This window comes from Gardnerella bretellae, assembly GCF_048545135.1.
GTDB lineage: Bacteria > Actinomycetota > Actinomycetes > Actinomycetales > Bifidobacteriaceae > Bifidobacterium > Bifidobacterium greenwoodii.
The window spans coordinates 1-115,343 of the sequence record NZ_JBKQXU010000003.1 but is presented as its reverse complement, the minus strand read 5'-3'; the positions used below and the strand labels follow the sequence as shown (position 1 = coordinate 115,343).

Here is a 115,343-nt window from a genome sequence, read left to right as displayed (position 1 = left end):
GCCCAGTAGTAGCATCTAGAACAAGCAGTACTTCATCTACAGGCATAGTTTTTTCTACTACTCTACGAATTTTCCCAAGCTCATCCATTAAATTCGCTTTATTTTGTAAACGTCCAGCAGTATCAATAATAAGAACATCAGTTTTATTTTCTTTAGCTTTTTGTGCTGCTGTAAAAGCTACGGACGCAGGATCAGCACCATCTTTATCTGCGCGAACAACTGGCACATTTACTTCAGATGCCCAGGTTTCAAGCTGATCTGCTGCTGCTGCTCTGAATGTATCTGCAGCAGCCATCATTACAGATTGCTTTTGAGCAACAAATAGTCTTGCTAGCTTGCCTGCAGTTGTTGTTTTTCCAGTTCCGTTTACGCCAACCATCATAATAACGCCTGGATGATGCGCATCAGGCTTATTTTCATTCAAACGACGATCAGTATTTTCACCAACCAATTCCAAAAGTTTTGCACGCAAAGCCTCACGCACATCTTCTGCACTAGAAGTTCCAGAAATACGAGCATCTTGGCGTAAAGAATCAACTAATTCCTCACTAGCTTTTGCGCCAACATCAGCCATCAATAAAGTATCTTCTACATCTTCCCAGTCTTCCTTAGACAGATGGTCTTTGCTTATGATATTGAAAAGTGTGAGACCGAATGGATTTGCGCTATTAGATAAACGTTTTCGAAGGCGCTGTAAACGAGAAGTTGTTGATTCTGGAATCTTAGATTCGTTCTTGCCTACTTCAACTGAATCATCAACACTTGCTGGAATTTCAGGGCCTCGACTATGGCTGCAAATTCGCAAGATTACTGCAACAGCCACTAGTAACACAGCAATAACTATGGTCGCCGCCACAAACCAGATCACCATATTCATATCTAAAACCATGTTCATGAGATTAAGCCTATGAAAATCAAGGGACACTAGCAATAGATTTCACTATTTTTTCTCATCTTCGTCACACTTTAAAAATCTAACTACCACAACACAATAGATTTCATTACACTGTTAAAATCAATATATTGCGCAAAAATAAGCAATCTAAATGTTCTAATAATTAATTAGTGCTGATTAGAAATAATTAGTAGTTTTAAGGAGATTTTATGGCAGATAAATCTATAGAAGTATATGGTGCTAATTGGTGCGGCGATTGCATAAGAGCAAAAGCTGCACTTAACAAGTACGGCGTAGATTTCATTTGGCACGATATAGAAACTGAAGAAGGCGCTGCCGAAAAAGCCGTAGAGATTAGTGGTCAAAAGCATATTCCGGTAGTTACTTTTGCTGACAATACTTTTATGGTTGAACCATCCGCTACACAAATTAAGTCAAAACTGGAAACATTAGGAATACTGCAATAATTTGTTCATAACACGCACAACAGTATATTTGTTTCACTTCGTCTCTTGAATGTAGTATACTTGGCGTTTGTTGCCCCTTTAGCTCAATTGGCAGAGCAGAGTCCTTTTAAGTCTTGGGTTGTGGGTTCGAGTCCCACAGGGGGCACTTTTTTATACCCAAATTTAGACTTATGCTTTAATGCGCTACTTAATAAAACAGTAATTATATTAAAAATCAACTTGCCCAAACGCTTGCGTCTTGATCATCTTCGTCAATATTAGCGCCAGAATTATTTGCTTGCGAGTAAGTAGATTCATCATCTACTACGCCAGAATCAGCATCCGCGTTAATTGCAGCAAGCACGCGTTTGTCCATTTTGTACTGAGGAAGCACATTTTTAATATAGCTTGTCACAGCATCTTGCATAGCAACGTCGTGACCAACTTTTTCTGCCATAAACCAACGATGATCCAAAACCTCATGGAAGAACTGCGCTGGTTCAATTTGCGAACGAAACTCAGGAGGAATCATACGAACTGTTGGCTCGAAAATTTCACGCATCCAATCAGTCGCGACGATTTCAAGCTCTTCACCTTGACGCCATGTAGAAGTGCGGTATGCATCCAAATCGTTTAACAACCTTCGAGCCTGATTTTCTTGCACGTCCAAGCCTGTCAAACGTAGCAACTTGCGCGAAGCATAACCAGCATCCACAACTCGAGGACGAACAAGCACTCTGCGACCATCCTCGGAAGTTTTCATTTCTAACTCGTCAACGTCAAATCCCAATTCATTAAGACGATTAACGCGGCGCTCAATTCGCCACATCTCATCAGGACTGAACTTATCGACGTCTGTAAGCGTGCTCCAAAGTGAATGATAGCGATCCACTAAACGATTGCCTATGCTAATTTCATCTACTTCCGTAGGCAAAAGCTGACCGGAACTCAAATCCATAAGCTCGCCAATAATATTGGTTCTAGCTAAATCAATATCGTATTCTCTCTGGCCTTCTGTTAAACTTCCGTGCAAATCACCAGTTTCTGCGTCAACCAGGAATGCGGAAAACGCATCAGCATCTCGCAAAAATAGTACGTTAGAAAGTGAAACATCACCCCAATAGAAGCCAGAAAGATGCAGACGCACCATCAGTACAGCCAAAGCATCAATAAGTCGTTCAGCAGTGTCTGGTCGCAATGTGCGGGCAAATAAAGCACGATATGGCAGAGAGAATTTCAAATGCTTAGTCACAAGTATTGCTTCAAGCATTTCGCCATTAGCGTCTCTGCGTCCTGCAACAACTGCTATAGGCGTTACAGTTGGCAACTCAAGCTTGCGCAATCTACGCAAAAGTTCGTATTCTCGTTCTGCAACTTGACGAGTGATTTCCTTCATGGCATAAACTTCATCGCCAACATGAACAAAACGCACAATATGTCGAGAAATACCACGAGGAAGGTTTACAAACAAATCAGCCGGCCATTGAGAAAGTGGCAGCTCCCACGGCAACGTAAACATCTTAGGATTTGAACTAGCTGCAGTAATCTTAAGCGCAGTAGGCTCCTGAGACAACGCACTCTCGTCCTGTGCAGATACAGAAGTTGCCTGCACAGCACGCGGATCCAATTGAGGAGCGTCATTCCATTCCATAGTTTCCATTTACCAATCAAGCTCGTGCCAACAATACAATCTGCAATAAATATTAATCGCAAATCAACCACTGGCTAATTATTGATAACAACTATACATAATAAAGCATGTTCAGTAATGTACAAACTTTCGCTTGCTTTTATTTTGTTTTAAATTCTGCTTTTGCTTTTATTTTTCTTACAGTTTTACCGATTTTTACCGATTTTGCTGGCAAAAACGGGGTTCGCTTTCATTGCGAACCCCGCCATACCCTTATACCGAAAGTTTGCTCATTTTGCTTTCGTAAAGCAAACCTACGCTTTTAGTTCAAACGCAGCTCAGTAGAAGGTGCAAACAGATGCATCTTAGATGGATCAATCTTAATCTTGACAGTATCGCCAACCTTCGGCAAAGCACGTGGATTCACGCGGATTGTCGTAAGCTTGTTCTGATCAGACATCATAGTAGATGCCTCTTCAGGAGAACCATCAGTTATGATATTGCCATAGATGTAACCATCAGAACCGAGATCTTCTACGTTCATAACCTTCAAGGAGAACGCATTTGGATCATCGAAAGTTGCCAAGCTTGCGTCTTCTGGACGGAAGCCAACAATAATCTGTCCGCAATCTTCTGCAGTGAGCTTATCAACAGCTTCGCTTGGAAGAACAATAGAATCCTCACCAATCTGAGCACGTCCATTAACCACTGGATGCTGGTTAATGTTCATAGATGGAGAACCAATGAAGCCTGCAACGAACACGTTTGCTGGGCGATCATAAAGCTCGGTTGGAGCACCAACCTGCTGCAAAACGCCAAGCTTGATAACGGCAATACGATCACCCATTGTCAAAGCCTCAGTCTGATCGTGGGTCACGTACAGAGTAGTAACACCAAGCTGACGCTGCAAAGCAGCAATCTGCGTACGAGTCTGCACGCGGAGCTTAGCATCGAGGTTCGAAAGAGGCTCATCCATAAGGAAGACTTTTGGTTCACGCACAATTGCGCGGCCCATAGCAACGCGCTGACGCTGACCACCAGACAAAGCCTTTGGCTTACGATCCAAATACTCTGTCAAATCCAAAACTTCAGCTGCTTTTTCAACACGCTTGCGGATTTCTTCCTTAGGAACACCAGCAATCTTCAAAGCAAAGCCCATGTTGTCTGCAACTGTCATATGTGGATACAACGCGTAGTTCTGGAAGACCATTGCAATATCGCGATCCTTTGGCTGCATTGTAGTAACATCTTGACCGCCAATGAGGATACGTCCTTTGTTAACCTCTTCAAGGCCTGCCAACATGCGCAAAGTAGTAGACTTACCGCAACCAGATGGACCAACAAGTACGAGGAACTCGCCATCTCTAATAGTCATGCACAAATCGTCAACCGAAGGCTTATCGTTGCCCGGGTATATACGAGTTACATGATCAAATACAACTTCTGCCATGATATGTCCTTTCATCGGCAGGTACGTGCCGAACGATCCGTAGTGAAGGGTGTGCACTCATGACCCCAATTCCTACATCGGCGGGTATCAATCGTCCACAGTTTACTTACCTGGTCCATTGAAGGTTTCTCTTCGTTGAGCCAAGCCTTAATATACCATGTTTATCTTAGAAAAACAGTAAAAAATCAGTATTTTCCAAAGCTTCGGCGTGTCGAGTGCGTAGAAAGTTATTACTAAATATCTAAACAATAGTTAGTTTTCGCAATAAAAAATACGAAATTATGTAATCGTTTGTTTATATTAAAAAGAAATGTTAAAAAAGAAAACGGACGTCAAGCATAAGCCTAGCGTCCGTTTTAGTTAAATATTTTATGTAACTACAAGTCAATAGGAGAATCAGTGCTTGAGACTTTAGGCATCTGACCTGCAACTCCAACTTGCTTCTTATCCAAGCCAATACAATGCAGCAGAGCCTCAAGAGTGTGCATATTCTTGCTACTAGCAGCATTAATATCTAGCAACTTTCCATTGATAGTTACAGTTGGTGTTGTCATCGAACCTTTGTTAGAGCCAGAAACGTTTAACAGCTCCATAAAATCAGGAGTATATTTGTTAATCAAATTCTGCCACTCTACGTATTGGAGATCAAAAGCCTTACTAGCAACAGAATCATTTACCCCAGCTTTTTTAGCTTGTTCAATCAACTTTTCATTGCTTACAGGCTTATAATCATCACCCTCTTCTGGCTGGAAGTCTTTTGCAAAGATGTTATTGATAAATTGCAACAAATGCTCTGGATTGCTGTCATTATTAGCAATGTAGGCAATAGCGCCAGATACACGAGTTGAATATTTATCAGTAGAAATCTTATCCAAGAATGACATTGGGTGTATTTCCAAATTAATTTGGCCTGCGCGAACCATTGCAGCCAACACTCTATCTGCTTCGCGATTAAAGTTTCCACATCCAGGGCATAAAGGATCAAAATAAGTTGCAATCGTTGGAGCTTTAGCAACAGGCTTGTTGTAGCCAAGCTTGCTTATAAGAATTCCGCCCTTAGAATTGACAACTTCCGGCTTATATTTAGCACCAAGTTTCTTTAGTTGATTTTTAGCTTTATTAGAACGCTCAATTTGTATTCTTTCAATATTGGCTTGAGGTGACTGGTAAAAAGCTTGGTAAGCTGTAATGCCAACTGCAGCTACCATAGCCATAACAATCAGCACTACAACAATTCCAATAATTGTTTGCTGACGACGCTCACGAGCTTCACGCAATGCACGCTCACGCTTCTCAATGTTTTTTTCCAGACGAGTAGAAGATGAATTCCCCTGCTGATTGTCCTGTATCTGAATTTTAGGCATTTCTATCCTTCAAACCCTTTATTTTGCAAACTAAGCCTTAGTCCTAGCGCATGTTTGTAAATAAAACAACAACTTCACTATAGTCTAATAGATGCCATCAACGGAAACGTAAAAATGAACCAAGACCTATGCGAAACATGTCAGTACCCTTAAAAATGGCAAGAATAATCCACGCAATAACGAAACCTATGGCATATCCAGCAGAAGTATACGAAAGAATAGTCGGCAAATAAGTTGGAAAAATAATACGAATTGACAAAATATTAAAAGCCATAAATTCTGCAGAGCTGCTAAACAGTAGTGGATACACACAAGCACCAATAACAGCACAAATCAAAATAATCACAATTCTTGGCAATGTATACGCAAGCCCACGAATAATATGCCACGGAAGAGCTGCAACTCTCATAAAAGTGTCCCCGCGAGGAGAAACGCCATTATTAAGCTCTTTTCTACGCAATCGCGCGGAAATATTGTATCCAGCTGTTGAGCTAGCCCACATAATAAATATATTTAATACAACCGCAGATAAGAAATTCAAACAACAGATAACTGCACAAATAGACACAAATAGCAATAAAATCCAAGATCCGCGAGTTAAATAACCATACTTGCTAGTTTCTAAATCTTCATAAGGCTTATCTGCGGCATCATCAGCTTCTTCGTCAGAAGATTCATCATGCTCCACATAATGCTCTTCGTCACAGTCTTCATAAGTTTTATTATTATTTATTTCGTTAGAAGATTGTTCCATAACTGTAGTCGAGCCACTTTGAATAGTTGACGCAACAGTTTCTTCTTCGCCAGCTGTTTCGCTAATTGTTTCACAAGTTGTTTCACGCCACATTTCGCGCATAGTTCCGCATGCAGCGTCTCGATCAAAAGGGCGGTTATCTGGCCACGCTAAAGGATTTATTGAATCTTCACTAATTGCTCGCTCAAGAACAGCAGGGGAGCAGCGTTTTTCGCGATTAGGATCAAGGGCTTTCCTAAAGGCTTCCATAGTTTTTGCAGGTAGACCACTTAAATTCGCATTGCCAGAAGCTGCACGCTCCAAAACAGCCATCAAAGGCTTTGTGCCAAAAACAGGTTTACCAGTTGCAGCAAATGCCAACACTGCCACAAGCGACCACCAGTCAGTAGACTCATCGGAATCTTTGCCCTCAATAATTTCTGGAGCAATAAATCCTGGAGTTCCCATGACTAACCCAGTACGCGTAACATGACTTTCACCTTCACCCATAGCAATACCAAAATCTACAAGCACAGGTCCATGAGCGGAAATCATAACATTCGTCGGCTTAATATCGCGATGTATAATCCCAGCTTCATGCACCGCTCTAACAGCTTCAATAAGCTTATGCGTTAATCTTTCCAAATCGTCAGCAACATATGGGCCATTCTCTGCAACGTCTTCTCGAAGATTTTTACCCTCGATCAACTCCGTAACTATAAATGCTACTGAAGCGTCAAGTTCCATATCTACTATTGAACACACTCCAGGATGATGAATCCTCTGCAACGCTAAAGCTTCACGCTTTAAACGTAAACGTTCTCGCTCCTGCTCAGCATATTCTTTTTCGCTTTGATTAGCATTTATGCAAGCTCGCAATATTTTCATAGCATATTGATTGCCGCCATCGTCTTTAACGCGCCAAACCGAGCCCATTGCACCGCCGCCAAGCCTAGAAATAAGCGTGTATCCGCCTACATTATTCCCTGGCTGCAAATCGAACATGCTCATATCTTCCATACTGCATTATGTTAATGCCTTATATTGCCAAATGCGCAAATATGAACAATAAAAAACACGCCGTTTCTACATTCAACATCGCCGTAATTTTGTAATGACGTGGCATATGGTACACTAATCAATGTTCTGCTTAGCATTGCTTAATAGTTTGCATGGCAAAACATTCGCCTCCTTAGCTCAGATGGCCAGAGCGGCCGCCTTGTAAGCGGCAGGTCGCCGGTTCGATCCCGGCAGGAGGCTCCATATTATTTGCGTGTTTTATTTATTTTTTGCTTTGTTTTAATTCGCTATATTTCTGCAAGGTTACTTATAAATATTAGTAGCCTCGATATTATCTTTCGTTTCATTTATAATAACGGCAATAGTTTAAGCAACTACCAAAAGGGACTGGCGTATTTTTCACAATAGTGCAAAAACATATCGTATGATATAAGAAACACCATTATTCCTTCGGTTGCATAATATTTATAACAAAACTTTTCGCGAGTAAGAACTCGGAAACCTTCCCCCAACTCAGGGTTTCCGGGGTGAGTGTGGAGCGTCCCCCAACCAGCTCCACCTCATAGGGGGCGGGAATATCCCCTTCTCTCCCGCCCCCATTTTATTTGTTATGCATTTTTAAACCCAATGCAGAATAGAAGGTATAATAAAAGCTAGTCTTACAGTGAATGGAGTGATTACATGGCACGTCGATGGACGCCTCGACGCCTGATTATAATGCGGCGCTCTCGTATTATTGCATGCGTCTTGTCTCTATCTATTGCTGCAATAAGCATTTTTGCATTTACATCTCAAAAAGCAGTAGCCTTAGTTGTAAATGGCAAAGCAACCATTGTTAACACTTATGCCACAACTTCTGCTCGCCTGCTACAAGAGCAGCATGTGCCTGTAAAAACACACGATCAGGTTATATCTTCTTCCGGCGATATTCTTTCAAATCACGCTACCGTTACTGTGCGAAGCGCGTATCAAACTTCTATTACTGTAGACGGCGTTACTATACCATTTTGGACAGTTGCAACCAGCGTTGATCAGCTTATTGGATTCTTTAAAGCAAACGCTAAAAACGCTAAACGAATTACCGTAAATTTGCAAAATATTTACGATAAACTCACCTGCGGGTTAGCAATTAATAAAAAAGGCCCAATAACTGTTATTTCGGATGGAAAATCTCGGATTGCTCCGGACGGAAGCTTACCTGCAAGCGCTATTCTTGACGCGCAAGGAATCGTATTAGGAAAAGAAGATCGAGTTAGCGTTGAAGATGACGAAGGCAATACTGTTTTGCGTATTTCCAGAGTCACGCATGGTAAAGAAACTAGAACAGTTTCATTGCCTTTTGCTACACAAACCGTAATCGACCCTAAGCTTCCAGCAAATTCTCGAGTCGTGCAACAAGATGGCGTTAATGGCGAGCGCGAAGACGTATATAACGTAACTTATGTTGATGGCAAAGCTGAAAGCTCTACTCTCGTTTCGCAAAATGTATTAAAGCCTGCTATTAATCAGGTTATTGCTGTTGGAAAAGCAGCTCCAATTCAGCCGAAGCCTGTTAACAAACCAAAGCCTGCTGCTAAGCCTGCGCCAAAGCAGGAGCCAAAATCTGAATCTCAAGCGTCTAAAACTAAGAATACAAATTCACAAAACCAGCAGCCTTCAAAACAAGGCCAGGAGCAATCACAAGCAAAACAGGGAAACGACGCACAAAAGTCTACGCAAGATGCTGCAGCGCAATCGCAGGAAAATCAGCAAACTCAATCACAAACGCAACCTGCTGCTCCGAAATCAAATCCTCCCGCTCCTGCTCCTGAGTCAAACCCAAATAGCCTTGTTCACGCTACACCAGAGCAGGCAAAGCTTTTTGCGCAAGGAGCTGCGGCACAAATGGGCTGGACTGGAAAACAGTGGGAAGATCTTGTTTGGCTGTGGAATAGGGAATCTGGATGGCGCTGGAATGCGGAAAATCCAAGCTCGCACGCTTATGGCATTCCTCAAGCTCTTCCTGGCAATAAAATGAGCAGCGCTGGAGCTAATTGGCATGAAGATGCTGCAGTGCAGATTAGCTGGGGAATTAGCTACATAAAAGGAAAATACAAAGATCCTAGCGGAGCTGTAAGGCACTCACACGAGGTTGGCTGGTACTAAATTAGACACTCATCCTATTTAAGTTAAAAACTATAGATTAAAACTTTATTATTTTAATCAGCACACATATTGGGCGGTACAGCATTGACAGAAATCAACACTGAAACTGAAGGCCAGCTTTTAGGAGCAGCAGATATTCGACGTATTGCTGCAGAAGAAGGCATTACTCCTACCAAAAAGTTTGGTCAAAATTTCGTTATTGATCCTGGTACAGTGCGAAAAATAGTAGCGGCAGCTGAAGTTAAATCTGGCGATACCGTTATGGAGGTAGGGCCTGGTCTTGGTTCTCTTACTCTTGCAATACTGCAAACTGGAGCTAATCTTACAGCTGTAGAAATAGACCCACCTCTTGCACGCCGCCTTCCTAACACTGTTGAAGAATTTATGCCAAACGCTTCTAAACGTTTTAACGTTATCTTAAAAGATGCTTTGGCTGTAACTGCAGACGACGTTCCGCAACTTTCAAAAGCAGATAAGTTTACACTTGTTGCAAATCTTCCATACAATGTTGCAACACCAATTGTGCTTACTTTACTTGAAAAATTTAGTAATTTACAGCATTTTTTGGTTATGGTTCAAAAAGAAGTAGCAGATCGACTATGCGCTCAGCCAGGAAATAAAGTGTATGGAACACCTAGCGTAAAACTTGCTTGGTACGGTCAATCTCAGCGCGCGGGTCTTATTGGGCGTAACGTTTTTTGGCCAGCGCCAAATGTTGATTCTGCACTAGTATCTTTCACTCGCTATTGCAAAAATAAGGGAGATAATAGCGAACGCGAAGGTGTGTTTACTTTAATTGACGCAGCTTTTCAGCAAAGACGAAAAACCTTACATGCGGCTCTTAAACATTTAGTTAGTGACGAAGCGTACGAAAAAGCTAATATAGATCCTACAAGACGCGGAGAAACGCTTACATGCGACGACTTTATTGCGTTGTATCGCGCTTGTAAAACTTTAGAGTTGCATCAAAAATAGCTTTTTATTCGAAATTTAAAATAACAATTTCACTAAAGAACAGTTTGCTAACAAACGCTTATACGCGTAAAAATCAAGTCATACATAGTCAGTAAAATGCGATTTATATTACGCTTTGCAGATTAAGAAAATTGCTGCAAACAAAATAAACTTACAGATCGGAAGTGAACATGACGCAAGAATACGACGAACGTATTGCTCGTAAGGCTTTCATGTATCAAAAGAAGCGATCTGTTATTACTACTGTTAGCATAGCTTTGGCAGTTACGTTTGTATTCGCGCTGTTAATACAATTTCATGTTTTTGGGATTAATTCAATAGTTGCACCAAAAGATAATCCTAATTTCGGCATAACAGCACCATGCGCAACCAAAGGCAAAGAAGGCTCTAAAACTCCTTATGTTGATAATCGTGCTGTGTCAATTCGAGTATTAAACGGTACGAAATTCCGCGGCTTGGCAAGAGCAGTAGGAGAAGCATTAAATGCTCGAGGTTTTAATCTTACAGAAGTAAATAATAACAAAACAAGTAATGTTAAAAGAACAACTATTTATTTCGGTAAGAACGCTATTAATGAAGCATACACAGTAAATTCTAATTTTGCTGATGCTGTTATGCGCATGGACGATCGCCAAGATAAGCTCGTAGATATTGTTCTTGGCTCGACTTTTAATAATCTTCGTCCAAAAGTTGATGTTCCAGCTGCAGGAGCCGCAATACGAGAAGTCCCTGGATGTGTTAAAGCAAAAGATATGAAGGAACTTCCTAAAGCAGATTCACATAAAGCTGTTAAATAATCTACTTTTTATACGTTTCTTCGTACCAGCGCTGTAATTCTGCAACAGCTATATCGTGAGCTACAGGCCCGTTATCAAGACGGTAATCAAGCATATGTTTATAAGCTTCACCAACTATTGGCCCTGGCTGTAAATCAAGCAGTTTCATGATTTCATTTCCGTCAACATCTGGACGAATAGCATTAAAATCTTCCTGCTTTTTCAATTCGCGCACGCGCTGTTCCATTTCGTCCATTGCGTGCTCAAACATCAAAGATTTGCGACGGTTCTGCGTAGTTGCATCAGCTCTAGTAAGTCGATTTAAACGCTCATACAAGTGCCCGGAATCCTTAACGTAACGTCGTACTGCAGAATCAGTCCAAGGTTCGTCAACATAACCGTGAAAACGCAGGTGCAGATTTACTAATTCGCTTACATCTTCAATAAGATGATGGTCAAAATGCAATTCCTTCAAACGCTTACGCGTCATTTTTGCACCAACTACATCATGATGGTGAAAACTGACTTTGCCACCATCTTCAAACTTTCTAGTACGAGGCTTGCCTATATCGTGCAACAAGGCTGCTAATCGCAAAGTTAAATCGGGGGATGGCACAGGGCCTTCATCATCGGTTTCTAGGGCAATAGCGCGCTCAAGAACCATCATTGTGTGCTCAAAAACGTCTTTATGACGATGATGCTCATCAATTTCAAGCTGTAAAGCTGGAATTTCTGGCAAGACTCGCTTCGCAATACCAGACTCAACAAGCGCTTCCAAACCTTTACGCGGACGGTCCGAAAGAAGAAGTTTAGTAATTTCGTCACGAATACGCTCAGCTGAAACAATATCAAGGCGCTCTACCATGTCTACAATTGCTTCAGCAGTATTAGTTTCGATAGTAAACCCAAGTTGCGCAACGAAACGAACCGCACGCATCATTCGCAAAGGATCATCATCAAAGGATTGACGAGGATCAACAGGTGTTCTCAACACGCCTTTAGCTAAATCACTAGCACCACCAAACGGATCTACAAATTCCAAATCTGGAACACGCAAAGCCATGGCATTAACTGTGAAATCTCTTCTAGAAAGATCGCCCTCAAGAGTATCCCCATATTGCACTTCAGGTTTACGAGAATCAGGATCGTACGCGTCTGAACGGTATGTAGTAATTTCAACTTTTACTTCCGTTCCATCCGGGCGCCGACGCACAGCACCCAAAGTGCCAAATTTGCGACCCATATCCCAAAAACCGTCATGTCCCCAACGTCTTAAAATGGGTTCAAATTCTTCTGGACGAGCAGAAGTGCAGAAATCAAGATCATGCGACACGCGATGCAATAACATATCGCGCACAGGTCCACCAACTAATGCAAGTTCATAATCGTGTTCAGCGAAAAGTCGCCCCAACTCTATAGCTTCAGGCCAAACTTTGAAGTTCTCAGTCACCCTTACCGACACCCTTTCAGCAAAAATTAATCTATATTCCAGCATACAGTTACCCCAATGCACAGCGGATTGAGTAAGGTGGAGTGTATGGTTACTCCTGCAGATTTACGACGTATGCTCGCCAAGCTTGCGGATAATCATGCCCAAAATCAGTCTGCGCCTTCAATAACGCCTCTTGATTTATCTAAAATTCATAGTAAAAAATCTTTAGAATCAAACGAAGAAAAATCTCAGATTTTCGTTGATATTCCAATCTTTTCAGAGCTTGAGCAAGAGTCTCAAGAAGTGGTTGAAGATGAGGATGTTCTTCAAAAAACTTCAATAATCCCTGGAGCATCTCCGGCTATTATGCCACAGCGTAGACTAGCAGATACGCCTGCTACTTTTGCCTCTTTAGACGCTCAAGATTTGCCAATTATTCGTGAATATTCCGCAGGTGGACTCGTATTTGACACACTCGGGCGTGTCGCAATTATTGCTCGACATTCCAGAAGCGGACACCTTGAATGGTGTCTACCAAAAGGCCATATTGAGAAGGGTGAAACACCTCAAGAAACTGCTGTTCGTGAAATTCATGAAGAAACTGGAATTATAGGCGAAGTGGTTGATTCAATTGCCACAATAGACTATTGGTTTACAGGAACAACTCATCGAGTTCATAAATTAGTTCATCATTTTGCGTTACGCTACGTAGGCGGCGATCTTTCTGTATTGGGAGATCCAGATCATGAAGCAGAGGATGCAATATGGGTAAATTTCAAAGAACTGAGCGCGATTTTAAGTTATCCAAATGAACGTAAAGTTGCATGGCTTTACGCAAAAAAAGCAAACAGGCGGTCTCACAGTGACGAATCTCACGCGTAAGAACCATATAGCGCACGAAGCGCACAATTTAACATGTCACAAAACATGTTTTTACATGCGTAATTTACTGCAATCCGCGCGAGCTTTGTGCTTAAAAGTTTTGCATTTTACTATTATTTTTATTACGTCTCTTGCCATTACTCTTGCAATAACTAATATGCAATGCGCAAAATATGTGGGATTGTTGAATACAGCAAACGCGGTTACGTCTAATACGACTTTAGAAGATGAGCCCGGTAAAAACACTAAGAAAAAAGAGAACGATTACGAAAATACTCACACAAATGGAATCGATCTTAATATTCTTCAATCTACGCCGGTTGTGACCGATAAAAGCGGCTACCATCTTACTGCAACAGTTAAGGCTACAACAGAAGCACTTCCGGAAGGCCTTTTGCAACTTTCTATTAATTCCAACTACACTTTTGTTTCACGAACAGATTTGCAAAATTGGGCTCAAGGAGAATCTCTTATACCAACTCCGCAAATACTTGGCTCAATAAAAATTGGCGAGATTGCAGAAGGAAAAACTTCAACATTCCACTTTGATATACCATCAGACTCTCAAGAACTTAAATCTATTTGGCATTGGGGTCCAAAACCTTTAAAAATCACGTATTTTTCTAAGGATTCTTCACGATATAAATCTATTCGTTCCTTCTTAACAAGATCGAACGCAGGCTTTAATGTGCCTGAATCTCCAGCAATAAAACTTACGGCAGTTATGCCAATTCTTGCAAATAAGCAACATGTTTTAAAAGATAATTTCACAAGCACAAATAGTAGAGTTGTATCGAATTTGCAAGCAAACAAGCAAGATACGCACTATGTGCTTGAGCAGGCAGATTTGGTTAGCAAGCATAACAAATTACAGACTATTGCCGATATAAATACGCTTCAAGCAGCTCGATTATTATTTGTTCCTAACGCTTTTATGCAAAAATCAGGTTTTGATATTAGCGCTTATGCAGATGATCACAATTGCAAAATGTATCGTTCTGCTGGCATTAATGAAAGCACATGGTCTGCTAAAAATTCAAGAATTCCACAAAATTCAAAAATTCCACAATCCTCACAAATAGCTGAAACTTCTAGCTCCTACGATCATCCTCATGAAACGAAGCAGATTGCGAAGGTTGACAACGGATCACAAAATACATACGCTTGGCAGACTCGAGGAAAATGGACACTTTCAGCGCTTGAGCTTGCAAAACGCAACGGTTATAACACTGTTATTTCCACAGATGAATTTGATTCTACAGCTTCACAATTTGCTATTAGCAACGGCATATACGATGTTGAAACTCCAGCAGGAAACGTACGCGTATTATCTGCTCAATCTGTGCTAACAATGCTGGCAAACGGCAAGGCAACAAACTCTACAGCTCTTAGCGAGCGCACTCAAGCCGGTCGAATAAATCGTTTAGTTGCACAAAGCGCGTTCTACCAAATGGAACAACCTTACGTAGACCGCAATATTCTTATTACTTTTTCTAACAAAACAGATGTAAAAAATATTGATGGCGTTATGAGCGCATTGGAACAATCGCCTTGGCTGCAACTAAGCGACTTAAATACAATGGCAAAAATTAAGCAGGAAAAGCTGCCTTCCTGGAAAAATAATAATCTTATGCACTCAATGCCTCACAGTAGCGCAATTAGTGTAGCTTCAGCCAAAGAAAGACGATTAGAATTAAAGAATCTTATTATCTACAGGCAAAAAGTTTCGCGTTTTGTTAAAAATATTCTTAATTACAAGCAGGATACGAAATTACGCAATACTGAAGGCGACGCTCAAGCTCTAGCTAAACAGGCTGCTAAAGCAAAAAATAAGATTAGCGCTAAAGATTGGGGATTGTATTTATTACGCTTATACGACGATATTGCGTTGCAAGAATTAACAAATAAAACAAGTAGTCTTCCGCTTAAAACAAAAAAATCCGCAAATCGTAAACAACAAGAAACAGCTTATAACGAAAATAACACAGCGAAATACTTTGTAAATAAGCTACTTTCTGGGATTCATATAATCCCTCCAAAAGATATTACTGCAGTTAGTGAAACGGCAAGCATACCGATTACTATCAGCAATACTTACGCTTATCCAGTAAAAGTGTATTTATCTGCAGATACGCACGTTATGGAAATTGTTACTCGCAGAAAGACTTTAGTAAAAGTTCCAGCAAATAGCGAAGTGCAAGTTACTTTACCTTTGCGAATTACGACTTCTCTTCACACTAAAGCTACTTTCGTTTTGGAAGATGATCAGCATCAAGCATTTTCCGCCACTGAACACACGCTTATTACGAGTACTCTGCAAATTAGTGATAAAAGCGGTACGATTATTATAATATTTGCTTTCATGCTTGGTCTTCTTGGACTTTGGAGGCAATTTAACCGTAAGAAGGATTCAGACGAATGAGCTCAGTAGGTAGAAATTCCGTTATTATGGCTAGCGGAACAGCCGCATCTAGAATTACAGGGCAAATACGTACTATTCTGTTAGCCGCAGCCCTTGGAACCACGGGACTTGCTGCAAACGCGTATCAAGCTGGATCTATGATTCCTCAGCTTATTTACACTCTTGTTTCGGGTGGAATTTTTAACGCCGTGCTTGTTCCGCAAATTGTGCGCACGCTCGAAAAGAAGAATGCAGAAGAGCGCTTAAATAAGCTTATTACTTTTGCTATTGGTTTACTTCTTACGGTTACAATTCTTATGGCTGCGGCGACGCCTGTACTCACAATGCTTTACGCGGGCGGAAGCCAGGAAATGCAAACGCTTACTTGTGCTTTTACGCTATGGTGCATGCCACAAATCTTCTTCTACGGCTTATACACCGTATTAGGGCAAGTTCTTGCCGCTAAGGGCCGTTTTGCAATGTATGCGTGGAGTTCTGTTGCTGCAAATATTATTAGTTGCCTAGGTTTTGGCATCTTCATTTTTATTTTTGGAAAAGCTAATAGAGAGCCTCTGAGTTTCTGGAATGGAAATACTCTTCTTCTTACAGCAGGTTTTTGGACTCTTGGCGTTGCCGCTCAAGCTTTAGTTCTATTCTGGCCGCTAATGAAAAGCGGAATACACTACCGACCAAGTTTTGGTATACGAGATATTGGCTTACGCTCAATGGGCCCTGTTGCAGCGTGGAGCATGGGCATTGTTGTTGTTACGCAAATAGTTGTTATGATTACTACGCATATAACAACAAGCGTCCCATTTGTTGCAGAACAGCGTTTAGGATTAGACCAGTTTGAGGTAGCTGGTAATGCCACCTACCAAAACGCTTACACAATGTTTTTGCTCCCTTATTCACTAGTTGCAGTATCTGTAGCAACAGCTATTTTCCCTAAAATTTCGCTGGCTATTGCAAATCATGATTTAAATGACGCACGCAAAGATTTAAGCGAAGCGCTTAGGCACGTAAGTTTAATAATGTGCTTCTTTACGGTTGTTTTTATTGTTATACCAACGCCTATTTCGTTAGCTTTGATTCCGTCTATAAGTTTGCAAGAAGCTAATCTTATGGCTGCTCCTCTTACAATGCTTGCATTTGGATTACCACTTACAAGTAGCTACTTGATTATTCAACGCACGTTCTTTGCGTTTGAAGATGGCAAAAGCCCGTTTATTTTTGCTTTTGCTCAGCTTTTTACTGAGATTATTGCGTTTGTATCTTGTGTTAATTTGCTGCCTCCTACATGCTGGGTAACAGCTTTAGGAGCCTGTGTTTCAATAAGTTACTTCCTAACTTTCCCATCTCTTGTTCGCATGCTGCGAAATCGTTTTAACAAGGATTTAGACGAAAAAAGACTTATAACCACGCATGTAAAAATTGTTGCGTCTGCACTAATTTCTATTTTTATAGGTCTTATTGCACGAGAACCTCTTTTACAAGTTTTTACTATTAATTCCCCACATTTGCACGGAGTGTTGAGGTGGCTTAACGCTTTACTTGTTTGTGCAATTACAACAATTATTATTGCGATTATTTATCTTGCGGTACTTCTTCTTTTGAAAACTAGCGAACTTATTGATTTATCTTCACCAATAATTAGCAAACTTTCTAAGAAAATTCCTGTGCTTATTCCTCTTGCAAAGATTTTTGAAGACACTGCTCGCAAACAATCTGAGAAAAAGCAAGCTAATCGTACTGCACGAGTAGTTCGATCCGGTAAGCTGCCAAATAAGAAAACAGACAAGCATAATTTGTAATATTTCTATTTACAATCAAACTTTATTATGTAATTCTTTAGTTGTTTTAGAAATTATTACAATATCGACAAAATTACTGTACATAAGTTGTCATTTCATAAGTACAATTAGATTGTAGTTAAAAAAATGTTGTCATTGTTTATTGCGCACGCGTAGGAAGATGAGTAGCAAATGGAACCTCGGCTCGGAGATATTATACTAAACCGATACGTTTTAGTATCGCTTTTGCGCAATGAGGCTGGACTACAAGTATGGCAGGCGAACGACCGCATACTTACTCAAGATTGCCAACTATTTATTGTGCGCGATTCTCGTTTTTTGCCAGAAGTTAATACGATTGCTTCTACTTTGGCGTTATCTCGCAGCACTAAATTCACTCAGGTTTTGCAGCTTCAACATCATGATTCGATTGCTCTTATTGTTACAGCTCTCGATCGCGGTATTACAATTAGCGATTATTTAGCTAAAAAAGAAACCCCATTAAGCTACGAAGCTATAAGAACAATTGTTGCCGAAACAGCTCAAGCATTAAGCAAGCTTCTTTCCAATAACATAACTCATCATGCTGTTTCAAGCGACACTGTACGTATTACTCCTAACGGCATTGAACTTGCAGATACTGCTGTAAGCCCGCTTTTAGAAGACATAACTAAATCGCAAAATAGCGAAGAAAATGCAGCAAGCGAAAGCATAGAACACGCTGCTACTCGTCAACTTGCTTCTTTACTTTATGCTCTTCTTACTAGAACTTCTTCGCGCATACAAGCGCATTTTGACGCTTCTATGCTTGCAAATGATACTCCTTCAGAATTTAGGATGATTTGCACACGAAGCTTAGATGCTAACGAGAATAATCATATAGTTCCTATGGCTTCTATTGCTGAGTTAATGGCGCTTTTAGGCTCATACACGCCTGTTTCTAAGCTTTCCAATAAAGATATTGAGTTTAGCAATAAAACAAGTGTTGCATCTATTAGTAATGCTCGTTTACTTAGTGCACAAGATGATGTAATTCTTCCTTTGCCAGAAGGTTTAACACAAAGTGAAGAACAGTTTGACGCTCAGTTTATGCAGCAAGCAAATGAGCAAAATGCTAATTCTCTTAATTTGCAAGACTCGTCCAACAATTCTGGATCTGCCGCAAATAGTGGAGCTGCGAAGATTAGTAGCAGTTTTAAAAATGCTGGCAGAACACTTGGCTCGCTTCTTAAGCGAAATAATGCTAATTCTGCCAACAAAAACATTGATGATGATTTTGACGAAGATACAAACACCAATACTGACATTGATTTTCACGATATTGCAGCTGCAGAAATGGCAAGTATTCTTGCTCCTACAGATTTAGATACTGATGACGCTATTTTCCCAACTTTATCTGCATCATATAAGCATTTTCCTGAATCTGCTACTTCTCGAAATGTTCTTGATCGTGCTAATAATTCTCGCAATCAAAGTCAAAGAGATGATTTAACCGAAACTGGTGTTGCTTCTAGCTTTGATTTTGAACATTTACTTGCAGAAAATGCTCAGCATACAGAGCTTATGTCAAGACCGCAAAGCTTAACTTCAGAGGCTGAATCTACTGGTCGCGTACCAGTAGTCGATACCCGAGGTAGGTTTATTGCGCCTGGCGAAGAATCTGCGCGAGCACTGCAGGATGAAATTAATAATAATCAGGCCGAAGATGCTCTTAAAACAAGCTCCCCTTCATTGCCGCCTAGCTTCCAGCCTCGCGAGAAATCTGCTGATTTACACAGTAAAAATAAGAATAATCCAAATGGTACAGATGCCATTGCTAATGCAAAAATATGGTTAGGCCTTTCAACAAAAGTTATTGCAATTGGCGCCGTATGCTTACTTCTTATTATTGGATTAGTTTTAGCAATACATGGTTTATTTGGAACGCATGAAAGCCAAGACAGTCTTAGCAATAATGGTTCATGGGATAGTACAACCGTTGAAAATGTGCCTTTTGGAAGCCAGGGAGTGCTGCCACAAGAAAAGCAGCAGGCAAAGAAGCACATAGGAAGAAAACAGGTAAAGGCTGTTCCAAAACCTAAAATTCCTACGAACACTGTTGCCTATAAGGCAGATCGCTATCAGTTCCTTAGCTTCCCTGCACAACAACCTGGATACGGCTACTACATTCACTTAACAGAGCCTCAAACTGTGTATCGTTTTGTTATTTCAATACGAACCTCAGGCGGACACGCTTTCTTGCTGGCAAATACAAAAGATGATCCTAGAGAAGGCACGCAGCTTGCAGAATTTACGTTTGACGAAAGCGGAACAACTGATGTGAAGCTTAAAAAGATTGTAAAATCGCAAGACTTTATGCTTTGGGTTCCAAAGGATACTATGCCTAAGAACAGTCTTTACATTAATTCTGTAAAGCTTTACTAATTTTGCAATAGTCAAATAAATATAAATAATTAACCAAATAAACCACTGTGAATAACAAGTAAGGATAAATAACGAATGGAAAATAAAATTCACAAAGTTATTATTATTGGATCCGGACCTGCTGGATATACTGCTGCAATATATTTGGGTCGCGCTGGATACAATCCACTTGTTATAGCTGGAGCTTTAACCCCTGGCGGCCAATTAGTTAATACTACAGAGGTAGAAAATTATCCAGGATTCCCAGAAGGAATTTTGGGACCAGATTTAATGGACGCAATGCAAAAGCAGGCAGAAAAATTTGGTGCTGAAGTTATTTTAAGCGACGTTACTTCTGTAGACTTTAACAGCCCTGTAAAGCGCGTTACAACCGAAGATGGTATAACTTATGAGGCGGAGGCTGTTATTGTTTCTACGGGCTCTACAGTGCGCAAATTGGGCGTGCCTGGTGAACAGGAATACTCTGGGCGAGGAGTTTCATATTGTGCAACCTGCGATGGATTCTTCTTCCGCGGCAAACCAATTACGGTAGTTGGCGGCGGGGATTCCGCGTTCGAAGAAGCACAATTCCTTTCTCGATTTGGATCTTCTGTGACTTTAATTCATAGACGCAACGAGTTTCGCGCTTCTAAAATTATGGTTGATCGCGCAAAAGAGAACGAAAAAATTAGTTTCATACTTAACAGTGTTGTAGAAGAAGTGCACGGCAACAGCAAGGAAGCAACATCGTTAACTCTTAGAAATGTTGTTACAGGAGAAACGCAAGAAATTGAGTCTTCAGGATTATTCGTTGCAATAGGGCATACTCCCGCAACAAAGTTCCTTAATGGCGCATTAAGACTAAATGAAGACGGAACCATTGCGGTTGACGGCGCTTCAACTAGAACCTCCGTAGACGGAGTTTTTGCTGCAGGAGATGTTGTAGACAGCGTGTACCGACAGGCTATTTCTGCAGCCGGCATGGGGTGCAGAGCAGCTCTTGACGCGCAGGCGTATCTTAATGAGAAAGAAGATTAACAATACGCTTCATTTCTTCCGGAGATGAGAACACTATTTCAATTCTTCCGTGGTTCTGCGTGCCTTTAATAGCAACTTTCGTAGCAAAACGCTCCTCAAGCTGCTGACGAATAGGCGAAGAAGACCAGTAGTTATTTCTCCTAGCGCGCGTACGGGTCACACCGTTAGCAGGATGCTCTGTTTTTAATGAAACAATTTCCTCAGTACTTCTAACAGACAATCCTTCAGAAATAATACGATTAGCAAGCTCCTCCATATCTTCCGGCTTTTCTAATCCAAGCAATGCGCGAGCATGACCTGCAGAAAGAACTCCAGAAGCAACATGCTTTTGAACACTAGCAGGCAAATTAAGAAGCCTTAAAGTATTGGCAATTTGCGGACGAGACTTTGAAACAGATTTAGAAAGTTGGATTTGTGTCAATCCAAAATCGTCAATCATTTGAGAATAAGCGGCAGCCTCTTCCAAAGGATTCAAAGCTACACGGTGAAGATTTTCAAGAAGCGCATCGCGCAACATATTTTCATCAGCCGTGGTTCTAACAATTGCTGGCACTGCGTCAAGTTGCGCAATTTGAGAAGCCCTCCAACGACGCTCGCCCATAATAAGTTCGTAATGTGCAATTTCTTTATTATTCTTATCAGCGTCTTTAATTGGTCTAACAACTATAGGTTGAAGCACGCCGACTTCTTTAATTGAAGATGCAAGCTCACGCAATTCATCTTCGTCAAAAATAGTTCTAGGCTGATGCGCATTAGGAACAATATCAAGAGGCTTCAAATAATCTAAATAACCGCCTTTAATTGGCTTTAATTGTTGATTTTCTGCGCCTTTTTCAAGATTATTAGACTCAGCATTTTTTTGCTTATCTAGCTTGAAATTAGGTGAAGTTGAGTCAGAGAAGAAGAAGTCAATTGGGCGAGTTACATCTCCAAGAGATGGCATTGCAGAACGTTTATGAGCATGCTTTCCAACATGCTTTTCACCTTGTTCACTACCCTGCAATGACGGTACAGTTTCACGTGAAACATTCTTTATTGTATTTCTATCTACATTCGCGTGCGGCGAAATAGAATTTTCCATGCTAGGAACTTTTGTTTCATGTGAAACACTTTTTTCGCTATTGCTGTCTTTTTTTACAGTTTCACGTGAAACATGTTCTGTGTTTTTGTTCTGCTTTTCTAAAGAATTCTTTTTTTGCAAATCATTTTCGGAAGATGTTTCATGTGAAACACTATCTTGCAATTTTATAGATGAATCAACAAGAGCATCTTCGCCAGGCAAAGCTGGGAACAATGCGCCTAAGCCTTTGCCTAAACGAGACTTACTTACACTCATTATTATCTCCTCTTGTTATTCCTATTTATTATTCTCTTGTTTTTCCGCAATAACAGATAATACAGTTTTAGATCGTTTAGCAATTTCTAATGCTGCTTCACGATACGATATTGCGCCAGCTCCATGAGGATCATAAGTTATTACGCTTTGATTAAAGCTAGGAGCCTCAGGTATTTTTACAGTGCGAGGGATAGTCGTTTCAAGCACAATATTCGGATAATGTTTTTTAACTTCTTGAAAAACTTCACGCCCTAATAGTGTGCGCTTATCAAACATTGTTACCAGCATAGTCGAAACAGTTAAAATAGGATTGTAATGCTGTTGCACCAATCCAATTGTTCTAATAAGCTGACCTAAACCTTCCAAAGCATAATATTCTGCTTGAATAGGAATAAGCATTTCCTGTGCTGCGCACATAGCGTTAATAACCAACAAACCTAGTGAAGGAGGGCAATCTATAAACACATAATCGTAAGGCTCTTCACGATTATTAAGATAATCAGAAAGAGCATTCTTTAATAGATTGTTGCGATTATCCATTTCGGCAAGCTCTAATTCAGCACCGCTTAAATCAATAGATGCGGGGACTACATCAAGACCTTCAATATCCGGACAAGATCTTTTTACTTCAGCAATAGTTTTACGACCTTCAATAACATCATAAACCGATAAATCTCCGGAAGAATGCGGAGCATTTAACGCAGTAGACGCATTGCCTTGCGGATCCATATCAATTAGTAGCACATGAGATCCGCCGACTGCCATAGCTGCAGCAAGATTAACAGCAGAACTTGTTTTACCAACACCGCCTTTTTGATTTGCAACTGCAATAAAACGAGTTTTTTCTGGCTTAGGATACTTTACTTTTTCGAGGGCACGAAAGCGCGATGTTAAATTTGCTAATTCAATACCTAAGGAAGATTTTGAATCTCCAAAAATGCGTTGAATCGTTTCTTCAGCTGATTCCACGACAATCACCCCCGCATAGTAATGAAAATGCCTAAAAAATACGATACGTTTATTAAGTTTCCTTGTTTCTATGGACATAAAAAACTAAAATCACGTAATGTTTCACATGAAACATCAACACCTTATTCCATAACTAGCTACGTATTTTTCTAATCATAAAACACTAACATCCGTGCCGATGCCCACACCACACCAAACTAACTCTCAACCACCAAAGTAACGCTCGCGCGGATAACGCGCTCGCTTACGAAACTCGCGTTGGAAGTCCACTGGACTTCCAACCTAAGCGAGTTTCCGCATTGAAATGCCTACGCGCGCTACGCATTGAGCGCTCCGGCAAGTCAATGCGCAGCTTAATTGTGTGACTTTAGCGTACGAATACCAGTGCGGTGAGATTTGAGATTTTTTGCATTGCTTGAATGCTTGCATGCTTCTGTAGCTTTGCATCAATGCTCTGCTGACGCTGCTAATGTAGCTTTGCACCAGTGCTTTGCTAACGTTGATTCCTGTTGATCAGCGAACACTAACATCCGCGCTGCTGCACACGCCACTCCAAGCACACAAACCACGAACCCACCCGAAGCTTAATTTCGTGACTTTAGTTGCACTTAGCAAACCACACACTTTTCGTAACAAACTTCACGAGTCTATGAGTTTTGTGTTAGTGACATGTGTGGTAGAGCCTCAAAAGAGTTTTCGGGCAGAGCAATAAAAGAGGACTGAGGAAGCAACGTCCTTTAAAGAACAAAGCAAACAGTAAAGCCTCTAACAGCTAAAGCGACGAAGGACGGGAACTTGCGATGCTGAAAACTTTCGAGGCTCATCAGACCGACTGTAGAAAACATTAATCAAAACTCATAGACGATACGCAAGAACATCACAAATAAAATTGCATCATACTAAACAAAAACTTGCTTAAACACAAATTTTAATTAAAAAAATTAGGCTTTATCGATTAATACCACTGTAGTCGGCTGCAAACCAGACGCAACTGATGCTTCAAGAATTCGAGGATTTGCGCCACCAGCTTTGCGAATCATTTTTGCAGCTTTTTCTACTTCTGCTTTAGCAGACTTACCTTTTAAGGCGACTAAACTTCCATGCGCTCTTAATAAAGGAATAGTCCATCCGGCCAATTTTGTCATAGGAGCTACAGCTCTGCACGTTACTACATCAAACGCAGGAATTTCATGTGATTTAATTTTTTCAATAACTTCGTCTGATCTGCCGTGAAATATAGTAACGTTTTTTAACCCCATAAGCGCAATACACTCGCGCAACCAATCCACGCGACGCTCCATTGGTTCAATTAATGTAACGTCATAGTCAGGTAAACAAGCAGCTAAAACTAAACCAGGAAATCCTCCGCCGCTGCCAACATCAGCAACTCTTTTTTGCTTACTTTTTTCCGCAACTTTGCGAACAAAAGGCACAACTGCTGCAGAATTTAATATGTGACGCTCCCATAAAATTCCCATGTCTCGAGGGCCAACAAGTCCTCGTAGCAAACCTTCTCTTTGCAGTTTCACGTGAAACATGGAACATTGAGGGAGTGCGCTACCAAGAACGTCATTTAGTAATGGAGAATTTTCTAATTCATCAATCACAGGCTGAGTGTTTTCTGCCATCTGAGTAGATTGATTATCGGCCATTTTCCCCACACTTATTCATATCTTGATATTTTCAAAATATCTAAATCTATTAAAATATAAAGTAACATAACTAAACATTTTTTGTTCAAAAATGTTACTTTATGCTGTTTTATAAACACTTTCTTCTAAATGTTTTTTCAAAACTTACATTTAAAAAGCAATAGAATGTTTTAAAATGCAACCTTTAAAATTATTCCTCTACATATTCGTCATCAGAAGAAAGTGCATCATTCATATCATCAACCACATCTTCATCAGACCTAGCAGGCAAATAAACGGTCACATAGCGATGTGGTTCTTCACCGTGGGAGCGAGAACGCAAACCCTCATCTCGAACAGTGTCATGAATAACCTTGCGTTCAAAGGAATTCATTGGCTTCAAATCTACAGATTCACCAGTTTCGCGAACTTCATCAACCGCATCCAAAGCAATATCGCGCAAATGCTGACGCTTACGCTTCAAAAAACCATCAACATCGACAATAAGATGGGAACGATCACCAGTTTTTTGCTGAACTGCAAGCCTGCTTAACTGCTGCAAAGCATCAACAACTTCGCCTTCACGACCGATTAAATGCTTAATATCAGTGTCATCATCTGCAACAATCTGAATCATTGGACGATTATTGCGGATGCCCATCTCAATATCGCCTTCATAATCAGCAATATCAAGCAAACCTTCTAAATAATCGGCAGCAATATCAGCTTCTTCGTTGAGCTGGTCAACCGTCTTCTTATCGTCTTGTACCATTACTTACTCCTTATCGTGACTTAAAAATTCACGTTGCAAAATTCTGAAGTCTAGTTTAGCGGATAATAAAGCCAAATAAATAATTTTTAAAGAGTTATTTTCTTACCTTTATTAAGCGCTTAACATATTTAATTACTACTTTTTTGATACTTTACGCTTGCGCTGTGGCTGCTTACGCTGGAATCCTTCATTTTCCCTGCGTTCAGCCTCTTCGCGAGCTTTCTGAAGATTTTCTTCTTCAATAGAAGGCAAACCTTCACGCTTTCTGCGCTCTGTTTCTTTTTTGTAATCTCGCTGCTCTTTTTCCTCAGCTGCAGGAGAGCCAGGAGTTGGGAAAGCATATACCTGCCAAATAGAGCGAAGCATATTCATAATGTTGTTAACCAACCAGTACACCAACATAGCAAACGGAAGCGCAAAAGCAGAAAAAACATAAATCAGCGGGAAGCCCCACATCATAAGCTTTTGCATGGTGTATTGACTACCTTGCTTAGACTCTGGAGGAAGGTTCTTACGAATATTGTTAAATTGCATATACCACATTGCTGCACACATAAGTACAACAAAGATTACGATTACGATTTTGCCCGTTAGTTCGACCGTCATAAATGTGTCTGCAACGCCTACTCCAAATACGTGAGTTTTTATAAACTGCTGAGCTGTTGCAGCATCAAAAGCACCAAGAGCGGCATGCTTTCCGCGAGCAATAAAAGGAATAACCGAAAGCGTGTACCAAATGCTCATGAACGCAGGACCTTGAATCATCATAGGCAAGCAACTTCCTGCAGGATTTGCATTGTTATCCTGATACAGCTTCATCATTTCTCGCTGCATTGCTTCCTTGCTTGCAGCGTCATTTTTACCCTTATACTTTTGCTGAATTTTCTTCATTTTAGGCGCAATAGCCTGCATATTACGCATACCTTTAATGCTTTTTATAAAGGCTGGGAATATACACGCGTGCACAACAAGCACAAGGAAAACTATTGAGAAAACCCAAGAAAATCCAATTTCGTTCATACCAATAAGAACTAGGAACTTATGGCACAAGGACATTACCTGAGTCATAAGCCATTCAATTGGGGTAAGAATCTTATAGAACCATCCTAATAATCCATTATCAAGTAAGAAGTGATCTTGATTAAACATTAGTTTTCCTTGTCTTCTTCAGCCAAGGGAGTTAGCCGTGGCTCTTCATGCGCTTTAGACCAGGCGCAACGGTAAAAGATTGAATATTTTCGTGGTACGTCGTCAATACTGCAGCTGGTCCATGGTCTGCAGCGAAGTAACCTTAATACTGCAAGAATACCACCTTTAAATGCACCATAACGAGAAACAGCTTCTATAGCATATCTAGAACATGTGGGGTAGTACCTGCAGCAAGCTGGTCTATTTGCAGAAATTTTCTTCTGATACCAGTGTATGGCGCAAATTATTCCGCGAGCAATATAGTTTTTCTTGCTACGCATCATAATAGTCACCATACCTTTATTAAAAATCAGTTATTTCTGTCAGTTATTTTTAACTGCTTCGTGAAAATCATGTTCATGCACAGTTTTTAATAATTCACTAATTTTAGCAAAAAGTTTTTCTATCTGCCTATGCAGCGAATCGAATGAGGATTCTGCTGCAGTCGGCTTTGCACGTAACACAACATCACAGCCATAAGGTAGTAATGATTCACAATCTTTAGCAATAACCCTAAGTCTGCGCTTCACTTTATTGCGAATTACAGCTTTACCTACCGATTTAGATACAGCAAGACCTAACCTCTTGGCATCCTCACTATTTTGAGAAGGCATTAAGGTATCAGAAAATGCCGCGGGAATACTACTTCCAAAACCCGTGGCAATACAATCTAAAACTGCACTTCTATCTTCGTTAGGTGTGTTCTTAAGGGCTGTATCGTCACGCATCACATAATGCGCGACGATATCTCGCGAACTCACTTTGCGTCGCTTCTTTAGAACCGCAACAAAATCGCGGTGGCTTTTCAGCCTTTCCATGTTTTACGACGCTACCTTAACTCAGGCAGACAGTGTCTTGCGACCCTTGGCACGACGACGATTGATTACGGCGCGGCCAGCACGCGTACGCATACGAACGCGGAAGCCGTGCTTCATGTGACGACGACGGTTATTTGGCTGGAATGTCCTCTTCATAAATATGCTCCTGTATTCAACCATGCAAAAGCATGGCCCCGTATGAGTCAAGCTCTACTAAAATACTCTTACCCCTCACCAATAGTCAAAACTCCATATTTTTTGAGCATTTTATTTAACTTGTTTAAATACACTAAAAAATATTTTGTTCACATTTTTATCACATTTTATTATTTATTAAAAACGTTGAAAAATAGCCAAAATCTCAACACTAACTTATCCACAAATTACACACATGTTATTCACAATTGAGCAATTTCAACACGCTAGACGGTGGATAACTTCGTAGGGTCAGAGTAAACATGATTTACTGACACTTTGAAAACACGTGCGCGCGAAGTTGGAAAAAGCTACGCACTAATCACAGGTTGGGGGTGAAATGGCTGATACATTAGGCGAACCTAAATCGGAAGCTGAATCAATTTGGTCTAATACGCTTACTGTCTTGCAGCATAATGCCCTTTTAACCGCTAGGGATAAGGGTTGGTTTGAAGGTGTAACGCCGGAAGCAATCTTTGGAACAACTATTGTTTTGTGTGTGTCAAATGCGGAAGCACAGCAGGCTTTGCAAAATGAGCTTAATTCACCACTTTTAACAGCTCTAAAAATTTGCACAGGCAAAGACATGTTCCCTGCTTTTAAAATTGTTCCTAACTCTAATGTTCAGAACAATTCTGTAGCAAATGGAGCATCTGAATCATCTCAGCAAAACAATCGTGCAGCTAATTTAAATAATAATATTTCAACTGCAGCTGTTCCTCCTGTTGTTACTGTTCCAAGCCAAGATTCTGAAAATTTGTTATCAAAATCTTCTAACCTTACTTCGCCTGAATTTGTTAATGAAATAGTTAATAATAAAAAAATTTCAGCAAATTCTACTTTGCAACCAGATTTTGATAATGCTACTGGATTATCAACTCTTAAACAAACACAAATTTCTTCGCCTTCAGCGCAACCTGCACAACAAACTGTTTCTGTGCAGAGAGATGCAATTACGCATTTAAATACTTGCGCAACGTTTGACACATTCGTTCCGGGAGATTCAAATCGTTTTGCAAGAACGGTAGCACTTGCTGTTGCCGAAGGATCCGGACGTGATTTTAATCCTTTATGTATTTATGGCGGATCTGGCCTTGGTAAAACTCATTTGCTTAATGCAATTGGCAATTACGCTTTAGTAAAAGACAATTCACTTAAAGTTCGTTATGTTACTAGCGAGGAATTTACTAACGAATTTATTGAAGCTCTTCAAACACCTAATCAAAGTCAAGGTCAAATAGCTGAGTTTAATAGGCGTTATCGCGAAGTTGATGTTCTTCTTATTGACGACATCCAATTCTTGGGTGGAAAAGAAGCAACTCTTGAACAATTCTTCCATACTTTTAATTCCTTATACCAGGCAAATAAGCGAATAGTTATTGCTTCTGATGTTGCTCCAAAAAATCTTAAAGGCTTTGAAGCTCGTTTAATTTCCAGATTTGAATCTGGTCTTACCGTAGACATTAAGCCGCCAGATTTGGAAACGCGTATTGCAATTTTAAGAATGATGGCTTCAATGAATCACTGCAATGTTCCAAGCGACGTGCTTGATTTAATTGCAGAAAGATTTACTGAAAATATTCGAGAACTTGAAGGTGCTTTAACTCGTGTTACAGCTGTAGCATCCTTAAGTAATCAGCCTGTTAGTAAAGCTTTGGCAGAACAAGCTTTACAAGACTTTTTTGCAACAGATATTGAAGTTCGTCCAACTGACATTATTAGTCAAGTTGCTCAATACTTCCATATGACATTTGACGAACTTGTTGGTCGTCAACGTACAAAAAATGTTGCTCTTGCGCGTCAAATTGCTATGTATCTTGCTCGAGAGATGACAAGTATGAGCTTGGTTGATATTGGCGAAGTTTTTGGCGGCCGAGATCATACAACTGTAATGCACGCTTATACTCGGGTAAGCGGGGAAATGCAGGAAAAGCAGGAAATTTACAATTACGTTATGGAATTAACGGTTAGATTAAAGCAAAATCCTGCAGATCATAGGAATTAAAAAATAACTTTTCCACTGTTTTATAAAGATTTGTTTATAATTTTTTCTAAAGTTATCCACATACTTAATAACAAATGTGGGTAAAACCTGAGTATAACTCGTGGAAAACGCCGTTTTTACATGTTCATAAGTCGTGTATAAGAGTCTTAAAAATGTTAATACATCAAAAAATAGCTTTTAGTGTGGATAACTCCGCAAGTTATACACATTACTGTTAGACACTTATTAACAATCTTTCAATGTTAATAACCTATAAATTGCGCGCCTAAACAAGAGTTTTCCACATATACACAGCTTTTATTATGACTACTATCTTATTTACTTATTTATTAATAGCATTTATAGATCTTCTCTGCTTTATAAATTTTAAAGACTACAGATATGTGCACTAATACTGTAGAATGATTGCAGACTTTAAACGAAAAGAGGAAGCATGAAAGTAGAAGTCAACTCTGCATCATTTGCTGATGCTGTAGCTTGGACTACACGCGTTATAGATTCTAGGCCTGCAAATCCTATTCTTGCAGGTTTAAAAATTGAAACAACAAATGGAACACTGCAACTTTCTGCCTTCAACTATCAAATTTCTAGCCTAAACCATATTGAAGCTGGCGTTGATGAAGAAGGTAGTGTACTTGTATTAGGCAAATTAATGGCTGATATTACAAAGTCACTTCCTGCAGAAAATACTTATTTAAGTTCAGAAAATAATTTACTTACTATTACTTCTGGAAAGTCAACATTTACTCTTCAACTTATGCCTTTAGGAGAATATCCTGATTTACCTGCTCTTCCTAATAAGCTGGGTCAAGTTGATGCCCCAACATTTATTCAAGCAGTTAACCAGGCTTCTGTTTCTATTTCTAGAGAAGAAAATAGGCCAGTTTTAACAGGTATTCGAATGCAGTTTGAAGATGACACTGTTACTATGACTTCAACTGATAGATTCCGTTTATCTCGTTCTACTTTTAAGTGGACTCCAGAAAATGAAAATACTAATTCTGTAACTCTTGTTCGTGGTACTTTATTACGAGATATTGCTCGCTCTTTTGATGATCATCAGAACGTTATTATTGATTTTGATGAAAAAGAGCCAACACTATTAGGTTTTGAAAATTCTGGTAGAAATAGTACTTCACAACTTATTGATGGCGAATTTCCTTCTGTAGATAGGCTTTTTGTTGATGACTATCCAATTCACGCTGTTATAAATAGGCAAGATTTAATTAATTCTATTAAACGCGTTTCTTTGGTAGCAGAAAAGAATGCTCCTATTAGAATGACTTTTGCAAATCAAGAATTAACTTTAAGTGCTGGTGCTGCTGACGAATCTCAAGCAAAAGAAGTTCTTGACATTGATATGGATGGTGAAGAAATTACGGTTGCTTTTAATCCTTTATATTTGATTGAAGGTTTAAGTGCAATTACTGAACCATTCGTTCACATGAAAATGGCAACTGCAGTAAAACCTGTTGAATTTAATGGTCAACAAGAATCAGACGGTGACGAATCTATGAATTACCGTTATTTGCTTGTTCCTATGCGTTTTAATAATTAGTTTTTAATATTAATTGTGATATTACATTTTGTTGCAGCATCTTTTTACTGTAGAATGTAATATCACAATTTTTTATGTTTTATTTTTAAAAGAAAGGGTAATAAAGAAATGTATATTTCGAGAATTGCCCTTGATACTTTTCGTTCTTGGAATCATATAATTTTTGATTGCAAACCAGGAATTAATATTATTTACGGCAACAATGGTCTTGGTAAAACAAATATTGTTGAATCTCTTGAATTTGTTGGTACTGGAATAAGTCATCGTACATCTTCAACATTGCCTCTTATAAGAAGAGGACATGAAAAATCCACTATAAGAATAAATACGTGTAAAAATGATGAAGAAACAACTTATGAAGTTAATATTTTTTTAAAAGGAACAAATAGAGCTCGTATTAATAACGGAAAATCACTTTATATGAGAGATATTCTAGGCTATTTACCAGTAGTTTCTTTTACACCTAGTGATCAATTACTTATTTCTGGAGATCCAACTGTTAGACGTACTTTTATAGATCAAGCAGGATTATTACTATTACCAAACTATTCTCAAATTTTGCAAAATTTTAGGCATATTTCTAAACAGCGTGCTGCATTATTAAAAAGTATTAGAGAATTGTCAAATAATAATCAACCAATTTCATTATCTGGTTTAGAAATTTGGACTGGTAAATTTATTGAATCTGGAATTATTCTTACAAAAGCTAGACAAGAAGTAGCAAATATTCTTAATAAATATTTTAATAAAATTATTAAATATCTTACTAATAGTGAAGAGTATGCTGAACTAAAATATAATCCTTCTTTTCAAGAAGTAGTTGAAGAAGAAACAGAAGAGGAAAATAACGTTTTTAATCTAATAAGTGAACATTTTCAACGCATTTATGAGGGTGAACTAGCTAGAGGATGCAATCTTATAGGACCTCATAGAGATGATATCGATTTTATGCTTGATAAAATGTTGGCAAAAGATTTTGCTTCTAATGGAGAATCTTGGACGCTTGCAATAGCCGCAAAAATGGCATTATGTAATGCTTTAGAAGAAAAAAATAATGAAAAACCTATTATTATTTTGGATGATGTTTTTGCTCAACTAGATGAAAATAGGCGTAAACAAATCTTGAATTTTGTAGAAAATCAAAATCAGGTTTTTATTACAACATCTTCTCTTAGTGACATACCAAAAAATAGTATTGTTCAAAAAGATAATTTAATAAATATTGAAGATTTATTAAGTCAACAAAATAGTGCTAATAATACTTATGAAGAACATAACAGTATTTTGAAAAGTATATTAGAACAAAGAACTGCTTAAATTCAGAGGATTATTTATGATTCCTGTTTATAAAATAATTAAGTTAGACACAAGAAAATTACCTGCTCTTATTTTTGAACCGATTAATATAAAAGCTGAAAGAGAAAATAATCGTTCTGTAAGAGCAGATAAAGCTTGGGAAAATTTTGGCAAACCAGGTAGAGATCCTAGAACTTTTTGCGGTATTTTACAATCTTTTGCTTCTAGTAATAATTGGAATAAGCAACTTAATATAGCAAAATTACGTAGTTCTTGGAATGAAGTAGTTGGTGAAAATATTGCAAATCATTGTGAAATAAGTCAAGTTATAAATGAAGTGCTTATTATTAGAGCACAATCTGCTGTATGGGCTACTCAACTTTCTTATTTGCTTCCTCAATTAAAAGAAAAAATTAATAATAATCTTTCGGATATTAAAATTAGAGAAATTAAAGTTATAGGTCCTACTACAACCGGATTAGGTTCTTGGAGAAGGTAATTTTTTAACTTATAAATATTATAATTTCAAAAAAATAGTAAAAAGGCCTCTCATTAACGAGAGGCAATATTATATGTATATAATGTCATGTAATATAGTTGAAGCGCTAGAATCCCCTTTTATGTGCTTTCTGGCATATGTTGGCTCTGTAAAAGCCTTGTAATATGAGGCAAATTGTGAAGGGACAAAAAGTGACAAACACGGAAGATAATTCGATGGATAATGCTGTCGAAGAGCATAAGCTTGACGATGCTCAACTTGATGATTCACTTGCTCCTGAACATTATGATGCAAGTGATCTTCGTGTTCTTGAAGGATTAGAGGCAGTTAGAATTAGGCCAGGTATGTACATTGGTTCTACTGGACCTCGTGGTTTGCATCATTTGGTTTATGAGATTGTTGATAATTCCGTTGATGAGGCGTTGGCAGGTTATGCTTCTCACATTGAAGTGACTATTTTGCCAGATAATGCTATTCGTGTTGTTGATGATGGTCGTGGTATTCCAGTCGATGAAGTACCAGGTGAAGGTGTTTCTGGTGTTGAAACAGTTATGACAAAGCTTCACGCTGGTGGTAAGTTTGGCGGCGGTGGCTACGCTGTTTCTGGTGGTCTTCACGGTGTTGGTATTTCTGTAGTAAATGCTCTTTCTACTCGTGTAGAAATTGAAGTTCGCCGTCAAGGATTCCATTGGACTCAAACTTATGTAGATCAGCATCCAACAGCACCATTGGCAAAGGGTAAGCCAATGGAAGATGGCGAATCTACTGGTACTTCTGTAACATTCTGGCCAGATGGAACAATTTTTGAAACCACTACTTATGATTTTGAAACTTTGCGATCTCGCTTCCAGCAGATGGCATTTCTTAATAAAGGTTTGAAAATTTCCTTAACTGATTTGCGTAAACCTGATGAGGCAGGTGATGAGGTTGCAGGAGATGGTGAATCTACTGATGAAAATAAGCATCAAAGCGTAAGTTATCAGTATGAACATGGTATTAAGGATTACGTTGATTATTTAGTTAAGTCTCGTAAAGCTGTTCCAGTAGAGCCAGATGTTATTGATTTTGAGGCTGAAGATCTTGAAATTGGTATTTCTGCAGAAATTGCTATGCAGTGGACTGTTGCTTATTCTGAAGCTGTTCACACTTTTGCAAACACGATTTCCACTACTGAAGGTGGTACTCACGAAGAAGGATTCCGCGCTGCTTTAACAACTTTAATTAATCGTTATGCGCGTGAAAAGAATATCTTAAAAGAAAAAGATACTAATCTTTCTGGTGACGACGTTCGAGAAGGTTTAACTGCGGTTGTTTCTGTAAAACTTACAACTCCACAGTTTGAAGGTCAGACTAAAACAAAGCTTGGAAACTCTGAAGCTAAAACTTTTGTGCAGCGAGTTATGACAGAAAAGCTTGGTGACTGGCTAGATGCTCATCCAAGTGAAGCTAAGAATATTATTCAAAAAGCTGTTGAAGCTTCTCGTGCACGTTTGGCTGCTAAAAAAGCTCGTGAAAATACTAGACGTAAATCTATTTTTGAAACAGCTGGTATGCCAGATAAGCTGAAGGATTGCCAATCCAGTAATCCTGAAGAGTGCGAATTATTCATAGTCGAGGGTGATTCTGCAGGTGGTTCTGCAATTCAGGGTAGAGATCCTATTACGCAAGCAATTTTGCCTTTGCGTGGTAAGATTTTGAATACTGAGCGTGCATCAATTGACAGAATGATGAAGTCTGAAACAATCGAATCATTAATTACTGCTGTTGGTGGTGGTTATGGTGAAGACTTCGATTTAAGCAAGGTTCGATATCACAAAGTTATTATTATGGCTGATGCTGATGTCGATGGTGCTCATATTGCAACTTTGAATTTGACTCTGTTCTTCCGCTACATGCGTCCTATGATTACAGCAGGATACGTTTATGTTGCTATGCCACCTTTGTACCGATTGAAGTGGAGCAAGGGAGCGCATGATTTTGTTTATACGGATGCTGAGCGAGACAGAGTTTTAGCAGAAGGTAAAGCTGCTGGTCGTCAACTTCCTAAAGGTGAAGGTATTCAGCGATACAAGGGCTTGGGTGAGATGAGTTATCAGGAATTGTGGGAAACCACTATGGATCCTGAGCATCGTATTTTGAAGCAGATTCATATTGAAGATGCTGCTCGAGCTGATGAAACCTTCTCAATGCTTATGGGTGATGAAGTAGAGCCACGTAGACTCTTCATTCAACGAAATGCTCATGATGCAAGGTTTATTGATGCTTAAAAGTTATTGATATATCTACAAAGATAGAAAAATAAAAACGTTAGTAACCTATAAGAATACAAAGGAATTGCAGTGGTAGACGAAATAAACGCCGCTAATAATAGCGAAGATCGAGATCAACTGCCAGATGGTTCAATGGAACCACAAAGCCCTCAGGAAGCCGATAATACTGATTATGGATTAATGAAGGGTGCTCGAGTTAAGCATATGGATTTGCAGCAGGAAATGCGCGAATCATATCTTGCTTATGCATTATCCGTTATTATTGAGCGAGCTTTACCAGATGTTCGAGATGGTTTAAAGCCTGTTCACCGTCGAGTTATTTATGCAATGTATGACGGTGGTTATAGGCCTGATCGCGGATATAACAAGTGCTCTCGTGTTGTTGGCGATGTTATGGGTAAGTATCACCCTCACGGTGATTCTGCTATCTATGACACTTTGGTGCGTATGGCTCAATCTTGGTCTATGCGCTACATGCTTGTTGATGGACAAGGTAACTTTGGTTCTCCTGGTGATGATCCTGCAGCAGCAATGCGTTATACGGAATGTCGTATGGCACCTTTGGCTATGGAAATGGTACGAGATATTGATAAAGATACCGTTGATTTCCTGCCAAATTATGATGGTAAAACTCAAGAGCCTACTGTTTTGCCAGCTCGTTTCCCGAATCTTTTAGTTAATGGTTCTGCTGGTATTGCTGTTGGTATGGCAACCAATATTCCACCTCATAACATGCGTGAAGTGGCTGATGGTGTGCACTGGGCATTGGAACATCCGGATGCAAGCAAAGAAGAGCTTCTTGAAGCTTTAATTCAGCGAATTAAAGGACCTGATTTCCCTACTGGCGCAACCATTTTAGGTCATAAGGGAATTGAGCAAGCGTACCGTACGGGTCGCGGCTTAATTACAATGCGCGCAGTAGTTAATACTGAGGAAATTAAGGGACGTATGTGCTTGGTTGTAACTGAGCTTCCATACCAAGTTAATCCTGATCGCTTAGCTGCTTCTATTAGGGAGGCTGTGCGCGACGGCAAGATTCAAGGCATTGCAGATATGCGCGATGAAACGTCTGGTCGTACAGGTCAGCGTTTGGTTCTTGTTCTTAAGCGTGATGCTGTTCCAAAAGTTGTTTTGAACAACTTGTATAAGCATTCACAATTGCAGCAGACTTTTGGCGCAAACATGCTTGCTCTGGTTGATGGTGTTCCTAGAACTTTGAGTTTGGATGCGTTTATTCGTCATTGGGTAAGTCACCAGCTTGAAGTTATTGATAGGCGTACACGTTACTTAAAGCGTGAAGCTGAAGAGCGTGATCATATTTTGCAAGGCTACTTAAAAGCTTTGGATATGATTGATGAAGTTGTTGCTTTAATTAGATCATCTAAAGATGTTGAAACAGCTCGTACTGGTTTGATGAATTTGCTTGATGTTGATGAAGTTCAAGCAGATGCAATTCTTGCAATGCAACTTCGTAGACTCGCAGCTTTGGAACGTCAGAAGATTCTTGACGAGCATGAAGATTTGATGCTTAAGATTGCTGATTACAACGATATTTTGGCAAGTCCAGAACGTCAGCGCAAGATTGTTGGTGACGAGCTTGATGAAATTGTTGCAAAATATGGTGATGATCGCAGAACTAAGATTCTTCCATTCTCTGGTGAAATGAATGTTGAAGATCTTATTGCTGAAGAAAACGTTGTTGTAACAGTAACTCGCGCAGGTTATATTAAGCGAACTAAAGCAGATGAGTATCGTGCTCAACACCGCGGTGGTAAAGGCATTAAGGGTGCAAAGCTTCGTGAAGATGATGTAGTAGATCATTTCTTCTTAACATCTACACACAACTGGTTGCTCTTCTTTACTAATTGTGGTCGAGTTTACCGTCTGAAAGCTTACGAACTTCCAGAAGGATCTCGCGATTCTAAAGGTCAGCATGTTGCTAATTTGCTTCAGTTTACTCCTGGAGAAACAATTCAAACAGTTTTGTCAATTCAAAACTACGAAGTGGCAAAGTACTTGGTTTTGGCAACTCGTTCTGGAAAAGTTAAGAAAACTGCTTTGCAAGAATATGATTCTCCTCGTCAAGGTGGTTTGATTGCTGTTCGACTAATGGCAAACGAAGAAACTGGTGAACCTGTTGATGAGCTGATTGGTGCAGCTTTGTGCAACCCAGAAGATGACATTATTCTTGTTTCTAAGCTTGGTATGAGTTTGAAGTTTAGAGCTGATGATGAGCAACTTCGACCAATGGGACGCCAAACTGCAGGTGTTCAGGGCATGAGATTCCGTGAAGGTGATGAACTTCTGGATATGGATGTTGTTGCCGCTGAAACAAGTAAAGATCTTCTTGTTGTTACTAACGAAGGTTTTGCTAAGAGGACTGCTATTGAAGAGTATCGTTTGCAAGGCAGAAACGGTTACGGCGTTAAGGCAGTACAGCTTGCAGAAGGACGCGGTTCTTTGGTTGGTGCCTTGATTGTTGAAGAAACTGACCAAGTAATGGCAATTATGAAGTCCGGTAAGGTAATTCGTTCCGACGTTAACGAAGTTAAGCGTACAGGACGAACTACGCAAGGTGTAACTCTTGCTAAGCCAGACAAGGGTGATGAAATTATTTCTATTGCTCGTAATGAAGAAACAGATGATGAGGAAAATCAAGTAGAAGAAGTTGAAACAACTTCATCGAACGAGGAAGCTTAAAATCTTATTTACGAAAAGTAGTAAATAATAAAATTTCTTTGCTAAAAACTTAATTATTAATAACTTATGAGAGTGCCAACTGAGCGGATATAGTCCGTTTTGATTGGTACTCTCATTAGTATAATTAGTCTAATTATAAGAAAAATAATAAGAGAAGGAAAACTTAAGATGAGCGAAGATTTTGAGCCATCGCAAAATCCAACGAATATTAATGAAGAATCTTCTTACACAATTAGAGAAGACAATAATTCTAATGAAGAGTTTGGTGATTCTTCTTTAGGAAGGGTTGTTAGAAAATCACAGTTTACGTTGGGTGGATCTAATAATAGTTCATCTTCTTCGCGTAGAACTATTGGTGGTATGGCATCATCAACATCTTCAGCAAGTCAATTACATTCTTCTAAAGCAGGTCATACTCCTAGAGCTCGTCGTATGAGCCTTTCTTTGGTTCGTGTTGATGCATGGTCAGTTGCAAAAGTTACATTTCTTCTAAGCGTTGCAGGCGGTATTATTCAAGTTATTGCTGCAGGTTTAGTTTGGTTGTTCTTGAACATGATTGGTGTTTTTGATCAGGTAACGCAGATTGTTTCATCAACAGGTTTGGATAGTAATGGTTTTAATCTTGCCGACGTATTTTCTCTTCCAACAGTATTGAGCGCAGTTACTATATTCTCTATTGTTGAAATTGTTATTATTACAATACTGTCCGCAATAATTGCTCTACTTTATAACGTAGTTGGCTCATTGGTCGGCGGAATACACGTTACTTTAGGTGACGACTGATAAGCGAAAACGTATAGGTAAAAGCCTATTAATAGGATTTTATTTTTAATAGAAATTCCCGCTAATTGTTTCTAACTAGCGGGAATTTTAATATTTTCTAAATACTTTTTTAATTAGCAAGAATATTATTTTCTAGCTAATTCATCGCGAATATCTTGCAAGAGTTGAATAGTTTTTTCTTCGCGCTCTTTACGTTTTTCTTCTTCAGTTTTTTCATGTTCTATTTGCAATAAATCTGCACCAATTTCACGCAATTTATTAATAGGTAAAACAATGCAGAAATAAACTGCTGTAGCAACAATAAGGAAATTTAATAATGCGCCAATTACTGCGCCAAAAGAAATTGTTGCACCGTTCATAGTAATAGTTAGAACGCCATTAAGTTCTGGCTTTCCGCAAATCATTGCAATAAGAGGATTAATAATATGATTTACTATTGTTGTTACTACTGCAGTTACTGCACTACCCATAACAACACCGACAGCCATATCAATAACGCTGCCGCGTAAAATAAACTTCTTAAAACCTTTAAGCATTAGTGTTTTCGCTTTCTGAAGAAAAATCTTCCACTAATTTTTTAGCAGAGTAATTTTTGTTATCTTTATTGTTTTTTCTATTATCTACATACAGGTTGTGTCTCTGACATGAGCGCAATACTGTAACAGAAAGAAGAGGATACATGATTGCTGCAGTTAATACGTCTGTAGGGAAGTGAGCTGCAACAATAAGTCGCGAAATAGCGACGATAACAACTAGTATTGCGCTAAAAAGCAATCCAACTTTAACAAGAGAAGGCTTAGTTACATAAATAATTAGCATTATCATTGCACAGACTGCGACTGCTGCAGAAGTGTGTCCACTAGGAAAACTTGGATCAGAAGGTAGTTTAATATTCAAACCAATGTATGGTCTTGGTCTGTGTACAGCAAATTTAACTGCAAAAATGTAAATCATAGGAAGCAGAGAAATAAGAAGCTGAGTAATTGTAAGTTTTAAGCTTTTACTAACAAACAATGAAATTATTGCAAGCAATAATAGTATTGCCAAGCAGCCTTTAGTGGAAAAAACAATCGCAATTATTTTTGAAAAGCTCAGTAGCGAAGAAGGAACACTATTGTGAAAATAAGCTACAATAGTTGCTTCATAATTTCTTTCTTTACTACTAATAAGTAGTGCTTTACCTAAGCAAGGTACAATAATCGCGAGTATTAAAGTAAAAATAGTAGCGAAATTGCGAGTAATTACCGACAATCTGCTGTGATTGTTATTATTTTTTTGCGTCATAATTGCTAAGAGTACACTTACCATGATGTAAATGCACGTTGAAAATAGTCAAGTAGCATTAAAAATAATAAAATATTAGAAAAAAGTGTGTGAAATTTGAGTACCGTACCCGGTGACGAGTACTATGGTGAACAGATAGAAAGGGTTTACCATGAGCGTTTTTGACCGATTTGAGAAGAGCGTGGAAGGTGCAGTGAACGGCGTCTTCGCAAAATTCGGCTCCAAAGATTTACAGCCAGTTGATTTTTCTAGTGCTTTGGAACGTGAAATTGATGCTGAAGCTATGCCTATTGGCCGAGATCATACTGTTGCTCCAAATGAATATCGTTTTAAGCTAAGTACTCCTGATTTTGATCATATTGAACAATGGGGCAGTGAAGCTTTAGCTAATGAGCTTGCTGACAATCTTACGCAATATGCTAAAAGTCAACATTATGCTTTTGTAGGACCAGTAGTTGTTATTTTTGAAGAAGACTTGGAATTAACTAAGGGTAATTTCCATTTGACTTCTGAATCAGTTCAAGGAAATGCTGTTCCTGTTACTACCGACGACCAGCAGCAGAATCATCCAATGCTTGAGATTAATGGCAATCAGTATTTGCTTACTAAAGATTGCACAATTTTAGGACGAGGTTCCGGTTGCGATATTGTAATTGATGATCCTGGTATTTCTCGACATCATCTTAGTATCGACGTCACTCCTGATGGTGTTATTGCTCGAGACCTTGGTTCAACAAACGGTACTTATGTAGAAGGTCATCAAGTGCCAGCTGCAACCTTGGTAGATGGAAACACTATTACTATTGGGCGTACGCGTATTCTCTACTGGGCATCGTCTCAAGAGTAGGAGAAAAAGTATTTTCCGAATGAGGAGACGATAACGCGTATGATATTCACTGAATTAACGTTTGCAATATTCAAGTATGGCTTTTTAGTCTTACTTTGGGTTTTTGTGTTATGCGCTATTCGTTCGCTTCGTAGGGATATTGAGGTTTTTAGTCCTAAAAAATCGCATTTTTGGAATAAAAAATCTCGACGCGCATCTCATGACGTAAATTCTTCTAAGCCTGTACAACGACAAGCATCACCTGTAATGGTTAACTCGTCTTCAAAAAATTCTGATGTTAATCCTACTTTGCTAGTTGTTATTGACGGGCCTTTGGCAGGATCATCTTTCCCATTAAATGCTGCTGGAGTAACTCTTGGTAGAGCTGCATCTAATACGGTAGTTTTGAATGATGAATTTGTTTCTTCACATCATGCTCGCGTGTATTTTAATCAAAAAGTTCACGCATGGGTGCTTGAAGATTTAGGTAGTACTAATGGGACTATGATTGGTCATTCTCGCGTTAGTGAACCAGTTATATTAGCTCCGCGCACTTCGGTTAGAATAGGCGCAACCATGTTTGAATTGAGGTGATAATATGACGCAAATCAATTCAAATAATGAGGAAGAATCCAATACAGAAACAACTGGTCAAATTGAAAAATTAGCAGACGATAATAATCAGAATGTTAATAAAGCAGCGTATGTAGAATCAGTTGAAAAAATATTATTTATGTACTCTACGGCTGTTAGTGATGTTGGCACAGTTAGAAGTAACAATCAGGATTCTGCGTTTGCTGGAGAACATTTAGCAGCTATTTGCGATGGTATGGGTGGTCATGCTGGAGGAGATACAGCGTCTACTATTGCCATTCGTTCGCTTGCGCATATTGAGCAAGATTCCAGGCCGTACGATGTAAAAGCTGTGTCTTCAATGATGGAAACGTCGATTATGGCAGCTCATGACGCGATTGTTGGAAAAGCTAAGCGCGAGCGACGTCTTGCTGGAATGGGAACAACTGTTACTGCAGTAACTCTTGTATGTGGATATTGGGTTTTGGCACATTTAGGTGATTCAAGAGCATACTTGCTTCGTGACAATCATCTTATGAGAATGACTACAGATCACAGCTACGTTCAGCATCTTATTGATACGGGTCATATTACTCCCGAAGAGGCTAGGAATCATCCTCAAAGAAATGTTGTTATGCGCGTATTGGGAGATTTTGATATAGATCCGCGCCCTGATATTGCTTTACGAAAAGCTCATCCTTCAGACAGATGGTTACTTTGTTCAGACGGATTGTGCGGAGTTTTAGAAGATTCCACTATTCAAGATGTTATGAGCACTATTTCTAATCAAGAAGAATGCGCTCAAAAACTTGTCGCTATGGCTCTTCGAGCAGGAAGCACGGATAATGTTACTGCTGTTGTTGCGGATGCAACTCTTGCTCTTGACGCTGATGCGTTTGATTTGCCTCATCAAACTCCATTGATTGGTGGAGCTGCAAGTCAAGATCTTGAATCTATTGCAGATATTGTTAATAAAGCAGTATCGTCGTCGCCGGCACTGAGAGAAGATAAAAATTCTCCAGCGCAACGTGCTGCAGCCTTAGTTCAAAACAATGCGGATGAATCAGATGCTGTTAATCCTTCCGTATTAATGACTAGAATTGTTCAGCCTTCGCACATTCGCGAAGAATCAGAAGATTTACACACTCCTGATACGAATGAAATTCCTATTGTAACTAAGAAAAACGGCAAAATATCTACTGATCCGCACGATCCGGATGTTGCGCGTGCGGTTAAATATGAGAAAGATGAAGCTCATAAAGCTTATTCGTTGCGTCGTAGATGGACTCGCATAGGTATTGTTCTAGGCATTTTGCTTGGATTGTTGATTATTGCTGGCGCTGGTTATGGAGTTTATTCGTGGACTCAAACGCAGTATTACATTAGCCAGAACAATGATCGCGTTGTTATTTATCAAGGTGTTCCAACAAATATTTTCGGAATTGCATTATCTCACGAAGTTGAATCAACCGATATTCCTGTAAAAAATCTTGATAAATCATGGCAGGATCAATTGCGTGAAGGTATTAGTTTTGGAAGTTTAGCTGAAGCTCGCGGTCATGCTTCTTTAATTCGTCGAGAAATGTTCCAGCGTGCGAAAGAAAAATTAAATGCTAAGCGTCAGAAAAAAATAGTTTCTTCAAATGATAGTAAAAGCAGCAAAGATGGTAAAAGCAGTAAAGACAGCGTAGATAGTAAGGAAAATAAGGATAATAAAGACAATAATGCGCAGCAAGGGGGTAAATCCTCATGAATTTGATTGCTACGCGTATTAGGCAGATAGCATTATTGCTTTTTGCGATTCTTGTTTCAGCAATTGCATTTTTGCAAATGTTCTTTCGTATAGACAGTTGCATATCAGCTAAGTATGTTGCAATGCTAACAATTGTTATGCTGCTATTCTTAGTATTTTGGGGTGTGCTTCTTGTTAAGCAGCCTTATGCTAGTCAAGCAATTTTGCCGTGTATTATGCTTCTTACAGCAATAGGAACAGTTCTTATTGCAAGAATTGATAGGCAAAATAATACTGATATTGCTATTAAACAGTTAGTGTGGGTGTGTGTAGCGCTTATATTATCTATTATTTTTGTTATTGTGCTGCAAGATTATCGCATATTAAGACGTTTTTCTTATGTAAATATGGTAATCGGCTTAGTTTTGCTTCTTTCTCCTATGATTCCAGGATTAGGCAAAGAAATTGGCGGCGCAAGAATTTGGATTGGTTTTGGAAATCACACTGTGCAACCTGGAGAATTTGCTAAGCTTTTCCTAGCTTTCTTCTTTGCAGCATACTTGTTTAATCATCGCGACAGGCTTGCTGTAGGAGGGAAGAAAGTTCTTGGAGTGCATTTGCCAAGATTGCAAGATATGGGTCCTATTGCATTAGTTTGGGCTGCATCAATGGGCGTATTAGTTGTGCAGCATGATCTTGGCACTTCTCTTATGTTCTTTGCTATGTTTGTGTCAATGCTTTATGTTGCCACAGGTCGCAAAGGTTGGCTGGTTGTTGGATTTATTGCATTCACATTAGGCTGCTTAGCTGCAGTAAAGTTATTCGCACATGTGCAGTATCGTGTGGATGCTTGGCTTCACCCGTTTGATAATGCTGTGTATAACAGGTTCCCTGGAGGTTCGGCTCAGATTGTATCTGGATTATTTGGTCTTGCAGCCGGAGGAACTACGGGAACAGGTTTAGGTCAGGGGCATCCTTCTTTAACGCCGTTAGCTAATTCTGATTTTATTTATGCTTCTATTGGTGAAGAACTTGGTCTTACTGGACTTCTTGCAGTATTAGTTTTGTATTTAATTATTATTACTTCCGGAATGATTACCGCAATGAAAATTAAAGATGGCTTCGGTAAATTATTAGCATCCGGTCTTGTTTTTACTATGGCATTCCAAGTATTTACTGTTGTTGGTGGTATTACTTTGGTTATACCTTTAACAGGTTTGACCTTGCCATATATGGCTGCTGGCGGATCTTCATTAGTAGCAAATTATTTGCTTGCCGCATTGCTTATTGTTATTTCTAACTCTGCGAATAAACCTGAATCAGCTCCAGTTTCCGACGCCTTCCAGTATGAGGCTTTGGCAGCATTGCGTGAGCGAGAATTACAGGAGAGAAGTCGTAGTAAATCTGAAAATAATGATCTTGGTGAAAGTAATTTAATTAATAGTCAGGAAGAAGCGAATAGTATGAATAGCCAAACCCTTGTTTCTTCGCAGGAACGAGGTGAGACAAATGAATAAAAGCTTAAAAGAATTATTCATTGCTGTACTAGTATTGTTCGTTGTACTTGGTATTTCGAGTACTATTATTACCTCTATTAATGCTAATGCTTTAAATGCTGATCCTAGAAATCGTAGAGCCTTATACCATGAGTTTGGATCTCCTAGAGGGGCAATTCTTACTTCGGATGGAATTGTTATTGCTAAATCAGATTCCTCTAAAGATGCATTCGTGTATCAGCGCAAATATTCTAACGGTCCTGTATATTCTCCAATTACTGGCTACTTTTCTATTAGCCAACGCGCAGATAGAGGTATTGAGGCTTCTAGGAATAGTTTATTAAGCGGCGAATCTGACGCATTATTCTGGCAGCGGTTCAAATCTTTGTTTACTGGAGCTACAAACCGCGGAGCTTCTATTGAAACATCAATTGACTCAAAACTGCAGACTCTCGCATATAATCTTCTAAAAGACAAAGACGGTGCTCTTGTTGCAATTGAACCAAAAACTGGCAGGATCCGCGCAATGGTTAGCACACCAAGTTATGATCCAAATATTCTTGCCATACACAATATTGGTGCTGTAAATAAGTCTTACGAACAAATAACATCAGATGTTTGGAATCCAATGTTAAATCGTACGATTTCTGAGCTTTACGCACCTGGTTCTACATTTAAAACTATTGTTGCTGCCACGGCACTAGAAACTGGAAAATATCAGCCAGATACGCTAATACCTGCCGGTGCGAAATACACTCTTCCTGGAACAAGTGTTGCTTTAACTAATGTTGTTTCTCAAGCAAACGGAACTGACGGAAAAATTTCATTTGAAGACGCGTTAGCTTATTCTTCAAATACTGCATTCGCTCAGTTGGGCAATTCTTTGGGTTCAGATGCGATTGTAAAACAGGCAAAAAAGTTCGGCTTCTTTGAATCTCTTTCTATAGATGGATCTGATTCTACAGGTTTCCCAATGAGATCCGTAAGCTCAACATTTTCTATTAAACCAACTCCAGACAGACTAGCTTTGGAATCCATTGGACAAGGTGACGCAAAAGTTACGCCTTTACAAAATGCTATGATTGCAGCAGCTATAGCAAATAACGGTACGCTTATGAAACCTACGCTTGTAGATTGTGTGCGTTCAAGTGACTTGTCTGTGTTGTCGCAAACGAAGCCAACAATTATGAATCAAGCCATGAGCAGCGATAGTGCTGCAAAACTATCCGCTATGATGCAATCTGTAGTAATAAAAGAAAATCCAAATCTCGCATTACCAAATATGCATGTTGCTGCAAAAACAGGTACTGCACAGATTGGAGTGAATAATCAGTCTGCAAATGGGTGGGTTATTGGATTTGCTCCGGCAGAAGATCCTAAAATAGCTATAGCGGTAATTGTTCACAATACTAATGTTTTGGGCAGTTACGCAGCAGGACCAATTATGCGACAAGTGATGAAGGAGGCGCTTACACAATGAAACTTGTTGAAGGACAGTTAGTTCATCATCGTTATCGACTGGATCGCCGCCTTGCGCAAGGCGGTATGGGAGAAGTCTGGAAAGGCTTTGATATTCAACTTGGGCGAATTGTTGCTATTAAAGCGCTGCGTACGGATACTGCGAATGTAGAAGCAAAGTTGCGTAGGCTTCGTGCGGAAGCTCATAATTCGGCAAATCTTGCGCACCCGAATATTGCAGCACTATTTGACTATTATGAGCATGATGGCATTGGATTCTTAATTATGGAATACGTGCCAAGTAAGTCGTTAGCAGATTTGTATCATAAAGAAAAAGCTATTGATCCAACCAGACTGTTGCCTATTCTTATTCAAACAGCACGAGGACTTTTTGTAGCTCACTCGCATGGTGTTATTCATCGTGATGTAAAACCTGCAAATATTATGGTTTCTGAAACAGGAAACGTAAAAATTACTGACTTTGGTGTTTCTTATTCAAGCGATCAGGAGCAAATTACTCAGGACGGTATGGTAGTTGGCACAGCACAATACATTTCTCCTGAACAAGCACAAGGCGAACAAGCAACAGCACAATCCGACATTTACTCACTAGGAGTTGTTGCTTACGAAGGATTATGCGGGCACAGGCCGTTTACTGGAGCTACTCCGGTAGATATTGCTGCAGCTCATGTTAATGATCCTGTTCCGCCATTGCCTGAAAATATTGATCTGCAATTAAGACAGTTTATTATGTCGATGCTTGCAAAAGATCCAAAAGATCGACCAAAAGATGCGCTTGTTGTGGCAAAAGTTTTATCTCGTATTGAACGTAGGCTGCTTGATCAAGAAACAGCTTTTAACAATACAACAGGATTTATTTCTACAGATTCCCGACAAACGCGATGTATTAAGAGTATGCCGCAGAATCAAGTCAATATTATTAACATTTTGAATACCAATAATCGCAAGGAGCAGCAATGAATACCACAATGCCCACCTCATTAGCGAATGGTCGATATGAATTAGGAGAACTTATTGGCCGCGGCGGCATGGCGGAAGTGCGTGTTGCGGTAGATAAGCGTCTAGGTCGTACTGTTGCTGTGAAAATCATGCGTTCTGATTTAGCGAACGATGAAATCTTCCTGTCTAGATTCCGCAGAGAAGCTCACGCAATTGCGCAAATGAACAACCCTAATATTGTTAATATTTATGATTCTGGTGAAGAATCTGTTACTACCGACAACGGATTGGAAGAGCGCCTTCCTTATCTAGTAATGGAGTATATTAAAGGAAAAACACTGCGCGATATTCTTAAGATGAATGGTGCCTTAAGCCAGCGTGACGCTGAACAAGTTATGCTTGGTGTGCTTAATGCTTTGGAATATTCGCACAGAATGGGAATTATTCACCGCGATATTAAGCCTGGAAATATTATGATTTCCGAGCAGGGCATGGTGAAGGTGATGGACTTCGGCATTGCTCGTGCTCTTGACGATTCTGCAACAACTATGACGCAGTCTCAAGGTGTTGTTGGAACTGCACAATATTTGTCTCCAGAGCAGGCTCGCGGAGAGCAAGTAGACATGCGCTCTGACTTGTATTCTGCAGGATGCGTACTTTATGAAATGCTTACTGGTCGCCCACCATTTATTGGTGATTCTGCTGTAGCTATCGCATACCAGCATGTTTCTGAAGTTGCAACTCCTTTAAGCACTCTTGTGCCTGGAATGCCTTCTATGTGGGATAAAATTTGCGCTAAAGCAATGGCAAAAGACCGTCAGAATCGTTATGCTACAGCTTCGGAATTTAAGAACGATATTCTAGCGTTCATGAATGGCGGAGTTCCTGTTGCAGCAGCTTTTAATCCGCTTACTGATTTAGCGAATATGAAAGCTCGCAAACAAGCTGAGCAAACAGCTGCAACAATGGCCATTAATGCTACTGATGGTGCTGCAACGCAATCATTTAACCCTATTACAGGTCAGGTTGAGTCATCAATTGCATTTGCTCCAAGCACTCGTGCAGCTCAACGCGCTCAATCGCAAGCTAAGCGTCGTAAGCGTGCTGTAATCGGCTCTATTATTGGTGCTGTTGTTGCGATTGTTGTGCTAGCAGGCGTTTTGTTTATGCTGGGTCATAATCGAATGTCTGGTAATGTTGTTGTTCCAACATTTATGGAAACAACCACTCAGGATGCGGCTAGAGAAAAACTTAGAGCATTAGGATTAGTCCCAGATATTCGTGAAGATGATCATTCTTCTCAGCCTGAAGGCACGTTTACAAAACAGTCTCCGCGCGGTGGCGAGCATGTTGCGTCTGGCACTAAAGTTACGGTTTGGTTCTCTGTAGGACCTCAATCAACACGCGTTCCAGACGTGAGCGGTAAATCGCAGGAAGCAGCTCGTAAGATACTCGAACATGCTGGTTTTAAGATTGCTAATGTTCGAGTAGAAGATAGTGCTGATGTGAAGAAAGATCATGTGACTCGCACTGATCCAGATGCTGATTCTTTCGCAGACAAAGGCACTTTGATTACGCTTTATATTGCTTCTGGTTTAACTAAGATTCCTGATGGTCTTGTTGGCCAGAGCAAGGATATTGTGATTAGTCAGCTGCAAAATCTTGGTTTTACTGCGGATGTTGTAAAGGAAGATTCAGATAGTGTACCTGAAGATTCTGTAACCCGATTAAACCCTAATTCCGGATCTTCTGTTAAGCCTCATAGCTCGATTACAGTCTATGTATCACAAGGCTCGCCGAAGGTAGAAGTGCCGCATATTGATCTTGGTACTATTACGTTTAAGCAGGCTAAGAAAATACTTGAAGCAAAGGGCTTAAGAGTAGTTTCTGACTCTATTTCTAATAAAGATGATGACGTAGTGATCAGCATGTCTGAAGATGCTGGAACTAAGGTAGATAAAGGTTCTGCAATCACTTTGATTACGAGACCAGGACTTGGTTCTGCTTCAGATAGTGATAATCAAAGTAAGTGATATTAGATACTAGAAATATTATGAGAATCGAATAAAAATAAGGGCGATAACTTTTAAGTATCGCCCTTATTTGTACAGTTTTATTTTTATTAGACTTTATTCGAGTATGTCCTAAATTTAATTGGATCTTTCAATTAGATTTATTTCATACAGTTGTTGTGTAATTAGACATCTGCTGCAGGAATGGAATCGTTGCAGCTGCCCAAGGAAATACCCATTGGAATAGAGCTAATATGATGAACAAATGAATTAGGATTGCAAGAATCCAACGAATTGCTGTAATGCCTGGTTGTATTAAAAGGATTCCGCCAAAAATGCTTGCATCCGGCTTTTTCCTTTTTCCTACGCGAATTTCGCGAAGTGCAGGCCACTGCCAAGCAATAGCACCAGCCGCAAAAATAACAATATAAAGCACTGCAATAACAAGCATTACTGGAACAAGTGAAGAAAGATGAGAAACAAGAGACTGCTGCTCATTGTTAATAAACTTTACTTTTCCTTGCTCATCAATTGTGGAAAGCTCTTTTGGAATACCATCGCTAATGTTTGCCCAATAAGCTAACTTAGCGTAGCTAATCCAGCGATGTGTTGCAGTAGTATACTTAGGCTCGCATGTAGTTAGAGTAAGCATACGTTTTGTTGGCTTTTCGTTAGGATGATCAGGGTTTGGAGCGATTACTTCACCGTGATCTGGTGTAACAATCTTATAAGAAGTGTACTTATATACGAACCAGTAATCTTTAGTCCTAACAACAATAGCATCGCCAGGTTTAAGCAAGTCAACATCACCCAAAGGCTGTCCGTAACCATTGCGGTGTCCAGCTACTGCGAAATTGCCGATTTCTCCAGGCATTTGAGTTTCTGAATAGTGTCCTAAGCCACGTTTGCTCAAAATATCTGGTGTTGTTCCTTCGATAATATTACGCTCCCACTGGTTTCCGAAGCGAGGAACATACAGGCGAGCTATTAAAACGTCCCCTTTTGGCTTGCTAACTTTTGGTGGCTCGCCATTTTGAGGTAAAGCAATCTTTGTTTTGTCACCTGTTTTAGGATTCTTCCAAGATATTTCTTTACGTGCTTCTACCTGATTGTGCTCTGCTTGAGCTCCAGTCCACCACATTTGCCATGCAATATATAGCGCACACATAATTGCAAAAGCGATTAAAACTTCGCCAATAACTCCAGCAATTTGCCAGCAGAAGTTAGAGCCTTTGCTCTTCGTATCATTTTCCTGCGTGTAAGCAGACTGCATAATACGTTACTCCTTTATGATGTGAAGGTCTTGCGACACAAATCATTCATTTATTTAGTTCTTTAAGCACGGATGCGTACCTTAATGGTTGTAACAAAGCAGACGCTTCTGGGAATTTCAAATTCTCCTTCTTTTCTACTTTCCATCCTAATCCAAATGAACTTACGTATTCCTTGTAGGTGCGTATGGCTGGTGAATTATTAAGAGCATCAACCATATCGTCTACTGGGCCAATAGCAGATATTTTATACGGTGGCGAGTACTGATGACCTTGAAGCATAAGCACGTTTCCAATGCAAATTACTGCAGAATTAAACAAAACGCGCTGATCTTGTATGGTCATAGCTTCTGCGCCGCCTTGCCAAAGCGCATTTACAACGGATTCAATATCTTGCTGGTGAATAACATAATCGTTAATATTTACAGAAGTTCCAGAACCGTTTACTGCTCCTTTCCACAGCGAAGAGTCGTTGAGAGTTACTACGATTCCAGGTCCTTCAAGCTTAGGAAGAACAGTGCTACTACCGGTATCTGAAGAATCTTTATTCTCATTACTGCTTACGAGAGTTTTGTTGAGCAAACTAATTCTGGAATCTAAATCTTTAATATCTTCTCGCAAAGATTTTGTGCGCTGCGAGTTTCTTTCAACCATTTGACTTGTGTTGGAAGTAACGAAAGCTGTGCGGTTGACTCGTAGATTAGTAACAAATAAATATCCTGTAAGAAAGATGGCAACGGCAACAGCAACACTACTTAACAACGAGCGTTGAGCTCTATGTTTTCCTGTTCTTTTTACCATAATTTGCTCTCATTCTTCTTACGTTCGAGTGTAACCACTATTATAGCGTGTAGCCGATTGATTGGAGAGTTACAGTTATGGCTGATGAGAAATTGCACACGACTGCAGCTGACGACGCTGCAAAGAAGAGCGATACGTCAAATGAGAATACTTATGGCGTTCCTATGGATGAAGTCGAAGCAGTGTTGAATGCTACTGCAGATAAAGCATCGCTTTCTCCACAAATTCAGAAGATGATGCAGCGTCAAGCAGAAAATAGGCGTCGCGTTGAAGAAAGTATTAAAGGTACGAAGGCTAATGCAGCATGGTTCGTGCCACTGTTCTGCACGTTGATGGTTATTGGCTTAGTGTGGGCTGTTGTGTATTACTTGAATCCTATGCTACCAATCCCAGGAATTGGAGCATGGAATCTACTTATTGCCTTCGGATTTGTTGTAGTTGGTTTCTTAATGACCATGTGGTGGCGTTAATACAATTACGACTATTTTGAAAACGATTCTATTAAAGTAGCTGCGCGTTTTGTGTGGCTACTTTAATTATTTTTATTCTGCAATTGCGCGAATAATTACGTGATTTTTATTGCTGTCAGTTGTTGCAATAAGCCTAATATTTCCACCGTCTTGAATTTTAAGGCGCTTTTTCAAAGTTTCTGCAGACATTGGAAAGTTTCTAGTAACAATATTCGCATGTGTAATATCTGCAAGCGCTTTCTTTATTTCCTTCTTGTTAAGGCTGCAAATATTCTCAATTTTCCATATTTTCCCCGGGAAATTAGCATAATGTTTTTCTGCAACACCAATATGACTATTTGGTTCTATTTGCTTAATGCCATACTTTTCTTCTAAAAACTTTAAACATCCCGCTTTCATAATTGCAGCATTTGGCTCATAAACGTACCGAGCCCATTCTCGCCATTTTTGTACGTATAAAGTTTTGTTTTCCTTACTTTTACCATCTAATCCAGAAAGTATTGAAACCTGATTTTTTGAAGTATCGTAAGCGGCTTCTATAACAGTTAACTGATTGTCGTTTACGCAATATATTGGCAGTTTCGTGTGCTGAGATTTGCTTAGTACTATTAGTAGCTCTTTACATTCATTATGATGAGCAACAATGTGCACTTGCGCAACATTACCGCCAAAATCGTTTACAGTTTTATGCCAGTCAAGCATTGGAGAAAGTTTAATAATAACAATTTGTGCTTTTTTAAGAAGTTGGTCTTTAATAGATAGCACGTTTGGTGTGCAGTCTTCAATAGCGTAAGTTCTAGAACCTTGATTATTGCGACGTGCAGGGTCAATGTATATCATTGTTGCGCTAGAAATCTGATTAAGTGCCTCAAGACTATTATTGTTGTAACACGTAACTTTAGAAAGACCGAGCGCTCGCATATTGTGTTGTGAAATAGCGGAAAGATCACTTTGCTGCTCAATGCATATTGCAGAATCAAAAACCTCAGCCATTATTGCGCAATCAACACCAAATCCACCTGTAAGATCAACAAGAGTGTTCGAAGTGTTTTCTTCATTCAGCTCACTAAGTAATTTTTGTGCAATATTAGCCTTATATTGTGCTGTGGCTTGCGAAGAGCATTGTTCCATAGATATATGTGCCGGATATATAATCTCCTCGCAGGATGCCCATTTTGGCAGTTTTTGTTGTGCTATTTGTTTGCCTGCGATTTGATTTACTGCAAAAGTAACATCAATTCCCGCGTTACGTGGTGCTTTAAGAGCTGCATTAGTTGGATTTGATTTCGCATTTTCTTTAATAAACGCAAGTGTTTGAGGTGTTGTGCAAGGAATTTCACAAGGTGCATGTAACTCAGAAAGCATAATCTTATTCTTACGTAACATATGGATGTGTTTGCACGCTAAACGGAAAGTTTTAAGCGAATAAGCGCTTGTTCTTCAGATTAATAATAATTAAAAAATAAGCCAAATATGGACAGACCGTTTATTCTGCGTAGAGATCCTAAGTTGTATAAGAAAACCGAAGAACCTATTAAGCCTGCTAAAACTATAGATTCTTTCCTAAATCCATTTATTCCATCATATAAAACTAAGCCTGTGAAGTTTGCGCCTGCGCCTGATGACGATAACGCATACTACTTGGTTGAACAGCCTTTTAATTGGAATAAACTGCCAGAAAAACAGTAGAGTAGATTGTTTTTCTAATTACGTTTCTGCGCTTTTCGAAAGTTAATTAACATAGAGTAGTAATTGTGGATAACTTTTATACACTTTTGCACAAGCGCAAAAATGGCGAGTTATTAGCATTTGTGAATAATTATGTGGATAACTTGAGTAGTTGTTAGCATCTTATGCCCAACTTATACCCAAGTTATCCACAGTTCTGTACACAATGGTGGAAAACTACATGCGTGTAATTTAACTAAGCTAATCCTTGTAAGCAGAATACTGCGCACGCAACAAGAATAATAAAAATAGAAATAAAATACGTTAAGAAACGCGTATTAAACGAAGCTTTTCTAAGCAGAGGATTTTGTACTCCTAGCAATGCTGCAAGCGCTGTTCCAATAATTAAACCTCCAACATGAGCCTGCCAAGCTATATTTGGAATAATAATTGGCATAGCGAGAGTAATCGCAATCCAAATAATTGTTCCTCGCATGTTTTCACCAAGTCGCCACTGAGCTACTAAAAGTGCGCCAATAAGACCCATAATTGCGCCTGAAGCACCATAAGAGGCGGACTGCCAATTATTAATTATTCTGCACCAAATAATATCTGCAATGCATCCTCCAAGACCCGATATTAAATAAAGTCCAAAGAATTTCCATCTGCCAAAATAACGCTCAAGTTCTGCGCCGAGTGACCAAAGGCACAGCATGTTGAAGAAAATATGAGTGATGTTTGGCGCATGAACAAACATTGATGTGAACCAAGTCCATGGGGTATTTAACGCAGTAACTGGCACGAAGGCAGTATATTCTATAAAAGTAATGTAGGTTTCTTTAGTTACGAAGTATAAAAATATTTCTATTAGCCAAGTAACAATGCAAGCGTATATGAGAATTGCAGTAACAGTATTGCTGCGAAAACGTATTCTATTCCATAAATTTTTTATATCCAAATTATGCATATCTTTATGATATAGGCTTTACTTCACAAATTTAATCAATAAGATTGTGTAAAAAGATGCAACTCTGAAGAAAAGCAACTATGATAGTGAGTAAGCGACAAAACGCTATATAAATCGTTGACTTGGACGAGCAGGTCAGCTTAACCCGAAAGGAGCCATCATGGAGAACAGATCCTCTGGCGGTTGGAAGTTCTTTGCACTGCTCTTCGGAGCACTGCTCGCAGGAATTGCTGCATTGTATGTTTATAAGCAGCACAATCCTGATTATGACCCTTGGGAGGAGCCGTGGGAGAACAGCTCTTCACCAATTGATCTGGGGCTAGAAAAAGAAGAGACAGAAGGTAAAGACGCTCCTGCTGTTGAAGAATAAAACAGCAGTGTTGTGTTAAAATACTTCAAATAAAGGCGACTGTGTGTATGTGCAGCCGCCTTTATTGTTTGTTTACTTGTTTATTTACTTACTTGTGATTAATTTCGATTTAATTACTAGAAACAAAAAGCGGAAGCTGATTAACAGCCTCCGCCTTTTTCTTATTAAGCGATTAAGACGCTATTTTTATGCTCACTCGGCAACTGGAAGAGCACCAGTGTGCCAAATGCGATCGAGGTAATCTTCGATAGAGCGGTCAGAAGAGAAGTAACCAGAGTTGGCTACGTTCAAAACTGCCATGCGAGCCCACTTCATTGGGTCGCGGTAAGTTTCCTCAATCTGAGCCTGAATATCCATGTAAGAGCTGAAGTCAGCCATTGCCATGAAGTAATCGTGGGTAAGCCAATCGTTGACGAGTGGCTCGTACACGCTCTTGTCGCCATTGGAGAATGTGCCGTCAGCAACCATATCCACAGCGGTCTTCAAGCGAGGATCAGACTCGTAGTACTTACGGGATCCGCCGTGATCGTAGCCTTCAGCGTAGAGCTTATCAACTTCGTCAACGGTCATGCCGAAGAGGAAGAAGTTCTCAGCGCCAACGCGCTCGCGAATCTCAACGTTTGCACCATCGAGAGTACCAACAGTCAAAGCACCATTCAAAGCGAACTTCATGTTACCGGTACCGGAAGCTTCCTTACCAGCCTGAGAAATCTGCTCATCCAAATCGGTAGCAGGAATCAAGTTCATAGCCAACTCGATGTTGTAGTTTGGTGGGAAGAACACAGCGAGCTTGCCCTTGCATGCTGGATCGTTGTTCACCACGCGAGCAACATTGTTAATGAGCTGAATGGTGAGCTTTGCCATAGCATAGCCTGGAGCAGACTTAGCGCCGAAGAACACGGTGCGTGGAAGCATCTTGTCAACGTCGATTGTGCCGTTCTTAATTCCAGCGTATGTGGAGATAACCTGGAGGATCTTCATGGACTGGCGCTTGTACTCGTGCAAACGCTTAACAATGGTGTTAAACATAGTGTCTGGGTTGATTTCGAAGCCATACTTCTGCTTTGCGAAATCAACGAAGGCAAGCTTGTTCTGCTTCTTAACTTCAGCAAACTTCTTAACGAATGCCTTGTCGTCAGCCAATGGCTTTAAGCCTTCGAGAAGCTCCAAATCACCCTGCCATGCGTCGGTGCCCAAGCCCTCAGTAATAAGAGCAGACATACGTGGGTTGCTCAAGCGCACGAAGCGACGAGGAGTTACACCGTTAGTAACGTTCTTGAACTTATCTGGGTAAACGCTGGAGAAGTCCTTCAAAGTGACATCCTTCAACAACTCAGAGTGAAGCTCAGCAACGCCGTTAACGTAAGAGCCGCCGTAGGTAGCCAAGTAAGCCATGCGGACTACAGCACCTTCGCCATTTTCGTCAGCGTCGGTAGCGATGCGCATACGCTCAACCTGATCCTCAGCAACGCCCTTACCGCGAAGCTCGTTGCGGAACTGCTCGCTAATGCCCTTAATAATCTCAAGGTGGCGTGGCAAAAGTTCGCCAATAAGCTTGGCTGGCCAAACTTCCAAAGCTTCTGGAAGCAAGGTGTGGCAAGTGTAGTTGAAGGTCTTGGTGGTGATACCCCAAGCGGTGTTCCAATCGTAGCCGTACTCGTCCATAAGAACGCGCATAAGCTCTGGAATACCAATAACTGGGTGAGTATCGTTCAACTGGAAGTTGATCTTGCTTGGGAAGGTTGTGAGATCCGGCTTATCCTGACCTGGGTAGAACACGCGGATAGCGTCATGAATAGAAGCAGCTACGAAGAAGTACTGCTGCTCAAGACGCAAAGCCTTACCTTCTGGAGTGGAATCTTCTGGATAAAGAATCTTAGAAATGTTTTCTGCTGCAACCTGTGGCTTTACAGCATCCAAGTACTCAGACTTGTTGAAGGTGAGCAAATCAAACTCGTCGTAAGACTTAGCAGTCCACAAACGAAGAGTGTTTACGCGACCAGAATTGTAACCTGGAACCATGTAGTCAACTGGTACTGCACGAACAGACCAAGCTGGCTTCCACACGCGCTTGCCGTTTTCTTCAACAACTTCGCCGCCAAAGTTGACGCGCTGATCACGACCGTAATCAATGTGGCCCCATGGCTCTTCGTTGCTAAGCCAGTAATCAGGTGTTTCTATCTGCTTACCTTCTTCATCAAAGCGCTGCTTGAAGATGCCGTAACGATACTGGATGCCGTAGCCGAATGCTGGAACGCCAATAGAGGCGAGCGAATCAATGAAGCAGGCTGCGAGACGACCCAAACCGCCGTTACCCAAACCTGGTTCATACTCAGCGTCGATAACAGCCTTTGGATCGAAGCCAAGCTTCGTAACAGCTTTTTCGAACTGGTCGGTAAGACCAGCGTTCAACAAAGCATTCTCAAGCTGCTTACCCATCAAGAACTCTGCGCTCAAATAGCCAACAGCCTTGGTGTTTCCGTTAATCATGTCATGCTGTGTCTGCATCCAAGAGTCCATCAAGTGGCGACGAACTGCGGTAGCAGCGGCAACATACACATCTGCCGTGGTGGCCTGCTCTGGCGTTACACCCTGGGTGTACTTGAGGTGCTCTTGAAGTTCTTTGGCAAATGCCGTCGCAGTAGTTTTGGCTTTCGGCGCGACGTGTTTAGTCATATTTGACTCCTTGTGCCGTTTGTTATATTTCCTAAAAAGTGTGCAGCCTTAAACTTTATGCTTAGGCAGTTAAACCAATACCACGTTGTAGATAACTACAAAAGGTACGTTAATGCACACGATGTTCCTAATAGTACCACAACCTAACACCTTTAAATATTGATATATAACTTCTTAATACAAATGTATTTATGAAAGTATGTTGTTTAGAAGATAATAAAAATATGGTAGTAATACTTGAGCGAGATATAAAAAGAGGACAATGTGCTTGGAAAGCATGGTGTATGTCTGCTAATAAAGCGCTTAATAATGGCGAAGAGGCTATGCAAATAAGTAGCGATATTTTAGATATTTCTCCAACTGACGAAGCTTTAGCAGTTAGATATTCTTTATATCTTCTTGAAAACAAAGTTCCTGGTTGTGCAGTAGAAGTAAGAGTGGCGCCTTTTGGTGCGGTAAAAATTTTGGAAGGACCAGCTTCTGACCCGCATAATCTTACTCCGCCGGATGTTATTGAGCTCGATCCGCAAGTTTGGTTAAGAATTTCGTGCGGTATTACAAGTTGGCAGCAAGAAAAACAGTGCGGAAACATAAGCGCAATCGGCGAGCGTGATGATTTAAGCGATATTTTGCCACTTGATATAAATTTATGACATCTATTTATAATGCTTATTTACAAATATCCTGGGCCTTCATTTTTTAGACCCAGGATATTTAGCTAAAAATAATTACTAGCAACCTAATTATTAGTAATTTTAAGATTTATTTATCGTTCTTATGCATGAAACTCGGCACTGGCATAGGAATGTGATGATGCACAGGAGTATGCGCGCCAGAATTTGTAGAAGAATTTTCATTATTTACAGCCTTAGCTGCAGCTTCTGCCGCCCACTTTGCATATTCGTCTAAATCATCATCGTTGGAAGACTCATTAGAATCATCTTCTTGAACAGTTGCTTCCTGATCTGGAAGATACGAGTTTTCCTCGTAAGTTTCGCTCGACGCAAATGGATCGAAGGATCCTTGTCCGGGTTCGCTGGAGTTAAGCTCCTTAGCAAGCTCGTCATAATCCGTATCGGTCGTCAGGTATTTGAGCTTACGGGCAATTTTCTGTTGCTTTGCCTTCTGTCGTCCGCGGCCCATCTGACCCCCTCTTAAAAAATTACCGTAACAATCAGTTCATCACACAAGAGCGTACCACTTAACCGCAACCGAGTATATTGTCTGTGTAAACTTTTACCATGAAAGCCATATTTTAAGCGTAAAAATGCGTGTATGTAAGGAGCTAAAAATGCAGGAAGAAGCACAGGTAACAGCCGCAGGAAATGAGATGAGTGCAAGCTTTCTTGCAGCGCGTAAACGTTCGGATGCAACGCTTGAAAAACTAGAAAGTAATCCTTCTTCATTTACCATGCTTACAGGAGACCGTCCAACAGGACGCCTGCACTTAGGCCACTATTTTGGTTCTATTCGTGAGCGTGTCGCAATGCAGAAGCGTGGTGTAAAAACCAATATTATTATTGCTGATTATCAGGTAATTACTGACCGTGACACAACCGAGCATATTGAAGATAATGTTTTGAATTTAGTGCTTGATTATATGGCTGCAGGAATTGATCCTGAAAAAACAATGATATTTACGCACTCTGCTGTGCCTGCAGCAAATCAGCTTATGTTACCATTCTTGTCTTTAGTTACGGAAGCAGAATTGCACAGGAATCCTACTGTAAAGTCAGAAATGGAATCATCTGGACACGCTTTAACCGGATTGCTGCTTACTTACCCAGTGCATCAAGCTTGCGATATTTTGTTCTGCAAAGCTAATGTTGTGCCGATTGGTAAAGATAATTTGCCTCATATTGAAATTACGCGCACAATTGCTCGACGATTTAACGAAAGATACGCAAAAAAGAATCCAGTGTTCCCAGAGCCGGCAGCAATTTTGTCTGACGCTCCAGAAATTCCAGGATTGGATGGTCGTAAGATGAGCAAATCTTATGGTAATTCAATCATGCTTGGAGCTACTGCCGAAGAAACAGCCAAACTAATTAAGAAGAGCCCGACTGATTCGGAAAGAATGATTACTTTTGATCCAGTTGCTCGCCCACAAGTTTCAGCGCTTCTTACTACTGCAGGTTTAGTAACAGGTAGGGATCCTAAAGATATTGCTGAAGAAATTGGCAACTCTGGAGCAGGTGCGTTGAAAGCTTACGTAATTGAAAACGTAAATAACTTCCTGGCTCCTCACCGTGAGCGTCGTGCAGAATTAGCAAAAGACATGGATGCTGTTCGAGACATTTTGCACGATGGCAATAAGCGTGCGAATGCTATTGCAGAAGAAACACTTTCCCAAGTGCGAGACGCTATGGGAATGAAGTACTAATTAAATTTCAATAAGTAAAGTAATAAAAAATAAAGCCGCTCGCAAGAAAACTTGTAAGCGGCTTTTTTTATTGAAAATTAATAGACTGAAATTTAGAACATCACACGTCGTAACGCCAGCTTTTATCGGTAATAACGCGAGCTACAGCAAGACCAATAGGCAAGCAAATAATTACCATAAAAGCGCGGAAAGTCCAATCTAACGCTGGAAGCGTGTGGAACTGTCCAAGATAAAACATTGCGCGATACATATAAAGTCCCGGAACCATAATCACAATAGATGGAACGGTAAGACCTATTCGCGGATACCCCAAATATTGAGGTGCAAATCCGTGGCGAACAATAGCTCTCCAAGCAGAAGCAAGTAAGCCTGCAAGTAAAGCGCCGCTAAACGCTGCAATTTCAGCAGCGATACCAAAATCCGTCATAGTTAAGCGCAGAGTATCTGTAATAGCTCCAATAACTCCTGCAACTATGCACATGCGCTGTGGAGAATTAAAAAGCACGGAGAAGCCCCACACGCCAGCAAAAGCTGTAATAAGCCGCAGAACTGCATTAAGCCAAGGGTTTAATCCGAGCGGAGGGAAACCTTGAGGATTAAGCTGAACAATGCTTGCAACAGTCCAGCCTGCAAGAGTTCCCATTAAAATAATTGCAAGCGTATAGCACAGACGTTGAATTCCGGAAGGGAAATCTATTTTTGCAATATCCAATCCGCCTGTAATAAGCGGGAAGCCTGGAATAACAAACAATACAGAGCCTATGTATGCTGTTGTGTGATTTAGTGCGCTTGGGTCGAAGTAGCCAATAAGTCGCAATGAACCGATGCATGCTAGAGCGCCAATTGCAACAGCAACGAACGTGACCACAAATTGGTTAAGATGATGCATAAACATGCGGCGACGAATATAGTGGCCAATTCCAGCTCCAATAAAAGCGCCAATCATGTCGTAGATTCCGCCGCCAAGCAAAAATGCGAAGGATGCGCAAGCAACAGCAGAAGCAAGACCAGCAAACCACGGTTTATAAAGCGGCTTGCGATTTTTAATCAAATCAAGACGATCGTGTACTTCGCGAACTGTAAGAGGATGATTATTTTCATCTTCCTTATTGCTATTTTCTGTAATTTTTTGAACATGCGAAAAATGTTCAGCGTAAGCATTTTCTGGCTGTAAAGCGAAAATTCCTCGCGGCTTTTCTTTTTTGATTGCCTCTTGTAAAGCTTGTTTTTCCGCTATTTTTGCAGCATTTTCTTCCGACTGTTTAGCTGTTTGTACAATATCGCGCTCAACGTCGCTTTCTTGAAGAGTGTCAACTAATTCTTTAGAAACCGTAGCTTTTGAGTGGTAGAGGGAATCGTTTCCAAGTTTAACGTTAAACCAGTCGGCAAAATGCTCAAGAAGCCAAATTCGTTCAGTATTTACGCCAGTAGTTGGAAGGTCAACAACCTCTGTAATGCGCTCATGCTTATCTGTGCAAGTTGCTTCAATATCCGTGAGATTTACGTCTGCTCGAACGTGAACTCCCATCGGTTCGCCGATTCTGTGCATAAGCTCGCGAACACGGTAGCTTCCGGTTCCGGCTCCTAAACCTAGAGCACCAACGCGAATAATAATGCTTGATTTTGCAGCTATGCACGCTTCGGTAACAGGCTTATCCCAATCGCGCTCAACGTCGTCCATGTCGAGCGGAATAGCATGAGTATGAAAACGTCCAGAAGGTTTTCCTACTACGTGTCCTGTTGGAAGAATTTCCGGCTTGTTATCGCGACTGTTGTTGTAATTATTGTTGCAACTATCGCAATTATCGCTGCTTGTATTATTGCAAGTATTATTGTCTTCATTACTATCTACTGTGCTCACAATTTTTCAGTATACGCACCCCTGTTGCCTAGTAAATTTTTGCTAACAAAATACTATTTATGCTACGTCCGGTGGTAGTTTCAAAATTAACTTGGTATTTCGCTGTAAACAAGGCTGTGGGCTTGCAACTTTTGACCTAAATAACCGCGGAGGAGCCGCGGAAGTCAGATGACCAAGCAACCTTATTTGCTAGCGCAAGGAGGTCTGATGACAGAAGAAAATCAGCAGGTTACTCCAGCGGACGCAACTATTGTTACGTCTGGCTTAGGACGAAAAGGCCCAGAGGAGCGTGACCTTCCAGCATCGCTTAAGCAAGACATGGATTTGTGCTTGCATATTCTTCGCGATGTTCTTGGTGAATTTGATGAAAAATTATTGGCAGTATTTGACGATGTGCGTTTGAATGCTGTTGAAGCTAGTGCCGCGCATTTTGCGCAAATGGTAGATGCAAAAGTAACAGCAGACGATGGCTTGAGTAAGGCTGTTAGCAAGATCAACGGAATGAATTTGCATGATACTCAGCTTCTGGCACGCGCTTTCGCAACGTATTTCCATCTCGCTAATTTGTGCGAAGAGAATTATCGCGTTTCTGTACTTCATCAGCGTGAATGTGAAGTTGAGGATTCGTTGCCGGTTGATCCAGTTAACGAATTAACTTGCGCGTATCACAAATTATTAACGGAAATGAGTCCAGCTCAAGCTAAGGAATTGCTTGCAAAACTTGAGTTCCATCCTGTGTTTACTGCACACCCAACTGAAGCTCGTCGTAAGGCTGTGGCTGGAAAGATTCGCAGAATTTCGCAATTATTAAGCGAACATCATCGTTTAGGCGGATCTGACAAGCGAGAAAATTATCGTCGTCTCTATAACGAAATTGATGCGCTTCTTCGCACTTCTCCGATTGCTTTGAAGAAGCCAACTCCGGTTGAAGAAGCTGACACTATTCTTGACATTTTCGACGCTACATTATTTGACACTATTCCAGTTGTGTATCGTCGTTTTGACGATTGGCTGCTTGGCAATAAGGCAGGTCTTGTGCCGCCTCGCTGCCCTGCTTTCTTCCACCCAGGAAGCTGGATTGGTTCGGATCGAGACGGCAACCCGAATGTGACTGCTAAAGTAAGCCGTCAGGTTGCTCGAAAGTTTAGCGATCATGTGCTTGCGGCTTTGGAAAATCGCACGCGCGAAGTTGGCAAATGCTTAACTATGGAAACTCGCACAACTCCTCCAAGCGTGGAGCTGCTCGAGTTGTGGAATCGTCAGCGCGAAATGAGCGAACAGCTTACAGAAAACGCTTCAGATGTTTCTAATAATGAGCCGCATCGTGCTGTAATGCTTGTAATGGCTGACCGTTTGCATCGCACTATTAGCCGCGATACTGACTTAATGTATCATTCTTGCGAAGATTTTATTGAAGATTTGCAAATTGTGCAGCGTTCTTTGGCAGAAGGTGGAGATCCTCGAGCAGCTTATGGTCCTTTGCAGGATTTGATTTGGCAGGCTCAAACCTTTGGATTCCACATGGTTGAGATGGAATTCCGCCAGCATTCTCTCGTGCATTCTCGCGCTTTGGAAGATATTCGCGAACACGGATTGCACGGAGAGCGCGGACCGCTTCAGCCAATGACTCGAGAAGTGCTCGACACCTTCCGCGCTTTGGGAGCAATCCAAAAGCGCAACGGCATGCGTGCTGCTCGACGCTACATTATTTCCTTCGCAAAATCTGCTCAGCATGTGCGTGACGTATTTGAGCTAAATCGTCTTTCTTTTGCTCACCCACAGGATGCGCCAACAATCGACGTTATTCCACTGTTTGAGCAGTTGGAAGATTTGCAGAACTCAGTAAACGTGCTTGAGGAGATTATTAAAATTCCTGAAGTGCAGGCTCGTCTTAAGGCTACTGGCCGCAAGATGGAAGTTATGCTCGGCTACTCGGATTCTTCCAAGGACGCTGGCCCTACTTCCGCAACGCTTGCTTTGCACTCTGCTCAGGAGCGTATTGCTCAGTGGGCTAAGAAGCATGATATTGATTTGACACTATTCCATGGCCGCGGTGGCGCTGTTGGTCGAGGTGGCGGTCCTGCAAACCGTGCAGTGCTTGCTCAGCCTGTTGGGTCCGTCAACTGCCGATTTAAGCTTACTGAACAAGGTGAGGTTATTTTTGCGCGTTACGGAAATCCAGTTTTGGCTATTCGCCACGTCGAATCCGTTGCTTCCGCAACTTTGCTGCAATCTTCGCCAAGTGTTGAAAAAACTAACACTGATATGACGAAGAAGTATGCGGATATGGCTGCAAAGCTTGATGTTGCAGCTCATGAGCGCTTCCTCGATTTGCTGCAAACGGATGACTTTACTCCATGGTTCTCTACAGTTACGCCTTTGAGTGAAATCGGTTTGCTTCCAATCGGCTCTCGCCCAGCTAAGCGCGGTTTGGGTGCGAAGTCTTTGGACGATTTGAGAACAATTCCGTGGGTGTTCTCTTGGGCTCAGGCTCGCATTAACTTGGCTGCATGGTACGGTTTGGGTACGGCTTGCGAAAAGTTTGGTGATTTGGAAACTTTGCGTCGCGCTTACGAAGAGTGGCCGTTGTTTAGTACTTTTATTGACAATATTGAGATGTCTTTGGCTAAAACGGATGAGCGTATTGCTCGCATGTACTTAAGTCTTGGAGATCGTGAGGATTTGAGCGATAAAGTACTTTCGGAAATGCAGCTTACTCGCAAGTGGGTTTTGCAAATAGTTGACGACAAGTGGCCTCTGCAGCATCGTCACGTGCTCGGCCAGGCTATTCGCGTGCGCTCTCCTTACGTGGACGCGCTTTCTGTAATCCAATCCCTTGCATTGCACAAGCTTCGCAACAAGGTAGATAAGGAAGAGTTGAGCGAAAGCCAGCAGGCAGAGTTCATATACCTTATTCTTTGCACTGTTTCCGGTGTTGCTGCAGGCTTGCAGAATACTGGATGATATTTAATAAATTACTAAATCAAGAAGGCTCTCGTATTTGCGAATTGCAATACGGGAGCTTTTTTGATAATAGGCTTATATTCTTAAACAAAATTCTTATTTACTACGAAAGATACAATATATTCGGTAGGTAAAAGATTTTTAAACTTTAAGCAACTAAAAATATTGCCAATGCCAGTGTAGGAGGTAATAATGCAAGAAGAAGCAAACGAAGATTTTGCTAATGAAGATTCAGTTTTAGCTACATCGGTATTAAGTGCAATGCTTGCGGGGAATCGCAAATTTGCAGAAGGCAATTCAGCGCATGCAGGCGTAAATTCACAAGCGCGCATGAAACTTATTGACGGTCAGCATCCTGGAGCTGTTGTGCTTTCGTGCGCAGATTCTAGAGTTGCTCCAGAATTTATATTCGACGCCGGCTTGGGCGATATTTTTTCTGTTCGCACAGCTGGAGAAGTGTTGGATGATGCCGTAATAGCTTCGCTAGAATACGCTGTGAGTGATTTGGGAGTAAAAGTGTTGGTTGTGCTTGGGCATGAGCATTGCGGCGCAGTACAGGCTGTTTTGCCGAACGTGCAAAAGCTGGTTTCTGAATACGACGAAGATAAAACAAGCGAAATAATTGAGTCGAGCGAGTCAATATTGCTGCGTTCTTTAGGGCCTGCTGCGCTCGCAGGTGTTGAGGAAAATTTAGATACAGATGATATTGAACGTATTCACGTGTCTAATATTTTGGCTGAAATTTGCGAAAAATCACAAATAATTCGCGAAGCTGTTTTCAAAGACGCTTTGATGCTTGTTGGTGCAAGGTATCGAATGAGTGACGGCTTGGTGGAAGTGTTGTCATGCTAAAACTGGAAAAAGCAGTAAGAGCGGGAAAAGCAGTAAAACCGGCAAAACAAGCAAATTCTGCAAACTATCTTTTTTTGATTGCAGGAGTGCCTTTCGCTGCTCTTATTATTGCTATGGCACCGGCTTTACAAGCGCGTTACCCATGGCTTCTTATTGACACCACTGTTCGAGGTGTTGCTGGCCTACTTTTGCAAGCGATTCCTTTCACTCTTATTGGCGTTCTTGTTTCCGCCGCTGTGGAAACTTGGGTAACGGCTGATTTTATTGAAAAACATGCTCCAAAATCTACTGCAAACGGTTTTTTAGCTGCCATAATTGCTGGAGTATGCGTGCCTGTGTGCGACTGTGTGGTTGTGCCAACATTTTCTAGGCTCGTTGCAAGAAAATTGCCGCTTCCTTGCGCAATAACTTTCCTTTGTGCTGTTCCTGTTGTAAATCCTGTGTCTGTTTTAGCGACTTGGTACGCTTTTTCTGATGCTCCGGCTGTAGCCGTTATGCGCGTTGCTTTAGGAGTTGGTATTGCGTTATTAGTTGGATTAAGTTTTGCAATATTCCCAACAAAATCATCTGTTTTACGTAACGAAAATTTATTAAAAAATAATCTTAAACCAAAATGTTCTTGTGAACTAAATTGTGGCTGCGATCATAAAGAAAATCAAAATTCTTCAGAACAATTAAAGACGCAAAATTGCACAAAATTAAGTATTTGTTTGCAAGTAAAGCTGTATATAAAGCATATTCACGAAGATTTTTTGAAACTTTTACCAATTATTGTGTGCGGAACTATTGTTGCTTCTGTTATACGAGCTTGGTTAGGGGCGGATCCTGCTTCCAGAATACAAGCTAACAATATTTTGATTGCAATACCCGCAATGATGGCTATTGCCTATTTTAGCTCGTTGTGCTCAAGTTCGGATGCTGTAATTGCTAGAAGTTTAGCAGCTTCTTTACCAATGTCTTCCGTCTTAGTATTTTTGCTATTTGGCCCAATGCTTGATTTAAAAAATACTCTTATGCTTGTTTCTGATTGCAGAGGCAAATTCGTATTGCGTTTAACGCTAACAATTGCAGGCTTTTGCCTTCTAGCTTCACTGTTTTCTAACTGGGCTTGGGGGTTCATGCTATGAAAAATACAAGTTCTGTTAGTGAAGAAAATAAAAAGCGTAATCGTATTACTTTTGCAAAAATATTAGAATCTTTCGTGCTTTTATGTTTAGCAGCAGTTATTGCCACAGTAACTTTAAGTGGACAGTACACGCTTTTTACCACTCCTCGAGCGTTCGCATATTTGATAATTGCAGCCGTTCTGCTTTTAGTTTTAGCATTTTGTGCTGCATTGGGATGGTTTGATGTTTCTGCACGAGATTCTTGGAAAATACTAGTTTCTTTAGCGCTTCCTGCACTGCTAATTATTATTCCTCTGCAATCGTCGCAAAGATTTAGCTCTGGCTGTTTTGATCGTTACGCAGGAGGCAGAGCTATTGCTATTAGAAGACACAATTCGATACTTTCTGGGTTGAGCGAAAAATCTCGTGAAATAAAAGTAAAAAACGATGATTTCGGTTTATGGTATGACGAAATCGACCATAATATTTCAAAATATGAAGGATATACGGTTACGATTACAGGGTTTGTAAGTCGTGATACTACTTTAGGAGCAAATCAGTTTCGTTTATCTCGTCAACTCATGTCTTGCTGCATTCTAGATATGTCTCCTTTTGGTTTAGTTGCAAACTATAAAAATGCCAACAAACTTCACGAACATGAGTGGGTTATGCTTCGCGCCCGCGTTTCTAGGGGGAGCATAGGAGTTAAAGGATACCAACGTTCCGGGGTTGTACTAAAAGTTATATCGTTAAAATCTGCTAAAGCGCCAACTGGATATTTTTACCGTCCGTAATAATTTTCTATTAAAGAATTGTTGATATCGCATAGAAGTAAACTAAGATAACAAGTATGGCGATTGGTTTTAATATTCTACTCATTATGATTTTTTTGCTATTTGGTTCCGTATTTGCGGCAACCGAATTAGCTTTAGTGAGCTTGAGAAGTTCGCAAATTGATCGCATGGAGCTTCAGGATGCTCGTGGGGCTAGAGTTGCGAAAATTGCGCGAGACCCTAATACTTTTCTATCTGCACTGCAAATTGGCGTAACGCTTTCTGGTTTTCTTTCTGCATCCTTCGGCGAATCTGCGTTAGCTCCTTACGTTGTGCCTGTTGTGTGCTCATGGGGAGTGCCTAAGCATGTTGCAGGCCCGCTTACCACTATTTTCTTAACTCTTATTATTTCGTATTGTTCTATTGTAATTTCTGAATTAGTGCCGAAGCGTATTGCAATGCAGCGTTCTGAGCAGATTGCGCGAGCGGTTGTGCCGGCGGTAGATATTTTCTCGAAAATTTGCAAGCCGCTTATTTGGCTTATTGGTAAGAATACTAACGGTTTTGTGCGTTTGCTTGGATTTGATCCTAATGAAAAAGAAAGCGAAGTTTCTGACGAAGAATTGCGCGTGCTTGTTAATAGCAATAAGCGTTTAAGTCAGGATGAGCGCAATATTTTGGATGACGTGTTTGATGCTTCGGAAACAATTGTTGCTGAAGTGATGCGCCCGCGTGCTGACGTGGAATTTCTGGACGGCTCGTTAAGTCTTGAAGAAGCAGCTGCAAAAATTCGTGAGCTTCCGTATTCCAGATATCCGGTTATTGGCAAGGATTTTGACGACGTTATTGGTTTTGTGCATGTGCGCGATTTGTTGGATGTTAGAGATCCTAACGCAAAAACTGTTGCAGATGTAACTCGCGAAGGAATTAGTCTTCCTGGAACTTCAAAGCTTTTGCCAAGCCTAGAGCTGCTTCGAAAGCGCGGAATCCACTTGGCTATTGTTATTGACGAATACGGCGGAACTGACGGAATTGTAACTCTTGAAGATATGACAGAGGAGCTTGTTGGAGATATTCGCGACGAGTATGATCTGCCTGAAGAATCTGAGCAAAATAATGTGAATAAAACAACTGCTTTTGTAAATGGTGTTGCAAAAATTGATGGTGGTATGACCATTGAAGATTTTGCTGACATTACAGGCATTGAGCTTGAAGATGGACCTTATGAAACTGTTGCAGGCTATTTCTTAGCGCATACTGGTTCTATGGGAAGCGTTGGAGCTGTTTTGCACGATGCAGACGGCTACGATATGACTGTAACTGCGGTTGATGGTCGACGTATTGCTACTCTTGAAGTGCGTCGCCGCGCATAATTTAAGCCGTAGCAGTAGAATGTAATAGTAATAAAAAATCTAAGGAAGGATAAATATGGCCTTATTGCATATTTTGCCAGGTCTCGACGAGGCGGCCAGTGAAAAGGCTGTTGCTGTTTTGCAGAATCGTTTAAGCCACGAGCAGGAGGCTGCTTTGGTACTTAAACATGCTCACTGGAATGTTACTGGCTCAGATTTTATTGCTGTGCACGAAATGCTTGATCCGCAGGTTGCTGAAGTTTTGGCGCAGGCGGATGAAACTGCTGAGCGAATTGCAACTTTGGGTGGCTCTCCACTTGGACGCGCAGATGATGTTGTTGCAGCTCGCACATGGAAGCGTTTTGCTCTAACTGGTCGCAAGTCAACTAAAGAATATTTGCAGGCTCTTATTGAGTATTACAACGATATGATTGCAGACGATCGCAAAGCTATTGCGGAGCTTGACAATCTTGACATTGTGAGCTCTAACATTATTCAGGATCACGTGCAGCAGCTGGAAAAGTTCCAGTGGTTTATGCGCAGTCATCTTGATTAATTAACCTCTGTTTGATTTTTTTGATTCAAGCCGCAACATGCCGTTTTCTTTTTATGGCGTGTTGCGGTTTGACATTTTCTGTGTCTGTGCTAATGTAACTACTTGTATGTTTTAGGCATACAAGTTGGGCCCGTAGCTCAGGTGGTTAGAGCGCATCCCTGATAAGGATGAGGTCGGAGGTTCAAGTCCTCCCGGGCCCACGATAGAATGGTTACATTCTTTCAAATGGGGCTATGGCGCAGCTGGTAGCGCATCTGCTTTGCAAGCAGAGGGTCAGGAGTTCGAGTCTCCTTAGCTCCACAAGCAAGGTTCTGGTTGATTTTTCAACCAGAACCTTTTGTTTATCAATTTCTCTCTTGTCACGTGCCCATTCAATTTTTGGGGAATAACCCAATTTTTTACTGATTACCCCTAATAAAATTAGGGTGACACCCTGATATTTGTCAGTGTTGTAAAAAATATAAAAATGTTTAAATAGTTGAATCTCTTCCCAGAGATTACTGCATATATTTTGCTGTGGAACTATACACAATATATTGTTAATACGGAAGGTTTAGATAAATGAAAGCTTTAAATACTCTTATATCTGCTGCAACAACACTGGCAATAAGTTTTAGCTGTGTCGGAATTGCAATAGGTGAAGAAACAAACAACTATAACAAATCACAGTCAATAATAGCATCACGTGAAACGACCACTTGTTATTACAGTGGTTACGAACTAACTTCAGAAGAGCAAAGATTTGCCGATGCGCTTACAGTGGAATTGGAGAAATTTGATAATATCACTGACATTAAAAATATTAAACTTACTGCGTCAGAGTTATATCCAAATGATTTAGTTAAACAACAGGAATACATTGAATTTTCTTCCAAACCTTTAACAAAAAAGTATGAAACTAGAGCGTTGCCTGCAGTTGTTGCAGCAGCTGTTCCAATTATTGCAGCTTGCGTTTCACGTGGATTATCAGGAGCAGCTCTTGATCAAGTAGTAAATGCTTTGCGTGGTAACAAGATTGGAAAAGCAGATGATTTAATATGGTCATTTGCTACTGGATGCGTTGGTTGGGGTCCCTTGAAATGGGCGTTTAATGCAACAAAACCTGTAGTATCACGTGCACTAACCTGGGCAGTGCAACAGGCTCTCAAATTAGCTGGAAAGATGTAGAAATGATGTATAAGATAAAACAAAATATTGCTGATATTTCTGCTGGCGTAGTTTCTTTATTAGTAGCTTCATTCGTTAAAGGTCAAGGTTGGAATATTCAAAATATTATGATTTGGCTTGCAACATTCGTAGCAACATATATCACATTACGTCTATTATTTATGCTTTTCAAAATTGTAAGAACTCTTCTCACTAAAAAACAGTAAATTTAGGGTTATAGGCCGAATCTATGGCAAATAAATCGGCCTATAATCCTAAATTTTAAAAAGATATGAAGCATAAACTTATTAATTTAATAATTCAAATATTACAATTAGTAATTGTTTGAAGTTATAATCGCTTTATTTATCAGTATCCGGCTTTAATGGCTGTTATAGTAAGCTCTCCTCTGTTGGTGTATCCAGTGGCAACAAACAATTCTGAAACATAAGCTCGTACAGTTGTTTCAGAAAGACCTAATTCCTTTGCAATTATTTTGTTAGGTAATGCCTGTATGAGTAAATCAAACACAGCTCGTAAATAATCTGGCAATTGGTTTATTTTTCTATGAAAATGCTCGTACTCTGTCAAATTTTTCTTGCTGGCAAGATATGTTTCAGTGAGTATTTGAGTAGGACGAGACCCAAATACTTTCTTCCCATCATATGATTGCTTAATTAACTGAGCTAGTTCAGAGGATGAAATATCCTTAGTAAGGAACCCATTCACGTGATTTTCAAGAGATTCTGCAAGTGAGATTTCATTGGTAAAAGAAGTAAGAACAACTATTACTATTTCTGGGTAAAGTCGCTTAATTTCTTTCAGAGTGCTAATACCGTCTAGTATTGGCATATCTAAATCAAGTAGAACAACATCTATAGTCTGTTTTTCTAATACGCGCAATACTTCAAGACCATTTTTCACAGCATCAACCACAGTTAAACCATTTTGCAGTTTTAGCAAATTAGCAAGTCCTTCACGAATAATCTGATCATCATCAGCAATCAAAATTCGAATATTTTCACTCATTAATTCCCCTTACTTATTTCTGCTATGGGCATGGTAGCATTAATAATCCATTGTTTCCCAGTAGAAACAAAACTCATTCGCCCGCCTTCATTTTCAATCTGTGACTGTAAATTCACTAGCCCAAACCCACCAGTAAATTTATTTTGTATTAAATTATCCCCAATCTGATTGCTCATCATTAAAGACACTTCAGACTCATCAAGATCAATATATAATTCTGCTTTTGAACCACTCTGCCCATATTTCAACACGTTAGTTGCAGCCTCACGTATAAACAAAGATGTGGTAATAATAGTGTTACGAGGAAGTTGATTATCAATATTCGTAATTACATCAGAATGCAGTGTTATATCACGTGATCGCAGCATAGCTGTAGATTCTTTAATTGCTCTAATTAAGCTTGGATTGGTAGATTGTATGTTTAAACGCATAATCATGTGACGTAAATAATTCGAAGCGTCTTGAGGAATAGTAATAAGAGGTTCGACTTCATCAGCAAGGTCTGGATGTGTAGCTGCTAGATTTTGAGATAATATAGATAGTCGAGCAAGATCCTTTGCAATTGTATCGTGTAGATGAATGGCCAACTCTTTACGAATTGAAGCTTCTGCAGAGGCAGACTCTTGACGCAAAATAGCAAGCTTTTTTATATACGTATTTTCCCTATCAGTTAATACTCTAAAACTAAAACCAACACCCATAACAATTGTAATCAAAATAACTTCACTTACTATACGTTCTACTGAATTTTCACTTATAGTTGTTTCTAATATAGATATGCTAATTAGTAACAAAATTGCTTTAAATGAGTGCTTGCAGATAATCCAGACTACAGCAATGAGAAATACTCCAAACAAAGGCAAATAACATGATTTAGAACAATAAAATATATCGATAAAAACAAACAATAAAATATAAAAGAAATCTCCTAAACGCCCAATCCAAGGAGCTATAGCAAGCACTATTCCTGATAATATTGATATAAAATATACCATGCTATTGTGTGGAGTAGAAATAGATTGAAGCAAAAATTCAAAAATTGTAATAACAACAGCAAATAATAAATATGTTATTTTATAATCATTTGTACGCGGTTTTATGAGATTATGTATGTACTCAAGCGGTCTTGTCAACATTATTTCTTCTTGCATATCTTAAAATATGGGAATAATACGCACAGTAAATTGGCATGACGAGTTTCACCGACGGTATTTTTCAATGTAGTATAAGGTTCATCTGCGGATGCATAAGAACTACTCTGAACAGACATTATAAAACTTATCACTATTGCCAATAATAATGTTATTAAACGAAAAACAATCTTCTGAATCTTAGTGATTATATACTTATTCATAACAATCCCTTTGAATTTCTTTAACACTTAACTTACTATATAAAATTATCATTTGTTGGCGAATTTGTGTATCGACAAATGATGAGTTTATGTAGAGCTTTATTGCGATTTTTTTTATTGGAACTTATTACGGTGCTTTTTGGAAGCATAATATTTACATGAGAATGTTTCTCATCAAGGCCTATTGGTATGATTACTAAATATAAATTAAATATAAATCTTTACGCCGTGTATTGAGTGCACTATTTAAGTTGCGCTCAGTGGGTTAACAAGGCGTGAAATCGTGTGTTAGCAGCGTTTTAAGCGTAGTTAACCTGATCAGCGTAAGGAAAGTGTATGCGTAAACTTTTAGCATATTGCCGTCGTGCACCACAATTAACAGTCGTAATTCTTGCTTTTCCGTTTATTGCGGCTTTGTACTCGTATAATTTGCCTATATTAACTACTTTCTGTGAGCGCATTGCTAACTTCACGCAACGAATTTTTGATTTCTTAAATCTTGATTTCGATATTTCCATAAGTCTTAGTGTTGGCAAAACTATTATCGTTATTCTCGTTTTATATACCAGCCTTGTTTCTTTGCGTAACATGATTAAAAATTTATTGCGCGGAACTTTAGGTATTGATTTGCTAGCTTTTGTTGCATTGCTTGCAACGCTTTTTATTGGTGAGTTCTGGGCAAGTTATCTTATTGTTGTAATGGTTTGGACGGGAGAGGCAATTGAAGATTTTGCGCATATGAAAGCTCAGCGCAATCTATCTCTTTTAGTAAGTGCAGCTCCAAAAACTGCTCATCTTATGACTTTGCCAGGTATTGAGCATGGAATGAATCATAATCAAGCAAATGATGAATCCTACGAACCGCCATGTTTGAGTGAAAATCAGTGCAAGCCTAGCTCGTGTGTTTTGTGCCAGCATGCTGAATTTAGAAAAGTAGATGCCGCTAATTCTAAGCAATCTAATAGTAGCGAGCAAAGTTGCGAAAGTAATTGCGAAAATAATAACTTGCAAAATTTCAACTGTAAACGAAATAATTGCCCATTTTTGCAAGCATCTGCAGACGGTGAAATCTCCTCAAATTTGCAGCGTTACGCTACAGTTGCAGTCGATGATTTAAAAGTTGGAAACGTAATTATTGTGCTTCCTGGCGAAACTGTTCCAGTTGACGGTGAGCTGCTAAGCGGTTCTGCAATTTTAGACACAAGTGCTATTAACGGAGAATCTGTTCCTAGAGAAGTCTATGCGGGAGCTTCGGTGCTTTCTGGCTGCGTAAACGGCGGCGTTGTGCTTATTATGCGCGTAACCAAGCTGTCTAAAAACTCGCAGTATCAGAAAATCATGCAGCTTGTTGAGTCTGCTAGGTCTTCTAAAGCTGCAGTAGTTAGATTTGCAGACATGCTATCTGTGCCGTTTACAATAATTTCGTTTGCAATAGCCGGCTTTGCTTGGAGCTTTTCTGGCGACGCATTGCGATTTGCGCAAGTATTGGTTTTAGCAACCCCATGTCCTCTGCTTATTGCAGTTCCAGTTGCTTGCATGGCTGGTACTGGGCGTTTAGCAAAACTTGGAATTGTTGTTAAAAGTCAGGATGTGCTTGAGCAATTAAGTCGTGTAACAGACGTATTTTTTGACAAAACTGGCACGTTGACGGTTAAACAGCCGCAAGTAGTAAATGTAGATGTAATCGATACTACGCAGAAAGCTGATCGTATTGTAATGCTTGCGGGCGTTCTAGAAACTTATTCTCAGCACATACTTGCAGGCGGTATTGCTAAAGCGGGAGCAAAGCTGTGGGAAAATGCTCACCCATCGTCGGTTCCGCAACTTCCTAGCGTTAGAGAATACCCTGTAGTACACAGTGTTAAAGAAGCTGCAGGCCAGGGTATTCAGGGCGTTGTGGATGGCATTTTAGTGCGTGTAGGCAGACACGAGTATGTTACAGAGCAAAACACAAATCAAACTATAGGTAAATCTCTTGCAGCAGACGAAATGGCAACCTACGTGTCTTTTGACGGCGTGCTGGTAGGAAGAATCGTATTAAAAGACGTGCCGCGAAATAACGCGAAATCAACTATTGCTTTGTTGCGCGCTTTGGGTGTTAGAACAATAGCAATGCTTACTGGTGACGGTTTACAAGCTGCAACAACCATTGGCAAAAGCGTTGGTATTGATTCTGTGCATGCAGATTTGCTTCCGCAAGATAAATTAGCGTATGTAAAAAAGCACAATTACAATGCAGTCAAAAATAAGAAAGATTCAACCGTAACCATGATGGTTGGTGACGGAGTAAATGATGCTCCAGTTCTTGCAGCTGCAGACATTGGTGTGGCTGTAACGGATGGCACAGATACTGCAGCATCGGAGTGCGCGCAAGTAGTTATTATGAACAACAATATTGCGTCAGTTGCTAATGCTGTAAGCGTTGCAAAGCATACAAAACGAGTTATGATACAGTCAGTTTTGCTTGGAATAGGTTTGGCTATTGTAAGCATGATTTTAGCTGCTTTTGGTTTCATTCCAGCGGTTATTGGCGCAATGATGCAGGAAATTATTGACGTTATTTCAATTACTTGGGCGTTAACTGCTTTGCGCTCGCGTGAAAAGATTAAATAAAGCGTTTTAATCTAAGCTTTTTAACGTAAGCATTTTGTAAGACTTAGCAATGCGCTAGTCTAATTATGAAAGCACTTGAAGGAAATCTGTGCTTGAAGTCCGCGCATAATGCGCGCAAAAACGGCAAAAGTGCCGTATTGTATAGTTCAATATGGGGATAATAATGAAAAAAAATAATTTAATAGAAAATGTTGCACCAGAAACATCTCAGGCCTCTGAGATTTCTAAAGTGCATGTTCCTGAAGTTAGAATTGCAGTAATTGGTGCAGGACCTGCTGGAGTGTATTCTTCCGATATTTTCTTGCGTCAGCTTGCTAAACGTGGCGAAGAATTAGGACTCGGCACAAGCGCTCGCATTGATCTTTTTGAAAAATTGCCTGTGCCTTTCGGCTTAGTGCGTTATGGTGTGGCTCCGGATCATCCAAGTATTAAATTTATTGCCGATGCGCTTGAAAAAACTCTTGATAATCCAAATATTCATCTTTATGCGAATGTTGAATTTGGTAAAGATATTACTTTAGAAGATTTGCTTGCGCGCTACGATGCAGTGCTGTTTGCTACAGGAGCTGTGGAAGATAGGCCATTGCGGGTTCCAGGTGCTGATTTAGACGGAGTGTACGGAGCTGCAAAATTCGTAGAATGGTACGACGGATACCCAACTAGCAAGCGCACGTGGCCGCTTGAAGCCAAGGAAGTAGCTGTTATTGGCGGCGGAAATGTGGCAATGGATGTTGCTCGTGAGCTTTTGCGAGATTCTGATTATTTGCGCGCGCATACGGATATTCCAGATGATGTGTACGAAGGATTGCAGAAAAATCAAACTCAAACCTTGCATTTATTTATTCGCCGAGGCGTAGCTCATGCGAAATTCTCCGTGCAAGAATTGCGCGAAATGGAAAAGTTAGCCGGAGTGCAAATTGTTATTAACGAGGACGATTTTGAGCTAGACGATGAAACGATAGAAGTTGCTGGTAACGATAAGCTCACGCGCCAAATGGTTGAGGAACTTTTCGCTATTCGAGACATGGCAGAAGACATGGAAGATGGTGGGAACGTTGATTTTGAGGGCAATCCTGCTAACCGACGTTACGTTATTCATTTCAACTCGGCTCCTGTAGAAATTCTTGGCGAAGATGGGCGTGTGAAAGCAATACGAGTTGAGCGAACTGTAACAAGCGCGGATGGCACAATGTCTCGCACAGGTGAATTTGAAGATTACGCTGTGCAAGCCGTGTATCATGCGATTGGCTACCATCCTGCTGAGGTTGCAGGCATTGCTTACGACGAAAAGCGCACGTTGCTTGCAAATAATGACGGCAGAATCGTAACTTCTTCGGAAAATGGTGAGGTGCGCGAACGCTTGTACGCTACCGGCTGGGCTAAAAGAGGACCTGTTGGTTTAATTGGTTCTACTAAATCTGACGCGCTTCTTATTGTTGATCGCATGCTTGAAGATTTAGCAAAATCCGGGCTGATTGCAGAGGATCGTAACGAAAAGTCCATAGATGAGCTGCTTAAATCTCGAGGCGTGAAAGCCATCGATTACGCCGGCTGGAAACGAGTAGATGAGTATGAGCGTGAAGCTGGTGCTAAAGAGCAGCGCGCTCGAAAGAAAGTAGTATCATCTGCGGATCTTATAGCTATTGCCTTAGATTGTTAATCTGCGGTTGTTGATTTGTGGTTGTTGATTTGCGGTCTTGCCTGCCGCAATCAAACAGCAAGTGCTCTGTTTATGTAATTATTTAGCGCTAAGTAAGTTTAAGTATTTGCATACTCAATAGCACATGCTAGTCTTAAAAAGTTGCATGCAATAATTTTGTTTGCAACATGCGGATGTAGTTCATCGGTAGAATGGAAGCTTCCCAAGCTTCAGAGGCGGGTTCGACTCCCGTCATCCGCTCTTCGACAAGTTCTTTTACTATCTAGTATTTAATTCGATTTGCTTTTCTCATGCTTAAAACAACAACGAAGCTTGCAAATAGCGTTACTGCGATGCTAATAAGCGCTGGAATTGTTTGGATTCCAGTATTCGCAAGAGGATGGCTGCTTGTGGTTGGCTTGCTCGCTTCTTTCTGCGTGATTACGTTCTTGTTTGCGTTGGCAGTTGCTTCCGTGCTTGCGGTTGAAGTTAATTTGTTTTCGATAGTATTTTGCACATTTTGTGTGTTTTGTGTTTGTGGAATACCAGTTTCACCTGTGGAAGAATTTTGTGAAGTGTCATCCCTCTTTACTAAAACGTTCGTCCAAGCAACTTGATTGCCTTGCTCATCAATCAGCACAATAGTGTGATTTCCCACATATTCTTTAGGAATAACAGCGTCGAAAGATGGTTTTCCATCTGCACTGAAATGAACCGTTACGTATTCGGTTCCATATTGTCCATTTAGAAGACGAGGATTTGAATAAATGTATGCGTAGGCTTTTACTTGCTTTTCTTTATTAAGTTTGTTCAGAAAGTCTGCGCGAGCATTTAAAGTAACCGTAATTTTGTTACTTTTACCTGCGTAAACAATGTTGTGTTCGCCGGCTTTTAGAGTGTTTGCAAGCTCGGTTTTAAGTTTATTAACACTTGCTGGAGCTGACGGTATTGTTGTAGTTCCCGCACTCTGATTGGTCTTGTTATGATTTGTAGGATTTTCAGGTTCAGCAGGATGATTGTTTTCATTATGCTGTGGGTTTGGAGTTGGGTTTGCAGGGTGCTCAGGCTGTGGTTGTGGATTCTCAGGCTGTGGCTGTGGCTGTGGCTGTGGCTGTGGGGTTGGCGGTACAGGCGATGGAGCAGGAGGCGCTGGAGGTACAGGTGTTGGAGCAGGCGGTACCGGAGTTGGTGTTGGCGGCACTGGTGGTGCAGGCGGTACTGGCGTTGGCGCAGGCGCAGGCGTTGGTGTAACTGGAGTTGCTGGCGTTAGCTTGGTCCAAGGAATGGTTTTCTTCGCTGGTTTTAATGGTGTTGCCGGAATTATTTTTACAACGTGAGCTTTAAGAATTACCTTCCGTTTTGCGCCACTCGCAAAAGTTACTTCTACTTTAAATGTTGCTTCACCAATGTTTGTTGTATTTGGTTGTTCTACAACTTTTACTGTGCTGTTTTCTGGTAAACCTTGCAAATACGGCTTAAAGTCGAAATCAGCAGGAATCGTAGTATCTTTTTTGACTTCTACTTTCTTACCTTCTACTACCGTAACGTTTGGAAGTTCCTCGATATTAGCCAATCGCTTATGAATAATTATTGGAACTATAATAGTTTTTACTGAATTATCAGATAATGTAAGTAATATTTTACCTTCGTATTTTCCGCTTTTAGAAGTATCAATAGCGGTTTTATCTGTAATATCTGTAATAGTAGATCCTTGCGGTCTGTCAGATGCGTTAAGAAGATAATCTGTTACTTTTGGTAACTTATCGTTTTCAAAAATGTCTATGTTTTTAATTTTAGGCTCGAAAGATTGTTCGTCAGTTTTAATAACTGGTTCATTAACTAATCCGTCAAGTGCATCAATTTTGCGACCGATTCCCTCAATTTTATTGCGTTCGCCAACTGTGAATCCTTTGAAACTATCCATTCTAGGCTCAAAGTAACTACGAGATCCGTGACCTTCTCCAGATTTTCCTATGCTTATTGCGCCGTTAAGGTTTCCTATTGGTCCTATTACTTTATCGTTATCCACTTTGTAGTGAACAGCATAACCTTCTTTTGTTAATTTATCGCCAAAATCAGATGTTTCCCAAAGCCATTTGTTGAATAGATTTCCTTTAATCTTTGGAGCGTTAAAAGTATAGGCCTTTGTAATCCATTGGTAATTTTTTTGTTTAGCGTAAATTAAAGCACGTTGAGATAAATAACCTCCGAGAGAATGCCCTGTTATATATAAATTAGTAGCAAGTTTTTCTCTATTGATTTTATCCATCACATTGTTTACATCTAAAGCTTGGCTCGGGTTTGATCCCATTGCTAGTTTAATGTCATTAGTAAAATCTCCGCCGCTTTCAGTTCCTCGGATTCCAAGAACTTGCACGCCGTTTTGTTCAATAAATGGATATGCAGGATTTACATTTTCAAAAAGAATAGCATCAAATCCGCTTCCAAAGTGGTATGTTTCTTTGACTTTCCAGAATGGCGCAAGCTCGTTATGCATAAGCTTATATTCGTTGCGATCTTTGTGAATTTTAGTGAGTGGTCTTGAGTAGTCAAGTACTTCTTTGACGTACTCGTCTTTTCTATACACAAGTTCCATAAACAGCGCCATGTCGCGAGGGCTAATATCCCACCTGCGAGGATTTTTATCGTCTTTGTCGTTTAATCCATCGCCGTCGGTGTCCTTAATAAGCGGATGTGAATTGTATCCGTAATATGTGCGTCCGTTTTTTACGTAAGTGTAAAGCTCTTCGCTGTTCTTAAGACCGTCGTCATCGCTATCTGCGTTTGGATCTAGCTCGGGCTTGTGATATAGCAATGAGTCAATCTGATTATTTTCCAAACGAATTCTGCCAGTTGAAATGTCGTGAGCAGTTTGTGCAGTCAAAGGAGTATGCACTGGTTCGCTAGCAGTAGTGCTATTTTCAGTTGCCAATGCAGCTGTAGTTGTAGCTAATGGTAAACCAATAAAACTTGTAGAAAGTAAGCCGAAAGCTACTATTATGCCGCTTATGGTTTTGAAAATGCTAGCGTTGCTTTTCATGTTTGCGCTAATCCTTTATCTGTTTTAGTGCGTTATTTCAAGTACATTATACGGTATACGCGTATCTTGCTTAATAAATCAATATGCATGCTTATAGTCTTATGCAACTAAAAACAAGACTTTCTACTATATATTCTGTTAAACAATGCTGTCAAATACCCTAATTAGTGATATAGAATACATTTTAACTATGGAAGCAACACTATTTATTGCCTATAATCAGTATTGATAGTTTCGCTTAGAAAGCACAATTAAACATATTGAGGAGCATAGTATGAGTTTAATGAACACGCATATTCTTCCATTCAAAGTAAATGGTTATAAGAATGGTGAATTTGTTGAAGTAAGCGATGCTGACGTACTCGGCAAGTGGGCTATTTTCTTCTTCTACCCAGCGGATTTTTCATTCGTATGCCCTACTGAGTTGGAAGATCTTGCAAACCACTATGAAGAATTGCAAAAGCTAGGTGTTGAAGTTTACTCAGTTTCTACGGATACACATTTTGTGCACAAAGCATGGCATGACGATTCTGAAGCAATTGCAAAAGTAAAGTACACAATGTTGGGAGATCCTTCCGGAGCTCTTTCGCGTAATTTTGATGCTTGGAATCAAGAATCAGGTTTAGCTCACCGCGCAACTTTCCTAGTTGACCCGCAAGGTATGATTCAATTCTTCGAAATGACAGCTGATGGCATTGGCCGTAATGCCGACGAGCTGCTTCGTAAAGTTAAGGCAGCGCAGTATATTGCAGCGCACCCAGGCGAAGTTTGCCCAGCAAAATGGGAGCAGGGTGAAGAAACCTTGGAGCCTTCTATCGATTTGGTCGGCAAAATCTGATTTTTGCAATTAAATATTAAAGAATCTTTTTAAAGAATTTTCGCAATGCGTAGGGGGCTACGTTCATAGTTTCCTACGCATTTAACTTATTTTTGCTTGTGGCTAAAGTTACCGAAGGAAGTAGATTATGTCTTTGTTGAATGCGTCATTAACTGCTCAGCTTTCAGAATTACTAAAAAAGATGGTATCTAAAATAGAAATCGTTTCTTACGTTGACAATTCTGAAACATCTCAAAAAGTTAGAGCATTGTTAGAAGAAGTATCTCAACAAAGCAACAAAATCAGTATTGTTGAAGTAAATAATAATGAAACCAACAATTCAAAGCGTAAGCCAAGCTTTGAATTGCGCAGAAAACTAGATAATTCAGCAAATGGAGAATCTACTGTATCGGTTAGTTTTGCAGGATTGCCTTTAGGACACGAATTCAGTTCTTTAGTATTAGCGCTTCTACAAGTAAGCGGCTATGCGCCAAAAATTAGTGATGAGCAGCGCGAAGCAATACTTAAACTTGGTCCACACAATGTAACAACTTACATGTCGGTAACTTGCTTAAATTGCCCAGAAGTTGTGCAATCACTTAATACCATTTCTATTATTAACCCTAAAATTCAGCATACCGCGGTAGAAGGTAGCGCTTTTAGAGAAGAAGTGGAGCGCCTTGGCATAATGAGCGTGCCGGCAGTGTTTGAAGATGGCAAACTTATTTCCTCCGGACGAGCAGGAATAGACGAACTGGTGGCAATACTTGCGTCTAACGAAAAATCTGATGGGAATAATAGTGTTTCTGCGGCAAATGTTGCGCTCGCAGAAAAAATGAACGCGCAAGACCCATACGATATTGTTCTTGTGGGCGGTGGCCCTGCTGCTTCTGCTGCCGCAATTTACACTGCTCGTAAAGGCTTGCGCACGGCTATGATTATGGATCATCGTGGCGGGCAGGTTGTAGAAACCGAAAGTATTGAAAATCATATTTCGCAAACGCATACTACTGGCGCTCAACTAGCAGCAGATTTAACTAAACATATTTCGCAATACGATATTGACGTATTTACTCCTGATTGGGCAGACTCGCTCGATTTATCTAATGAACCATATGGGTTACATACAATTCATGCTCGTTCTGGCGGATCTTTGAAAGCGCGTGCAGTGATTATTGCAACTGGCGCAACTTGGCGTACATTAGGCGTTCCTGGAGAAGATGAGTATAGGAATAGAGGCGTATCGTTCTGCCCTCATTGCGACGGTCCACTTTTTAAAGATAAGAATGTTGTCGTTGTTGGTGGCGGAAATTCTGGAGTAGAAGCAGCGATTGATTTAGCTGGTATTGCAAAGCACGTTACTGTAGTCGAATTTATGGATACTCTTAAAGCGGATCAAGTATTACTAAATACTTTGCATAATTTGCCAAATACTGAAATTATTACGAGTGCTGCTGTAAGCAAAGTTGAAGGCAATAGCACTAAAGTTACGGCGGTTAAATATATAGATAGAAATAGTGCGAATAATTCCGAATCTAAAGAGCATGTTATTGAAGCGGACGGCGTATTTGTGCAGATTGGTTTGGCTCCAAATACTCGCTGGCTCGCAAATCAGATTCCTCTAAATAATAGAGGAGAAATTATTACAAATCGCGCTGGTTGCACTGATATTCCAGGTATTTTTGCAGCTGGAGATTGTTCGGACGAACCGTATAAGCAGATTGTTACAGCGTATGGAACGGGCGCAAATGCTGCATTATCTGCATTTGACTATCTTATCCGCAGCTCGCAAAACAGATCTTAACTCCTGCTGGGAGAGAAGTAATTTATGTTGCGAAAAAAATTTAACCCCGGCGCCTGTGCGCCGGGGAAATAAAGGAGAGAAGAAAAGAATAAATTCTAGGTGCCATGCACCTGTCGTTTTGTTCGACACTATTATAAAACCATACTATTCTGAGCAGTACAGTAATACAACCTGAAAATTCTCTGTGAATATTATACTTTTCTTCTGAATTTTTACGATTTTTGCAAAAATCATGCCATAAAAGCATTGCTAGCTTAAATCAGCACGGTAGAAATGCTCATACGAACGCGACGGAGTTGGACCGCGCTGACCCTGATAGTGCGAGCCGTTAACAGCTGAACCATACGGATTCTCGCATGGTGAGCTTAACTGGAAGAAGCACATTTGACCAATCTTCATACCCGGCCAAAGCTTAACCGGCAAAGTACTCACGTTAGAAAGTTCCAAAGTAATATGACCTTCGAAACCTGGATCAATAAAGCCAGCGGTGGAATGTGTCAAAATACCAAGACGTCCAAGCGAGCTCTTGCCTTCCAAGCGTGCAGCAATAGTTGCGTCAAGCTTTACATACTCCCATGTAGCTCCTAGAGCAAACTCACCAGGATGCAAAATCCAAGGCTCATTAGGAGCAACCTCAAACTGCTCAGTAAGCTCACCCTGATTTTCTGCAGGATCAACATACGTGTAAGCATGGTTGTTAAATAAGCGGAAAAAACGGTCGAGGCGCACGTCAATTGACGCAGGCTGTACCATTTCTGGGGTCCATGGGGTCAAATCAATATGGCCCTCATCATGAGCTTTGAGAATGTCGTGATCAGACAACAGCATGACGTCAAATCTCCTTGCAATAAAGCTTATACATCAGTAACTTCATTGTTCGCACGAAATATTTACTGCTATTTTGCGCGAAAATTACAATACTGATAATTGTAGCGCGTGCCGCGGTCTGTGCTTGCTTGCTTTTAAGCAACCACAGTTAAAGCTTTTTGAGCCTTGCGCTTTGCGATGAAACGTAACACGCACTTTCTTAACTCCGAAGCAATAAGTACAACCATTGAAAGGCCAAGGCACTCAAACCATTCATTTAAGCTCAAAGGAACAGTTCCAAATGGTTCGTTCAAGAACGGTATGTAAATTACTGCCAGCTGTAGAAGCACAGAAACTGCAATAGCGCCCCAAAGCCAACGGTTTGCAAACAAACCTACAAATACGCTTTGTGAATCGGAACGAGAAGCTAGTGCGTTAAGCATTTGCGCAAACACAAGAATTGTGAATCCCATTGTGCGAGCGTGAGTCATTTGTGCAGCGTGGCTCATAATGCCAACAGAACGGTCAGTAAATAAGCCTCCTGCCAAATGCATATCCATTCCAATTAACGTAATAGCAGCCATAATTATGCCGATAAATACAATATCTCCCCACATTCGTCGGTCGATAACGCTATCTGTAAGTTTTCGAGGCTTTCTATCCATTACATCGTCAGTTTGCGGATCAACTCCCATAGCAAGGGCAGGAGCTGCGTCCGTAAGCAGATTAATCCACAAAAGCTGAGTTGCAAGAAGTGGAAGCGTAACACCTACGGAATTAGGCTGCGTGATGCCTAGCGCTCCAGCAAAAACAACACCGCCGAAAACGGTGCAAACTTCACCAACGTTAGAACTGAGCAAGTATCGCAAGAATTTACGAATATTGTCGAAAATTCCACGTCCTTCGCGCACTGCTGCAACAATTGTAGAGAAATTATCGTCAGCCAAAATCATCTTGGCGGACTCTTTAGTTACTTCTGTACCAGTAATGCCCATTGCAACGCCAATATCGGCAGACTTTACGGCTGGAGCGTCGTTTACGCCGTCGCCTGTCATAGCAACAATATTTCCTTGACGTTGCAATGAAGAAACAATAGCAAGTTTGTGCTCAGGAGCTACTCGCGCGTACACGCTAGTTTTACTGATAGCTTCATCAAAAGCAATATTGTCGTCGTCGCGTGAGAGCAACTCGTCAAGTTCGTCGCCTGTAAGCGCATGCTTATCTTTTCCAATAATTCCAAGATCTCGAGCAATGCGCGTAGCCGTAAGAGGATGGTCGCCGGTAATCATAACAGTGCGGATTCCAGCTCGGTGAGCTTGAGCAACGCTGTCTCGAACTTCAATGCGAGGCGGGTCAATAATTCCAACCATGCCGTTCCAAATTAAATCAGATTCCAAAACGTCACTTTGCTCAGCAACGTCAGCAATCTGGCCGGCAGCATTAGAAACCATGCCGTCAACTTTCGCCAGACTATCAACGCCAAGCGGACGGTACGCCATTCCAAGAGTTCGGTAAGCTTCCCCCGAAAGGCGCTCAACAGTTGCCAAAATATCTTCACGATCGCCGTCGGTAAGCGGACGTACAGCACCAGCTACTGCAATTCGAGTGCAGTAAGAAAGAAGCACATCTGGAGCGCCTTTAGCGCAAACAATAAGATTTCCAGAATCTGAACCATCTTTTACAACTACAGACATGCGTTTGCGTTCAGAAGTAAACGGAACTTCAGCAACGCGAGTTAAGTGAGCGTAACGCTTATCTGCCTTTGTTTTACGCGCTGCAGCAACAATAGACACTTCTGTAGGATCTCCAACTGGCTGCCAATTTTTAGTAGATTCGTCGTAATGAAGATCGCCATCGTTAGCCAAATAGCCGGAACCTAAAGCTCCTAATACTTCTGTAGCAAGATTTTGCGGGACAGCAAGATCCGCATCTGCAGAATCAAGCAGCACCATTCGACCTTCAGGCTTGTAGCCGCTACCGGTAAGCTGCACTTCTCCACTAGGAGTAATTACGCGCTCAACGGTCATTTCGTTGCGAGTTAATGTGCCTGTTTTATCGGAGCAAATAACAGAAGCAGAACCAAGTGTTTCCACAGATGAAAGTTTTTTTACAACCGCATGATGCTTAACCATGCGCTGCACGCCAAGAGCAAGTACAACAGTCAAAATAGCAGCTAAGCCTTCTGGGACTGCAGCAACAGCAAGAGAAACAGAAAGAAGAAGCGAATCAATAATATCCTGAATACTATGGAAGCCTTCTAACAGCCACATTGAGGCAAGAACAACAGCCGCAATAATGCATACAGCAATACCAAGAACCTTAGAAACTCTTACCATTTCGCGCTCAAGAGGAGTGGATTCTTCGTCCGACTTGGAAAGCATATCCGCAATTTTTCCAACCTGCGTGCTCATGCCGGTTGAAGTTACAATAGCGCGACCAGTTCCTTGCGTAACAGCAGTTCCGTTGAAAACCATGTTTGTGCGGTCGCCCAAAGCTTTTGCGGATTGCAAAGTATCGGGACGCTTGCTTACAGCAACCGATTCGCCCGTAAGACTTGCTTCAGCAACACGCAAAGATGCTGCAGCAATTAAACGGCCGTCCGCAGAAACAGCATCGCCCTCGCCAAGAACAAGAATATCGCCAGGAACTACCTCGGTAGTATCGATGCGTATAACGTGTCCATCTCGCAAAACCGAAGTTTGCGGAGCGCTCATCCTGGATAAAGCCTCAACCGCTTCTTCCGCGCGTGCCTCTTGAATAAATCCAAGAACAGCATTTGCAATCAAAATTATGATAATAACAATGGAATCAAACGGTAGAACTTCTCCACCGCTGTTACCTTTATGCTGTGCTCTCTCCACGAACCAAGCAATCGCAGAAATAATAGTAGCTGCAATCAGCAAGTAAACAAGTGGATCTTTGAACTGTTCAAGGAATCGCTTCCATGCAGGCGTTTTTTCGGATGCAGCAAGCGCGTTCGGACCGAATTGTGCAAGTCGTTTAGATGCTTCTTCGGAACTTAAGCCGCAAGTTACGTCTACGTTTAAAGCTTGTGACACTTGTTGAACGTTTTGCAATGAAGGATCCTGATTGGCATCAGAGGCCTTGCGTTTGGATTGATCAAGAGTGTGATCAACCATGTTTTCCCCCTTGGGAGCGCCGCGGAGTAGTCAATAATCGCAACGCGAACGCTATTTTGTACGTTCAGCACTGTAACTATTGCGCGGTTGTGGAATATTGCGTCACTTTTAAAAAGCAGTTATTCGCACTTTTCTAAAAGCTTCCTGCAATAAATAAGTACCGTTCTATTATGTCATATAACGCGCCAATAAGTGCGCGAACCTAAAAAGAAGTATGTAAAATTAATAAAATTTATTGATATTTATTAAAAGTTAATGCTGCTTATTGCAAACTCAATGCCTCGGGGGCATGTGAGAATAGAGGTATGACTACGAAAAAAGGACCGACCAAGGGGTCGGGTGGAAAACATCGCAATGCATTGCGAGGCAAAGGGCCTACGCCAAAGGCTGAAGATCGCGTATATCATAAGGCTTATTTCGCTAAGAAAGCTGCTATAAAGCGCACTTTCGCTGACCCGCGTTTAGCTGCAAGGCGAAGGGTGGATAAGTTTGCCTCTGATTCGGATGAGTTGGTTATTGGCCGTAATGCTGTTCTTGAGGCTCTTAGAGTTGGAGTTCCAAGTTTACAGTTGTACGTTGCAAGCCGAATCGAACATGATGATCGCACTCGCGAAATTGTAAAACTTGCTGGAGTTAAGGGCTTGCGTCTGCTGGAAGCTGACCGTTTGGAAATGGATAGAATTGCGCGTTCTAGCAACCATCAGGGCATTATTTTGAAAGTGCAGCCTTACCAGTATTACGCTTTGCAGGAATTGGTTGAACGTGCAGAAAAGAAGTCTCGCGCAATGGAAGCTGCTGATTCTGCTGCTGCTCGAATTAATGCTCGTCCGTTGTTTATTGCTTTAGATGGTGTGACGGATCCGCAAAATTTGGGTGCTGTTATTCGTTCTGCTGCAGCATTCGGAGCTAACGGCGTGATTTTGCCTGAGCGTAGAAGTGCTTCCGTAACTGCTGCCGCTTGGAAAGTTTCTGCTGGTGCTGCAGCTCATTTGCCAGTTGCTCGAGTTGTTAATTTGAATAAGGCTATTCAAGGTTTGCGCGAGCGCGGCTGGTATGCGATTGGTCTTGATGGCGGCGGCGATAAGCTCGTTGGTGAAACTGGCTTTGAAACTGATCCGCTGGTTGTGGTTCTTGGCTCTGAAGGTAAGGGCATGAGCAGACTAACTCGTGAAGTTTGTGATGCTATTGCTGGAATCCCAATTTCTAACGCAGTTGAGTCACTTAACGCCTCGGTTGCGGCTGGAATCAGCTTGTATGCTGTGGCTAACGCTCGTCGTTTGGCTGCTGCAAAACAAAATTAAAATTAGATTCTGAAAAATGGATTCTATAAATTAGATTCACAAATATTTATAAATTATTCTGTTATGTCACGCTCGCCAAAGTGCGGGCGTGATTTTGTTTGCAAAATGAAGGAAGTTATGAACAATAATACGACTGCAAATCAATCGTCTAAAACCATATGGCTCGCTAAGCACTTTCGCGCGCTTACGCTATCAGCGTATCTTGTGGTTGTTGCTATTGTTATGTGTTTTCACGAGCCGTGGTTTGACGAAGCGCAGAGTTGGCTTATTGCACGCGATTCTTCGTTTGCTGATTTGTTAACTCTTCGTCCGCATTACGAAGGGCATCCGCCACTTTGGACACTTCTTCTTTCAATCCCTGCAAAAACAGGTGTTCCGTACGAAATTGGTCTTAAAGGTGTGCAGTTTTTGTGCGCTGCTCTTCTAGGAGGATGGCTGATTTTCCGCGCTCCTTTCAATCGCCTTACTATTGCGCTTCTGCCATTTACTTATTTTATTTGCTTCCAATACGGCGTTACTGCACGCCCTTACGCATTGCTATGCGTTTCTTTGCTAATGGTTGCACATTATTGGAAATATGCGGATTCTAAGCCATCTAATACTTGGAAACTTGTGCTAAGTCTTGTGTTAATGTGTGCGATTAGCGCTTATGGAATTGCTATTGCTGCAGGTTTTGCCTTGGCTTGGGTTGTGCGAAGTGTACAGATAGCTGGAATTAAGAATGCTGTTTGCGAAATATTTTCTAACATAAATCGTTTGCTTGGATGGATTTTGCTTGCTTTTGTTGGTTTTGCAAGCATTGCCTGCATTTGGCCTGCTGCTAACGCATTTGGTTCCCGCGCAACTTTTAGCGGAAATTCTCATCTTATTCAATTTCTGTATTTTATTTTCGTAGTTCCGTCAGAAAGCATGTTTACAGCATTCGCTGGAGATGTCTCTTTGAGAAGAATGTCTTTAGGAATATTGCCAACTATTATTTGCGTTCTTATTTCAATACTGATTTGGGCTTTCGCTATTTGTATTGCAAAGCGTAGGAAAATGTTGGTATCCCTTATTCTTCCTTATTTGACTTTTGCTATTATTGCAACGCAATATTTTACTTTGCATCATGCAGGAATCGTATTCGTATTCTTTATTGCGCAACTGTGGATGTGTGTTGCTAATAAGCCGCTTAATTTTGATATTAAGCTTGCAAATAAGTTAAGTAATAAGTGTGCATTTACTCAATCTATTATTGTTATTTTGCTAGCGCCAAGTTTGATTTGGAATATATTTGCTTGCGTTAATGATATTCGATTCGACTACTCAGGTTCTCGCGCTCTTGCTCAATTCATTCAGCGAAATCACGCAGAAAATAAGCGTTTCGTAACATCTTGGCTTCATAAAGAAGAAAAATTAGATAGTAACGGTAATACTATTTCCCCAGAATTCGAGGATGTACACCAGTATTCTTGGCAGCTTATTACAGCAAACCCTTATTTTGCGAAGAATCTTATTGATTGCAGTTATAAAAACAGTTCGTTTATTACTAATGAACGTCCTTCTGAGTCTCAAGCGTGGGATGAAATATCAGCTTGCAAGGCTAAAAAAGAACCTCAATTCTTTGTAACCGAATCAAGCGAACCGTGGTACTACTTTGTTGCATTGGACTACAATATTGAGCATTACACGGCGCATGTTATTGCTAAAACTAAATCCTCTTTCAAATCGAATGTTTCCGAAGGAACAGTAACTGTATACGAGCGCAAAAGTAGTGTGAAGAAATAAATAAATACGCCCCAATTGCAAGATAATCGCAAGATGCATCTTACTGTTGGGGCGTACTTATTATGGCCTTAAATATTTGCAGGCGTTATTTAATTTACCAGAATCCGAACGGATCAAAGATGCCGCCGTCATCTCCGTCACTATCGTCACGCTGCTGTAAATCATCGTCGTCATCGTCATCGGATTTACTACCACGATTTCGAGAGTTCTTTTTATTATTCTTCAGCGTCTTTTCTTTACGATTCATTCCGCTAACAGCAGCTTCTTCTTGGTTGAACGTAACAGTCAATTTAAGAGTGTTTCCGCCGCGAACTACAGTAAGTGTAGCCTTATTATTAAACGCTGTTGCTCGAACGTACCCAAGTAGAGCGTAATTATTAGCAACAGGTTTATCGTCAAACGCCACAATGGTGTCTCCAGCTTTAAGTCCTGCCTTAGCTGCCGGAGTTCCTTGATTTACAGAAACAATTTGAGCGCCGCCGCGAGTAATACCATTTGATTCCACGGCAACACTTTTAATCATAATTCCCAAAGCAACGTGCTTAACAGAACCATTTTTAATAATTTCTGAAACTACTCGCTTCACCAAGTTTGCTGGTATTGCAAAACCAATACCAATCGAGCCTGCTGTTCCGCCTTGAGTAGAGGTGGCTGCAATAGAAGAGTTTATGCCAATAATTTGGCCTGCTGCATTAAAGGTCGGTCCGCCAGAATTTCCTGGATTAATAGCGGCATCAATTTGCACAGCATTAGTTACGATTTCTGAACGGCTTTGATCGTCCATAACAGATACTGGACGATTTAATGCTGAAACAATACCTGTTGTAGCAGTGTCGTCATAGCCTAGCGGGTTGCCAATAGCCATAACTGCTTCACCAACCGCAAGCAAATCCGAATTTGCAAATTGTGCAGTTTTCAAATTTTTTGGCGGATTATCAAGCTTAAGAACAGCCAAATCTGTTGTTTTATCTGCTCCAACTAAAGTTGCAGAATATATTTGGCCGTTAGAAAGCGTAACTTGAATTTGTTTTGCGTCTGCAATTACGTGATTATTCGTAACTGCGTATCCTTTAGAATCAATTATTACGCCTGAACCTTTGCCCATTCCCTTGGCTAGGCGCGTTTGAATAGAAATTACGGAGCCAGAAACTTGACGAGCTACGCCACGCCAATCAGGAGATTGTGCGCCTTTAACTATTGCGGTTCCAGGGCCAGATGCTTTTGAACCGACGCTTTCTAAGGAGCTTCCTTGTGGAATTGCAATAAGGCCTTGCGAAACTACGAAAGTCATTACAACAACACAAACTATTGCTGAAATTACTGCAGATAAAATAGCAATCATAACAGGCGGAGTATTGTTATTTGCCTGAAGATTGACAAACTTTTCTCCCTTATTTACTGCGCTTGTTTCGCTGTGGTCTCCTTCATCTGTGCTATTAAACACTGGAGGAAGATTTTGCTGCGCGTTTTGATTAACATAATCGCCATTTGTGTGGTTAATATTTTCGTTAGATTCGTATGGATTTCCGAACGCATTAGAAGTATTTGCTGAAGGGGCATAAGGATTTTGCGGCCCAACATATGAGGCAGGCGCCGCATTAGCGCTAGGCATATTTAAGTTAGGCTGGTTTGCGCTAGGCTGGTTTGCGCTAGGCTGGTTTGTGTTAGGCTGACTTGCTGTTCCACTATTATTCACAGGTCCGTATGCGCCGAACTCTGGAGCAGGACTATAAGCTTGAACATTTTGAGCAGTCCGCGGCTGCGAATTTTGTTGCGGCTGTGTGTTCTGCGAATCCTGCTGAGCTTGCGTGCCTTGCTGGTCCTGCTGATTTTGCGGGTTCTGTGGGCCTTGCTGCTGTGCAATAGCCTCAGTATTTACATTGTTATTGGATTCCTGCTGATTGGTACCATACAAATCGTCAGCCATTCATCCTCCTTAAAAAAGACTCTTGATACACCATCATAAACCATCTTCTTATTTATATGCACTATTAAATTTATTTAATGCTATCGTCATGCCTTCTAATAAAGTAAATGCTATGACAAGTATTCTTGAACATCCACGCGGAGCTGAGCCTGGGAAGCCTGGTGACCGCAAAGAATTTTCGTTTACAAATAAAACGCGACTTTCCAATACTGCTGAAGGCAAAGGTCGTGACGGCGCTCGCTACGGGCGCACTGGTGTAATACACACTCCTCACGGAGATATTCACACCCCAGCCTTTGTTCCTGTTGCAACTCAAGCTGCGATGAAGGCAGTGTTGCCAGAAAGCATTAAGGATTTGGGCGCTCAGTGCATGCTTTCAAACGCTTTTCACTTGTATGAGCGTCCGGGCGCGGATGTTCTTGACGAGGCTGGTGGCTTAGGAAAGTTTATGAACTGGGATAAGCCAACTTTTACGGACTCTGGTGGTTTTCAGGTTCTTTCTTTGGGTGCTGGTTTTAAGAAGACGCTTGCAATGGACGTTACCGGCATGAAGTCGGACGATGTTATTGCAGCCGGTAAGGAGCGTATGGCTTTTGTTGACGAGGATGGCGTAACTTTTAAGTCTCCTCTTAACGGATCCAAGCACCGTTTTAGTGCAGAAATTTCTATGGGAATACAGCACAAGCTTGGCGCGGATATTATGTTTGCTTTCGATGAGCTTACAACTTTGATGAATACGCGTCGCTACCAGGAGGAGTCAGTAGAACGCACTTTCCGCTGGGCTAAGCGTTGTATTGCAGAGCATAAGCGTTTAACCGAGGAGCGTGTGGGTAAGCCGTATCAAGCGTTATATGGCGTTGTTCAGGGCGCTAATTATGAGGATTTGCGTAGGCATGCGGCCGAGCAGATTGCTTCTTTAGATTTTGATGGCGTTGGTATTGGTGGCGCTATTGAGAAGCGAATTATTGGAGATACTTGCGCTTGGATTTGCGATGCTATGCCGGAAAATCGCCCACGCCACGTGCTTGGTATTGCAGCCGTGGATGATATTTTTGCTTGCGTTGAAAACGGCGGAGATACTTTCGACTGTGTTGCTCCGGCCCGCTGCGGAAGAAACGGAGCAATTTTTACTCGTCATGGGCGTTATAACGTTAAGCGCGCTGAGTTTAAGCATGATCAGCGTCCGCTTGAAGAAGGCTGCGATTGCTACACTTGCACTCATTATTCCAGAATGTATGTGGATCATTTGCTGCGCGCTAGTGAAATGAACGGATTTACGCTTGCAACAATCCATAACGAGCGTTTCTTCGTGAAGCTGCTCGACGATATTCGAGCTTCTATTGACGGTGGCTATTTTGAAGAGTTCCGTGATGAGACTCTTGCTCATTACTATGAAAACGGTTCAAAAGGCTGAGAGCAGTTTTTACCACAAAATGCTAGGCTAAACATTGCGAATTTATATCAAATATGATAGCCTTGCACTTTGTATGCGAACGTGGCGGAATGGTAGACGCGCTGTCTTCAGGTGGCAGTGAGCGTATGCTCGTGCGGGTTCAAGTCCCGCCGTTCGCACTCTTTAAGAACGTTGATTTTTCAACGTTCTTTTTTATTTTGTGGCAACGGCTGCAACATCATGTGTAACAATTGTGCATTTGCTTAAAAATGTATGATAGACTGAATAGTGAACGTCGTAAGACGTCAGATGTGTTAAAACATTGGTGTTTTAATTTTTACGGTCATGGAGGACTAAAATGGAACGTCGTTCAACGAAGACGACGAACCTGGGTGAAGAAATTGCCAGTATCGGGGGTTCGGCACACACGCGATTCAATCATGCCACAATAAAAATTACGGCAGCTAGCGAAAATAGCGGGAATCGCGGGAATCAAAACGAAGGAATAATAGGGTTCAAATTTGTAGCAAATGCGGATTGCGATTTATTAAATATTAAGCCCGCGCAAAAATCGCAAGCTTCCACGCATCAAGAGCACGCAACTCCAATAATAAAAATAAGTATTAAAGAAGATGCTCCCCTGCTTAGTGCGCAAAATCTTTTAGAAGATAACGCCGACGCAAACGGTGCAAAAGAAATTGCACTGCACATGGAAGATGCGCTAGGCGCATGCGATGGGCGAGAACACGATTTTGCAATAACGTACGGAAGTTTTGGGAGCCGATTTTATTTAGACGGATACCAGTGCTTTGCGAGCGCAACGAATCTTGGACCGCAAAGAGTGAGCGAAAAAGCGGCCGAAGTGTGTGCAGTACAGGCAGAATCTTCGCAAATCTACGACTTTTACTACTCAAACCACTTGCCAAATCCAGAAGAAATCGCAAATTCGGCCACTCAAGCACAGCCAGACATATGGTTTGCAGGACCTACGATTTGCGCAAGAGACATAAAACGCGTATCTTGCAAGTCCAGCGGAACGCTGCACATTCAATTTAGGCTGCGCGGGCCAGGCCAACACGGAGTGCTTTTTGCAGCCGGAACTGTTGGAACGAAAACTAATCTAGAATCTAGCGAAAAAATAAGCGTGTATGCAGGGCCAGAAGGCATAAAAATCACGCTAATCGACAGCGAAACGTGCGTAAAAAGCGTAATCGAAGCAGCCGCAAGCGTTGACGACGGCGAATGGCACGACTTGATTATTCGCGCAAATCGCGGAGCAATCGACATTTACGTAGACGGATACAGCCAGTCGCACAACATAGGACAATTCTGGTTTGCAAACATAACGGGATTAAACGCCGTAAGCATTGGCGAAAACCTGCGCGGAGTGCGATTAATGGGCGAAGCTAGAACGGGCGGAATCTACTTTAGTGCGCTAAGCGAAGGCCAAATCCAAAGAATATCAAGAGTAAAACCGCTTGTAACAACTGCATTATTCGACACAGGCTACGCAGACTCTCGCAGCTACAGAATACCGTCGCTTGTAAAAACGCGCATGGGAACGCTAATCGCGGGAGCAGACCAGCGAACAAGCGTTTCGAACGACGCTCCAAATCACATAAACTTTGTGATTCGCAGGTCTGCGGACGGCGGCAAAACGTGGGGGCCTTTGCAAACCGTAATCAACATGCCTGGCAAAAACCTTGGAAAACTGGGCGCCAGTGCAATCGACTCCTGCCCTGTTTTAGACCCAGAAGGCAAAAGCGAAAGAATCAACGTATTAATTGACATTAATCCTGGCGGAATTGGGCTAACAAATTGCAAAACAGCTGTAGGCGTAGACGCATGCGGAAGAATCAAGCTTATAGACCGCTTAGGTGGCCACTACGCGGCGGCAATGGACGCAAGCGCAGCCGTAAAATTGCCATGCAATTCTAGCGAAAAAGAATGCGCAACAAACTGGCTAATTTACCCAGATGGAAGCATAAAAAATGGCGATTTGAGCGGAGACCTGAGCAGCGGATTGCACAATAATCAAACTTGCGACAGTTCCACGTGGGACATATGGAAATCGCCAGAAATTGCAAGCGAAAGTCAGCCATTATTCGCCGAAAAAACTTGCTACATAGCGCAAATCTACTCGGACGACGACGGCGAAACGTGGAGCGCACCACGCTTAATTGACCACATGGTTAAAGAACCGTGGATGAGCTTCGCTGGAGTATGCCCAGGGAACGGAATTATTATTAGGCATAGCGAAAAACATTACGGCAGAATACTCGTGCCATTTTATTGCAGCGGCCAAAGCAAATCGCACTATTCTTCGGGAGCGCTTATTTCGGACGACGACGGCGAAACGTGGCGCCGAGGCAAAATGATTAACGAAGGGCGATTAATGGGCGGCAAAATCGTAGATCCCGCAACAATGCAAGACGACGATGCAACAAGCTCCGAAACCGTGTTTGTAGAGCGCAAAAATGGCGATATTCTGGCGTTCTTCCGCAATCAAAATCGCTCGGGCTGCGTAGGCAAGGCCATTAGTCACGATTGCGGCGAAACGTGGAGCGAGCTGATTTTTGACCAAAGCTTGCCCGAGATATTCAGCCAGCCGAGCGCAACCTGCTTCAGCGGCGAAAACGCGCAAAACGCAGACTGCATAGCATTTGCAAACGCAAGCCAAATGATGCCGTACCGCGGCCGCGGAGTTGTGCGATTTAGCTTCGACGGCGGCAAAACGTGGCAAAAAAATGTGTGCGTAAACCCATTCCACCACGTTTATCAATGCCTTACCTCTAGCAATAAACACAATTTGCAACTACTGTGGGAAAAAGAGACTACTGGAATTTATATAACAGCAATAGATTCCTCGCTTTGTCGGCAAGATAGTTTGCAAACAGGTTTCAAAAACAAAGTACACAAAAACGAAAAAATGGAAGAAATAAAAGAGAGAAGACTCACGCAAACTGAAAGGAGCCAAAATGGAAGAGACATTTAGCAGCCGCGAAGACGATGAGATGACAACACTAGACCGCTTATCGTTATTGCAAGCAAGCTCTAACTCCGCTCCGATTGTTGCAAGAAAACGTTGCGACGAAACGATGGATGCAATCAGATCGCTTATTTTAAGAGAACGCTTGCAACCAAAAGACATGCTGCCAACTGAGCCAATGCTATGCAATTTGATTGGCGCATCAAGGTCATCAGTGCGCGAGGCGATTCGCAAGCTGGAAGCACTTAACATTGTGGAAGTTAAGCAAGGGAAAGGCATGTTTGTTGGCTCGCTATCTTTGGACCCAATGGTGGAAACACTCGCTTTTCGCTCCTTAATCTCCATTAATAAGAATTTTGAAGACTTGAGTAACGTTGTAGAAATGCGCAAATTCCTAGACCTTGGATGCGCGGATAAAGTTGTTGAGTCGCTTAAGGGAACGCAGCATCCAGAGCTGGAAGCGCTTTCGGAAACAATGACAAAAGAGGCGCATGCTGGAAAAACGTTCTTGGAACAAGACATTGCTTTCCACACGGGCATTTTGCGCGCGGTAAACAATACGATTGCAGAGCAATTTGTGCGATGCTTGTGGCTTGTGCATATGGCTGTTTTACCACAATTGGGGCTGGAAGTTTCGGACGAGCTTGAAAAAACCGCTAGAGCGCATGAACTTATGCTTAAAACTGCTATTGCGGGAGACGCAGACGGATATAGGCAGGCTGTAAATAGCCATTACGAGCCAATTCAGTCGATTTTGCTTAATAGACTGCAAAAGCGCTGAAGCACATACATTCTATAAGATGGAAGAACCGCTCTAGTTTAGAGAGCGGTTCTTCCATCTTCAATGGTGATGCCTGAGTACTACAGCATCACGATTAATCGCAACGACACGATTTCCGTTACGAAATTTTATTGCCTTCTAGCCAAACGTGCTCGACGGCCAAAGTCCCAGAATTAAGCAAAAGTAAGTCGGCTGCGTAACCCTTTTCAACCAAGCCCAAAGGCGCGTTAGTTATACCATTCTGCTTATCTACCCCAAGAGCGCGGGCTGGAACGAGAGTTGCAGCCGCAATTGCCGCCGGCAAGCCAATGCCAAGCTCTTTAACAGCGCGCTTAATTGCAACGTCTAACGTTAAAGTAGACCCCGCTATAGCTCCATTAGAAACAAGCCTTGCATGACCGTCTGTAACCTGAACGTCAAGTGCTCCAAGCTTATAAGAGCCATCCGCGCAACCGGTGGCGGCCATAGCGTCTGTTATAAACGCAATACGATTAGGAGCGGCATTAAACGCCATTTGCAAAACGGGATTTTCAACGTGGAAGCCGTCGTTAATAAGCTCAATCGTGACGCGCGAATCCTCCAAGGCTGCAGGAATTGGACCTGGCTTACGGTGATGAATGCCGTTCATAGCGTTAAACATGTGTGTCATAAGCGTGGAACCTGCGTTAAAAGATGTGCGAGCAGTTTGATAATCCGCATCGCAATGGCCAACGGCTGGGATTACGCCAGCGTCAACAAAACGTTTAATAGCCTCCATGCCATGTTCACGCTCAGGAGCAATAGTAATCTGGCGCAAAGTGCCATCCGCCGCCTCAAGCAGCGCCTCAACACGCTCGGGAGTAGGGTCCACTAGGCAATTAGGGTCGTGCGCGCCTTTTCTAGAAAGCGCCAAGAACGGCCCCTCTAAGTGAGATCCAAGCACATCTGGTCGCGTTTGCATAACGCGCTTAACAGTGCGCAAATTCTCTTGCATTACGTCAAGAGGATTTGTAATCAAGCTAAGAACTTGCCTAGTTGTTCCGTGAAGCATGTGATACGCGCGCGCAATGGCAATCCCTTCGGCACCGTCGTCAAACGAATGCTCCCAGGCTCCATGAGCGTGCAAATCAATATAGCCTGGCGCAGCAAAATAGCCACCGCCGTCTACAACATTTAAGTCAGATGCGCGCAAGCCGCAAGCATTAATCGCCAGCGCAAGGTCTTCGTCTAAAATGCCCGTTTCTAAAATCACGCCATCTTTAACCAAAATCCAAGCGTTAGGAACAATTCCGCGCGCGTCTACAACGCTAACGTTTCGCACTACAAAACTGCGCCCCTCGTTTGATTTTAGTGAATCATCAATCTTATTTACGGCATCTAAGTATGCATTTTTTGACATTTAACCCACCTGCGTTTGTGCTTTTGAATACGTTACTTAATTTTAGACTTATCTATCAGAGGTATCGGATCTATCAGATTCCCTGCCAAGATGGCTTATTTGTGTACACCCAACGATAGTAGTCTGCCAACTTAAGCTTGCTTGCTGCCGCTTCGTCTATAATCACGGTTGCGTGTGGATGCATTTGAAGCGCGGAAGCTGGGCATAGCGAGCTTACTCCGCCTTCTAGCGTTGCAGCTACAGCATCTGCCTTATTTGAGCCGAACGCAAGAAGAACAAGATGCTTAGCGCGCAAAATCGTTCCAATTCCTTGGGTTATGCAGTGAGTTGGAACCTGGTTAATATCTCCGTCGAAGAATCGGCGGTTATCTACACGAGTCTGCTCAGTTAAGGTTTTTACGCGCGTTCCAGACGCAAGCGAAGATCCCGGCTCGTTGAATCCAACGTGGCCGTCGGAGCCAATTCCCAAGATTTGCACGTCGATTCCACCAGCAGCAGCAATAGCAGCGTCGTAGTCAGCTCCAGCGTGCGCAATCTTGCTGCCTTCGCTTAATGGCGCTCCGTTAAGAACATCTCCTGGAACGTGCACTAAATCTGGGTTTAGGCCGATTAAGTCGGTTACGGTTCTGCGGATTGTGCTGTGGTAGGACTGCTCGTGCTCTAATGGCAATCCAATGTACTCGTCAAGCGCAAATCCGCGCACGCGACTAACGTCAACATTATTTTCTTTAACAAGCTTTGCAAGATGCTCGTAGGCTTTTAATGGGCTAGACCCTGTAGCCAGGCCAAGTACTGCGTCTGGCTTGCGACTAATCAAATCTACAACTGCTTTTGCGTAGAGCTCGCCAGCTTCATCCTGATCTTTTACAATAATAACTTCTGCCATCTTTGCTTCTCCTTTAAAGCTTTAAGCAATTATTAGCATTGCGGCATGCGAATTAACGCACACCGCAACACTATTTACTTACTATGCACCATAAATAAAAGGCTTTATTAGATTATTTATGATTATTTATGATTTTTACTTAAGATACGCACTTAAGATACGCGCTTAAGTCGCTACTTAGTGGAATCGCTCACTTCTTGCGGACTCTTTGCCAAAGTCAAGCCAACTTCCTTAAGAACGCCAGCCACGGCTTCAACATTTTCTCCCTTAAGTGGGCAAACTGGATCTGGCATCTGGTTTGTGTCAAACACGCCAAGCAATGCCATTGCAGTCTTAAAGGCGCCAACGCCAGCGCCAAAGCCTGCCACTCCGCTAGGAACAGTAACGATTCGCATCAAAGCAGCGAGCCAATCCTGCTCCTTCTTAACCGTTGCCCAATCGCCAGCCTGAGCAGCCTTCCACATGCGCACGTAGCCAGTGGCCTCAACATTTGCAAGTCCTGGAACAGAGCCGTCTGCGCCAGCCATGTATGCTCCATCAACAACAACCTCTTGGCCCGTAAGCAAAGTCAATGGGTGGCCAGCCTTGTTGTTGTCGTCTACAAGGAACCTAAACGACACGTCGTCGTTGGAAGAATCCTTAACGCCAGCAAGCACGCCATCTTTTCCAAGCTTTACAAGCAAATTGCCAGGAAGTTTCGTGTGCACGCAAACTGGAATGTCGTAAGCAAATAATGGCAAATCTGGAACAGCTTCGTGAATAAGACGGAAGTGGCGCTCAACTTCTGCCATGCCGCCGAGTGCGTAGAATGGCGCTGTTGCAACGATTGCAGAAGCCCCAAGCTCCTTGGCTTCCTTTGCGTGCTCAATTACGCGGTTTGTTTCCGTGTCAATGCAGCCAACCAAAACTGGCACACGGCCGTCAACAATGCGCATTACGGTTTCAATGATTTCGCGGCGGCGCTTATCTGTGCTAAATGCCACTTCGCCAGAAGAGCCAAGTGTAAACAGGCCGTCTACTCCAGCATCAATCATGCGATTAAGTGAGCGCTCAAAGCTAACAACGTCTACTTCGCCGTCTGCAGTTAATGGCGTAACAACTGGAGGAATAACGCCGTGGAATTTTTCAGTCATAATTACACTTCTTTCGTGCTTAAAGTTTCGATATTAAATTTCGATATTAAATTTCGAATTTAAAATTTCTGTTTAATATTTTGTTTTCGTAATTTAGTTGAGTGAGATGGGCGGCTCGCTTGAATTTTGTTGTGAGGGATAGTGATCCGCCCAAGATTTTGTGTGGATTTATTTAACGCACCTTACTTGCACTCTTCTTCCGTTGGGTGCAACAGCGACGGTGCCGCTCCCATCAGAATCTTCGTGTAATCATTTTGAGGATTGTTAATAACCTGATGCGTTTCGCCTCGCTCAACAATCGTTCCGTGATTCATAACAACGACTTCGTCGGATATGTAGCGGATTGTTTGAATATCGTGGCTAATAAACACCATGGAAAGATTCAGCCTCTTCTTTAAGTCGGAAAGAAGATTCAAAATCTGAGCACGCACAGAAACATCCAAAGCAGAAGTTGGCTCATCTGCGATTATTGCATCTGGATTAAGCGAAAGCGCACGAGCGATTGCCACACGCTGACGCTGGCCGCCAGAAAGCTGACCTGGCAAAGCGCCGAGAACAGAGTTAGGCAAACCAACCATTCGGATTAGCTCCTTGGCTCTAGCATCGCGCTCAGCTTTGCTTCCAATCTTGTGCACAACAAGCGGGTCAATCAGCTGATCAATCACACTCATACGAGCATTCAAAGCCATTGCTGGATCCTGGAACACAACGGAAACCACGCGTCCAATATCCATGCGCTCTTTTGCGGTTCGGTGCGTAACGTCTTGCCCTTTAAACAAAACCTTGCCGCTCGTAACCTGCTGGAGTCCGCACATAATGTTTGCAGTAGTAGACTTTCCGCAACCAGATTCACCAACAATACCAATCGTCTTGCCTGGCATAAGCTTAAGATTTACCTTGTTTACGGCTGTAATCTTGTTCTTATGGAATAAGCCAGATCCTGCTCGAGTAGTGAACACCACTTCGGCGTCGCGCAGCTCGATGATTGGAACATCGCCATTTTCGTTCTGTACTTTGTTTGTTTCGTTAACATTCATGTTCATCGCACATCTCCTTGATCGGAGGCGGTCAAAATTGCGGAAGGTGCATCAGTTTCAGACTCTGGAGGTGCGGCGTAGAAGTGCCACGTTCCTGGAATGCGCTTCATTACTGGGCGCACGTCTAGTCCTTGATCTGGATGAGAAGAGCGAGGAGCGAATCGATCTCCCTTAGGGAAGTCGGATGGGCTTGGAACCGTTCCTGGAACCTGGTGCAATCTTGGAGCACCAGCCTCAATGGAGGTTACGGAGCCAAGCAAACCACGCGTATACTCGTGATGCGGGTCGGTTAGGATTTCCTTAGTGGAGCCTTGCTCAACAACCTGGCCTGCGTACATTACGGTAATCGAGTGCGCAACCTTGGCAACAAGAGCCAAATCGTGGCTTACAAACACCATTGCAAATCCAAGCTTTTCGCGCAATTCGTTAAGAAGGTCAATCACCTGCTTTTGAACAGTAACGTCCAAAGCGGTTGTTGGCTCATCTGCGATTATCAACTTTGGATCTCGCGTAAGTGCCATTGCAATCAACACGCGCTGACGCTGGCCGCCAGAAAGCTCGTGCGGGTAGGATTCAAGCGTGCGCTTTGGATCCAAGCCTACAAGCTCCAACAACTCTTCGGCGCTACGAGTGCCACCTCTAGAAGTTAGCTGCTTCATCTGCGTTTTAATCAGCATTGATGGGTTTAAGGAAGACAAAGCATCTTGGTAAACCATTGCAATCTCGTGGCCGCGCAAAGCATTGTGCTCCTTTGGGCTAAGCTTTACAAGATCCTTGCCATTAAACAGGATTTGTCCGCTAATCTTAGCTTTTGGATCAAGCAAGCCCATAATCGCCAGCGAAGTGATTGACTTACCGCAACCAGATTCACCAACCAAGCCCATTGTCTCGCCTGGGCGAACAGAGAAGCTCAAGTGGTCTACAACATTTACGCTGCCGTAGCGTGGGAACTGAATGCACAAGTCTTTAACCTCAATAACTGGAGGCTCTGTAGACATTGGCTGCAAACGATCCGTGCGCTTTAGTTCAGCTTCGCGAAGTTTCGCAAGAGATTCAACCAAAGCTGCGTGCTGCTCTTTGTATGCTGCAACTGGGTCAGTAAGAATCCTGTCTTCCTTACGAGCTGCATCAGCGTCGGCTGCAGTCTTAGAAACTGGAGCGGTTGGTGCCGCAACCATTGCGTCAGTAATTCCTTCAGAAAGAATGTTCAAGCACAGAACGGTAATCATAATCGCAAGGCCTGGGAACAATGCCTGCCACCAGTATCCAAAGATAACGCCCGCTTTTGCGGAAGACAAAATGTTGCCCCAAGTTGGAGTTGGCTCTGGAATACCTGCGTTAATGAAGCTAAGCGAGGCTTCGAAAACGATTGCGTCTGCAACACAAAGCGTCGTGAACACCATAACTGGAGCTGCAATATTTCGGGTTACATGCTTGAGTAAAATCCATGGTGCTCGAGCGCCAGAAACGATTACTGCTCGTACGTAGTCTTTTCCATATTCGCTTATAATATTTGCTCGCACAATTCTTGCGATTTGTGGAACGTAAAGCACGCCGATAGAAATGATGATGCCAATCATGGATTGTCCAAGAATTGCAAGGCATACGGCCGCTAATGCGATTCCTGGAATGGACATTACAATATCAATCAATCGCATTATAAGCTCAGCAATCCAGGTGCGGCTTACTGCTGCGATTGAGCCGATGATAGCTCCCACAACCAGTGCGAAAAGCACAGATGACAAGCCAATTACAAGCGAATAACGTGCGCCGTACATAACCCTAGAGAACACGTCACGGCCAAGGTTATCGGTACCAAACCAATGCGCACCTGTTGGAGCTTGATAGTTTTGCGTAATCTTTACTGGATCGCACGGAGCTATAAATCGCGCGAAAATAGCGCAAAATGCTAGAAGCGCAATCACAATGAACGCAATTCTGGAGCCTAAGCTCATTTTGTTAAATCTATTAAACTTGATGCCTGGCTTTGATGCGGCATCTACTACCTGATTCTTTCCAAATAGCATGTCACACCGTCCTAATCCTTGGGTTGATTAATACGTAGAGCAAATCAACAATGATGTTTATGAAGATGAATGCGATTGCAACAACCAGTACAACGCCTTGCACAAGCATTGGCTGGTTGCCGTTAATGCCATCGAACATTGCCGTGCCCATTCCTGGCAGAGCAAAAATAACCTCAATAACGATTGCGCCACCCATAAGGTAACCAATCTTCATGCCCAAAGTTGTAATTGGGGTGATTAGGGCGTTGCGGAATACGTTTCTAGCAACTACTACGCTTTTTGGAATTCCTGCGCCGATTGCGGTTCGTACGTAATCTTTATCCAATTCTTCTACCATTGAGGTTCGTATGATTCGCGTAAGCTGGCCGGCTACTGGAAGTCCTAGTGCGAAGCAAGGCATTGCCATTCTTGCCATGTATGCTTCTGGATCTTCAAAGAACGGCACAAAATCGCCGGAACCTGGGAGCCAAGCTAGCTTAATTTGAAGAACGTAAATCAAAAGAACACCAAGCCAGAAGGATGGGGTTGCAATTGCAATAATCGAAAGAATTCGAACTGTTTGGTCAACCCAAGTATCGCGGTAAAGTGCTGCAAAAACGCCAAACACTACTGCAAAAATTATTGCAATTAATAAGCCGATGAAAGTTAGCTGCAGAGTGATTGGGAATGCTTCTGCAACGCGTTCTGCTACGGAGTCTTTATTTACGCCGTAAACACCCATGTTTCCTTGGAAAAGACCAAGAATGTAGGATCCGAACTGTTCCCACCACGGGCGGTCGTAGCCCATTTCGTGGCGGAAAGCTGCAAGCGCTGCCGGAGACGAGTTTTCGCCTAAAGCTGCAACTGCTGGATCATATTTTGAAAATGACATAAGGAAGAATACGAGGAACGTAACGCCGAATGCCATGAACGGCAGGGCAATTAGTCGCCTACCTAAAAGTCTAAGAAAATTACTCATAAGACATCCACACATCCATTGAAGAAATTGTTATTTTTATAACAAAACCGGCCCGTCTGCACAGAAGCGAGAAAGGTAAACAGTTGGGCCGGTTTTGCGGTTAGAGGTTAGGGGGTTGACGTTTATTTAATACTTCTGGTTCTGCACCTACTTTGTAAGCTTTGCTTTTACAAGGTTGATGCCGGTAGAGCCGATTGCATTCCACTCTGCCAAAGAGCCTTTCTTTACGGCAGTCGTAGTCTTGCGGTGGAAGAGTGGGTACAGAGGAACTTCGTCGCTAATCAAGTCGAAGCACTGGTTCCAATACTTTTGGCGCTCGGCTGGTGTGCTAGCTGCCAAAGCCTTGTCCATAAGATTGTGAAGTTTTGCGTATCCTTCGGAAGTCTTCCAGAATGTGCGCTGACGGGTCCAAGCGTTGTCTCCGTACCACCAGCTCATCAACAAATCTGGGTCGTTTCCGAATACGGATGGGTCGCCTGGTGCCAAAACCATCGAGTAGTTTGCGTCGTCGCGATCGGTGATTGATGGGTAAAGTGCGGAAGACTTCATAGACTGAATGTCTACGTCCATACCTATTTCAGCAAGATCGTTCTTGATTTGCGGAGCGAGCTGGGTGATCCAAGTGTGGTCGGTTGTGTAAAGGGTGAACTTGATAGGTCCTTTTACGCCGGCTTCCTTGAGTAAGCTCTTTGCTTTGTCGATGTTTTTGGTGTATACGTTCTTTGCCTTATGGTAGTTTGCGTAATTCTTCGGCAAGAAGCTTGTTGCAGGATCGCCTTGACCGCTCATTTGGTTTGCTATGAGCTTGTTTACGTCGATTGCGTAGAGTACAGCTTGGCGCACGCGCTTGTCGTCGAATGGCTTCTGCTTCGTGTTGAACATAACGAATGGGAGAGTGAAGCCCTGAGCGGTTTTAAGTTCAGAACCGGAGGACTTCAAAGTATTGAAGGCTTGTGCTGGGACCATTTCCATTACGTCTGTTTTGCCGCCTTGCATAGCAGTTACGCGAGCGGTATCGTCAACGGTTATGTTCCAAACCATGTTCTTGGTTTGTGCCTTGTACTTGCCGTTGTACAAATCGTTGCGCTCAAACTTTACTTGGTTATCGGTGATTGATACGTACTTCCATGGGCCGGATCCGATTGGCTGATTCTTTAAGTCTGCATCCGACTTTGCGGTTGGAACAATTTGAATCAAAGCGAGACGCTGCTTGAACAGTGGGAAGGCTTTCTTTAGCTTAAAGATTACGTGACGATTGTCTTTTGCTTCTACGGAATCAATGAAGTCGAGCATTGATATGTAGAGGCTTCCTTGCGCGGTTGTGCGCTTGAATGAGGATACTACGTCGTTTGCGGTTACTTCTGTTCCGTCCGAGAACTTAGCGGCATCGCGAATGGTTACTTCGTACTCGGTGTCGGAAATCTTCTTTGGTTCTCCTTTTGCAAGTGCGTTGAAAACTTTAAAGTTGCTGTAGTCAAGAGCGTAAAGTGGCTCCGTAACATGCCAGTTTGCTGCCATTGGCAACGCGCCAGAGGTTGTAGATGGTGCGAAATCGCGGCTTGCGTACGCAACTTGAGCTGTAATCGTATCTTTTACAGCAGTATGTGCTTTTGCTGACTTATTTTTTGCTCCACCGCAGCCAGATAGCATAACTAATGCGGCTAGGCCTGCAGCTATTGCAGTGGTTAGCTTTGAGCTAATCCGTTTCATGTTTTCTCCTCACCGTTGAGTTTGTTGATTCACATTTCATCTTTGAATGTGAATAGTTTTCAATTATGCGCTCGTGTGATTTTCACGTTACTTTAAACATAAGAGGTCTGATGTCTGATGTCAAGTTGTGCGTGTGTCGAGATTGTGAAAATTCATTTATTCTTTTTAAAGCTTTGCTGCAAACCAACGCGTAATTGACGTTGGATGCGTAATTGCCGTCCCAACAACTGCAGCCCACGCGCCCATTTGCATAACCTCATGCAATTGCTCAGGGGTGTGAATACGCCCCTCACAAATAATAGGGTAATTTGGGAAAGCTTGCAAAATCTGGCCTAAAAGTTCAAAATCAGGCCCGTCTGTTTTCGGTCTTCCTGGAGAAGTACCAGCCAAAGTAGTAGATATAATATCCGTTCCACAATCCGCAGCGCGTTTAGCGTCATCGAAGTTTCCGCAATCAGCCATAACTACTATGCCCTCATTGTGCAAAGCGCTAACAGTCTGCTCGTAAGTAAGCCCGTCTGGACGCGGCCTATCAGTTGCGTCAATCGCAATAATATCTGCTCCAGCCGCCGCACAGCAGCGCGCATGACGCAAAGTAGGTGTTATATAAACTCCATCGTGGCCATCTTTCCAAATGCCGATTACAGGAACGTCAACTTGACCTTTAATCGCGGAAATATCCGACAATCCTTGGCATCTAATTCCAATAGCGCCGCCTTCTACGGCAGCCATTGCCATTTGTGCCATTGTTTCCGGGTGCCTAAGCGGCTCCCCAGGGTAAGCTTGGCAGCTAACAATTAAGCCGCCCTTAATTTTTTCAACTACAGGATTCATAGTTTTTCTCCTTTTTAAAAATATTTCAAATTTGAGAAGCTGTAAAAGCGGCGAAAGCAGCACCAATAAGCGGAGCTGTGCCACCAAGCTTTCCCTTAAAAATCGGCGTGCTTTTAACCAAATCTAAAGCAGAATCTTCAAATCCAGCTCGCATTGAATCCCACCAAATATTTCCTGCTTCTACAACAGACCCCGAAAGCACAATAACATCCGGGTCTATAAGATTCGCCATTCCAGCTATGCATTCTCCCAATGCTTTTGCGCTTTTAGCAAGCGTTTCTTTAGCGTGCGGTTGACCTTCGTTTGCGTAAACACATACTTCGTACCCGTTTTTCGCTTTTTGAACACCTGCAGGCAAATTATGGTTGTATAAAGTTGCAAGACCAGTTCCGGACGCAACTGGCTCAATATGCCCAGCGTGCGTTCCGCAAGAGCATTCGAATCCAACTCCCAAATCGCTAACAACGTGACCGGCGTGACCGGCAACTGAGTGTGCTCCAGTAAAAAGTTTGCCGTTTATAATAATTGCGCCGCCGACGCCGGTTCCTATTCCAACGGAAAGTACGATTGATTTTCCGCGCCCAGCTCCGTAAATAGCTTCCCCTAGTCCGTGTCCGCCAACGTCTCCAATCATATAAACTGGCAAATCAGTTATGCTTTTAAACGCGTCGTAAATTCGCTGTCCGCGCCAACCGGGAAGAATGTCTGTTGCTGCAACTATTTCGCCAGTTTTACTATTCGGCACTCCTGCGGCTGCGATTCCGATTCCGCTAATGGTTTTGCCATTTTTTTGCGCTTTTTCCAGGATTTGTTTCGCTAGTTCTACTAAACGATTTTTTATGCTTTCGCCGCCTTTTGACGCTTCGGTTGGTATTGAACCGTATTCTTGCACGGACGGAATAACGCAACCTGCAGCATCTGCAATATTTGCCGTTGCTGTATCAGCCGCATCTGCAATATTTTTGCTGCATGCCGACTCCGGTAATGTAACCAATCCGTAAGCTATTTTTGTTCCGCCTATGTCAAAAGCAAGATATGTAGAGCGAGAATCTTTTATTTCGTTCATAAGTCACATCCGTAGAAATATATTTTATTTGCTGATTGATTGAGTTTTTAATTCACGCAATTTGTGTTGCGTTTACAGCTTCGTAAATATGCTTTAAATAGTTCAAGCGTTCTGGAACGCTGGAATCTTGCGGTACGCATACTTTTGCACCCAAATAGTCGATTAAATAATCGTCTTTTAAAGCTTCGCGCGCAGTTTCCTGAATTTCCGCAAGAGTCATTAAGGACGTTGGCTCGTCTGGAGCCATAGGCAAGTGTCCATCAATCCATTCGTACCCGTATTGCGTAGCTTCTGGGCCTGCTCCCGAGAACATTACTCCCTTAAGCACTCCAGCTTTTCTTGCTTCGCGTACGTGATTTATAGCGGCTTTAGCATTGCGTTCTTCAACAACGCTACGACCCCAATTAATTGTGATTCCAATTCCTGCATCTTTTGCAATTTGAATTTCGTCTTCGAGCGGAAGGAAGCCTTTTTCTGGATTTTGCCCTTCAATATACCTGTCGCAATGTTCTATTACGAGCTTTGTTCCAAGCCAATCTAATTGCGCGAGCTCGTCTAGTGACTTTTTCATTGCGTCCGCGCGCGCTATTCGAGTTGGTGCCGTGTGTATTTCAATATGCGAAATATCGCAGCTGTTTCGAAGGTTTGCAAAATCAGCTATTGCGTTACGAATATTTTTGAAGAAGTCGATTGCGCGAAGTCGCCCTTCTTCGCTCGGGCTTGCTAAGCCAAATTCTGGATCGGGATCAAAATTTATATGCCGCATTGTTCCGGGAATTGCGGTTATTGTGTTTTTGTGCCAGTTTGATGGTATTGCGTTTGCTAGCCATTCTCGGGTTTGCGAATCTGCTAAATCGCCCGGGTATGGGATTTCTGTTCCGGCAACCCAGTTTTGACTTCCGAGTAAATCGTAGTATTGTTGTTGTTCTTCGCGTGATTTTGGCAGTGACGCGTACGCGCCTACAACGAATTCAGTTTTCAGCATGATATCCTCCTTGAAATCGCGGCTGAATTGGCTTTCTTTGTATGTTACAGTAAGCACGTTACAATTCGTCAGACGTCTGATAAATTATCAAATCGTACTGAATTTGCGATACTCTGCTTTTTAATTCGAAAGTTACTAAAATCAAAATATTCATTCTTTAAATTTCTATTAATTAATTTTTATTAATTAATTTTTTATATGTGTATGCTGTAAATGAGAAAATCATAATGATTTGATACAAAATATTTATTAAAATAAAGATTTGTAACGTAACAATTTATACAAGCGGCGGTGAGGCAATGACTACTATGTCTACTAACGATGAACCAAATCGCAATAATGCGCAAATCAATTCTTACGAACCGCATATTGGTCGCGAATCTCACGTAGTGCCGGGTCGTTTTGGTGAACCTATAAAAGTAACGCACGCACAATATTCACAAGGTAACGCTGCCGCGCACCCAACGCATCCGTTGCTGCTATTCTTGCACGGATGGGGTTCTAACGAAGAAGATTTACTAGATTTATTGCGAATCGTAGCTCCGTATAACGATGCGATTTCATTGCGCGCCCCGCTTAAACTTGCGCAAGGTGCGTACAGTTGGTTTCATGACGCTGTGCCGCAGCGAGAAGATTTAGATTATGACATGTATGCTGCTGCAGTCGCAATAGACGAGTGGGTGCGTGAAAATATTCCAGAAAATCGTGATATTGTGCCGTTCGGATTTTCGCAAGGCGCTGCTTTAGCCGTTCATGTGTTGCGATTAAATCCTGCTCGTTATCGCGCGTCTGTTGCGCTTTCTGGGTTTATAGCACCTAGCGTTCCTGCTTCTGCATCTGAAATTTCTTTGAAAGATAACGATTTAGCTGAGCACAATACGCCTGTATTTTTCGGATACGGTTTAGAAGATGATGTGATTCCGCCTTATGAATTTTCAGCAGCGGCCGCTTGGCTTGAGGAGCACACGTGGCTTGAGGAAAAGCGGTACAAAGGTCTTGATCATGCTGTGCATATGGAAGAACTTGGTGATATTCGCAAGTGGTTCTTGCTGCACGATATTACTTCTGGTCTTTTGTGATTTTTTGTGTTTTGTGAGTCGGTTTTATGAACAAAAAAGATGATTCCGTTACTTACGCAATGAATGAAGCGTTGCGATTGGCGGTCGAAACGGCTAAGGCTGGAGAAGTTCCAGTTGGTGCAGTTGTGCTTGATGGTGACGGAAATATTATTGGCCGCGGAGCAAATTTACGTGAGGGAATGCACGATCCTTTAGCTCATGCGGAAGTTCTTGCTATGAAATCTGCTGCTTCTTCGCGCAAATCTTGGAATTTATCTGACTGCACTTTGGTAGTAACTCTTGAACCTTGCCCTATGTGCGCTGGAGCAATCTTACAAACTAGACTTCGCCGCGTAATTTTTGGTGCTTGGGATGCAAAGTTGGGTGCTTGCGGGTCTGTATGGGATATTTTGCGAGACCCACACGTTGGATCTTACCCGGAAATTATTGGTTCGGTTTGTGAATCTGAGTGTGCACAAGTTTTGCGAAACTTTTTTGAAAATCACCGTTAAAACTGAATAATTTTTTAATTAGAAACGCCATAAGAAACGCAATTAGAAAATTTTTTGACAATCTCCGCGAATTGAGTAATATGCTATAAAAACAAAAAGCAATCGTTTTTACTTTTGCTTTTGCAATATTTGTAGTCGCTTCGACGTAATTCCTGTAAAACGCATGAATCTCGCCTAAGCACATTTTTATCTAAAAGGAGGTGTCACTATGAGTGGCATGAAATATGCAATGATCGGTTCGGGAGCTATGGGATATCGCTATGGCGTTTTGTTGCAGGAAACGGCTGGCATTCATGTTGATTTCATTGATGCCTGGGATAAAAATGTGAATAAAGTTCGCGAGCAGGGCGGCGTGATGGTGAGCCGAGACCATGAAAACCGTCATTTGGTGCCTATTAATATGTATACGCCTGAAGATTACGACGGCGATCCAGACGTGTGGATTGTATTTATGAAGCAAATGCAGCTTGCGGAAATGTTGGAGCGTTGCAAGCATTTGTTCAAAGAGCATCAGGTTGTGTTTGCTGCAATGAATGGCTGGGGACATTTTGAAAAGTTGCAGCAGTACTTCCCGGATGATCATATTTATGGCGGAACTGCCATGATTGCAACCGTTTTGAACGGCCCGGGAGACGTTGATTTTATTGGTAAAGTCGGCGTTGGAACCATGAATATGTGCGCGCTTAATGAGCAGGTGAGTGATGTTGAGCTTGCTATGCGAGACGACTTTAAGGCTGCCGGATTGAACCCTACTATTACGGAAGATTTCAAGGGTACTTGCATGGCAAAGGTGATTTTTAATTCCGTAATTAATACTTTGTGCACTATGTATCAGATTCAAATGGGTCAGTTTATTTCTTACCCAGGCGCTATGGATATGGCTCGACAGCTTATTAACGAAGCGTATGACGTGTGTGATCGCGCCGGAATTCGAATGGTTAATACGCGTCAGCAGGAGATGGAAGCTATCGATTACGTAAGTCGCGTGGCAAATCCTTTGCACTATCCTTCTATGTACCAAGATATGAGCCGCGGCCGCGAAACGGAAGTCGATTACATCAACGGTTATATTGCGAAACTTGGTCGCGAAAACGACTATGTTTGCCGCACTCACGAATTCCTAACTCACGGCGTGCATTTGGCGGAACTTGCATTCAAGCTGCATCATCAGCAGTGATTTGGAGAGCATTCTAATTCGTTCCATGAATGAGAAGGAGGAACGGCTCGTGGTTTTTACTGCGGGCCGCTTTTTTATTAGCTGTGCAATATCTGATATTCTGCTAGAATTTAGAGTCTAAAATTATAAATACTATTAAATATAAAATTATTCGTAATAGAAAATACGCAATAAAATACTTACTTACGTAAATAAATGGGGAATGTATGACGACTTTTAACAGAGCAAACTTGCCAGAATCCGTGCGCACAAACGGCGCTACGCCAAACCCTTGGTGGGCGAATGCAGTTGTGTATCAGATTTATCCGCGAAGCTTCCAAGATACTAACGGCGACGGCATTGGTGATTTGAAGGGAATTACTTCGCGCCTTGATTATTTGGCTGATTTAGGCGTTGACGTGCTATGGCTCAGCCCTGTTTACAAGTCCCCACAAGACGATAACGGCTACGATATTTCCGATTATCAAGATATTGATCCGCTTTTCGGCACTTTGGAAGATATGGACGAGCTTCTGGCTGGCGCTCACGAGCGCGGGCTTAAAGTTGTGATGGATTTAGTAGTAAATCACACTTCTGACGAGCATGCTTGGTTCCAAGCTTCAAGAGATGCTTCAAGTGATTATGTGGATTGGTATTGGTGGAGGCCTGCGCGTGAAGGCCATGTTCCAGGAGAGCCGGGTGCGGAGCCAAATAAGTGGGGCTCGTATTTTGGAGGTTCAGCGTGGGCTTACGATCCGAAGCGCGGAGAATACTATCTTCACCAGTATTCGCCAAAGCAGCCAGATTTGAATTGGGAAAATCCTGCGGTTCGTTCTGCAGTGTACAAGATGATGAATTGGTGGATGGATCGCGGAATTGACGGCTTCCGCATGGACGTTATTACGCAGATTTCAAAGCATGTTGATTCTGAAGGTCGCTTGCCGGGTGAAGATGGCTGCACAATTGAAGATTTTCCAGCTGGTGCTGACGGATATTCGTCGCCATTCCCATTCTGCTCGGACGGGCCTCGTTTAGACGAGTTCTTGCGCGAGATGCGTGCAGAAGTTTTCGAAGGGCGCGAAGGTTATCTTACTGTTGGTGAGGCTCCAGGAATTTCTCCGCATCGCAACACATATATTACGGATCCTGCTCACAGCGAACTCGACATGCTGTTCCTGTTCAATCACGTAGATATTGATTGCGAAAACGGCACGAAGTGGAATCCTGTGCCGCTAAAGTTGACTGATTTAAAGCGCGTAATGGCTGAGCAGCAGCAAGCTGTAGCGGATGCTGGTTGGGCGAGCCTGTTCTTTAATAATCACGATCAGCCGCGTGCGCTTTCTCGCTGGGGAAGTGAATCTAGCGATGAGATGCGCGTGCGATCCGCTAAGGCAATTGCAATGCTTCTTCACATGCATCGCGGCACGCCTTACGTGTATCAAGGTGAAGAAATTGGTATGACTAACGCGCACTTTACTCGTCTCGAGCAGTATCGTGATTTGGAAGCGTTGAACATGTTTAAGCAGCGCGTAGAAGAAGCGCATATTCAGTCGGCGGAGTCTATGATGGATGCGCTCGCAAAGCGCGGTCGCGATAATTCTCGAACTCCAATGCAGTGGAATGCTTCTAAATACGCGGGATTCATGCCTTTTAATGTTCCGTCGCTAAACAATGCGGAGCCGTGGATTAGTGTGAATCCTAACTACGTAGACATTAATGCAGCTGAGCAGATGGAAGATTCGGATTCTGTTTATGCTTTTTACAAGTATTTGATTGCTTTGCGCCATTCTGAGCCGATTGTTTCCACAGGCTCTTGGAATTTGGTTGATGCAGACGACGAGTGCGTGTACGCTTTTGTGCGTGAGCTTAAAGCTGATTGCGGAACTAAGGAAGATTCTGCGGAATCTAATGCAGAATCTACAGAACGCATGCTCGTAATGGTTAATATGACAGAATCAACTGTTCCTATTCCTGCAGAAAGTGCGAAAATGCTGCAAAATCGCCTTTCTAACAGCTTTACGGAGCATAACGTAATGGTTACAACCTACGACGTAAATCATGCGCTTACATCGCTTAAAAATGGCACGCTTTCGCCTTGGGAAGGTATAGCTGTTACTTTGCAATAATTAATTTGTGATAATTGTTTCGCAATAATTACTTTGCAATAGTTTCGTCTACTAATTTTGGCAGAGCTTTCGCAATATCTTCGCGAATAATACGCTCTGCCAAATAATCGTATTGCGTAGCTCCCAGGTTCATTATCGTAATTGGCACTCCTGCACGCGCGGCTAACGGTAGGAGAGAAGCAGCTGGAAATACTTCTAGCGTGGAGCCAATAACCCACAGCTCGTCCGCTTTCACAATTGCCTGCGCACTGCGTTCCATAGCGCCTTCGGGAAGTGCTTCTCCAAAATATACAACGTCTGTTTTAATCAGACCATTGCAAGGCATATTTCCGCGGTACGGTAGTGCGCGCCTGCAATGCGGATCTGGATGCTCGTCTAAATCTGCCATAATATCGGCAGTTTTATAGCTCGCGTGGCAGCTCATGCAGTGCGATGTTCCAATGCTTCCGTGCAAATTCACTATGATGTCTGGGTTATTGCCAGCTTTTTCGTGAAGTGCGTCAAAGTTTTGTGTGGCTATAAGGTCGAGCATGCCTGCCTGCTCGAGTTTTACAAGTGCCTTGTGAGCTGTTCCCGGTTGTGCGTTCCAAACTGGCGACTCTTTTTGCCATCGCCAAGAATATATGCGTTCCTCTTTACTGCTTAAAAATGCGTCTATATCATAAACGCTCATTTGTTCTGGGTGCTTGGTCCATACGCCGTCTGGTCCGCGAAAATCTGGAATGCCCGCGCTAGTAGATATTCCCGCGCCTGTTAGCACAACAATATGATGGTGTGCGTTATTCTTGCTATTTTTCTCGCTATTTCTCATATACATATATATAGCACGCATATATATTGTGCGCATATATATTGTGCATATTGTTTTTGCTGAGTTTTTATCTATTTTGTTTTTTATATTTTGCGCAACACTCCGTGTTTTGGATATTTTGATTATTTCTTTGATTATTTTTTCGGCGTATTTGCTGTTATTTGCGTGATTGCGATTTGTTTGTGCGTTGCTGGCGTTGTTTCAACACGCCGATGTTTTGGCTTTGTTTCAATGGTTTTGGGGTGTTTGTGTTGGTGTGATTTGCTTTTGAGCGCGGTTTGGTGTAAGTTTATCTCTTGCTGCTCAGC

General features: G+C 41.7%; 88 protein-coding genes, 6 tRNA genes and 1 pseudogene (1 of these 95 running past the window's edge). 55 read left to right on the top strand and 40 right to left on the bottom strand.

Annotated elements, in window-relative coordinates:
- Positions 1 to 895 carry the 5' portion of a signal recognition particle-docking protein FtsY gene (gene ftsY, locus ACJV7B_RS03185; RefSeq protein WP_004136562.1) on the bottom strand. The gene continues 212 nt to the left of window position 1, outside the view, so the window shows 895 of its 1,107 coding nt (coding positions 1-895); its start codon is at positions 893 to 895; the stop codon falls past the left edge of the window.
- Between the two features lie 209 nt (positions 896 to 1,104).
- Here ftsY and ACJV7B_RS03180 point away from each other — a divergent pair, with 209 nt between their 5' ends.
- Together ACJV7B_RS03180 and ACJV7B_RS03175 are read left to right on the top strand one after the other, a co-directional pair.
- Positions 1,105 to 1,362 carry a glutaredoxin domain-containing protein gene (locus ACJV7B_RS03180; protein ID WP_004126433.1) on the top strand — a complete coding sequence of 86 codons (258 nt, stop codon included), beginning with the start codon at positions 1,105 to 1,107 and terminating at the stop codon, positions 1,360 to 1,362.
- 72 nt (positions 1,363 to 1,434) lie between these two features.
- A tRNA-Lys gene (locus tag ACJV7B_RS03175) sits at positions 1,435 to 1,507 on the top strand.
- A gap of 69 nt (positions 1,508 to 1,576) precedes the next feature.
- On the opposite strand, the gene ACJV7B_RS03170 is transcribed toward ACJV7B_RS03175, so the two are convergent.
- The 4 genes from ACJV7B_RS03170 to ACJV7B_RS03155 all read right to left on the bottom strand — a co-directional run bounded on the left by ACJV7B_RS03170 (position 1,577) and on the right by ACJV7B_RS03155 (position 7,538).
- Positions 1,577 to 2,992: a DUF4032 domain-containing protein gene (locus ACJV7B_RS03170; protein ID WP_032841644.1), complete on the bottom strand. Its 1,416-nt coding sequence runs from the start codon at positions 2,990 to 2,992 to the stop codon at positions 1,577 to 1,579.
- A 301-nt stretch (positions 2,993 to 3,293) separates the two neighbouring features.
- Positions 3,294 to 4,421 (bottom strand): ABC transporter ATP-binding protein, encoded by a 1,128-nt coding sequence (locus ACJV7B_RS03165; protein WP_119521024.1) that lies wholly within the window; start codon positions 4,419 to 4,421, stop codon positions 3,294 to 3,296.
- Between the two features lie 377 nt (positions 4,422 to 4,798).
- Positions 4,799 to 5,785 carry a DsbA family protein gene (locus tag ACJV7B_RS03160; RefSeq protein ID WP_004136573.1) on the bottom strand — a complete coding sequence of 329 codons (987 nt, stop codon included), beginning with the start codon at positions 5,783 to 5,785 and terminating at the stop codon, positions 4,799 to 4,801.
- A 97-nt stretch (positions 5,786 to 5,882) separates the two neighbouring features.
- Positions 5,883 to 7,538 carry a serine/threonine-protein kinase gene (locus ACJV7B_RS03155; RefSeq protein WP_419388954.1) on the bottom strand — a complete coding sequence of 552 codons (1,656 nt, stop codon included), beginning with the start codon at positions 7,536 to 7,538 and terminating at the stop codon, positions 5,883 to 5,885.
- 166 nt (positions 7,539 to 7,704) lie between these two features.
- On the opposite strand from ACJV7B_RS03155, the gene ACJV7B_RS03150 reads away from it, so the two are divergent.
- The 4 genes from ACJV7B_RS03150 (at position 7,705) to ACJV7B_RS03135 (ending at position 11,455) form a co-directional block, all read left to right on the top strand.
- Positions 7,705 to 7,781: transfer RNA gene (locus ACJV7B_RS03150), tRNA-Thr, on the top strand.
- A 438-nt stretch (positions 7,782 to 8,219) separates the two neighbouring features.
- A complete protein-coding gene (locus ACJV7B_RS03145) occupies positions 8,220 to 9,683 on the top strand; it encodes an aggregation-promoting factor C-terminal-like domain-containing protein (protein ID WP_419388953.1) in 1,464 nt (487 codons plus the stop codon).
- A gap of 69 nt (positions 9,684 to 9,752) precedes the next feature.
- Positions 9,753 to 10,658: a 16S rRNA (adenine(1518)-N(6)/adenine(1519)-N(6))-dimethyltransferase RsmA gene (gene rsmA, locus ACJV7B_RS03140; RefSeq protein ID WP_019260593.1), complete on the top strand. Its 906-nt coding sequence runs from the start codon at positions 9,753 to 9,755 to the stop codon at positions 10,656 to 10,658.
- 170 nt (positions 10,659 to 10,828) lie between these two features.
- A complete protein-coding gene (locus ACJV7B_RS03135) occupies positions 10,829 to 11,455 on the top strand; it encodes a LytR C-terminal domain-containing protein (RefSeq protein ID WP_004133930.1) in 627 nt (208 codons plus the stop codon).
- A 1-nt stretch (position 11,456) separates the two neighbouring features.
- Here ACJV7B_RS03135 and ACJV7B_RS03130 read toward each other — a convergent pair whose 3' ends face one another.
- A complete protein-coding gene (locus ACJV7B_RS03130) occupies positions 11,457 to 12,929 on the bottom strand; it encodes a CCA tRNA nucleotidyltransferase (RefSeq protein ID WP_419388952.1) in 1,473 nt (490 codons plus the stop codon).
- A gap of 42 nt (positions 12,930 to 12,971) precedes the next feature.
- On the opposite strand from ACJV7B_RS03130, the gene ACJV7B_RS03125 reads away from it, so the two are divergent.
- The 5 genes from ACJV7B_RS03125 (at position 12,972) to trxB (ending at position 21,380) form a co-directional block, all read left to right on the top strand.
- Positions 12,972 to 13,748 (top strand): NUDIX hydrolase, encoded by a 777-nt coding sequence (locus ACJV7B_RS03125; RefSeq protein WP_019260592.1) that lies wholly within the window; start codon positions 12,972 to 12,974, stop codon positions 13,746 to 13,748.
- A 55-nt stretch (positions 13,749 to 13,803) separates the two neighbouring features.
- The gene (locus tag ACJV7B_RS03120; RefSeq protein WP_419388951.1) at positions 13,804 to 16,170 is read left to right on the top strand and encodes a DUF6049 family protein; all 2,367 of its coding nucleotides are present in this window, start codon (positions 13,804 to 13,806) and stop codon (positions 16,168 to 16,170) included.
- Positions 16,167 to 17,960: a murein biosynthesis integral membrane protein MurJ gene (gene murJ, locus ACJV7B_RS03115; protein WP_419388950.1), complete on the top strand. Its 1,794-nt coding sequence runs from the start codon at positions 16,167 to 16,169 to the stop codon at positions 17,958 to 17,960. The genes ACJV7B_RS03120 and murJ overlap by 4 nt, the downstream gene beginning before the upstream one ends.
- Before the next feature lie 171 nt (positions 17,961 to 18,131).
- Positions 18,132 to 20,363 (top strand): protein kinase family protein, encoded by a 2,232-nt coding sequence (locus tag ACJV7B_RS03110; protein WP_419388949.1) that lies wholly within the window; start codon positions 18,132 to 18,134, stop codon positions 20,361 to 20,363.
- 75 nt (positions 20,364 to 20,438) lie between these two features.
- Complete coding sequence (trxB, locus tag ACJV7B_RS03105) at positions 20,439 to 21,380, top strand: thioredoxin-disulfide reductase (protein WP_419388948.1); 942 nt, start codon at positions 20,439 to 20,441, stop codon at positions 21,378 to 21,380.
- Here trxB and ACJV7B_RS03100 read toward each other — a convergent pair.
- The 8 genes from ACJV7B_RS03100 to rpmH form a co-directional block, all read right to left on the bottom strand.
- Positions 21,361 to 22,716 carry a ParB/RepB/Spo0J family partition protein gene (locus ACJV7B_RS03100; protein ID WP_419388947.1) on the bottom strand — a complete coding sequence of 452 codons (1,356 nt, stop codon included), beginning with the start codon at positions 22,714 to 22,716 and terminating at the stop codon, positions 21,361 to 21,363. The genes trxB and ACJV7B_RS03100 overlap by 20 nt on opposite strands.
- Before the next feature lie 21 nt (positions 22,717 to 22,737).
- Positions 22,738 to 23,685, bottom strand: a complete 948-nt coding sequence (locus ACJV7B_RS03095; RefSeq protein ID WP_419388946.1) for a ParA family protein — start codon at positions 23,683 to 23,685, stop codon at positions 22,738 to 22,740.
- Positions 23,686 to 24,626: 941 nt separating this feature from the next.
- Positions 24,627 to 25,337 carry a 16S rRNA (guanine(527)-N(7))-methyltransferase RsmG gene (rsmG, locus tag ACJV7B_RS03090; RefSeq protein ID WP_419388945.1) on the bottom strand — a complete coding sequence of 237 codons (711 nt, stop codon included), beginning with the start codon at positions 25,335 to 25,337 and terminating at the stop codon, positions 24,627 to 24,629.
- 190 nt (positions 25,338 to 25,527) lie between these two features.
- The gene (locus ACJV7B_RS03085; RefSeq protein WP_004133911.1) at positions 25,528 to 26,088 is read right to left on the bottom strand and encodes a Jag family protein; all 561 of its coding nucleotides are present in this window, start codon (positions 26,086 to 26,088) and stop codon (positions 25,528 to 25,530) included.
- Positions 26,089 to 26,223: 135 nt separating this feature from the next.
- On the bottom strand, positions 26,224 to 27,237 hold the full coding sequence (gene yidC / locus ACJV7B_RS03080) for a membrane protein insertase YidC (RefSeq protein ID WP_419388944.1): 1,014 nt from the start codon (positions 27,235 to 27,237) through the stop codon (positions 26,224 to 26,226).
- Complete coding sequence (yidD, locus tag ACJV7B_RS03075; RefSeq protein WP_419389021.1) at positions 27,237 to 27,557, bottom strand: membrane protein insertion efficiency factor YidD; 321 nt, start codon at positions 27,555 to 27,557, stop codon at positions 27,237 to 27,239. The genes yidC and yidD overlap by 1 nt, the downstream gene beginning before the upstream one ends.
- A 42-nt stretch (positions 27,558 to 27,599) precedes the next feature.
- Positions 27,600 to 28,094 (bottom strand): ribonuclease P protein component, encoded by a 495-nt coding sequence (rnpA, locus tag ACJV7B_RS03070; RefSeq protein ID WP_419388943.1) that lies wholly within the window; start codon positions 28,092 to 28,094, stop codon positions 27,600 to 27,602.
- Positions 28,095 to 28,115: 21 nt separating this feature from the next.
- On the bottom strand, positions 28,116 to 28,250 hold the full coding sequence (gene rpmH, locus ACJV7B_RS03065) for a 50S ribosomal protein L34 (protein WP_004114029.1): 135 nt from the start codon (positions 28,248 to 28,250) through the stop codon (positions 28,116 to 28,118).
- A 421-nt stretch (positions 28,251 to 28,671) separates the two neighbouring features.
- On the opposite strand from rpmH, the gene dnaA reads away from it, so the two are divergent.
- From dnaA to ACJV7B_RS03030, 7 genes are all read left to right on the top strand, one after another.
- Complete coding sequence (dnaA, locus tag ACJV7B_RS03060; protein WP_419389020.1) at positions 28,672 to 30,294, top strand: chromosomal replication initiator protein DnaA; 1,623 nt, start codon at positions 28,672 to 28,674, stop codon at positions 30,292 to 30,294.
- A gap of 433 nt (positions 30,295 to 30,727) precedes the next feature.
- Positions 30,728 to 31,852, top strand: coding sequence for a DNA polymerase III subunit beta (gene dnaN, locus ACJV7B_RS03055; RefSeq protein ID WP_419388942.1), 1,125 nt, complete (start codon positions 30,728 to 30,730; stop codon positions 31,850 to 31,852).
- A 108-nt stretch (positions 31,853 to 31,960) separates the two neighbouring features.
- Complete coding sequence (recF, locus tag ACJV7B_RS03050; RefSeq protein ID WP_419388941.1) at positions 31,961 to 33,169, top strand: DNA replication/repair protein RecF; 1,209 nt, start codon at positions 31,961 to 31,963, stop codon at positions 33,167 to 33,169.
- 16 nt (positions 33,170 to 33,185) lie between these two features.
- Positions 33,186 to 33,647: a DciA family protein gene (locus ACJV7B_RS03045; protein WP_419388940.1), complete on the top strand. Its 462-nt coding sequence runs from the start codon at positions 33,186 to 33,188 to the stop codon at positions 33,645 to 33,647.
- Positions 33,648 to 33,838: 191 nt separating this feature from the next.
- Entirely contained in the window at positions 33,839 to 35,914 is a 2,076-nt protein-coding gene (gene gyrB / locus ACJV7B_RS03040; RefSeq protein WP_019260580.1) for a DNA topoisomerase (ATP-hydrolyzing) subunit B, read from the top strand.
- A gap of 72 nt (positions 35,915 to 35,986) precedes the next feature.
- Positions 35,987 to 38,617 (top strand): DNA gyrase subunit A, encoded by a 2,631-nt coding sequence (gyrA, locus tag ACJV7B_RS03035; RefSeq protein ID WP_419388939.1) that lies wholly within the window; start codon positions 35,987 to 35,989, stop codon positions 38,615 to 38,617.
- Between the two features lie 168 nt (positions 38,618 to 38,785).
- Positions 38,786 to 39,400 carry a DUF3566 domain-containing protein gene (locus tag ACJV7B_RS03030; RefSeq protein ID WP_019260578.1) on the top strand — a complete coding sequence of 205 codons (615 nt, stop codon included), beginning with the start codon at positions 38,786 to 38,788 and terminating at the stop codon, positions 39,398 to 39,400.
- Between the two features lie 125 nt (positions 39,401 to 39,525).
- On the opposite strand, the gene mscL is transcribed toward ACJV7B_RS03030, so the two are convergent.
- Complete coding sequence (gene mscL, locus ACJV7B_RS03025) at positions 39,526 to 39,936, bottom strand: large conductance mechanosensitive channel protein MscL (protein ID WP_004126541.1); 411 nt, start codon at positions 39,934 to 39,936, stop codon at positions 39,526 to 39,528.
- Positions 39,929 to 40,684, bottom strand: coding sequence for a phosphatase PAP2 family protein (locus tag ACJV7B_RS03020; RefSeq protein WP_032837648.1), 756 nt, complete (start codon positions 40,682 to 40,684; stop codon positions 39,929 to 39,931). Before ACJV7B_RS03020 ends, mscL begins: the two co-directional genes overlap by 8 nt.
- Before the next feature lie 151 nt (positions 40,685 to 40,835).
- Between ACJV7B_RS03020 and ACJV7B_RS03015 the strand changes: the two genes are divergently transcribed.
- The 7 genes from ACJV7B_RS03015 to pknB are packed head-to-tail and all read left to right on the top strand — an operon-like array spanning position 40,836 to position 49,762.
- Positions 40,836 to 41,531, top strand: a complete 696-nt coding sequence (locus tag ACJV7B_RS03015) for an FhaA domain-containing protein (RefSeq protein WP_004126547.1) — start codon at positions 40,836 to 40,838, stop codon at positions 41,529 to 41,531.
- Between the two features lie 39 nt (positions 41,532 to 41,570).
- A complete protein-coding gene (locus tag ACJV7B_RS03010) occupies positions 41,571 to 42,104 on the top strand; it encodes an FHA domain-containing protein FhaB/FipA (RefSeq protein ID WP_004126550.1) in 534 nt (177 codons plus the stop codon).
- Positions 42,105 to 42,108: 4 nt separating this feature from the next.
- On the top strand, positions 42,109 to 43,836 hold the full coding sequence (locus tag ACJV7B_RS03005) for a PP2C family protein-serine/threonine phosphatase (RefSeq protein WP_047923644.1): 1,728 nt from the start codon (positions 42,109 to 42,111) through the stop codon (positions 43,834 to 43,836).
- Positions 43,833 to 45,332: an FtsW/RodA/SpoVE family cell cycle protein gene (locus ACJV7B_RS03000; protein ID WP_308581736.1), complete on the top strand. Its 1,500-nt coding sequence runs from the start codon at positions 43,833 to 43,835 to the stop codon at positions 45,330 to 45,332. The genes ACJV7B_RS03005 and ACJV7B_RS03000 overlap by 4 nt, the downstream gene beginning before the upstream one ends.
- Positions 45,325 to 46,791, top strand: coding sequence for a peptidoglycan D,D-transpeptidase FtsI family protein (locus ACJV7B_RS02995; protein WP_047923646.1), 1,467 nt, complete (start codon positions 45,325 to 45,327; stop codon positions 46,789 to 46,791). Before ACJV7B_RS03000 ends, ACJV7B_RS02995 begins: the two co-directional genes overlap by 8 nt.
- Entirely contained in the window at positions 46,788 to 47,750 is a 963-nt protein-coding gene (locus ACJV7B_RS02990; protein ID WP_047923647.1) for a serine/threonine-protein kinase, read from the top strand. Before ACJV7B_RS02995 ends, ACJV7B_RS02990 begins: the two co-directional genes overlap by 4 nt.
- On the top strand, positions 47,747 to 49,762 hold the full coding sequence (gene pknB / locus ACJV7B_RS02985) for a Stk1 family PASTA domain-containing Ser/Thr kinase (RefSeq protein WP_004136633.1): 2,016 nt from the start codon (positions 47,747 to 47,749) through the stop codon (positions 49,760 to 49,762). Before ACJV7B_RS02990 ends, pknB begins: the two co-directional genes overlap by 4 nt.
- 145 nt (positions 49,763 to 49,907) lie before the next feature.
- Here the strand turns inward: pknB and ACJV7B_RS02980 are convergent, their stop codons facing one another.
- Both ACJV7B_RS02980 and ACJV7B_RS02975 read right to left on the bottom strand, forming a co-directional pair.
- On the bottom strand, positions 49,908 to 51,014 hold the full coding sequence (locus ACJV7B_RS02980; protein ID WP_004136634.1) for a class E sortase: 1,107 nt from the start codon (positions 51,012 to 51,014) through the stop codon (positions 49,908 to 49,910).
- Between the two features lie 46 nt (positions 51,015 to 51,060).
- Positions 51,061 to 51,813 (bottom strand): DUF881 domain-containing protein, encoded by a 753-nt coding sequence (locus ACJV7B_RS02975; RefSeq protein ID WP_004136635.1) that lies wholly within the window; start codon positions 51,811 to 51,813, stop codon positions 51,061 to 51,063.
- A 77-nt stretch (positions 51,814 to 51,890) separates the two neighbouring features.
- Between ACJV7B_RS02975 and crgA the strand changes: the two genes are divergently transcribed.
- Complete coding sequence (gene crgA, locus ACJV7B_RS02970; RefSeq protein WP_004136636.1) at positions 51,891 to 52,283, top strand: cell division protein CrgA; 393 nt, start codon at positions 51,891 to 51,893, stop codon at positions 52,281 to 52,283.
- A 72-nt stretch (positions 52,284 to 52,355) separates the two neighbouring features.
- Here crgA and ACJV7B_RS02965 read toward each other — a convergent pair whose 3' ends face one another.
- Positions 52,356 to 53,669, bottom strand: coding sequence for a THUMP-like domain-containing protein (locus ACJV7B_RS02965; protein ID WP_419388938.1), 1,314 nt, complete (start codon positions 53,667 to 53,669; stop codon positions 52,356 to 52,358).
- A gap of 72 nt (positions 53,670 to 53,741) precedes the next feature.
- On the opposite strand from ACJV7B_RS02965, the pseudogene ACJV7B_RS02960 reads away from it, so the two are divergent.
- A pseudogene (locus tag ACJV7B_RS02960) lies at positions 53,742 to 53,972 on the top strand (PASTA domain-containing protein); the annotation flags it as partial.
- Between the two features lie 235 nt (positions 53,973 to 54,207).
- On the opposite strand, the gene ACJV7B_RS02955 reads toward ACJV7B_RS02960, so the two are convergent.
- Positions 54,208 to 54,918: a rhomboid family intramembrane serine protease gene (locus tag ACJV7B_RS02955; RefSeq protein ID WP_004136640.1), complete on the bottom strand. Its 711-nt coding sequence runs from the start codon at positions 54,916 to 54,918 to the stop codon at positions 54,208 to 54,210.
- 160 nt (positions 54,919 to 55,078) lie between these two features.
- On the opposite strand from ACJV7B_RS02955, the gene ACJV7B_RS02950 reads away from it, so the two are divergent.
- A complete protein-coding gene (locus ACJV7B_RS02950) occupies positions 55,079 to 55,288 on the top strand; it encodes a hypothetical protein (protein WP_004126589.1) in 210 nt (69 codons plus the stop codon).
- Between the two features lie 192 nt (positions 55,289 to 55,480).
- On the opposite strand, the gene ACJV7B_RS02945 is transcribed toward ACJV7B_RS02950, so the two are convergent.
- Positions 55,481 to 57,964: a glycogen/starch/alpha-glucan phosphorylase gene (locus tag ACJV7B_RS02945; RefSeq protein ID WP_004136644.1), complete on the bottom strand. Its 2,484-nt coding sequence runs from the start codon at positions 57,962 to 57,964 to the stop codon at positions 55,481 to 55,483.
- A 224-nt stretch (positions 57,965 to 58,188) separates the two neighbouring features.
- Here ACJV7B_RS02945 and ACJV7B_RS02940 point away from each other — a divergent pair, with 224 nt between their 5' ends.
- Positions 58,189 to 58,617, top strand: a complete 429-nt coding sequence (locus tag ACJV7B_RS02940) for a sterol carrier family protein (RefSeq protein ID WP_419389019.1) — start codon at positions 58,189 to 58,191, stop codon at positions 58,615 to 58,617.
- A 109-nt stretch (positions 58,618 to 58,726) separates the two neighbouring features.
- On the opposite strand, the gene ACJV7B_RS02935 is transcribed toward ACJV7B_RS02940, so the two are convergent.
- Entirely contained in the window at positions 58,727 to 59,107 is a 381-nt protein-coding gene (locus ACJV7B_RS02935) for a DUF3073 domain-containing protein (RefSeq protein WP_004136650.1), read from the bottom strand.
- A gap of 148 nt (positions 59,108 to 59,255) precedes the next feature.
- Here ACJV7B_RS02935 and trpS point away from each other — a divergent pair, with 148 nt between their 5' ends.
- Positions 59,256 to 60,347, top strand: coding sequence for a tryptophan--tRNA ligase (gene trpS, locus ACJV7B_RS02930; protein ID WP_410296311.1), 1,092 nt, complete (start codon positions 59,256 to 59,258; stop codon positions 60,345 to 60,347).
- A 100-nt stretch (positions 60,348 to 60,447) separates the two neighbouring features.
- On the opposite strand, the gene ACJV7B_RS02925 is transcribed toward trpS, so the two are convergent.
- Positions 60,448 to 62,208 carry a threonine/serine exporter family protein gene (locus ACJV7B_RS02925; RefSeq protein WP_004133868.1) on the bottom strand — a complete coding sequence of 587 codons (1,761 nt, stop codon included), beginning with the start codon at positions 62,206 to 62,208 and terminating at the stop codon, positions 60,448 to 60,450.
- 207 nt (positions 62,209 to 62,415) lie between these two features.
- Here ACJV7B_RS02925 and ACJV7B_RS02920 point away from each other — a divergent pair, with 207 nt between their 5' ends.
- The 10 genes from ACJV7B_RS02920 (at position 62,416) to ACJV7B_RS02875 (ending at position 71,184) form a co-directional block, all read left to right on the top strand.
- Positions 62,416 to 65,172 (top strand): phosphoenolpyruvate carboxylase, encoded by a 2,757-nt coding sequence (locus tag ACJV7B_RS02920; protein WP_004133866.1) that lies wholly within the window; start codon positions 62,416 to 62,418, stop codon positions 65,170 to 65,172.
- A 192-nt stretch (positions 65,173 to 65,364) separates the two neighbouring features.
- Positions 65,365 to 66,024 (top strand): carbonic anhydrase, encoded by a 660-nt coding sequence (locus tag ACJV7B_RS02915; RefSeq protein WP_047923656.1) that lies wholly within the window; start codon positions 65,365 to 65,367, stop codon positions 66,022 to 66,024.
- Positions 66,018 to 67,151, top strand: coding sequence for a permease (locus tag ACJV7B_RS02910; RefSeq protein ID WP_119520988.1), 1,134 nt, complete (start codon positions 66,018 to 66,020; stop codon positions 67,149 to 67,151). Before ACJV7B_RS02915 ends, ACJV7B_RS02910 begins: the two co-directional genes overlap by 7 nt.
- Positions 67,148 to 67,924 (top strand): TIGR03943 family putative permease subunit, encoded by a 777-nt coding sequence (locus ACJV7B_RS02905; RefSeq protein ID WP_419388937.1) that lies wholly within the window; start codon positions 67,148 to 67,150, stop codon positions 67,922 to 67,924. Before ACJV7B_RS02910 ends, ACJV7B_RS02905 begins: the two co-directional genes overlap by 4 nt.
- A 56-nt stretch (positions 67,925 to 67,980) precedes the next feature.
- Complete coding sequence (locus tag ACJV7B_RS02900) at positions 67,981 to 69,276, top strand: hemolysin family protein (RefSeq protein WP_004136666.1); 1,296 nt, start codon at positions 67,981 to 67,983, stop codon at positions 69,274 to 69,276.
- Between the two features lie 55 nt (positions 69,277 to 69,331).
- Positions 69,332 to 69,811, top strand: coding sequence for a Dps family protein (locus tag ACJV7B_RS02895; protein ID WP_116794492.1), 480 nt, complete (start codon positions 69,332 to 69,334; stop codon positions 69,809 to 69,811).
- A gap of 126 nt (positions 69,812 to 69,937) precedes the next feature.
- Positions 69,938 to 70,011: transfer RNA gene (locus tag ACJV7B_RS02890), tRNA-Ile, on the top strand.
- 27 nt (positions 70,012 to 70,038) lie between these two features.
- Positions 70,039 to 70,111 (top strand) — tRNA-Ala (locus tag ACJV7B_RS02885).
- 261 nt (positions 70,112 to 70,372) lie between these two features.
- Entirely contained in the window at positions 70,373 to 70,978 is a 606-nt protein-coding gene (locus tag ACJV7B_RS02880) for a hypothetical protein (RefSeq protein ID WP_116794491.1), read from the top strand.
- A gap of 2 nt (positions 70,979 to 70,980) precedes the next feature.
- On the top strand, positions 70,981 to 71,184 hold the full coding sequence (locus tag ACJV7B_RS02875) for a hypothetical protein (RefSeq protein WP_116794490.1): 204 nt from the start codon (positions 70,981 to 70,983) through the stop codon (positions 71,182 to 71,184).
- Positions 71,185 to 71,326: 142 nt separating this feature from the next.
- On the opposite strand, the gene ACJV7B_RS02870 is transcribed toward ACJV7B_RS02875, so the two are convergent.
- A complete protein-coding gene (locus tag ACJV7B_RS02870; protein WP_004109469.1) occupies positions 71,327 to 71,986 on the bottom strand; it encodes a response regulator transcription factor in 660 nt (219 codons plus the stop codon).
- On the bottom strand, positions 71,986 to 73,122 hold the full coding sequence (locus tag ACJV7B_RS02865) for a sensor histidine kinase (RefSeq protein ID WP_419388936.1): 1,137 nt from the start codon (positions 73,120 to 73,122) through the stop codon (positions 71,986 to 71,988). Before ACJV7B_RS02865 ends, ACJV7B_RS02870 begins: the two co-directional genes overlap by 1 nt.
- Before the next feature lie 554 nt (positions 73,123 to 73,676).
- On the opposite strand from ACJV7B_RS02865, the gene ACJV7B_RS02860 reads away from it, so the two are divergent.
- The 3 genes from ACJV7B_RS02860 to ACJV7B_RS02850 all read left to right on the top strand — a co-directional run bounded on the left by ACJV7B_RS02860 (position 73,677) and on the right by ACJV7B_RS02850 (position 77,853).
- Positions 73,677 to 75,953, top strand: coding sequence for a heavy metal translocating P-type ATPase (locus tag ACJV7B_RS02860; RefSeq protein WP_419388935.1), 2,277 nt, complete (start codon positions 73,677 to 73,679; stop codon positions 75,951 to 75,953).
- 163 nt (positions 75,954 to 76,116) lie between these two features.
- Complete coding sequence (locus tag ACJV7B_RS02855; RefSeq protein WP_116794487.1) at positions 76,117 to 77,613, top strand: FAD-dependent oxidoreductase; 1,497 nt, start codon at positions 76,117 to 76,119, stop codon at positions 77,611 to 77,613.
- A gap of 169 nt (positions 77,614 to 77,782) precedes the next feature.
- Positions 77,783 to 77,853, top strand: a tRNA-Gly gene (locus tag ACJV7B_RS02850).
- A 22-nt stretch (positions 77,854 to 77,875) separates the two neighbouring features.
- Here the strand turns inward: ACJV7B_RS02850 and ACJV7B_RS02845 are convergent.
- The gene (locus tag ACJV7B_RS02845; protein ID WP_419388934.1) at positions 77,876 to 80,632 is read right to left on the bottom strand and encodes a Rib/alpha-like domain-containing protein; all 2,757 of its coding nucleotides are present in this window, start codon (positions 80,630 to 80,632) and stop codon (positions 77,876 to 77,878) included.
- A gap of 274 nt (positions 80,633 to 80,906) precedes the next feature.
- Between ACJV7B_RS02845 and ahpC the strand changes: the two genes are divergently transcribed.
- Positions 80,907 to 81,470 carry an alkyl hydroperoxide reductase subunit C gene (gene ahpC, locus ACJV7B_RS02840; protein ID WP_004133847.1) on the top strand — a complete coding sequence of 188 codons (564 nt, stop codon included), beginning with the start codon at positions 80,907 to 80,909 and terminating at the stop codon, positions 81,468 to 81,470.
- 127 nt (positions 81,471 to 81,597) lie between these two features.
- Positions 81,598 to 83,253, top strand: a complete 1,656-nt coding sequence (ahpF, locus tag ACJV7B_RS02835) for an alkyl hydroperoxide reductase subunit F (RefSeq protein WP_375169211.1) — start codon at positions 81,598 to 81,600, stop codon at positions 83,251 to 83,253.
- 249 nt (positions 83,254 to 83,502) lie between these two features.
- On the opposite strand, the gene dcd is transcribed toward ahpF, so the two are convergent.
- Together dcd and ACJV7B_RS02825 are read right to left on the bottom strand one after the other, a co-directional pair.
- Positions 83,503 to 84,081, bottom strand: coding sequence for a dCTP deaminase (gene dcd / locus ACJV7B_RS02830; RefSeq protein ID WP_047923663.1), 579 nt, complete (start codon positions 84,079 to 84,081; stop codon positions 83,503 to 83,505).
- Positions 84,082 to 84,215: 134 nt separating this feature from the next.
- Entirely contained in the window at positions 84,216 to 87,200 is a 2,985-nt protein-coding gene (locus ACJV7B_RS02825; RefSeq protein ID WP_419388933.1) for a cation-translocating P-type ATPase, read from the bottom strand.
- A gap of 305 nt (positions 87,201 to 87,505) precedes the next feature.
- Between ACJV7B_RS02825 and rlmB the strand changes: the two genes are divergently transcribed.
- Entirely contained in the window at positions 87,506 to 88,501 is a 996-nt protein-coding gene (gene rlmB, locus ACJV7B_RS02820) for a 23S rRNA (guanosine(2251)-2'-O)-methyltransferase RlmB (protein WP_410314753.1), read from the top strand.
- A gap of 105 nt (positions 88,502 to 88,606) precedes the next feature.
- Positions 88,607 to 90,268: an ABC transporter ATP-binding protein gene (locus ACJV7B_RS02815; RefSeq protein ID WP_419389018.1), complete on the top strand. Its 1,662-nt coding sequence runs from the start codon at positions 88,607 to 88,609 to the stop codon at positions 90,266 to 90,268.
- A gap of 94 nt (positions 90,269 to 90,362) precedes the next feature.
- On the opposite strand, the gene ACJV7B_RS02810 is transcribed toward ACJV7B_RS02815, so the two are convergent.
- On the bottom strand, positions 90,363 to 92,195 hold the full coding sequence (locus ACJV7B_RS02810; protein WP_419388932.1) for a S1C family serine protease: 1,833 nt from the start codon (positions 92,193 to 92,195) through the stop codon (positions 90,363 to 90,365).
- Between the two features lie 88 nt (positions 92,196 to 92,283).
- On the opposite strand from ACJV7B_RS02810, the gene tgt reads away from it, so the two are divergent.
- The 4 genes from tgt (at position 92,284) to ACJV7B_RS02790 (ending at position 97,358) form a co-directional block, all read left to right on the top strand.
- A complete protein-coding gene (tgt, locus tag ACJV7B_RS02805) occupies positions 92,284 to 93,609 on the top strand; it encodes a tRNA guanosine(34) transglycosylase Tgt (protein WP_004136679.1) in 1,326 nt (441 codons plus the stop codon).
- Positions 93,610 to 93,684: 75 nt separating this feature from the next.
- Positions 93,685 to 93,767 (top strand) — tRNA-Leu (locus ACJV7B_RS02800).
- A gap of 179 nt (positions 93,768 to 93,946) precedes the next feature.
- On the top strand, positions 93,947 to 96,583 hold the full coding sequence (locus ACJV7B_RS02795) for an exo-alpha-sialidase (RefSeq protein WP_419388931.1): 2,637 nt from the start codon (positions 93,947 to 93,949) through the stop codon (positions 96,581 to 96,583).
- On the top strand, positions 96,567 to 97,358 hold the full coding sequence (locus ACJV7B_RS02790) for a FadR/GntR family transcriptional regulator (RefSeq protein WP_004136681.1): 792 nt from the start codon (positions 96,567 to 96,569) through the stop codon (positions 97,356 to 97,358). Before ACJV7B_RS02795 ends, ACJV7B_RS02790 begins: the two co-directional genes overlap by 17 nt.
- A 118-nt stretch (positions 97,359 to 97,476) precedes the next feature.
- Here ACJV7B_RS02790 and nagA read toward each other — a convergent pair whose 3' ends face one another.
- The 10 genes from nagA to ACJV7B_RS02740 all read right to left on the bottom strand — a co-directional run bounded on the left by nagA (position 97,477) and on the right by ACJV7B_RS02740 (position 109,372).
- A complete protein-coding gene (nagA, locus tag ACJV7B_RS02785) occupies positions 97,477 to 98,736 on the bottom strand; it encodes an N-acetylglucosamine-6-phosphate deacetylase (RefSeq protein WP_419388930.1) in 1,260 nt (419 codons plus the stop codon).
- A 73-nt stretch (positions 98,737 to 98,809) separates the two neighbouring features.
- On the bottom strand, positions 98,810 to 99,622 hold the full coding sequence (nagB, locus tag ACJV7B_RS02780) for a glucosamine-6-phosphate deaminase (protein WP_004126702.1): 813 nt from the start codon (positions 99,620 to 99,622) through the stop codon (positions 98,810 to 98,812).
- Positions 99,623 to 99,795: 173 nt separating this feature from the next.
- Entirely contained in the window at positions 99,796 to 100,755 is a 960-nt protein-coding gene (locus tag ACJV7B_RS02775) for a dihydrodipicolinate synthase family protein (protein ID WP_308582220.1), read from the bottom strand.
- Between the two features lie 182 nt (positions 100,756 to 100,937).
- Positions 100,938 to 101,798: an ABC transporter ATP-binding protein gene (locus tag ACJV7B_RS02770; protein WP_419388929.1), complete on the bottom strand. Its 861-nt coding sequence runs from the start codon at positions 101,796 to 101,798 to the stop codon at positions 100,938 to 100,940.
- Positions 101,795 to 103,819 carry a dipeptide/oligopeptide/nickel ABC transporter permease/ATP-binding protein gene (locus ACJV7B_RS02765; RefSeq protein ID WP_419388928.1) on the bottom strand — a complete coding sequence of 675 codons (2,025 nt, stop codon included), beginning with the start codon at positions 103,817 to 103,819 and terminating at the stop codon, positions 101,795 to 101,797. The genes ACJV7B_RS02770 and ACJV7B_RS02765 overlap by 4 nt, the downstream gene beginning before the upstream one ends.
- A gap of 1 nt (position 103,820) precedes the next feature.
- Positions 103,821 to 104,726: an ABC transporter permease gene (locus ACJV7B_RS02760; RefSeq protein ID WP_004133824.1), complete on the bottom strand. Its 906-nt coding sequence runs from the start codon at positions 104,724 to 104,726 to the stop codon at positions 103,821 to 103,823.
- A gap of 198 nt (positions 104,727 to 104,924) precedes the next feature.
- Positions 104,925 to 106,487 carry an ABC transporter substrate-binding protein gene (locus tag ACJV7B_RS02755; protein ID WP_004136687.1) on the bottom strand — a complete coding sequence of 521 codons (1,563 nt, stop codon included), beginning with the start codon at positions 106,485 to 106,487 and terminating at the stop codon, positions 104,925 to 104,927.
- A 165-nt stretch (positions 106,488 to 106,652) separates the two neighbouring features.
- Positions 106,653 to 107,321, bottom strand: coding sequence for an N-acetylmannosamine-6-phosphate 2-epimerase (locus ACJV7B_RS02750; RefSeq protein ID WP_004126717.1), 669 nt, complete (start codon positions 107,319 to 107,321; stop codon positions 106,653 to 106,655).
- A 25-nt stretch (positions 107,322 to 107,346) separates the two neighbouring features.
- Positions 107,347 to 108,387: an ROK family protein gene (locus ACJV7B_RS02745; protein ID WP_419388927.1), complete on the bottom strand. Its 1,041-nt coding sequence runs from the start codon at positions 108,385 to 108,387 to the stop codon at positions 107,347 to 107,349.
- 52 nt (positions 108,388 to 108,439) lie between these two features.
- The gene (locus tag ACJV7B_RS02740) at positions 108,440 to 109,372 is read right to left on the bottom strand and encodes a DUF4862 family protein (protein ID WP_004133817.1); all 933 of its coding nucleotides are present in this window, start codon (positions 109,370 to 109,372) and stop codon (positions 108,440 to 108,442) included.
- Between the two features lie 308 nt (positions 109,373 to 109,680).
- On the opposite strand from ACJV7B_RS02740, the gene ACJV7B_RS02735 reads away from it, so the two are divergent.
- From ACJV7B_RS02735 to ACJV7B_RS02720, 4 genes are all read left to right on the top strand, one after another.
- Positions 109,681 to 110,451, top strand: a complete 771-nt coding sequence (locus ACJV7B_RS02735; RefSeq protein WP_419389017.1) for an alpha/beta hydrolase — start codon at positions 109,681 to 109,683, stop codon at positions 110,449 to 110,451.
- Between the two features lie 26 nt (positions 110,452 to 110,477).
- Positions 110,478 to 110,942 (top strand): nucleoside deaminase, encoded by a 465-nt coding sequence (locus ACJV7B_RS02730; RefSeq protein WP_419388926.1) that lies wholly within the window; start codon positions 110,478 to 110,480, stop codon positions 110,940 to 110,942.
- A 208-nt stretch (positions 110,943 to 111,150) separates the two neighbouring features.
- A complete protein-coding gene (locus tag ACJV7B_RS02725) occupies positions 111,151 to 112,119 on the top strand; it encodes a ketopantoate reductase family protein (protein ID WP_004136693.1) in 969 nt (322 codons plus the stop codon).
- Between the two features lie 206 nt (positions 112,120 to 112,325).
- Entirely contained in the window at positions 112,326 to 114,224 is a 1,899-nt protein-coding gene (locus ACJV7B_RS02720) for an alpha-glucosidase (RefSeq protein ID WP_419388925.1), read from the top strand.
- Positions 114,225 to 114,252: 28 nt separating this feature from the next.
- On the opposite strand, the gene ACJV7B_RS02715 is transcribed toward ACJV7B_RS02720, so the two are convergent.
- Positions 114,253 to 115,035, bottom strand: a complete 783-nt coding sequence (locus ACJV7B_RS02715; protein ID WP_419388924.1) for an SIR2 family NAD-dependent protein deacylase — start codon at positions 115,033 to 115,035, stop codon at positions 114,253 to 114,255.
- Between the last annotated feature and the right edge of the window lie 308 nt (positions 115,036 to 115,343).

Excerpts from the sequence above, each read along its gene's own strand:
- yidC (WP_419388944.1), bottom strand. The coding sequence starts at position 27,237 with ATGTTTAATCAAGATCACTTCTTACTTGATAATGGATTATTAGGATGG.
- ACJV7B_RS02965 (WP_419388938.1), bottom strand. The coding sequence starts at position 53,669 with ATGTTACGTAAGAATAAGATTATGCTTTCTGAGTTACATGCACCTTGT.
- ACJV7B_RS02955 (WP_004136640.1), bottom strand. The coding sequence starts at position 54,918 with ATGCATAATTTGGATATAAAAAATTTATGGAATAGAATACGTTTTCGC.
- ACJV7B_RS03135 (WP_004133930.1), top strand. The coding sequence starts at position 10,829 with ATGACGCAAGAATACGACGAACGTATTGCTCGTAAGGCTTTCATGTAT.
- ACJV7B_RS03005 (WP_047923644.1), top strand. The coding sequence starts at position 42,109 with ATGACGCAAATCAATTCAAATAATGAGGAAGAATCCAATACAGAAACA.
- ACJV7B_RS02945 (WP_004136644.1), bottom strand. The coding sequence starts at position 57,964 with ATGACTAAACACGTCGCGCCGAAAGCCAAAACTACTGCGACGGCATTT.
- ACJV7B_RS02915 (WP_047923656.1), top strand. The coding sequence starts at position 65,365 with ATGCAAGAAGAAGCAAACGAAGATTTTGCTAATGAAGATTCAGTTTTA.
- ACJV7B_RS02860 (WP_419388935.1), top strand. The coding sequence starts at position 73,677 with ATGCGTAAACTTTTAGCATATTGCCGTCGTGCACCACAATTAACAGTC.
- ACJV7B_RS02750 (WP_004126717.1), bottom strand. The coding sequence starts at position 107,321 with ATGAATCCTGTAGTTGAAAAAATTAAGGGCGGCTTAATTGTTAGCTGC.
- rpmH (WP_004114029.1), bottom strand. The coding sequence starts at position 28,250 with ATGAAGAGGACATTCCAGCCAAATAACCGTCGTCGTCACATGAAGCAC.
- ACJV7B_RS02845 (WP_419388934.1), bottom strand. The coding sequence starts at position 80,632 with ATGAAAAGCAACGCTAGCATTTTCAAAACCATAAGCGGCATAATAGTA.
- ACJV7B_RS02865 (WP_419388936.1), bottom strand. The coding sequence starts at position 73,122 with ATGTTGACAAGACCGCTTGAGTACATACATAATCTCATAAAACCGCGT.
- ACJV7B_RS03180 (WP_004126433.1), top strand. The coding sequence starts at position 1,105 with ATGGCAGATAAATCTATAGAAGTATATGGTGCTAATTGGTGCGGCGAT.
- ACJV7B_RS02870 (WP_004109469.1), bottom strand. The coding sequence starts at position 71,986 with ATGAGTGAAAATATTCGAATTTTGATTGCTGATGATGATCAGATTATT.
- ACJV7B_RS02760 (WP_004133824.1), bottom strand. The coding sequence starts at position 104,726 with ATGGCATTCGGCGTTACGTTCCTCGTATTCTTCCTTATGTCATTTTCA.
- ACJV7B_RS02895 (WP_116794492.1), top strand. The coding sequence starts at position 69,332 with ATGGCCTTATTGCATATTTTGCCAGGTCTCGACGAGGCGGCCAGTGAA.
- ACJV7B_RS02775 (WP_308582220.1), bottom strand. The coding sequence starts at position 100,755 with ATGACTGAAAAATTCCACGGCGTTATTCCTCCAGTTGTTACGCCATTA.
- ACJV7B_RS03085 (WP_004133911.1), bottom strand. The coding sequence starts at position 26,088 with ATGGTACAAGACGATAAGAAGACGGTTGACCAGCTCAACGAAGAAGCT.
- ACJV7B_RS02935 (WP_004136650.1), bottom strand. The coding sequence starts at position 59,107 with ATGGGCCGCGGACGACAGAAGGCAAAGCAACAGAAAATTGCCCGTAAG.
- ACJV7B_RS03000 (WP_308581736.1), top strand. The coding sequence starts at position 43,833 with ATGAATTTGATTGCTACGCGTATTAGGCAGATAGCATTATTGCTTTTT.
- trpS (WP_410296311.1), top strand. The coding sequence starts at position 59,256 with ATGCAGGAAGAAGCACAGGTAACAGCCGCAGGAAATGAGATGAGTGCA.
- ACJV7B_RS03045 (WP_419388940.1), top strand. The coding sequence starts at position 33,186 with ATGATTCCTGTTTATAAAATAATTAAGTTAGACACAAGAAAATTACCT.
- ACJV7B_RS02810 (WP_419388932.1), bottom strand. The coding sequence starts at position 92,195 with ATGGCTGACGATTTGTATGGTACCAATCAGCAGGAATCCAATAACAAT.
- ACJV7B_RS02950 (WP_004126589.1), top strand. The coding sequence starts at position 55,079 with ATGGAGAACAGATCCTCTGGCGGTTGGAAGTTCTTTGCACTGCTCTTC.
- ACJV7B_RS02740 (WP_004133817.1), bottom strand. The coding sequence starts at position 109,372 with ATGCTGAAAACTGAATTCGTTGTAGGCGCGTACGCGTCACTGCCAAAA.
- murJ (WP_419388950.1), top strand. The coding sequence starts at position 16,167 with ATGAGCTCAGTAGGTAGAAATTCCGTTATTATGGCTAGCGGAACAGCC.
- ACJV7B_RS02980 (WP_004136634.1), bottom strand. The coding sequence starts at position 51,014 with ATGCAGTCTGCTTACACGCAGGAAAATGATACGAAGAGCAAAGGCTCT.
- dcd (WP_047923663.1), bottom strand. The coding sequence starts at position 84,081 with ATGCTGTTGTCTGATCACGACATTCTCAAAGCTCATGATGAGGGCCAT.
- ACJV7B_RS02825 (WP_419388933.1), bottom strand. The coding sequence starts at position 87,200 with ATGGTTGATCACACTCTTGATCAATCCAAACGCAAGGCCTCTGATGCC.
- ACJV7B_RS03015 (WP_004126547.1), top strand. The coding sequence starts at position 40,836 with ATGAGCGTTTTTGACCGATTTGAGAAGAGCGTGGAAGGTGCAGTGAAC.
- ACJV7B_RS02990 (WP_047923647.1), top strand. The coding sequence starts at position 46,788 with ATGAAACTTGTTGAAGGACAGTTAGTTCATCATCGTTATCGACTGGAT.
- ACJV7B_RS02795 (WP_419388931.1), top strand. The coding sequence starts at position 93,947 with ATGGAACGTCGTTCAACGAAGACGACGAACCTGGGTGAAGAAATTGCC.
- ACJV7B_RS02755 (WP_004136687.1), bottom strand. The coding sequence starts at position 106,487 with ATGAAACGGATTAGCTCAAAGCTAACCACTGCAATAGCTGCAGGCCTA.
- ACJV7B_RS03145 (WP_419388953.1), top strand. The coding sequence starts at position 8,220 with ATGGCACGTCGATGGACGCCTCGACGCCTGATTATAATGCGGCGCTCT.
- ahpC (WP_004133847.1), top strand. The coding sequence starts at position 80,907 with ATGAGTTTAATGAACACGCATATTCTTCCATTCAAAGTAAATGGTTAT.
- ACJV7B_RS03120 (WP_419388951.1), top strand. The coding sequence starts at position 13,804 with ATGCGTAATTTACTGCAATCCGCGCGAGCTTTGTGCTTAAAAGTTTTG.
- ACJV7B_RS03010 (WP_004126550.1), top strand. The coding sequence starts at position 41,571 with ATGATATTCACTGAATTAACGTTTGCAATATTCAAGTATGGCTTTTTA.
- ACJV7B_RS03110 (WP_419388949.1), top strand. The coding sequence starts at position 18,132 with ATGGAACCTCGGCTCGGAGATATTATACTAAACCGATACGTTTTAGTA.
- ACJV7B_RS03100 (WP_419388947.1), bottom strand. The coding sequence starts at position 22,716 with ATGAGTGTAAGTAAGTCTCGTTTAGGCAAAGGCTTAGGCGCATTGTTC.
- ACJV7B_RS03130 (WP_419388952.1), bottom strand. The coding sequence starts at position 12,929 with ATGCTGGAATATAGATTAATTTTTGCTGAAAGGGTGTCGGTAAGGGTG.
- rsmG (WP_419388945.1), bottom strand. The coding sequence starts at position 25,337 with ATGGCCGATAATCAATCTACTCAGATGGCAGAAAACACTCAGCCTGTG.
- ACJV7B_RS02910 (WP_119520988.1), top strand. The coding sequence starts at position 66,018 with ATGCTAAAACTGGAAAAAGCAGTAAGAGCGGGAAAAGCAGTAAAACCG.
- rlmB (WP_410314753.1), top strand. The coding sequence starts at position 87,506 with ATGACTACGAAAAAAGGACCGACCAAGGGGTCGGGTGGAAAACATCGC.
- dnaN (WP_419388942.1), top strand. The coding sequence starts at position 30,728 with ATGAAAGTAGAAGTCAACTCTGCATCATTTGCTGATGCTGTAGCTTGG.
- ACJV7B_RS02720 (WP_419388925.1), top strand. The coding sequence starts at position 112,326 with ATGACGACTTTTAACAGAGCAAACTTGCCAGAATCCGTGCGCACAAAC.
- ACJV7B_RS02855 (WP_116794487.1), top strand. The coding sequence starts at position 76,117 with ATGAAAAAAAATAATTTAATAGAAAATGTTGCACCAGAAACATCTCAG.
- yidD (WP_419389021.1), bottom strand. The coding sequence starts at position 27,557 with ATGCGTAGCAAGAAAAACTATATTGCTCGCGGAATAATTTGCGCCATA.
- ACJV7B_RS02730 (WP_419388926.1), top strand. The coding sequence starts at position 110,478 with ATGAACAAAAAAGATGATTCCGTTACTTACGCAATGAATGAAGCGTTG.
- ACJV7B_RS02790 (WP_004136681.1), top strand. The coding sequence starts at position 96,567 with ATGGAAGAGACATTTAGCAGCCGCGAAGACGATGAGATGACAACACTA.
- rnpA (WP_419388943.1), bottom strand. The coding sequence starts at position 28,094 with ATGGAAAGGCTGAAAAGCCACCGCGATTTTGTTGCGGTTCTAAAGAAG.
- ACJV7B_RS03125 (WP_019260592.1), top strand. The coding sequence starts at position 12,972 with ATGGTTACTCCTGCAGATTTACGACGTATGCTCGCCAAGCTTGCGGAT.
- ACJV7B_RS02765 (WP_419388928.1), bottom strand. The coding sequence starts at position 103,819 with ATGCTATTTGGAAAGAATCAGGTAGTAGATGCCGCATCAAAGCCAGGC.
- ACJV7B_RS02905 (WP_419388937.1), top strand. The coding sequence starts at position 67,148 with ATGAAAAATACAAGTTCTGTTAGTGAAGAAAATAAAAAGCGTAATCGT.
- ahpF (WP_375169211.1), top strand. The coding sequence starts at position 81,598 with ATGTCTTTGTTGAATGCGTCATTAACTGCTCAGCTTTCAGAATTACTA.
- ACJV7B_RS03155 (WP_419388954.1), bottom strand. The coding sequence starts at position 7,538 with ATGGAAGATATGAGCATGTTCGATTTGCAGCCAGGGAATAATGTAGGC.
- ACJV7B_RS02880 (WP_116794491.1), top strand. The coding sequence starts at position 70,373 with ATGAAAGCTTTAAATACTCTTATATCTGCTGCAACAACACTGGCAATA.
- mscL (WP_004126541.1), bottom strand. The coding sequence starts at position 39,936 with ATGCTTAAAGGTTTTAAGAAGTTTATTTTACGCGGCAGCGTTATTGAT.
- ACJV7B_RS02715 (WP_419388924.1), bottom strand. The coding sequence starts at position 115,035 with ATGAGAAATAGCGAGAAAAATAGCAAGAATAACGCACACCATCATATT.
- ACJV7B_RS02900 (WP_004136666.1), top strand. The coding sequence starts at position 67,981 with ATGGCGATTGGTTTTAATATTCTACTCATTATGATTTTTTTGCTATTT.
- ACJV7B_RS03030 (WP_019260578.1), top strand. The coding sequence starts at position 38,786 with ATGAGCGAAGATTTTGAGCCATCGCAAAATCCAACGAATATTAATGAA.
- ACJV7B_RS02815 (WP_419389018.1), top strand. The coding sequence starts at position 88,607 with ATGAAGGAAGTTATGAACAATAATACGACTGCAAATCAATCGTCTAAA.
- pknB (WP_004136633.1), top strand. The coding sequence starts at position 47,747 with ATGAATACCACAATGCCCACCTCATTAGCGAATGGTCGATATGAATTA.
- recF (WP_419388941.1), top strand. The coding sequence starts at position 31,961 with ATGTATATTTCGAGAATTGCCCTTGATACTTTTCGTTCTTGGAATCAT.
- ACJV7B_RS03020 (WP_032837648.1), bottom strand. The coding sequence starts at position 40,684 with ATGACGCAAAAAAATAATAACAATCACAGCAGATTGTCGGTAATTACT.
- trxB (WP_419388948.1), top strand. The coding sequence starts at position 20,439 with ATGGAAAATAAAATTCACAAAGTTATTATTATTGGATCCGGACCTGCT.
- ACJV7B_RS02770 (WP_419388929.1), bottom strand. The coding sequence starts at position 101,798 with ATGAACATGAATGTTAACGAAACAAACAAAGTACAGAACGAAAATGGC.
- ACJV7B_RS02920 (WP_004133866.1), top strand. The coding sequence starts at position 62,416 with ATGACAGAAGAAAATCAGCAGGTTACTCCAGCGGACGCAACTATTGTT.
- ACJV7B_RS02940 (WP_419389019.1), top strand. The coding sequence starts at position 58,189 with ATGGTAGTAATACTTGAGCGAGATATAAAAAGAGGACAATGTGCTTGG.
- ACJV7B_RS02735 (WP_419389017.1), top strand. The coding sequence starts at position 109,681 with ATGTCTACTAACGATGAACCAAATCGCAATAATGCGCAAATCAATTCT.
- nagA (WP_419388930.1), bottom strand. The coding sequence starts at position 98,736 with ATGTCAAAAAATGCATACTTAGATGCCGTAAATAAGATTGATGATTCA.
- ACJV7B_RS02725 (WP_004136693.1), top strand. The coding sequence starts at position 111,151 with ATGAGTGGCATGAAATATGCAATGATCGGTTCGGGAGCTATGGGATAT.
- tgt (WP_004136679.1), top strand. The coding sequence starts at position 92,284 with ATGCCTTCTAATAAAGTAAATGCTATGACAAGTATTCTTGAACATCCA.
- ACJV7B_RS02975 (WP_004136635.1), bottom strand. The coding sequence starts at position 51,813 with ATGGTAAAAAGAACAGGAAAACATAGAGCTCAACGCTCGTTGTTAAGT.
- ACJV7B_RS03170 (WP_032841644.1), bottom strand. The coding sequence starts at position 2,992 with ATGGAATGGAATGACGCTCCTCAATTGGATCCGCGTGCTGTGCAGGCA.
- ACJV7B_RS03165 (WP_119521024.1), bottom strand. The coding sequence starts at position 4,421 with ATGGCAGAAGTTGTATTTGATCATGTAACTCGTATATACCCGGGCAAC.
- ACJV7B_RS02745 (WP_419388927.1), bottom strand. The coding sequence starts at position 108,387 with ATGAACGAAATAAAAGATTCTCGCTCTACATATCTTGCTTTTGACATA.
- ACJV7B_RS02875 (WP_116794490.1), top strand. The coding sequence starts at position 70,981 with ATGATGTATAAGATAAAACAAAATATTGCTGATATTTCTGCTGGCGTA.
- crgA (WP_004136636.1), top strand. The coding sequence starts at position 51,891 with ATGGCTGATGAGAAATTGCACACGACTGCAGCTGACGACGCTGCAAAG.
- nagB (WP_004126702.1), bottom strand. The coding sequence starts at position 99,622 with ATGGCAGAAGTTATTATTGTAAAAGATCAGGATGAAGCTGGCGAGCTC.
- ACJV7B_RS02995 (WP_047923646.1), top strand. The coding sequence starts at position 45,325 with ATGAATAAAAGCTTAAAAGAATTATTCATTGCTGTACTAGTATTGTTC.
- ACJV7B_RS03160 (WP_004136573.1), bottom strand. The coding sequence starts at position 5,785 with ATGCCTAAAATTCAGATACAGGACAATCAGCAGGGGAATTCATCTTCT.